General features: G+C 70.4%; 111 protein-coding genes, 5 tRNA genes and 2 pseudogenes (2 of these 118 cut by a window edge). 42 read left to right on the forward strand and 76 right to left on the reverse strand.

Annotated features, from left to right (window positions below; translation table 11 throughout):
- A protein-coding gene (locus A9O67_RS11245) for an N-acyl amino acid synthase FeeM domain-containing protein (RefSeq protein WP_156682310.1) crosses the window boundary here: on the reverse strand, positions 1-249 show its beginning. Its footprint begins 483 nt before the window's first position; the window shows 249 of its 732 coding nt (coding positions 1-249); it begins with the start codon at positions 247-249; its stop codon lies beyond the left edge, outside the window.
- Positions 250-406: 157 nt separating this feature from the next.
- Between A9O67_RS11245 and A9O67_RS11250 the strand changes: the two genes are divergently transcribed.
- A tRNA-Ser gene (locus A9O67_RS11250) sits at positions 407-494 on the forward strand.
- Between the two features lie 118 nt (positions 495-612).
- Positions 613-2,025: an RCC1 domain-containing protein gene (locus tag A9O67_RS11255; RefSeq protein WP_197484481.1), complete on the forward strand. Its 1,413-nt coding sequence runs from the start codon at positions 613-615 to the stop codon at positions 2,023-2,025.
- 21 nt (positions 2,026-2,046) lie between these two features.
- Here the strand turns inward: A9O67_RS11255 and A9O67_RS11260 are convergent, their stop codons facing one another.
- The 10 genes from A9O67_RS11260 to A9O67_RS11305 all read right to left on the reverse strand — a co-directional run bounded on the left by A9O67_RS11260 (position 2,047) and on the right by A9O67_RS11305 (position 10,689).
- Positions 2,047-3,255, reverse strand: coding sequence for an ABC transporter permease (locus tag A9O67_RS11260; RefSeq protein ID WP_068610345.1), 1,209 nt, complete (start codon positions 3,253-3,255; stop codon positions 2,047-2,049).
- 1 nt (position 3,256) lies between these two features.
- Positions 3,257-4,003, reverse strand: a complete 747-nt coding sequence (locus A9O67_RS11265; RefSeq protein WP_068610347.1) for an ABC transporter ATP-binding protein — start codon at positions 4,001-4,003, stop codon at positions 3,257-3,259.
- Positions 4,000-5,301 (reverse strand): efflux RND transporter periplasmic adaptor subunit, encoded by a 1,302-nt coding sequence (locus A9O67_RS11270; protein ID WP_068610348.1) that lies wholly within the window; start codon positions 5,299-5,301, stop codon positions 4,000-4,002. The genes A9O67_RS11265 and A9O67_RS11270 overlap by 4 nt, the downstream gene beginning before the upstream one ends.
- Positions 5,302-5,311: 10 nt before the next feature.
- The gene (locus A9O67_RS11275) at positions 5,312-6,742 is read right to left on the reverse strand and encodes an efflux transporter outer membrane subunit (RefSeq protein ID WP_068610350.1); all 1,431 of its coding nucleotides are present in this window, start codon (positions 6,740-6,742) and stop codon (positions 5,312-5,314) included.
- An 18-nt stretch (positions 6,743-6,760) separates the two neighbouring features.
- Complete coding sequence (guaD, locus tag A9O67_RS11280) at positions 6,761-8,128, reverse strand: guanine deaminase (RefSeq protein WP_068610352.1); 1,368 nt, start codon at positions 8,126-8,128, stop codon at positions 6,761-6,763.
- Between the two features lie 61 nt (positions 8,129-8,189).
- On the reverse strand, positions 8,190-9,080 hold the full coding sequence (locus A9O67_RS11285) for a metal ABC transporter permease (RefSeq protein WP_068610353.1): 891 nt from the start codon (positions 9,078-9,080) through the stop codon (positions 8,190-8,192).
- Positions 9,064-9,843 carry a zinc ABC transporter ATP-binding protein AztA gene (gene aztA, locus A9O67_RS11290; RefSeq protein ID WP_068610355.1) on the reverse strand — a complete coding sequence of 260 codons (780 nt, stop codon included), beginning with the start codon at positions 9,841-9,843 and terminating at the stop codon, positions 9,064-9,066. The genes A9O67_RS11285 and aztA overlap by 17 nt, the downstream gene beginning before the upstream one ends.
- 58 nt (positions 9,844-9,901) lie before the next feature.
- A tRNA-Arg gene (locus A9O67_RS11295) sits at positions 9,902-9,978 on the reverse strand.
- Between the two features lie 79 nt (positions 9,979-10,057).
- A complete protein-coding gene (locus A9O67_RS11300; RefSeq protein WP_068610357.1) occupies positions 10,058-10,471 on the reverse strand; it encodes a putative toxin-antitoxin system toxin component, PIN family in 414 nt (137 codons plus the stop codon).
- Positions 10,471-10,689: an AbrB/MazE/SpoVT family DNA-binding domain-containing protein gene (locus A9O67_RS11305; protein ID WP_068610658.1), complete on the reverse strand. Its 219-nt coding sequence runs from the start codon at positions 10,687-10,689 to the stop codon at positions 10,471-10,473. Before A9O67_RS11305 ends, A9O67_RS11300 begins: the two co-directional genes overlap by 1 nt.
- 203 nt (positions 10,690-10,892) lie before the next feature.
- Between A9O67_RS11305 and A9O67_RS11310 the strand changes: the two genes are divergently transcribed.
- Together A9O67_RS11310 and A9O67_RS11315 are read left to right on the forward strand one after the other, a co-directional pair.
- Positions 10,893-11,219, forward strand: a complete 327-nt coding sequence (locus A9O67_RS11310; RefSeq protein WP_068610358.1) for a type II toxin-antitoxin system RelE/ParE family toxin — start codon at positions 10,893-10,895, stop codon at positions 11,217-11,219.
- Positions 11,216-11,542 carry an addiction module antidote protein gene (locus A9O67_RS11315; protein WP_068610360.1) on the forward strand — a complete coding sequence of 109 codons (327 nt, stop codon included), beginning with the start codon at positions 11,216-11,218 and terminating at the stop codon, positions 11,540-11,542. The genes A9O67_RS11310 and A9O67_RS11315 overlap by 4 nt, the downstream gene beginning before the upstream one ends.
- A gap of 260 nt (positions 11,543-11,802) precedes the next feature.
- On the opposite strand, the gene A9O67_RS11320 is transcribed toward A9O67_RS11315, so the two are convergent.
- Positions 11,803-11,879, reverse strand: a tRNA-Ile gene (locus A9O67_RS11320).
- A gap of 28 nt (positions 11,880-11,907) precedes the next feature.
- Positions 11,908-12,930, reverse strand: coding sequence for a heat-inducible transcriptional repressor HrcA (gene hrcA / locus A9O67_RS11325; protein ID WP_068610661.1), 1,023 nt, complete (start codon positions 12,928-12,930; stop codon positions 11,908-11,910).
- Between the two features lie 36 nt (positions 12,931-12,966).
- Here hrcA and A9O67_RS11330 point away from each other — a divergent pair, with 36 nt between their 5' ends.
- The 3 genes and pseudogenes from A9O67_RS11330 to rapZ all read left to right on the forward strand — a co-directional run.
- The gene (locus A9O67_RS11330; protein ID WP_082955547.1) at positions 12,967-13,899 is read left to right on the forward strand and encodes an NAD kinase; all 933 of its coding nucleotides are present in this window, start codon (positions 12,967-12,969) and stop codon (positions 13,897-13,899) included.
- Positions 13,896-15,542: a DNA repair protein RecN gene (recN, locus tag A9O67_RS11335; protein ID WP_068610362.1), complete on the forward strand. Its 1,647-nt coding sequence runs from the start codon at positions 13,896-13,898 to the stop codon at positions 15,540-15,542. The genes A9O67_RS11330 and recN overlap by 4 nt, the downstream gene beginning before the upstream one ends.
- Positions 15,539-16,402 (forward strand): annotated as a pseudogene (rapZ, locus tag A9O67_RS11340) (RNase adapter RapZ); the annotation flags it as partial. The gene recN and the pseudogene rapZ, both read left to right, overlap by 4 nt.
- On the opposite strand, the gene mutY reads toward rapZ, so the two are convergent.
- The 3 genes from mutY to mutM form a co-directional block, all read right to left on the reverse strand.
- Entirely contained in the window at positions 16,387-17,514 is a 1,128-nt protein-coding gene (gene mutY / locus A9O67_RS13245) for an A/G-specific adenine glycosylase (RefSeq protein ID WP_082955548.1), read from the reverse strand. The pseudogene rapZ and the gene mutY sit on opposite strands and share 16 nt — an antisense overlap.
- Positions 17,511-19,487, reverse strand: a complete 1,977-nt coding sequence (locus tag A9O67_RS11345; protein WP_068610365.1) for a dynamin family protein — start codon at positions 19,485-19,487, stop codon at positions 17,511-17,513. The genes mutY and A9O67_RS11345 overlap by 4 nt, the downstream gene beginning before the upstream one ends.
- Before the next feature lie 95 nt (positions 19,488-19,582).
- Complete coding sequence (gene mutM / locus A9O67_RS11350; protein ID WP_068610367.1) at positions 19,583-20,395, reverse strand: bifunctional DNA-formamidopyrimidine glycosylase/DNA-(apurinic or apyrimidinic site) lyase; 813 nt, start codon at positions 20,393-20,395, stop codon at positions 19,583-19,585.
- Positions 20,396-20,470: 75 nt separating this feature from the next.
- Between mutM and A9O67_RS11355 the strand changes: the two genes are divergently transcribed.
- The 7 genes from A9O67_RS11355 to pth all read left to right on the forward strand — a co-directional run bounded on the left by A9O67_RS11355 (position 20,471) and on the right by pth (position 25,971).
- Positions 20,471-21,904, forward strand: a complete 1,434-nt coding sequence (locus A9O67_RS11355) for a tetratricopeptide repeat protein (RefSeq protein ID WP_068610369.1) — start codon at positions 20,471-20,473, stop codon at positions 21,902-21,904.
- A complete protein-coding gene (locus tag A9O67_RS11360) occupies positions 21,901-22,395 on the forward strand; it encodes a lipoprotein insertase outer membrane protein LolB (RefSeq protein ID WP_082955549.1) in 495 nt (164 codons plus the stop codon). The genes A9O67_RS11355 and A9O67_RS11360 overlap by 4 nt, the downstream gene beginning before the upstream one ends.
- Positions 22,396-22,398: 3 nt before the next feature.
- Positions 22,399-23,295 (forward strand): 4-(cytidine 5'-diphospho)-2-C-methyl-D-erythritol kinase, encoded by an 897-nt coding sequence (gene ispE, locus A9O67_RS11365; RefSeq protein ID WP_068610370.1) that lies wholly within the window; start codon positions 22,399-22,401, stop codon positions 23,293-23,295.
- A gap of 64 nt (positions 23,296-23,359) precedes the next feature.
- Positions 23,360-23,436, forward strand: a tRNA-Gln gene (locus tag A9O67_RS11370).
- Positions 23,437-23,462: 26 nt separating this feature from the next.
- Positions 23,463-24,449 carry a ribose-phosphate pyrophosphokinase gene (locus A9O67_RS11375; RefSeq protein WP_068610373.1) on the forward strand — a complete coding sequence of 329 codons (987 nt, stop codon included), beginning with the start codon at positions 23,463-23,465 and terminating at the stop codon, positions 24,447-24,449.
- A 149-nt stretch (positions 24,450-24,598) separates the two neighbouring features.
- Positions 24,599-25,225, forward strand: a complete 627-nt coding sequence (locus A9O67_RS11380; RefSeq protein WP_068610374.1) for a 50S ribosomal protein L25/general stress protein Ctc — start codon at positions 24,599-24,601, stop codon at positions 25,223-25,225.
- A 137-nt stretch (positions 25,226-25,362) separates the two neighbouring features.
- On the forward strand, positions 25,363-25,971 hold the full coding sequence (gene pth, locus A9O67_RS11385; protein WP_068610376.1) for an aminoacyl-tRNA hydrolase: 609 nt from the start codon (positions 25,363-25,365) through the stop codon (positions 25,969-25,971).
- Here pth and A9O67_RS11390 read toward each other — a convergent pair.
- The 5 genes from A9O67_RS11390 to A9O67_RS11410 are packed head-to-tail and all read right to left on the reverse strand — an operon-like array spanning position 25,968 to position 30,184.
- Positions 25,968-26,252 carry a YfhL family 4Fe-4S dicluster ferredoxin gene (locus tag A9O67_RS11390; RefSeq protein WP_068610378.1) on the reverse strand — a complete coding sequence of 95 codons (285 nt, stop codon included), beginning with the start codon at positions 26,250-26,252 and terminating at the stop codon, positions 25,968-25,970. The genes pth and A9O67_RS11390 overlap by 4 nt on opposite strands.
- A 38-nt stretch (positions 26,253-26,290) precedes the next feature.
- Positions 26,291-26,800: a pantetheine-phosphate adenylyltransferase gene (gene coaD / locus A9O67_RS11395; RefSeq protein ID WP_068610380.1), complete on the reverse strand. Its 510-nt coding sequence runs from the start codon at positions 26,798-26,800 to the stop codon at positions 26,291-26,293.
- Positions 26,797-27,465 (reverse strand): 16S rRNA (guanine(966)-N(2))-methyltransferase RsmD, encoded by a 669-nt coding sequence (gene rsmD, locus A9O67_RS11400; protein ID WP_068610381.1) that lies wholly within the window; start codon positions 27,463-27,465, stop codon positions 26,797-26,799. The genes coaD and rsmD overlap by 4 nt, the downstream gene beginning before the upstream one ends.
- Positions 27,405-28,745, reverse strand: a complete 1,341-nt coding sequence (locus A9O67_RS11405; RefSeq protein ID WP_068610383.1) for a M16 family metallopeptidase — start codon at positions 28,743-28,745, stop codon at positions 27,405-27,407. Before A9O67_RS11405 ends, rsmD begins: the two co-directional genes overlap by 61 nt.
- The gene (locus A9O67_RS11410; RefSeq protein WP_082955550.1) at positions 28,742-30,184 is read right to left on the reverse strand and encodes a M16 family metallopeptidase; all 1,443 of its coding nucleotides are present in this window, start codon (positions 30,182-30,184) and stop codon (positions 28,742-28,744) included. The genes A9O67_RS11405 and A9O67_RS11410 overlap by 4 nt, the downstream gene beginning before the upstream one ends.
- 30 nt (positions 30,185-30,214) lie before the next feature.
- Between A9O67_RS11410 and ftsY the strand changes: the two genes are divergently transcribed.
- The 4 genes from ftsY to A9O67_RS11430 all read left to right on the forward strand — a co-directional run bounded on the left by ftsY (position 30,215) and on the right by A9O67_RS11430 (position 33,892).
- The gene (gene ftsY / locus A9O67_RS11415) at positions 30,215-31,360 is read left to right on the forward strand and encodes a signal recognition particle-docking protein FtsY (protein ID WP_068610385.1); all 1,146 of its coding nucleotides are present in this window, start codon (positions 30,215-30,217) and stop codon (positions 31,358-31,360) included.
- A gap of 173 nt (positions 31,361-31,533) precedes the next feature.
- Positions 31,534-31,836 (forward strand): c-type cytochrome, encoded by a 303-nt coding sequence (locus A9O67_RS11420; protein WP_068610387.1) that lies wholly within the window; start codon positions 31,534-31,536, stop codon positions 31,834-31,836.
- A 20-nt stretch (positions 31,837-31,856) separates the two neighbouring features.
- On the forward strand, positions 31,857-33,140 hold the full coding sequence (locus A9O67_RS11425; protein WP_068610668.1) for an NAD(P)/FAD-dependent oxidoreductase: 1,284 nt from the start codon (positions 31,857-31,859) through the stop codon (positions 33,138-33,140).
- A 128-nt stretch (positions 33,141-33,268) separates the two neighbouring features.
- Complete coding sequence (locus tag A9O67_RS11430) at positions 33,269-33,892, forward strand: c-type cytochrome (protein ID WP_231960333.1); 624 nt, start codon at positions 33,269-33,271, stop codon at positions 33,890-33,892.
- A gap of 66 nt (positions 33,893-33,958) precedes the next feature.
- Here A9O67_RS11430 and A9O67_RS11435 read toward each other — a convergent pair whose 3' ends face one another.
- Positions 33,959-35,311, reverse strand: coding sequence for a DUF3422 family protein (locus tag A9O67_RS11435; protein ID WP_231960334.1), 1,353 nt, complete (start codon positions 35,309-35,311; stop codon positions 33,959-33,961).
- Positions 35,312-35,578: 267 nt separating this feature from the next.
- On the opposite strand from A9O67_RS11435, the gene A9O67_RS11440 reads away from it, so the two are divergent.
- Together A9O67_RS11440 and A9O67_RS11445 are read left to right on the forward strand one after the other, a co-directional pair.
- Positions 35,579-38,659, forward strand: a complete 3,081-nt coding sequence (locus A9O67_RS11440) for a sensor domain-containing protein (RefSeq protein WP_068610392.1) — start codon at positions 35,579-35,581, stop codon at positions 38,657-38,659.
- 30 nt (positions 38,660-38,689) lie between these two features.
- On the forward strand, positions 38,690-40,453 hold the full coding sequence (locus A9O67_RS11445; protein WP_068610394.1) for a SulP family inorganic anion transporter: 1,764 nt from the start codon (positions 38,690-38,692) through the stop codon (positions 40,451-40,453).
- Positions 40,454-40,560: 107 nt separating this feature from the next.
- On the opposite strand, the gene rplS is transcribed toward A9O67_RS11445, so the two are convergent.
- The 4 genes from rplS to rpsP all read right to left on the reverse strand — a co-directional run bounded on the left by rplS (position 40,561) and on the right by rpsP (position 42,717).
- Positions 40,561-40,917, reverse strand: coding sequence for a 50S ribosomal protein L19 (gene rplS, locus A9O67_RS11450; protein ID WP_068610670.1), 357 nt, complete (start codon positions 40,915-40,917; stop codon positions 40,561-40,563).
- 97 nt (positions 40,918-41,014) lie between these two features.
- Positions 41,015-41,821, reverse strand: coding sequence for a tRNA (guanosine(37)-N1)-methyltransferase TrmD (gene trmD, locus A9O67_RS11455; protein ID WP_068610400.1), 807 nt, complete (start codon positions 41,819-41,821; stop codon positions 41,015-41,017).
- Between the two features lie 19 nt (positions 41,822-41,840).
- Positions 41,841-42,434, reverse strand: a complete 594-nt coding sequence (rimM, locus tag A9O67_RS11460) for a ribosome maturation factor RimM (RefSeq protein ID WP_068610402.1) — start codon at positions 42,432-42,434, stop codon at positions 41,841-41,843.
- A 13-nt stretch (positions 42,435-42,447) separates the two neighbouring features.
- On the reverse strand, positions 42,448-42,717 hold the full coding sequence (gene rpsP / locus A9O67_RS11465) for a 30S ribosomal protein S16 (RefSeq protein WP_068610404.1): 270 nt from the start codon (positions 42,715-42,717) through the stop codon (positions 42,448-42,450).
- 111 nt (positions 42,718-42,828) lie between these two features.
- On the opposite strand from rpsP, the gene A9O67_RS11470 reads away from it, so the two are divergent.
- Both A9O67_RS11470 and A9O67_RS11475 read left to right on the forward strand, forming a co-directional pair.
- The gene (locus A9O67_RS11470; protein ID WP_068610406.1) at positions 42,829-43,362 is read left to right on the forward strand and encodes a GNAT family N-acetyltransferase; all 534 of its coding nucleotides are present in this window, start codon (positions 42,829-42,831) and stop codon (positions 43,360-43,362) included.
- Positions 43,363-43,368: 6 nt separating this feature from the next.
- A complete protein-coding gene (locus A9O67_RS11475) occupies positions 43,369-43,845 on the forward strand; it encodes a TM2 domain-containing protein (RefSeq protein WP_068610408.1) in 477 nt (158 codons plus the stop codon).
- On the opposite strand, the gene A9O67_RS11480 is transcribed toward A9O67_RS11475, so the two are convergent.
- Both A9O67_RS11480 and msrA read right to left on the reverse strand, forming a co-directional pair.
- On the reverse strand, positions 43,835-44,797 hold the full coding sequence (locus tag A9O67_RS11480) for an AEC family transporter (protein ID WP_068610672.1): 963 nt from the start codon (positions 44,795-44,797) through the stop codon (positions 43,835-43,837). The genes A9O67_RS11475 and A9O67_RS11480 overlap by 11 nt on opposite strands.
- An 85-nt stretch (positions 44,798-44,882) precedes the next feature.
- Positions 44,883-45,428, reverse strand: a complete 546-nt coding sequence (gene msrA, locus A9O67_RS11485) for a peptide-methionine (S)-S-oxide reductase MsrA (RefSeq protein WP_068610410.1) — start codon at positions 45,426-45,428, stop codon at positions 44,883-44,885.
- Positions 45,429-45,458: 30 nt separating this feature from the next.
- On the opposite strand from msrA, the gene A9O67_RS11490 reads away from it, so the two are divergent.
- The 4 genes from A9O67_RS11490 (at position 45,459) to kynA (ending at position 49,964) form a co-directional block, all read left to right on the forward strand.
- Complete coding sequence (locus A9O67_RS11490; protein WP_068610412.1) at positions 45,459-46,985, forward strand: potassium/proton antiporter; 1,527 nt, start codon at positions 45,459-45,461, stop codon at positions 46,983-46,985.
- Between the two features lie 92 nt (positions 46,986-47,077).
- Entirely contained in the window at positions 47,078-47,746 is a 669-nt protein-coding gene (gene kynB / locus A9O67_RS11495) for an arylformamidase (protein ID WP_068610414.1), read from the forward strand.
- A gap of 44 nt (positions 47,747-47,790) precedes the next feature.
- Positions 47,791-49,089 (forward strand): kynureninase, encoded by a 1,299-nt coding sequence (kynU, locus tag A9O67_RS11500; protein ID WP_068610416.1) that lies wholly within the window; start codon positions 47,791-47,793, stop codon positions 49,087-49,089.
- Between the two features lie 23 nt (positions 49,090-49,112).
- Positions 49,113-49,964 carry a tryptophan 2,3-dioxygenase gene (gene kynA / locus A9O67_RS11505; protein WP_068610418.1) on the forward strand — a complete coding sequence of 284 codons (852 nt, stop codon included), beginning with the start codon at positions 49,113-49,115 and terminating at the stop codon, positions 49,962-49,964.
- On the opposite strand, the gene A9O67_RS11510 is transcribed toward kynA, so the two are convergent.
- The 6 genes from A9O67_RS11510 to A9O67_RS11535 are packed head-to-tail and all read right to left on the reverse strand — an operon-like array spanning position 49,898 to position 56,237.
- Positions 49,898-50,854 (reverse strand): ribose-phosphate diphosphokinase, encoded by a 957-nt coding sequence (locus tag A9O67_RS11510; RefSeq protein ID WP_068610420.1) that lies wholly within the window; start codon positions 50,852-50,854, stop codon positions 49,898-49,900. The two genes, kynA and A9O67_RS11510, sit on opposite strands and share 67 nt — an antisense overlap.
- 5 nt (positions 50,855-50,859) lie before the next feature.
- Entirely contained in the window at positions 50,860-52,488 is a 1,629-nt protein-coding gene (locus A9O67_RS11515) for a thymidine phosphorylase family protein (RefSeq protein WP_082955553.1), read from the reverse strand.
- A 1-nt stretch (position 52,489) separates the two neighbouring features.
- Positions 52,490-53,533, reverse strand: a complete 1,044-nt coding sequence (locus A9O67_RS11520; protein ID WP_231960335.1) for a Bug family tripartite tricarboxylate transporter substrate binding protein — start codon at positions 53,531-53,533, stop codon at positions 52,490-52,492.
- Between the two features lie 42 nt (positions 53,534-53,575).
- Positions 53,576-54,814, reverse strand: coding sequence for an FAD-dependent monooxygenase (locus A9O67_RS11525; RefSeq protein ID WP_068610676.1), 1,239 nt, complete (start codon positions 54,812-54,814; stop codon positions 53,576-53,578).
- Positions 54,811-55,824 (reverse strand): S49 family peptidase, encoded by a 1,014-nt coding sequence (locus A9O67_RS11530; protein ID WP_068610423.1) that lies wholly within the window; start codon positions 55,822-55,824, stop codon positions 54,811-54,813. The genes A9O67_RS11525 and A9O67_RS11530 overlap by 4 nt, the downstream gene beginning before the upstream one ends.
- Before the next feature lie 5 nt (positions 55,825-55,829).
- Positions 55,830-56,237 carry a Rieske (2Fe-2S) protein gene (locus tag A9O67_RS11535; protein WP_068610678.1) on the reverse strand — a complete coding sequence of 136 codons (408 nt, stop codon included), beginning with the start codon at positions 56,235-56,237 and terminating at the stop codon, positions 55,830-55,832.
- Between the two features lie 109 nt (positions 56,238-56,346).
- On the opposite strand from A9O67_RS11535, the gene A9O67_RS11540 reads away from it, so the two are divergent.
- The gene (locus A9O67_RS11540; protein WP_068610425.1) at positions 56,347-56,949 is read left to right on the forward strand and encodes a Maf family protein; all 603 of its coding nucleotides are present in this window, start codon (positions 56,347-56,349) and stop codon (positions 56,947-56,949) included.
- Positions 56,946-57,749: an SAM-dependent methyltransferase gene (locus A9O67_RS11545; RefSeq protein ID WP_068610427.1), complete on the forward strand. Its 804-nt coding sequence runs from the start codon at positions 56,946-56,948 to the stop codon at positions 57,747-57,749. Before A9O67_RS11540 ends, A9O67_RS11545 begins: the two co-directional genes overlap by 4 nt.
- A gap of 17 nt (positions 57,750-57,766) precedes the next feature.
- Here A9O67_RS11545 and purH read toward each other — a convergent pair whose 3' ends face one another.
- Genes purH through dusB form a run of 3 tightly spaced genes read right to left on the reverse strand, consistent with a single transcriptional unit; the run spans position 57,767 to position 60,725 of the window.
- Positions 57,767-59,353 carry a bifunctional phosphoribosylaminoimidazolecarboxamide formyltransferase/IMP cyclohydrolase gene (gene purH, locus A9O67_RS11550; RefSeq protein WP_068610430.1) on the reverse strand — a complete coding sequence of 529 codons (1,587 nt, stop codon included), beginning with the start codon at positions 59,351-59,353 and terminating at the stop codon, positions 57,767-57,769.
- A 47-nt stretch (positions 59,354-59,400) separates the two neighbouring features.
- Positions 59,401-59,646, reverse strand: a complete 246-nt coding sequence (locus A9O67_RS11555) for a helix-turn-helix domain-containing protein (RefSeq protein WP_068610432.1) — start codon at positions 59,644-59,646, stop codon at positions 59,401-59,403.
- Positions 59,647-59,669: 23 nt separating this feature from the next.
- Positions 59,670-60,725 (reverse strand): tRNA dihydrouridine synthase DusB, encoded by a 1,056-nt coding sequence (dusB, locus tag A9O67_RS11560; protein WP_068610433.1) that lies wholly within the window; start codon positions 60,723-60,725, stop codon positions 59,670-59,672.
- Positions 60,726-60,839: 114 nt separating this feature from the next.
- Between dusB and A9O67_RS11565 the strand changes: the two genes are divergently transcribed.
- A complete protein-coding gene (locus A9O67_RS11565; RefSeq protein WP_068610435.1) occupies positions 60,840-61,331 on the forward strand; it encodes a YqaA family protein in 492 nt (163 codons plus the stop codon).
- Here the strand turns inward: A9O67_RS11565 and A9O67_RS11570 are convergent.
- From A9O67_RS11570 to ettA, 3 genes are all read right to left on the reverse strand, one after another.
- Positions 61,273-62,025, reverse strand: coding sequence for a helix-turn-helix domain-containing protein (locus A9O67_RS11570; RefSeq protein WP_068610438.1), 753 nt, complete (start codon positions 62,023-62,025; stop codon positions 61,273-61,275). The two genes, A9O67_RS11565 and A9O67_RS11570, sit on opposite strands and share 59 nt — an antisense overlap.
- 44 nt (positions 62,026-62,069) lie before the next feature.
- Positions 62,070-62,588, reverse strand: coding sequence for a DUF1415 domain-containing protein (locus A9O67_RS11575; protein ID WP_068610681.1), 519 nt, complete (start codon positions 62,586-62,588; stop codon positions 62,070-62,072).
- An 83-nt stretch (positions 62,589-62,671) separates the two neighbouring features.
- Positions 62,672-64,336, reverse strand: coding sequence for an energy-dependent translational throttle protein EttA (gene ettA, locus A9O67_RS11580; RefSeq protein WP_068610439.1), 1,665 nt, complete (start codon positions 64,334-64,336; stop codon positions 62,672-62,674).
- Positions 64,337-64,585: 249 nt separating this feature from the next.
- Here ettA and A9O67_RS11585 point away from each other — a divergent pair, with 249 nt between their 5' ends.
- Both A9O67_RS11585 and gloA read left to right on the forward strand, forming a co-directional pair.
- On the forward strand, positions 64,586-66,358 hold the full coding sequence (locus A9O67_RS11585) for a DEAD/DEAH box helicase (RefSeq protein WP_068610682.1): 1,773 nt from the start codon (positions 64,586-64,588) through the stop codon (positions 66,356-66,358).
- Positions 66,359-66,379: 21 nt separating this feature from the next.
- Positions 66,380-66,793, forward strand: a complete 414-nt coding sequence (gloA, locus tag A9O67_RS11590; protein WP_068610441.1) for a lactoylglutathione lyase — start codon at positions 66,380-66,382, stop codon at positions 66,791-66,793.
- 6 nt (positions 66,794-66,799) lie between these two features.
- Here gloA and serS read toward each other — a convergent pair whose 3' ends face one another.
- The 10 genes from serS to A9O67_RS11640 form a co-directional block, all read right to left on the reverse strand.
- Positions 66,800-68,119, reverse strand: coding sequence for a serine--tRNA ligase (serS, locus tag A9O67_RS11595; RefSeq protein WP_068610684.1), 1,320 nt, complete (start codon positions 68,117-68,119; stop codon positions 66,800-66,802).
- 115 nt (positions 68,120-68,234) lie between these two features.
- Positions 68,235-69,959: a thiosulfohydrolase SoxB gene (soxB, locus tag A9O67_RS11600; RefSeq protein ID WP_068610443.1), complete on the reverse strand. Its 1,725-nt coding sequence runs from the start codon at positions 69,957-69,959 to the stop codon at positions 68,235-68,237.
- 118 nt (positions 69,960-70,077) lie between these two features.
- Positions 70,078-70,389 (reverse strand): thiosulfate oxidation carrier complex protein SoxZ, encoded by a 312-nt coding sequence (gene soxZ / locus A9O67_RS11605; RefSeq protein WP_068609643.1) that lies wholly within the window; start codon positions 70,387-70,389, stop codon positions 70,078-70,080.
- A 37-nt stretch (positions 70,390-70,426) separates the two neighbouring features.
- A complete protein-coding gene (soxY, locus tag A9O67_RS11610; protein ID WP_068610445.1) occupies positions 70,427-70,879 on the reverse strand; it encodes a thiosulfate oxidation carrier protein SoxY in 453 nt (150 codons plus the stop codon).
- Positions 70,880-70,929: 50 nt separating this feature from the next.
- Complete coding sequence (locus tag A9O67_RS11615; RefSeq protein WP_068610686.1) at positions 70,930-71,253, reverse strand: c-type cytochrome; 324 nt, start codon at positions 71,251-71,253, stop codon at positions 70,930-70,932.
- 78 nt (positions 71,254-71,331) lie between these two features.
- On the reverse strand, positions 71,332-72,417 hold the full coding sequence (locus tag A9O67_RS11620) for a c-type cytochrome (RefSeq protein ID WP_068610447.1): 1,086 nt from the start codon (positions 72,415-72,417) through the stop codon (positions 71,332-71,334).
- On the reverse strand, positions 72,417-73,760 hold the full coding sequence (soxC, locus tag A9O67_RS11625) for a sulfite dehydrogenase (protein ID WP_068610449.1): 1,344 nt from the start codon (positions 73,758-73,760) through the stop codon (positions 72,417-72,419). The genes A9O67_RS11620 and soxC overlap by 1 nt, the downstream gene beginning before the upstream one ends.
- Complete coding sequence (locus A9O67_RS11630) at positions 73,753-74,157, reverse strand: ArsR/SmtB family transcription factor (RefSeq protein ID WP_231960336.1); 405 nt, start codon at positions 74,155-74,157, stop codon at positions 73,753-73,755. The genes soxC and A9O67_RS11630 overlap by 8 nt, the downstream gene beginning before the upstream one ends.
- Before the next feature lie 123 nt (positions 74,158-74,280).
- Positions 74,281-74,967, reverse strand: coding sequence for an ABC transporter ATP-binding protein (locus A9O67_RS11635; protein WP_068610453.1), 687 nt, complete (start codon positions 74,965-74,967; stop codon positions 74,281-74,283).
- Positions 74,960-76,228, reverse strand: a complete 1,269-nt coding sequence (locus A9O67_RS11640; protein WP_068610455.1) for a lipoprotein-releasing ABC transporter permease subunit — start codon at positions 76,226-76,228, stop codon at positions 74,960-74,962. Before A9O67_RS11640 ends, A9O67_RS11635 begins: the two co-directional genes overlap by 8 nt.
- A gap of 56 nt (positions 76,229-76,284) precedes the next feature.
- On the opposite strand from A9O67_RS11640, the gene A9O67_RS11645 reads away from it, so the two are divergent.
- Genes A9O67_RS11645 through A9O67_RS11655 form a run of 3 tightly spaced genes read left to right on the forward strand, consistent with a single transcriptional unit; the run spans position 76,285 to position 79,723 of the window.
- A complete protein-coding gene (locus A9O67_RS11645) occupies positions 76,285-77,295 on the forward strand; it encodes a hypothetical protein (RefSeq protein WP_068610457.1) in 1,011 nt (336 codons plus the stop codon).
- The gene (recJ, locus tag A9O67_RS11650) at positions 77,292-79,037 is read left to right on the forward strand and encodes a single-stranded-DNA-specific exonuclease RecJ (protein ID WP_068610459.1); all 1,746 of its coding nucleotides are present in this window, start codon (positions 77,292-77,294) and stop codon (positions 79,035-79,037) included. Before A9O67_RS11645 ends, recJ begins: the two co-directional genes overlap by 4 nt.
- Positions 79,034-79,723 carry an RluA family pseudouridine synthase gene (locus A9O67_RS11655; RefSeq protein ID WP_231960337.1) on the forward strand — a complete coding sequence of 230 codons (690 nt, stop codon included), beginning with the start codon at positions 79,034-79,036 and terminating at the stop codon, positions 79,721-79,723. The genes recJ and A9O67_RS11655 overlap by 4 nt, the downstream gene beginning before the upstream one ends.
- Here A9O67_RS11655 and A9O67_RS11660 read toward each other — a convergent pair.
- Genes A9O67_RS11660 through A9O67_RS11670 form a run of 3 tightly spaced genes read right to left on the reverse strand, consistent with a single transcriptional unit; the run spans position 79,672 to position 82,014 of the window.
- A complete protein-coding gene (locus A9O67_RS11660; protein WP_068610461.1) occupies positions 79,672-80,640 on the reverse strand; it encodes a patatin-like phospholipase family protein in 969 nt (322 codons plus the stop codon). The two genes, A9O67_RS11655 and A9O67_RS11660, sit on opposite strands and share 52 nt — an antisense overlap.
- Positions 80,641-80,659: 19 nt before the next feature.
- Positions 80,660-81,298: a CoA transferase subunit B gene (locus tag A9O67_RS11665; RefSeq protein WP_068610462.1), complete on the reverse strand. Its 639-nt coding sequence runs from the start codon at positions 81,296-81,298 to the stop codon at positions 80,660-80,662.
- 11 nt (positions 81,299-81,309) lie between these two features.
- Positions 81,310-82,014 (reverse strand): CoA transferase subunit A, encoded by a 705-nt coding sequence (locus A9O67_RS11670; RefSeq protein WP_068610464.1) that lies wholly within the window; start codon positions 82,012-82,014, stop codon positions 81,310-81,312.
- 89 nt (positions 82,015-82,103) lie between these two features.
- Here A9O67_RS11670 and A9O67_RS11675 point away from each other — a divergent pair, with 89 nt between their 5' ends.
- A complete protein-coding gene (locus A9O67_RS11675) occupies positions 82,104-82,673 on the forward strand; it encodes a LuxR C-terminal-related transcriptional regulator (RefSeq protein WP_408033415.1) in 570 nt (189 codons plus the stop codon).
- Between the two features lie 41 nt (positions 82,674-82,714).
- Here A9O67_RS11675 and pcaC read toward each other — a convergent pair whose 3' ends face one another.
- Complete coding sequence (pcaC, locus tag A9O67_RS11680) at positions 82,715-83,101, reverse strand: 4-carboxymuconolactone decarboxylase (RefSeq protein WP_068610466.1); 387 nt, start codon at positions 83,099-83,101, stop codon at positions 82,715-82,717.
- A gap of 159 nt (positions 83,102-83,260) precedes the next feature.
- Here pcaC and dinB point away from each other — a divergent pair, with 159 nt between their 5' ends.
- Positions 83,261-84,460 (forward strand): DNA polymerase IV, encoded by a 1,200-nt coding sequence (dinB, locus tag A9O67_RS11685; protein WP_068610468.1) that lies wholly within the window; start codon positions 83,261-83,263, stop codon positions 84,458-84,460.
- A gap of 24 nt (positions 84,461-84,484) precedes the next feature.
- Here the strand turns inward: dinB and queF are convergent, their stop codons facing one another.
- From queF to A9O67_RS11715, 6 genes are all read right to left on the reverse strand, one after another.
- A complete protein-coding gene (gene queF, locus A9O67_RS11690) occupies positions 84,485-85,387 on the reverse strand; it encodes an NADPH-dependent 7-cyano-7-deazaguanine reductase QueF (RefSeq protein ID WP_082955554.1) in 903 nt (300 codons plus the stop codon).
- A 56-nt stretch (positions 85,388-85,443) separates the two neighbouring features.
- Positions 85,444-86,367, reverse strand: coding sequence for a 2OG-Fe(II) oxygenase (locus A9O67_RS11695; RefSeq protein ID WP_068610472.1), 924 nt, complete (start codon positions 86,365-86,367; stop codon positions 85,444-85,446).
- 32 nt (positions 86,368-86,399) lie between these two features.
- Positions 86,400-87,173, reverse strand: coding sequence for a peroxide stress protein YaaA (gene yaaA, locus A9O67_RS11700; RefSeq protein WP_068610475.1), 774 nt, complete (start codon positions 87,171-87,173; stop codon positions 86,400-86,402).
- A gap of 54 nt (positions 87,174-87,227) precedes the next feature.
- Entirely contained in the window at positions 87,228-87,821 is a 594-nt protein-coding gene (locus A9O67_RS11705) for a DUF3501 family protein (protein WP_068610696.1), read from the reverse strand.
- A gap of 35 nt (positions 87,822-87,856) precedes the next feature.
- The gene (locus A9O67_RS11710) at positions 87,857-89,212 is read right to left on the reverse strand and encodes a (Fe-S)-binding protein (protein ID WP_068610477.1); all 1,356 of its coding nucleotides are present in this window, start codon (positions 89,210-89,212) and stop codon (positions 87,857-87,859) included.
- Positions 89,213-89,360: 148 nt separating this feature from the next.
- Positions 89,361-89,783 (reverse strand): rubrerythrin family protein, encoded by a 423-nt coding sequence (locus A9O67_RS11715; protein ID WP_043698586.1) that lies wholly within the window; start codon positions 89,781-89,783, stop codon positions 89,361-89,363.
- A 255-nt stretch (positions 89,784-90,038) separates the two neighbouring features.
- Between A9O67_RS11715 and A9O67_RS11720 the strand changes: the two genes are divergently transcribed.
- Complete coding sequence (locus A9O67_RS11720) at positions 90,039-93,068, forward strand: valine--tRNA ligase (protein WP_068610479.1); 3,030 nt, start codon at positions 90,039-90,041, stop codon at positions 93,066-93,068.
- 135 nt (positions 93,069-93,203) lie between these two features.
- On the opposite strand, the gene A9O67_RS11725 is transcribed toward A9O67_RS11720, so the two are convergent.
- Positions 93,204-93,431 (reverse strand): sulfurtransferase TusA family protein, encoded by a 228-nt coding sequence (locus A9O67_RS11725; protein WP_068610481.1) that lies wholly within the window; start codon positions 93,429-93,431, stop codon positions 93,204-93,206.
- 113 nt (positions 93,432-93,544) lie between these two features.
- Complete coding sequence (gene cysM, locus A9O67_RS11730; protein WP_082955555.1) at positions 93,545-94,513, reverse strand: cysteine synthase CysM; 969 nt, start codon at positions 94,511-94,513, stop codon at positions 93,545-93,547.
- Between the two features lie 75 nt (positions 94,514-94,588).
- On the opposite strand from cysM, the gene A9O67_RS11735 reads away from it, so the two are divergent.
- Positions 94,589-94,675 (forward strand) — tRNA-Leu (locus A9O67_RS11735).
- A 15-nt stretch (positions 94,676-94,690) separates the two neighbouring features.
- On the opposite strand, the pseudogene A9O67_RS11740 reads toward A9O67_RS11735, so the two are convergent.
- A pseudogene (locus tag A9O67_RS11740) lies at positions 94,691-95,605 on the reverse strand (SDR family oxidoreductase); the annotation flags it as partial.
- 102 nt (positions 95,606-95,707) lie between these two features.
- Between A9O67_RS11740 and A9O67_RS11745 the strand changes: the two are divergent.
- Together A9O67_RS11745 and A9O67_RS11750 are read left to right on the forward strand one after the other, a co-directional pair.
- Positions 95,708-96,742 (forward strand): CDP-6-deoxy-delta-3,4-glucoseen reductase, encoded by a 1,035-nt coding sequence (locus A9O67_RS11745; protein WP_068610484.1) that lies wholly within the window; start codon positions 95,708-95,710, stop codon positions 96,740-96,742.
- 24 nt (positions 96,743-96,766) lie between these two features.
- The gene (locus A9O67_RS11750; RefSeq protein ID WP_068610486.1) at positions 96,767-97,744 is read left to right on the forward strand and encodes a Bug family tripartite tricarboxylate transporter substrate binding protein; all 978 of its coding nucleotides are present in this window, start codon (positions 96,767-96,769) and stop codon (positions 97,742-97,744) included.
- Between the two features lie 27 nt (positions 97,745-97,771).
- On the opposite strand, the gene A9O67_RS11755 is transcribed toward A9O67_RS11750, so the two are convergent.
- The 5 genes from A9O67_RS11755 to A9O67_RS11775 are packed head-to-tail and all read right to left on the reverse strand — an operon-like array spanning position 97,772 to position 101,941.
- On the reverse strand, positions 97,772-98,431 hold the full coding sequence (locus A9O67_RS11755; RefSeq protein ID WP_082955556.1) for an SCO family protein: 660 nt from the start codon (positions 98,429-98,431) through the stop codon (positions 97,772-97,774).
- The gene (gene cyoE, locus A9O67_RS11760; RefSeq protein ID WP_068610488.1) at positions 98,428-99,342 is read right to left on the reverse strand and encodes a heme o synthase; all 915 of its coding nucleotides are present in this window, start codon (positions 99,340-99,342) and stop codon (positions 98,428-98,430) included. Before cyoE ends, A9O67_RS11755 begins: the two co-directional genes overlap by 4 nt.
- The gene (locus A9O67_RS11765) at positions 99,339-100,505 is read right to left on the reverse strand and encodes a COX15/CtaA family protein (protein WP_068610702.1); all 1,167 of its coding nucleotides are present in this window, start codon (positions 100,503-100,505) and stop codon (positions 99,339-99,341) included. The genes cyoE and A9O67_RS11765 overlap by 4 nt, the downstream gene beginning before the upstream one ends.
- A gap of 7 nt (positions 100,506-100,512) precedes the next feature.
- Complete coding sequence (locus A9O67_RS11770) at positions 100,513-101,238, reverse strand: hypothetical protein (protein WP_185974530.1); 726 nt, start codon at positions 101,236-101,238, stop codon at positions 100,513-100,515.
- Positions 101,195-101,941 (reverse strand): SURF1 family protein, encoded by a 747-nt coding sequence (locus tag A9O67_RS11775; protein ID WP_068610492.1) that lies wholly within the window; start codon positions 101,939-101,941, stop codon positions 101,195-101,197. The genes A9O67_RS11770 and A9O67_RS11775 overlap by 44 nt, the downstream gene beginning before the upstream one ends.
- A 15-nt stretch (positions 101,942-101,956) precedes the next feature.
- Here A9O67_RS11775 and A9O67_RS11780 point away from each other — a divergent pair, with 15 nt between their 5' ends.
- Entirely contained in the window at positions 101,957-102,181 is a 225-nt protein-coding gene (locus tag A9O67_RS11780) for a twin transmembrane helix small protein (RefSeq protein ID WP_197484482.1), read from the forward strand.
- A 69-nt stretch (positions 102,182-102,250) separates the two neighbouring features.
- Here A9O67_RS11780 and A9O67_RS11785 read toward each other — a convergent pair whose 3' ends face one another.
- From A9O67_RS11785 to A9O67_RS11815, 8 genes are all read right to left on the reverse strand, one after another.
- Positions 102,251-103,132 (reverse strand): cytochrome c oxidase subunit 3, encoded by an 882-nt coding sequence (locus tag A9O67_RS11785; RefSeq protein WP_068610496.1) that lies wholly within the window; start codon positions 103,130-103,132, stop codon positions 102,251-102,253.
- 55 nt (positions 103,133-103,187) lie between these two features.
- Positions 103,188-103,397: a DUF2970 domain-containing protein gene (locus A9O67_RS11790; protein ID WP_068610498.1), complete on the reverse strand. Its 210-nt coding sequence runs from the start codon at positions 103,395-103,397 to the stop codon at positions 103,188-103,190.
- Complete coding sequence (locus tag A9O67_RS11795) at positions 103,394-103,987, reverse strand: cytochrome c oxidase assembly protein (protein ID WP_068610499.1); 594 nt, start codon at positions 103,985-103,987, stop codon at positions 103,394-103,396. Before A9O67_RS11795 ends, A9O67_RS11790 begins: the two co-directional genes overlap by 4 nt.
- A gap of 23 nt (positions 103,988-104,010) precedes the next feature.
- On the reverse strand, positions 104,011-104,121 hold the full coding sequence (locus A9O67_RS13860; protein WP_231960339.1) for a cytochrome oxidase small assembly protein: 111 nt from the start codon (positions 104,119-104,121) through the stop codon (positions 104,011-104,013).
- Positions 104,122-104,142: 21 nt separating this feature from the next.
- Positions 104,143-105,762 carry a cytochrome c oxidase subunit I gene (gene ctaD / locus A9O67_RS11800; RefSeq protein ID WP_068610502.1) on the reverse strand — a complete coding sequence of 540 codons (1,620 nt, stop codon included), beginning with the start codon at positions 105,760-105,762 and terminating at the stop codon, positions 104,143-104,145.
- A 28-nt stretch (positions 105,763-105,790) separates the two neighbouring features.
- The gene (coxB, locus tag A9O67_RS11805; protein ID WP_390612461.1) at positions 105,791-106,942 is read right to left on the reverse strand and encodes a cytochrome c oxidase subunit II; all 1,152 of its coding nucleotides are present in this window, start codon (positions 106,940-106,942) and stop codon (positions 105,791-105,793) included.
- Between the two features lie 185 nt (positions 106,943-107,127).
- Positions 107,128-107,517 carry a DUF2244 domain-containing protein gene (locus A9O67_RS11810; RefSeq protein ID WP_231960340.1) on the reverse strand — a complete coding sequence of 130 codons (390 nt, stop codon included), beginning with the start codon at positions 107,515-107,517 and terminating at the stop codon, positions 107,128-107,130.
- A 225-nt stretch (positions 107,518-107,742) separates the two neighbouring features.
- Complete coding sequence (locus A9O67_RS11815; protein WP_068610504.1) at positions 107,743-108,717, reverse strand: methyltransferase domain-containing protein; 975 nt, start codon at positions 108,715-108,717, stop codon at positions 107,743-107,745.
- 72 nt (positions 108,718-108,789) lie between these two features.
- Here A9O67_RS11815 and A9O67_RS11820 point away from each other — a divergent pair, with 72 nt between their 5' ends.
- A protein-coding gene (locus A9O67_RS11820) for a ComF family protein (RefSeq protein ID WP_068610706.1) crosses the window boundary here: on the forward strand, positions 108,790-108,813 show its start. It continues 720 nt past the right edge of the window; the window shows 24 of its 744 coding nt (coding positions 1-24); it begins with the start codon at positions 108,790-108,792; its stop codon lies off the right edge, out of view.

Below are 108,813 nucleotides of genomic sequence, written 5' to 3' on the forward strand. Positions count from 1 at the left end.
CTCGGGGCTGCGCAGCCCCTGCGTGATTGCGGCGGGCAAGTGGCGCGCGTAGGCCGCGTGCCGCACATCGACGGCCTTTTGCAAGTCCTGCGCGGCGTGCGCCACGCGGACGGTAAACGGCAGCCGTTCGACCTGACGCGCCGCGGACGCCGCGCCGGGCACCTCCCATGACAGGGACGATGGCACGGCATACCAGCCGTCGACGGCGGCGCGGGCGCGGGGGCCAGACGCAAGGGTGGGCGTGAGCATCGTGCGATCCTCCGGGGCGAGCGCCCCACGTGTCGAGACGCTTTTCACTGTAGGCACCGCCCAACGCCCCTGTAGTCGGCAACGCGCCGTTTTGCGTGTCAGCGGTTTTCCGACACGGCCGTCGGCGGCACGCCCCGCTTACAATCCCGACCGCGCCGGAAGCGTGGCAGAGTGGTCGATTGCACCGGTCTTGAAAACCGGCAACGGGCAACCGTTCGTGAGTTCGAATCTCACCGCTTCCGCCAGGAGCCTCTCCAGAACCGGGGCGGAATGTCCCGCAATTTGCGCCTTCACCCCGGTGCAGACGCGCTACAGTCCCGGCAGAGAACATCCCGCGGACCGACGTTTCTGGAGAACCCACCCGTGAACCGACGCGATTGCCTGCTGCATCTGACCGCTGCCCTGGGCGCCCCCGTGGCGGCGGGGCTGACCGCCTGCGGTGGCGGCAGCGACACCCCGACGACCACCACGCCCACGCTGATCGACATCACGGTCACCCCTGCGGCGCCGACCATCGCCGTGGGCACGACCCAAACCTTCAGCGCCACGGGTCGATATTCCGACGGCTCGTCCGCCCCGCTGGACAAGGGCGTGACCTGGACCAGCAGCAGCACGACCGTGGCCACCATCGTGGCGAGCACCGGGGTGGCCACCGGCGTGGCGGTCGGTGACACCGACATCACCGCGACCGTGGGCACCGTCAGCGGCAAGACGCGCCTGTCGGTGAAGGCCGGCTACCAACAGATCGCTGCCGGTGGCGCCCACGCGGTCGCGCTCAAAGCCGACGGCACGCTGTGGGCATGGGGAGAAAACCGCTTTGGGCAGTTGGGGGATGGCTCTCTGGTCGACCGCCTGACCCCCGTGCTGATCGGGACCGCCAAGAACTGGACCCAGGTCGCCGCTGGCGAGGCCCACACGCTGGCCATCCGCAGCGACGGCACGTTGTGGGCCTGGGGCTCCAACCTCAACGGGCAGTTGGGCGATGGCACGCAAACCGACCGCGCCACGCCGGTCAAGATAGGTACCGCCACCAACTGGGTGGCGGTGGCCGCCGGCGCCCGCCACTCACTCGGCATCCAGAAGGACGGCACGCTGTGGGCCTGGGGCCGCAACTTCGAGGGGCAGCTCGGGGACGGCAAGGACGCCGATCTGCTGGTCCCCACCAAAATCGGCACCGACAAGGACTGGATACTGGCGGTGGCGGGGGCCTACCACACCGTCGCCCGCAAAACCTCTGGGCGGATCTTCGTGTGGGGATCCAACGAATTCGGGCAACTGGGGCTGGACAACAAAGGCGCCAACGTCCGCACGCCCACGCCCATGGACACCACCACCTGGCTGGCCATGGCCGCCGGGGAGCGCCACACCCTGGCCCTCCGGTCCGATGGCACGCTGTTTTCCTGGGGTGACAACGGCTCCGGGCAATTGGGCACGCCAGGTGGCAGCCGGATTTTTGCCGCGCCGGTGGACGACTCCATGGATTGGGTGGCCATCGCGGCGGGCAACCGGCATTCGCTGGCGGTCAAGAAAGATGGCTCGCTGTGGGCCTGGGGGGACAACGTGCTCGGCCAACTGGGTGACGGCACCACGGCGTCGCAGCGCGCGACCCCGACACGCATTGGCGACGCCACCGACTGGCTGCGCATTCGCGCCGGGGCCGAGGCGTCGTACAGCATCCGCACCGACGGTACGCTGTGGTCGTGGGGGCGCAACCACAAGGGGCAGCTGGGCCTGGGCGATCTGATCACCCGACGGGCCCCCGAGCGCGTGGCCTGACCGTCCACCCACGGGGGGCGCTCACTCGTGGCGCAGCGCCTCGATGGGGTCGAGGCGCGCCGCCCGCCGCGCGGGCACGTAGCCAAACACCACCCCGATCGCCGCGGAGAAGGCAAACGCCACCAGGTTGATCGCCGGGTCGAACACGAAGGGCACGGACATCGCCCGGCTGATGACCACGCTGGCCCCCAGGGCAAGCGCCAACCCCGCCACCCCGCCCAGGGCGGCCAGCACGACCGCCTCGATCAAAAACTGCCCCATCACCTCGCGCTCCAGCGCCCCGATGGCCAGCCGCAGACCGATCTCGCGCGTGCGCTCGGTCACGCTGACCAGCATGATGTTCATGATGCCGATGCCACCCACGAGCAGGCTGACCGCCGCGACGGCCCCCAGCAGCATCGTCATCACGCGCGTGGTGCCGGACATGGTCTCGGCCAATTGCTGGGTGTCCAGGATGTTGAAGTTGTCCTCTTCGCCTTCGGGGATGCCGCGCCGCTCGCGTAGGATCTCGCGGATGCCGGCCTTGACGGCCTGGGCATCGGCACCGTCCAGCATGGAGACGTGCAGCGTAAAAACCCGCGTGTGCCCGACCACACGCCGGTGCAGGGTGTTGATGGGCATGAGCACGACATCGTCCTGATCCTGCCCGAATGCGCCCTGCCCCTTCGGCGCGAGCACGCCCACCACCTCGCAGGGGATTTGGCGCACGCGCAACGTATCCCCCACGGCCGGATTGGGGCCGTAGAGCTCGCGGCGCACCGTCTCGCCGATGATGCAGACGGCCGCCCCGATTCGGTACTCGTCGTCGCTGAACGGCCGGCCATCGGCCAGGGTCCAGTTGTTGGTCAACATCCAGTCGGGCGAGCCGCCAATCAGGCTGCTCGTCCAGTTGCGGCCATTGGCCACCACGGTGCCGCTGCTGCGCGCCTCGGCAGCCACCGCCAGCACCCCGGGCGTCTGCGCAGCGATCACCTGGGCGTCGGTCAGCTTGAACGAGGGCGCCCCAAAGCCAAAGCCCCCCGGCCCCAGGCGCTGCCCGGGCCGCACCTGCAACAGGTTGGTGCCCAGGCTGGCGATCTGCTGCTGGATGGCCAGCGTGGCCCCATTGCCCACCGTCACCATGGTCACCACCGCCGCCACGCCGATCACCACCCCCAGCACGGTCAAAAACGAGCGCATCAGGTTGCGGCGGATGGAGCGCAGCGCCAGCACCAGCGTGTTGAGCCACATGTCAGCCCCCTTCCCGCTCGGTCACGGTGCCCTCCGCCGGGGCCAGCGCCGGCGGAGGCGCCTCCTCGCGCTCGATCACACCATCGCGAAAATGCAGCACCCGGCGGGCGTAGGCGGCGATCTCGGCCTCGTGCGTGACCATCAGCACGGTGATGCCGCGCTGCTCGTTGAGCTGGCGGATCAGGGCCATGATCTCGTGGCTGCGGCGCGAGTCCAGGTTGCCCGTGGGCTCGTCGGCCAGCAGCACCCGCGGCTGGGTGACGATGGCGCGCGCGATCGCCACGCGCTGCTGCTGCCCGCCCGACAACTCGGCGGGGGTATGGTGCTCCCAGCCCGTCAAGCCGACGTCTGCCAGCGCCGCGCGGGCCGCGCGGTGGCGCTCGGCCGCGCGCTCACCCCGGTAGACCAGGGGCAGTTCCACATTCTCCTGCGCGGTGGTGCGCGGCAACAAATGAAAACCTTGGAACACGAAGCCAAAGTAGCGCCGCCGCAGCCGGGCCCGCTCGTCCCGGGCCAGGGTCTGCACCGGCACGTCCAGAAACCGGTACTCCCCACTGCTGGGGGTGTCCAGCAGACCCAGCACATTCATCGCCGTGGATTTGCCCGATCCGCTCGGCCCCATGATGGCGACGAAGTCACCGGCGCACACCTCCAGATCCACGCCGCGCAGGGCCTGGAAGGCGGTCGCGCCCTGACCGTAGGTTTTGGTCACGCCGCGCAGCCGGATGAGCGGGACGGCGGCATTCATGGCGCGCGACCGTTGCTGCGCTGCTCGACGATCACCGGCAGCCCCTCGCTCAGACCTTCGCCGCTCACCTCGGACTGGCGGCCGTCGCTGATGCCGACGGTGACCGGGATGGCCTGGGGCTGGCCATCGCGCAACACCCAGATCTGGCGCGGGCCAGCGCGCATGTCCACGCGGGCGGTCTTGCGGCCGGTGCTGGGGGGCTTGGGCATCAGCAGCCCCGCCAACCCGCCGCCAGACGCCTGCGGCGCAGAATCGCTGGGGGTGAAGCGCAGCGCGGTGTTGGGCACCAGCAGCACGCCTTTGCGCTCCACCGCGCGGATGTTGGCGGTGGCCGTCATCCCGGGCCGCAGCGACAGATCCTGGTTGTCCACGTCCAGCGTGGCCGTGTAGGTGATGACGTTGTCGGTCTTGGTCGCGCCAAACGCCACGCGCCCGACCGTCGCCGGATAACGCCGGCGCGGGTAGGCGCTGACCGTGAAGCTGGCGGCCTGGCCCTCGTGCACCACGCCCACGTCGGCCTCGTCCACGGCGACATCGAGCTTGAGTTGCCGCAGATCGCGCGCGATGGTCAACAGCGTCACCGCCTGCAGCGACGCGGCCACCGCATTGCCCGGATCGACGTTGCGCGACAACACCACCCCGTCGATGGGCGAGCGAATGGAGGCCTTGGCCAAGTTGGTCTCGTTGGTGGACAGCGTGGCGCGCGCCTGCTCCACCGCCGCGCGGGCCGTCGCCTGCCCGGCCTGCGCCCGCTCCAGCGCCGCGCGGGCCGCGTCCAGCTCGGCCGCCGACGGCACCTTGCCGCCCGACAGGCGCGCGACTTCCTCCAGCCGCCCCAACTGGATCTGCGCCTCGCGCGCCGACGCATCGGCCTGCGCCACCTGGGCCAGTGCCGCGGCCACCGCCGCCCGGGCGCTGTTGACCTGGTCCTGCAGCTTGGCCGTGTCGAGCACGACCAGCACCTGCCCGCGGGTCACGCGGTCGTTGACGTCGACCAGCACCTCGCGCACAGTGCCGGACAGCTCGCTGCCGATGTTGACCGACCGCACCGGCTGCAGCGTGCCGTTGGCCGAGACGGTCAGGGTCAGATCGCCCCGTTTGATCGGCTCGGTCACGTACACGGGCTGGGCCTGACGCGCGCTGCGCGCCTGCCAAGCCTGCCAGCCAAAGGCGGCCGCCACCACGAGCACCAACAACACCCACCAAAGCGGGCGCCGCCACCAGCGGGGGGGACGATCATCGCCCAGCAGCGCATCGACGGCGGCGGGCGAGGCAGACTTGCGTCGGAATGGGTTCATCGCAGAAACGTCAGGGTTGAACGGTGGCAGCAAGCGGACCGGGGCCGGCATCGGTCGGGGACCAGCCGCCCCCAAGCGCCTTCACCAAGCGGACATGATCCACGGCCCAGGCGGCGCGGGCCGCGGCCAAATCGCCCTGCAACGCCAGCAAGGTCCGCTGGGCGTCGAGCAAGGCACGGTAGTCGATCAAGCCGGCGGCGTAGCGCTGAGTGGCCAGTTGTTCGGCCTGCCGGGCGGCCGCGACGGCGTCCTGCAGGCGCAGCAGCCGCTCCCGGTCCCCCGCCAGCGCGACCAAGGCATTTTCGACGTCGCGCAAGGCCTCCAGCAAGGTGGCGGCCAGGGCCGCGCGGGCCTGCTCCGCCGCGGCTGCCTGGGCACGCGCCTGGGCCTGTGCGGCGCCGCCGTCGAACACGGTGGCGGCCAGATTGAGCGCCAGCGCGCGCGTCAGCGCGGTCACATCGAACAGGTCCGACACCCGGGGGGCGGCCAAGCTCAAACTGCCGCCCAGGCGCAGGGTGGGCCAGCGCGCCGCCTCGGCCTGGTCGGCGCGCGCAAAAGCGGCCTGCAACCGGGCCTGTGCCGCCGCCACGTCCGGGCGCTGGCGCAGCACGTCGGCCGGCAGCGGCAGCGTCCAGGCGGTCGGGGGCGCCGGGGCGGCTGCGGGTGGATCGGGCAGCTCGGCCCCCGGCGCACGCCCGGTGAGCACCGCCAGCGCATGCATCGACTGGCGAACCGAAACCTCCAGCACCGGCAGGCTGGCGCGGGTCTGCTCGACCGCCGCGCGCGCCGTCTCCAGGTCCAGCGCCGAGGCCAGCCCCGCCTGCACGCGCCACTGGGTCAGCTCCAGGCTGTCGAGCTGTGCGGCCAGGCTCTGCTGAGCCACCCGCAGCCGCTCGCGCGCGCCCCAGCCCTCGAAATAGGTGGCGGCCACCTCCGCCGCCAGGGTCAGGCGCACCAGCCCCAGATTGGCCTCGCTGGCAGCCACGTCGGCATCACCCGCCCGCAGGGCCGCCGCGCGCCGGCCAAACCAGTCCACCTCCCAGCCGGCGTCCAGCCCGGCCCGCACGGTGGTCCCGGCAGGGGCGGAGCCAACCCGGCCGCGTTGGACGGCCGCGCTGGCATCGACCGCCGGCCCGGTCGCCGCACGCGCCACGTCACGCAGCGCGCGCGCCTGCGCGACGGCCGCCGCCGCACCGGCCAGGTCGGGGTTGGCCGCCAGCGCGGCTTCCACCAGTTCGGTCAGCCCGGGGTCGCCAAACGCGGTCCACCACCGCTGCAGGGGCACGGCCCCGTCCACCTCGGTCGTGCGGTCAGCCGCGCTCCAGCGCTGCGGGGTCAGCGGCAGTTCCGCGGCCGGGCGGGGTGGCGACACGCTGCCGCAACCGGCCAGCGCCAGAACCAGCGCCCCGACCGCAGCCCGGGCCGTCACCGGGACAGACATCCAGTTTCGATCCATGATTCAGCGCAATGGTGGGGGCCCGGCATGAACGGCGGATGCACCGCCGGTAAAGATCTGTGTACCGGGCCCCTGGGCCACGACCACCTCGGTCACCGCGCGGTCGTCGGCCAGCATGATGAGCGCGAACAGCCATTCGGCCAGTGACTCGGCCTGCGCCGTGCGGCGCGCCAGCAGCGGGGTCGCCGCGGGGTCGAGGACGACGAAATCCGCCTCACTGCCGGGCGCGAGCGACCCCACCACGCCCCCCAGCCCCAGCGCCCGCGCCGCGCCCGCCGTGTGCTGCCACCACAGATCGAACGGGCTCAGGCTCACCCCCGTTTTGGGCCGACCATCGCCCCGCACCGCCGCCCGGCCGACCGTGTAGGCCGCCCGCATGGTGGCGAAGGGGCTGAAGCTCATGCCCCCGCCCACATCGCTGGCCAAGCCCAGGCGCACCCCGCCCGCGCGCGCAGTGGCGTAGTCGAAAAAACCGCTGCCCAAAAACAGATTGCTCGTCGGCGACACCGCGATGGCCGCACCGCTTTGGGCCAGCGCCCGCTGGTCGTCCGCGTCCAAATAAATGCCATGGGCGTACACCGCGCGCTCGCGCAGCAGGCCAAAGCGCTCATAGACGGCCAGGTAGCTGCGGTCGTGGGGATACAGCTCGCGCACCCAGCGCACCTCGTCCACGTTCTCGGCCACATGGGACTGGATCCAGACGTCCGGGTAGCGGGCCGCAAGTTCACCGGCGCCGCGCATCTGGGCATCGCTGCAGCTCGGCGCAAAGCGCGGGGTGATGGCATAACCCAGCCGGGCGCGGCCGTGCCAGCGGATGATCAAGGCTTCGGTGTCGCGCAAGGACTGCTCGGTGCGGTCGCGCACACCGTCTGGGCTGTGCCGGTCCTGCAGCACTTTGCCGGCGATGCAGCGCAGCCCGCGCGCTTCGGCCTCGGCCATCAGCGCGTCGACCGAACCGGGGTGAGAGGTGGCGAAGGTCAGCGCCGTCGTGACCCCTTGGCGCAGCAACTCATCGCAAAAAAAACGGGCCACGGCGCGGGCATGGGCCGGGTCGGCAAAGCGCGACTCGTGCGGAAAGGTGTACTGCGCCAGCCAGGGCAACAACCCCTCGGCGGGCGAGCCGATCACATCGGTCTGCGGGTAGTGGATGTGCAGATCGATGAAGCCGGGCGCGATCAGCCGGCCGCGGCGCTCGGTGAGCGGAACGTCCGGATACGCCGCCCGCAGCGTGTCGAAGGCGCCCACGGCAACGACCCGGCGTACGCCGTCGGCGCCAGCGGCCGTGACCAGCAGGCCGTCGGCTTCGTACCGGGGATGGGGCTCGTCCGCGTGCGGATCGAACCAGAGCAGGGAGGCGCGCCACGCTTGCATGGGGTGCTAGCTTAGCGGCTTCGCGCGACGCGGCGGTGACACGCGGCGCTTGACCTCAGGTTTACCCCTTGAGATGCCTGTGCGGCACCCGCCGCTGGCGCCACCAGCCGTAGCGGCCGACCAGCATCGACACCGCATACCACCCCCCCAGCAGCAACACGATGGCCGGGCTGGTGGGCCAGTCCGTCACATACGACCACCACAATCCCAAAAGGGACCCCACCGCCGCGGTCGCCACGGCCGCCACCAGCATCGGCTGCAGGCGCCGAAACCAGAACCGCGCGCTGGCCGCCGGCAGCACCATCATGCCCACCGCCATCAGCGTGCCCAGAGCGTGGAACGCCGCCACCAGATTGATCACCACCAGCGCCAAAAACCCGTGGTGCGCCACGGCCCCCCACGGGCTGATCCCACGCAGAAATGCCGGATCCACGCACTCCATCACCAAGGGCCGCCACAGCAGCGCCAAGCCCATGACGGTGAGGAGCGCCACGGCGCCGAGCAGCGTCAGCACCGACCCGTCCAGCGCCAGCACCGAGCCAAACAGCACATGCAGCAAATCCACCTGGCTGCCGCGCACCGAAAGAATCAGCACCCCCAGCGCGAGGGAGACGAGGTAAAACCCCGCCAGGGCGGCGTCCTCGCGCATCACCGTGTGCCGGGCGACCACACCGGCGGCCGCCGCCACGACGAGGCCGCCCAGCACCCCGCCCAGCGTCATGGCGGGCAGCGACAAGCCGGCCAGCCAATACCCAATGGCCGCGCCGGGCAGGATGGCGTGCGACATCGAGTCCCCCATCAGGCTCATACGGCGCAACATCAGAAACACGCCCACCGGGGCCGACCCGAGCGCCAGCAGCAGGCAGCCCAGCGCGGCACGGCGCATGAAGTCGAACTCCAGCCCCGAGACCGTGCCCAGCCACGTCAGCAGCGCGTCAATGCCGGTGCCCATGCGGCGCCTCCCCGGCGGTGGCCGTCTCGTCGATGTCGCACAGCTCCGCCCGCTCGTCGAAGGCCTCCTGCAGCCGGCGGGCGCGCAACAGATGGGCGTCGGTCAGCACCTGCGCGGTCGGACCGTGGGCGACCAGCTCGCGCGCCAGCAGCGTCGCCGTCGGGAAGACCGCCCGCACCAGCTCCAGATCGTGCAGCACGGCCACCACGGTGCGCCCCTCCTCGTGCCAGCGCCGCAACACGCACACCAAGTCCTCGAGCGTGCGGGCATCGACGCCGGTAAACGGCTCGTCCAGCAGCACGACCGGGGCATCCTGCAGCATCAGGCGGGCAAACAGCGCCCGCTGAAACTGCCCCCCCGACAGGGTGTCGAGCGTGCGCGACTCGAAGCCCTGCAAGCCCACCGCCGCGATGGCCGTCTGTACCCGCTCGCGCTGCGCACGCGAGGGCCGCCTCAACAGGCCCAGCTCGTGCCACAGGCCCATCGCGACCAATTCCGCCACAGTGACGGGGAAAGACCGATCCACCTCGCTGATCTGCGGCAGATAGGCCACCCCGCCCGGGCACAGCCCCCGCACCTCGCCGTGCATGGGACGCAGCCGCCCGGCCACGCACTTGAGCAGGGTGGATTTGCCGGCCCCGTTGGGACCGACGACCGCGGCCAGCTCGCCACGCGGCCAGCGCAGGCTGACATGGTGCACGGCCGGATGGCGCTCGTAGCCGGCGGTCAGGTCCAGCAGTTCGATGTCGGCCGGATCGGGCATGCGATGTCCAAGGCTCAGCCAGAAAAAAGGCCAGTCGCTGGGACTGGCCTTTGGTGTATGGCGCGGCTGGCAGGATTCGAACCCACGACCCCTTGGTTCGTAGCCAAGTACTCTATCCAACTGAGCTACAGCCGCTTGCTGAAGCCGAAAGTATACACAAATTTTTGGCCCTTTCGGCTGCCGCCGCGAATTTTCGTTCGGCGACTTCTCGGCATCACGCCCGCCGCGCCGCGAATGTGTCGGCAGTCACGATCAAGCCGGGAAAGTGGTCTTGCATGGCGAGCAGGTCCGCATCGCCCGTGATCAACGCGTCCGCCTTGCCGACGTGCGCGAGCACCAGGAATACCAGGTCGTTCTCGTCGCAGCAGGCTGGCAGATCTGGCCACGGCACCGGCAGTTCCACCCCTTCGGCGTAGGGCAGAAAGTCCGCCAGCAGCTCCTGCCGCTCCGGGGCCGACAGCTTGAACTTGGGATAGGCCAGGACGCGCAGGAGTTCTTTCGCCGTCTCCCGGCAAACCAGCGGCTGCAACTGTCGCCGCTGCCAGGCGTGGCGCATCCGTGCCAGGCGCCCGGCGCTGAAGATCAGCGCCGACAGGACGATGTTGGTGTCGAGGACAACCCGGCGCATCACTGCCGTGCCCAGGCCACGGCATCCTCGACGTCCTGCTCAGTGATCCCGAGTTGCTCCAGCTTCTCGCGCACGGCCTGGGCCTGCTGGACTCGCACGGGCGTCAGGACGATCCGGCCCCGCTCGACGGTCACGTCGAAGTACTCCGCCGCATCCACGCCGGCCACGGCTGCCTTGGGCAAGGTGATCTGATTTTTTGAAGTGAGCTTGGCAAGCATGAGAAGCCTCCGCAGGATCCACTGCAATCTTACTTCCTTACCTTCATGACTTGGACGATGGAACTGCTGCCCGACGCCGAAGCGAAGCTGCTCGCGCTGCCCGCCGACGTGCGCGCACACTTCCTGCGCGTGCAGATCGAGGCCGCATCATGAGCGCCGCAGTGACGCTTACCTGACTGTGACTTATAGGCTACACTTGAGTCGTGTGGGAGCTTGTCGATTACCTGACGCCCGAAGGCCGCAGCCCTTACCAGGCTTGGCTGGAACGCTTGGCTGACCGGCAAGCCCGCGCCCGGATTGTGGCCCGTGTCTTGCGGATGCAAGGCGGCAACTTCGGCGACTGCAAGCCTCTGAATAGTGGGGTTTGGGAGCTGAGAATCGACCACGGGCCGGGCTATCGCGTCTATTACGCCCGCGCGGGCAAGCGTCTGATCCTGCTGCTGGTCGGCGGAGACAAGCGCACCCAGCAAGCCGACATCGACACAGCCCTGGGTTACTGGCAAGACTGGCAAGCGAGGAACCGGACATGAGCCGCCCCGATCGCCCTCACGACGAAACCCTTATCGCGCTGATGCGCGACGATCCCGCCTTTGCCGCAGAGCTGCTGTCGGCGGCCCTGGCCGAGGCGCAACAGCCTGGCGGACGCGAAGCGCTGCTGACCACGCTGCGCTGCTACGCGGAAGCCAAGGGCATGAGCGCCATTGCCCAAGAGACAGGGCTTTCCCGGGAAAGTCTCTACCGAGCGCTGAGCGCGCGCGGCAACCCCACGCTCAAAACCCTGCTGGCCGTTCTGAAGGCCCTGGGGCTGCGACTGGGGGTCGACCGCAGCGAAAAAAGCACGGCAGCCGCATGATGGCAGCGTGCATGGGTGGGCAGGCTAACGCCTTGGAGGCGCGCCTGCTGCGCGATCCGGACGTGCAGCGCGCCTTTGACGAACTGGCCTGTCAGGCGACACCGTAAATTGCCCCTTGGCGACACGTGGAACAGACCCCCTTGTCCGCCAATCGTCACCCACGAGTACTCAGGCAGCCAAAACTGGCTACATGGTGGCTACATGGATCGGATTGAGCAAACTTGGGGCAGAGCTGGAATGATGTAAGTTTTTGATTTATTTGGTAGGGCGTGCAGGACTCGAACCTGCGACCAAGGGATTATGAGTCCCCTGCTCTAACCGACTGAGCTAACGCCCCAGCCAGCGCGGGATTGTAGCGGCCCCCTTCACTCCGGCCGGGTCTGGCTCAGGGCATTGCCCACCAGCTTCGCCGTGATGTCGACGATCTGGATCATGCGGTCGTAGGGCATGCGCTGCGGGCCGATGACGCCTAGCGTGCCCACCACCTGGCCGTCCACCTCGTACGGCGCGCTGACCACGGACAGCTCCTCGTACGGCACCACCTGGCTGTCGCCGCCGATGAAAATCCGCACGCCGTCGGCCTGACTGGAGATGTCGAGCAGGCGCATCACCTGGGTTTTTTGCTCGAACAGATCGAACAGCTTGCGCAGGTTGCCCATGTCGCGGGCAAAGTCGTCTACCGCCAGCAGGTTGCGCTCGCCGGCGATGACCACTTCGTCGGCCTCGGCCGCCTCGCTGCCGGCTTCGACGGCCTTGACCATCAGGCCCGCGATCTCGCCGCGCAGGGCATCCACCTCGTGGCGCAAGCGCTCGCGCACCGCGTCCAAGGTCAGTCCCGCGTAGTGGGCATTCAGAAAGTTGGCCGCTGACTGCAACTGGTCCTGCGTGAACTCGTTGTGCGGATGCAGGATGCGGTTTTGCACATCCCCGTCTGGCGACACCAGAATGACCAGGACCCGCCGCTCCGACAGCCGCAGGAACTCGATGTGCCGAAACACCACCGGCCGGCGCGGCACCTGCACCACCCCCACGAAGTGCGAGAGCTGCGACAACAATTGCGCGGCCTGGCTGAGCACCTGCCGGGGCTGATCGGCCGCCAGCGCCGGTGTCGGCAGGGCGTCGATGGCGGACAGCTCGCCGCGCCGTACGGTCAGCATCGCGTCCACGAAGTAGCGATACCCGCGCGGCGTGGGGATGCGCCCGGCCGAGGTGTGCGGACTGGCCACCAGACCCAGGTCCTCCAGGTCGCTCATCACGTTGCGGATGGTGGCCGGCGACAGATCCAGCCCGGCCGCCTTGGACAGCGTGCGCGAGCCCACCGGCTGGCCGTCGGCTATGTAGCGCTCGACCAACGCCTTGAGCAGCAATCTGGAACGTTCGTCTAACATCATCCCACCGTCAGAAAGCCATGTTGTAATTTGAGCATGAATCGGCCCCCCGTGCTGCCCCCGTCGCCCGCGCCGCATGCCGAGCGCGACCTTCCGCTGCGGTTTCGGCGGGTGGCGCTGGTGGGCAAATACCACGCGAGCGGCAGCCGCGACGCGCTCGAGCGGGTCGTGCACTTTCTGCACGAGCAGGGCTGCGAAGTGACGCTGGAACGCGAGACGGCGCACCACATGGGGCCGCTGGGCGACGGGACGCTGGACGTCGCCGGCATCGGCGCCCACTGCGACCTGGCCCTGGTGGTCGGCGGCGACGGCACGATGCTGGGCATCGGTCGCCAGCTCGGGCCGTGCGGCGTGCCGCTCATCGGCATCAACCAGGGGCGCCTGGGCTTCATCACCGACATCCCGTTCGACCGCTTTGCCGACATTTTGCGCCCGATGCTGCGCGGCGCCTACGAGGAAGAGCACCGCGCCCTGATGCGGGCCGGCGTCTGGCGCGATGGCGATTGCGTGTTTCAGACCATCGCCATGAATGACGTGGTGGTCAACCGGGGCGGCGCCCCCAGCATGGTGGAGCTGCGCGTGGAGGTGGATGGCCACTTCGTCGCCAACCAGCGCGCCGACGGGCTGATCATCGCCTCGCCCACGGGCTCCACCGCCTATGCCCTGTCGGCGGGCGGGCCGCTCATCCACCCGGCCATCGCCGGATGGGTCATGGTGCCGATCGCCCCCCACACGCTATCCAACCGCCCCATCGTGCTGCCCAGCGACGGCGAGATCGCCATCGAGGTCGTGGCCGGACGCGAGCCGAGCGCCCACTTCGACATGCAGACCTTCACCAGCCTGCTGCCGGGCGACCGGATCGCGGTGCGCCGCTCGGCCCACACGCTGCGGCTGCTGCACCCGGTGGGCTGGAGCTATTTCGACACCCTGCGGCGCAAGCTGCACTGGAACGAAGGGGTGGTGGCATGAGCTGGCTGCGGCTGGCGGTTCGCGATTTCGTCATCGTCCGCGCCCTGGAGGTGGAGCTGGGGCCCGGCTTCACCGCCCTCACCGGCGAGACCGGGGCGGGCAAGTCCATCCTGATCGACGCCCTGCAACTGCTGCTGGGGGGCCGGGCCGAGGCCCAGGTGGTGCGCGAGGGGGCCAGCCGCGCCGAGGTGGCCGGCGAATTCGACGCCCCGCCCGCCGCCGCAGACTGGTTGGCGGAACAGGGGTTCGACGCCGTGCCGGGCGAGCCCGTGCTGCTGCGCCGCACGGTCGATGCGCAGGGCCGCAGCCGGGGCTGGATCAACGGCAGCCCGGCCACCGCGGCGCAGTTGCGGGCCTTGGGCGAGCACCTGGTGGACATCCACGGCCAGCATGCCTGGCAAAGCCTGACCCGCCCCGACGCCGTGCGCGATCTGCTCGACCGCTACGCCCGGCTGGACACATCGGCGCTGCGCGCCGCATGGGCGGCGTGGCGCGCGGCCGTCGCCGCGCTGGAGTCGGCCGAGACCACCCAGGCCACCCGCGAGGTGGAACGCGAGCGCCTGCAATGGCAGGTGGACGAGGTCGGCCGCCTGGCCCCCGGCGCGGACGAATGGGACGAACTCAACCGCCAGCACACGCGGCTGGCGCACGCGCAAACCCTGATCGACGCCGCGCAGGCCGCCCTCGACGCGCTGGACGGCGATGACGTCAACGCCTCGCGGCTGATCGGGCAGGCCATCCACGCGCTGCGGGACCAGCAGCACATCGAGCCGCGCTATGGCGCCATCGCCGATGTGCTGCAGCAGGCCCTGGCACAGATCGACGACGCCTGCCACGACCTGCAACACCACGCCCACCGCACCGAGCTGGACCCGGCCGCGCTGGCGGCCCTGGACGAGCGCCTTTCGCGCTGGATGGCACTGGCGCGCCGCCACCGCTGCCCGCCGCAGGAATTGCCGCAACGCTGGCAGGACTGGCAGGCGCGCCTGCGCGCGCTGGACGAGGCCGCCGATCTGGACGCCCTGCGCGCCCGGGCGGAGCGCGCGCGGCAGTCCTTTCTGGCCGAGGCGCAGGCCGTCTCGCGCCAGCGCCAGCCCGCGGCCGAACGGCTGAGCGCCGCCATCACCGAGGCCATGCAAGGCCTGGGCATGGCCGGAGGCCGGTTCGAAGTCCGCCTGGAGCCGCTGCCCGAGCCGCAAGCCTCGGGGCTGGAGCGTGTCGACTTTCTGGTCGCAGGCCATCCCGGGGTGACGCCGCGCCCGGTGGGTAAGGTGGCCTCCGGCGGCGAGCTGTCGCGCATCGCGCTGGCCATCGCCGTCGTGACCAGCCAATTGGGCGAAGCCCCGACGCTGATCTTCGACGAGGTGGACAGCGGGATCGGTGGCACGGTCGCCCACACGGTGGGGCGGCTCATGCGCCGGCTGGGCGCCGACCGGCAGGTGCTCGCCGTGACCCACCTGCCCCAGGTGGCCGCGTGCGCACACCACCACCTGCAAGTCAGCAAGGCACGGCAGGGCGATGCCACCGTCAGTCAGGTCACGCCCCTGGAGGGCGAGGCGCGCGTCGAGGAGCTGGCGCGCATGCTCGGCGGCCACGGTTCCGACACGTCGCGGGCCCACGCCCGGGAGCTGTTGCAGGCATGACGACCGCCGCCCCGCACGTGGTGTTGATCACCGGCATGTCCGGTTCGGGCAAGTCGGTCGCCTTGCATGCCCTGGAGGACTCCGGCTTTTACTGCGTGGACAACCTGCCGCCCGAGTTGCTGGAGGCGTTCATCGATGTCGAGCGGGAACACCAGGTCGACCGGGTGGCGGTGGCGATCGACGTGCGCAGCGCGGCGTCGCTGCCCGGCCTGCCGCAGCGGCTGACGGCCCTGCGGCAGAGCGATGTCGCATTGACCGTGCTGTTCCTCGACGCGACGGACGACGTGCTGGTGCGCCGCTACTCCGAAACCCGGCGCATGCACCCGCTGTCCGTGCGCGGCAGCACCGACCAGCGCCGCGCCCTGGTCGATGCCCTGGCGCTGGAGCGAGAGCTGCTCGCCGCGCTGCGCGAGGGGGCGCTGGTGATCGACACGAGCCAGCTCAAGGCCGCCCAGTTGCGCACCGAGGTCAAGGCCCTGCTGCTGCGCGCGCCTGCCCCCTTGTCCCTGGTGTTCGAGTCGTTCGCGTTCAAGCGTGGCATCCCCATGGACGCGGACTATGTGTTCGATGTGCGCATGCTGCCCAACCCGCATTACGAACCGGCACTGCGCCCGCTGACGGGGCTGGACGCCCCGGTGGCCGCCTATCTGGACGCCGAGCCCGACGTCGCCGCCATGCAGGCGCAGATCACCGCCTTTCTGGAACACTGGCTGCCCGGGATGGTGCGCGACCACCGCAGCTATGTCACGGTCGCCATCGGCTGCACCGGTGGCCAGCACCGCTCGGTCTATCTGGTGGAGCGGCTGGCCGCCCACTTCGCCGCGACCTGGTCGGTGCAGCGCCGTCACCGGGAGCTGGATATTCGGCTGTCCGACGCCAAGTTTTGGAGCCAGACGCGCACCGGCGCCGGCAGCCCGAGCGCCAACGCCTCGGACGGCAGGCACCAGGCGCCCTGATCGGGCTCCACCCCCGGGGCCGAGGGCGCGGTACTGGCGTCTGACCCGCACGGCAGGCGGCACACCACCGGCTGCAGCCGCAGATCCCGGTGCGTCAGGGCGTGCGTAAACGCCGCGGGCCAGTCCGCCCGCACGCCGGGATGGTCCTGCAGCCAGCTGGCAAGCCCCTCCGCCGCGGCCAGCACGGGCGGCGCCCACAGCCCTGCCCAGATGCCGCGTGGAGGGCGGCGCTGCAGCCACCAGGCCCCGTCCGCCCGCTGGTACAGCGGCAGGCACCAGGCCTCGGTGCGCCGGGCCGCCCGCGGCGCGCGGCGCGGCCAGGCGGTGGGGTCGCCGCTGGCCCGGCCCGCGCACAGCGCGGCCACGGGGCAGGCGTCACACCGCGGCCGGCTGCGGGTGCAGACGGTCGCGCCCAGGTCCATCAGCCCCTGGGTGTAGGCGGCCATGTCGTCCGGCGCGGCCTCCGGCGGCACCAGCGCCTGGGCCGCGGCCCACAGGCCCCGTTGGGCGGCCGCGCGGGCCGGGTCGCCGGCATCGGCCAGCACCCGGGACAACACCCGCCGCACATTGCCATCCAGGATGGAGCGGCGCTCACCAAAGCAAAACGCCGCAATCGCCGCGGCGGTCGAAGTACCTATGCCGGGCAAGGTCGCCAAGGCCTCGGCGCCGGCGGGGAAGCGCCCACCATACTGCGCGACCACCACCCGCGCGCAGGCATGCAGATGGCGCGCCCGGCTGTAGTAGCCCAGCCCGCTCCACAGGGCCAGCACCTCGTCCAACGAGGCATCGGCCAACGCCTGCACGGTGGGAAAACGCTGCAAAAACCGCGCGTAGTAACCGAGCACGGTGCGCACTTGCGTCTGCTGCAGCATGATCTCGGACAGCCAGACCCGGTACGGGTCGCGCGTGCCCTGCCAGGGCAGATCATGCCGGCCATACGCCCGTTGCCATGCGACCACCCGCGCAAAAAACTGGGCCCGCACCGCCGCGGGGATGTCGGCCACCCCCGTGTTCATGGCTGATCGGGGTGTCCGGGGGCAGCGGGCTCGAGGGCCGACACAAGGGGGCTATCGGGGCGGTTCGGACGGTCGGGGCGGTTCAGCAGCCGCCGCAACGCCTCCACGTCCCGCGCAGCGCCCTCGCGCTGGGCCTGCAGCTCGGCCAGACGCTCGTCCAGCCCGCCCGCCGCCGCTTCGATGCGGTGCACGGCCTCCAGCCGGCGGGCAAAGTGGCGCCGGCGCTCGCGCAACTGCGCGTCGAGCTGCGCCGCAGCCGCCTTGTTCCACGATTCCACCTCGGCACTCGCGGCATCGAACACCGCCTTCAGCCGCCCCACGACGGCCTTGGCCAGCCGGTCCGCATACTCCGCCTGGGCCAGCCGCAGCACATTCGTCAGCCCCAGGTACTGCAGGTGGCTGCGTTCGATGTCGCGCAACTCGGCCGCAAAGGGCGACAGATCCAGCCCACCGGGCAGTTGCAGGGCAAAGCCATACTCGGCGTTTAGGCTGCGGAACGACGCCTGCAGCATGGCCTGCACCTCGTCCGCCTTGCGCCGCGCCTCGTCCAGTGTGGCGTGCAAGCGGGCAAAAGCGTCCGTGTAGGTGCGCCGGATGCCGAGCTTGACCCCCGGCTGGCGCAACGCCGCGGCCAGCGACGCCACCCCGGCTTGCAGCGACTGGCTGCCCAGCAAACCAAACAGGTCGCGCAGCAGCTTCAGGTGCACGCTGCGCAGGGCCTGAATACGCATCCCACCGGCGTCGAAGTCGCGCTGCTCTTGCTCGATGCGGCGGCGCATCTGGGCGATCACCGCCGTATTCTTGCCACGCAGCCCGTCCAGCTCGTCGATCTGGTCTTGCCACTCGCGCTCGCGCAGCCGCCAGCGTTGCTCGATCTCCGCCACCACGGCGGCCAAGGCCGCGTCCACCCGGCCGCCCAGGTCGTCGCGCCGGCGTTGCAGCACGGCATCGGTCAGCGCCCGCTCCAGGTCGGGCAGGCGGCTGTCGGCCAGCAGCGCTGCGTCCCCGCGCACCTTGGCCACCAGGCCTTTTTGCGCCGATACCGCGATCACCTGCGCCGGCTCCACGCCCAGCACCTGTGCCGTCGTGGCGCGCTGGCGCTCGATCTGGCCGTCGATCTCGGCCGGCGTGCTCAGACCGTCCCACAACACGTCGATCTTGTTGAGCACCACCAGCCGGGCGTCCACGCCCTCGGCCGCAGGCGCCAGATGCTCGCGCCACATCGCCAGATCCGACTTGCTCACCCCCGCATCGGCCGCCAGCACGAACACCACCGCCTGCGCCAGCGGCAACAGGCCCACCGTCAGCTCGGGCTCCGCGCCGATGGCGTTGAGCCCGGGCGTGTCCAGCACCACCAGCCCCTGCTTGAGCAGCGGATGCGCCATGTTGATGAGCGCATGGCGCCAGCGCGGCACCTCGACCAACCCATCGGCCCCGGGCAGCGGGTTGTCCTCGGGGCTGTCGTCGTGCCAGAAGCCCAGCGCCCGGGCCTGCTCGACCGGCACGCGCTGCACCTCGGCCACCTTCTCGATGGCGCGCGCGAGCTGCTCCGGGTCCTGCACATCCAGGTCGATGCGCTCCCAGCGCTCGGGGGCGCTGCGCCACTCCAGCAGCGACTGCGGCTGCAGCCGGGTCTCAATGGGCAGCAGGCGCAGGCAAGGCGGCAGTTCGGGGTCGTAGCCCAGCTCGGTGGGGCACATCGTCGTGCGCCCCGCGCTCGCGGGCATGATGCGGCGCCCGTAGCCGGCAAAAAACACGGCGTTGATGAGCTCCGACTTGCCGCGCGAAAACTCCGCGACGAAGGCCACCATCACCTTGTCCGTCTGCAACTGGCGCTGCAGGCGCTCCAGCCGCTCGTGCAGCCCGGCGTCGAGCAGATCGCGCGCCGCCAGCGCATCGGCCAGGGTGCGCAAGCGCTGCGCCTGCTCGCGGCGCCAGGCGCTGTGGGCGTCGAAATCGTGGGCAAACGACATGAGCGGTGGCGGCGGATCCGTCGGTCGGGCCACTATACACCCCGCCAGCCGCGCCGAGCGCCCCCGGCGCAGGCCCGCCGCTCAGCGGCGGCCGCTCAGCGAGCCTGGCAGCGCGGGCAGTAATAGGTGGAGCGCTGGCCCTGGCGAATCAGGCGGATCGGCGTGCCGCAAACCCGGCACGGCTGGCCGGCGCGGTCGTACACCCACATCTCGAGCTGAAAGTAGCCGCCCTGCCCATCGACGCGAAAGTCCCGCAGGGTGCTGCCCCCGACGGCCAGCGCGCGCTGCAACACCTGGCGTATGGCGGCATGCAACCGCGCCACGCGCGGCCGGCTCAGGCGCATGGCCGGCGTCGTGGGCCGAATGCCCGCCAGAAAGAGCGCCTCGCTCGCATAAATGTTGCCGACCCCGACCACGACGTCGCCCGCCAGCAGCACGGTTTTGATCGGGGCGCGCCGGCCGCGCAGCGCGGCATGAAAGCGGATCGGGTCGAAGGCGGCCTCCAACGGCTCCACCCCCAGGCCGCCCAGCAGTCGCTGCGCCACCGCATCGTCCTCGCCGCGCGCGTGGACCACGGCGCCAAAGCGGCGCGGATCGTGCAGCCGCAGTGTGCCGCGATCGGTGTGCAGATCCACATGGTCGTGGCGCCCCGGTGGCGGCAGCGCCTCGCCCATCGTCAGGCTGCCCGACATGCCCAGGTGCAGCAGCAGCAAGCCCTCGTCCAGATCGAGCAGCAGATATTTGCCCCGCCGCCGCACCGCCCGCACCTGGCGCCCCACCAGCGCCTGCGGCGCCACCCCCAGCGGCCAGCGCAACGGCTGCCCCAACCGCACGGCTTCGATGCGCGCGCCGACCAGCCGGTCGGCGATACGCAGCCGGGTGACTTCGACTTCGGGCAACTCGGGCATGGGAATCGACGCGCCAGGGCATGAACGGACGCGCTGGATTATGATCAATCGGGCATTCCCCGTAACGGAACCTCCATGCCGCGCCTGTGCCCCCTGCTCGTCACCCCCTGGCTGCTCGGCTGCCTGTGGCACGCCCCGGCAGCGCTGGGGCAGACGGCCCCCACCCAGCCGAACCCGCCCGCGGCCCAGACCCCGCAACCCTCGGCGCTCGACGCCGAGCTGTTCTATCAGCTTCTGCTGGGCGAGCTGCAGCGCCGCACCGACCCGGGCGCGGCGTATTCCCTCATCCTCGATGCGGCCAAGCGCACGCGCCAGCCGGAGCTGTTCCAGCGCGCCATCGAAATCGCCCTGCAAGGCCGCGCCCCGCAGGCCGCGCTGACCGCCGCGCGGGACTGGTCGGCCGCGCTGCCCAGCGACGACGAAGCGCGCCGCACCGAACTGCAACTGCTGATCGGCCTGCAGCGGGTGCGCGACATGGGCCCGGTGCTGCGCGATTGGATCCGAGCCGCCCCCGCCGCGCGCCGCCCCGGCCTGATTGCGCTGGTGCCCACGGCGCTGGCCCGCGCCACGGACAAAGCCGAAGCCGTGGCCACCGCCCGCGTGGCGCTCGAGCCCTCCCTGCGCGCGCCGGAGACCGCCGCCGCAGCCTGGGCGGCGCTCGGGCGCGTGCAGCGGCAGGCCGGACAGGACGCCGACGCCCTGCAATCCGCGCGCCAGGCGGTGCGCGCCGACCCTCGCTCCGCGCCCGCGGCGCTGCTGGCACTGGAGCTGCTGGACGCCTGGCCTGCGGATGCCGAATCCCTCCTGCAGCGCCACCTGCTCGCCACGCGGGACGCCGCCGATGCCGACCCCGCCGTGCGCATCGCCTACGCCCGGGCATTGGCAGAACGCGGCCGGCTGCCCGAAGGCCGCGCCCTGCTGCAGCCGGCGCCATCCCTGGATGCCGAGGGCCAGCGCCGCCTGCGCGTCGCCGAAGCCCGCCTGCTGCGCGACCACGACCATGCCCAGGAGGCCTACGACCTCCTGGGCCAAGCGCTGCAGACGGCCCCGACCGACACCGATCTGATGTATGAGCAGGCCATGGCCGCCGAGCGGCTGGGGCGGCTGGCCGAGATGGAGCGCCTGCTGCGCGAGCTCATCCAGCGCCAGCCGGACGATCCCCACGCCTACAACGCCCTGGGCTATGCCCTGGCCGACCGGGGCGAGCGCCTGTCCGAAGCCAAGGCGCTGATTCAGGAAGCCCTGCGCCGCGCCCCGGACGATGCCTACATCATCGACAGCCTAGGCTGGGTGGAGTTTCGCCTGGGCAACCTGAGCGAAGCGCGCCGACTGCTCGCCGACGCGCTGCAACGCCGCCCCGATGCCGAAATCGCCGCCCACCTGGGCGAAGTGCTTTGGGTGCTGGGCGAGTCCGAGCTGGCCCGCGCGGTCTGGCGCCAGGGGCTCGAACTCGACCGCCGCAACCGAACGCTCACCGAGACGCTGCGGCGCCTCGGCGTCGAGCCGTGAGGCCGCGCAGCGGGGCCCGGCGGCGGGCGGTGGCGCTCGCGCTCGTCGCCGGGGTGCTGCTCGCCGGATGCGCTACGCCGCCCGCGCCGGCGCCCGCGGCATGGAGCGGGCGGCTCGCCCTCACCCTGGCGACGGAGCCCGCTCAGCGCTGGAGCGCCAGCTTCGAGCTGGACGGCACGCCCGCGCAAGGTGTGCTGCGCCTGTACACCCCCCTGGGGCAAACCGTGGCCACGATCCGCTGGGACGGCGCAGGCGCCTGGCTGGACCGCGGCGCTGCCCCCCCTCGCCGTTACGACAGCCTGGAGACCCTGACCGCCGACTTGACCGGCGCGCCGCTGCCCGTCGCGGCCCTGTTTGCCTGGCTTGGCGGCACGGCCCAAGACGTCCCCGGCTGGGAGGTGGACCTGACGGAGCAGCCGCAAGGCCGCCTGCGCGCGCGCCGCGCCGCCCCACCGCCCGCTGCCGATCTGCGTCTGCTCTGGCAACCCTGATCCATGCAACGACTGCTCGACGTTCCCGCCCCCGCCAAGATCAATCTGTTTCTGCACGTCACGGGCCGCCGCGCCGACGGCTACCACGAGCTGCAATCGGTCTTTCGGCTGGTGGATTGGGCCGATACGCTGCACCTGGAGGCGCGGCGCGATGGCCGCCTGTCGCGCGAAGACCTGCGCCCCGCCGGCGACGCCTCGCCCCCCCTGCCCGAGGACGACCTGTGCCTGCGCGCCGCGCGCGCCCTGCAGGCGGCCAGCGGCTGCCCCCTGGGCGCGCACATCGTGCTGGACAAGCGCATCCCGCAGCAGGCCGGCTTGGGCGGCGGATCCAGCGACGCGGCCAGCACCCTGATGGCCCTCAACCGCCTGTGGGGGCTGGACTGGCCGCGCGACGCGCTGATCCGCCTGGGCACCCGACTGGGGGCCGACGTGCCGTTTTTTCTGGGGGGGCGCAACGCCTGGGTCGAAGGCATCGGGGACCGGCTAACGCCCGTGGACCTGCCCACAGCCCGCTATGCGATCGTCAAGCCGGCCGCGGGTACCGCGACCGCCGCGATTTATACCGCCAGCGACCTGGAGCGGGCCACGCCATTGGCTATAATGCGCGACTTCGTTGCCGGCATCGCTGCCGATCCCATTCGACCGTGGGGCCGCAACGACCTGCAACCCGTGGCCATGCGCCTGTGCCCCGACGTCGCCGCAGCCCTCGAGCGGCTGACCCGTCTGGGACTGCAGCCCCGCATGACCGGCTCGGGCAGTGCCGTGTTCGCGGTGCTGCCCGGCGACGCCGAAGCGGCCGCCGTGCAAACGGCGGACTGGCCGAACGGCTGGCAGATTCGGATCTGCCACGGTTTGCCGGAACACCCGCTGGTTGGGTGGCAAAAAGACGCTATAATATGAGTCTTGTTGCTGCAGACGCCAGCAACGCTGCATACGGTGCATCGCGTCAGCGGTGAACCTGTGTAGGGGAGTCGCCAAGTTGGTTAAGGCATCGGATTTTGATTCCGACATGCGAGGGTTCGAATCCTTCCTCCCCTGCCAAATTCCTTCCCAGTGCCGGTAACACCATGGAACGCTCGACGCCAGCGCACGCCCCGGATTTCATGCTCTTCACCGGCAATGCCAACCCGGCACTGGCCGCTGAAATCGCCCGCCATCTGGGCACCAGCCTGGGGGCGGCCCACGTCGGCCGCTTCTCCGATGGCGAGGTGACGGTCGAAATCGGGCAAAACGTCCGCGCCCGCGACATCTTCGTCATCCAGCCCACCTGCGCGCCGACCAACGAGAACCTGATGGAACTCGTCATCATGGTCGATGCGCTCAAACGCGCGTCGGCCGCGCGCATCTCGGCGGTGATCCCGTATTTTGGCTATGCGCGCCAGGACCGCCGCCCGCGCTCCAGCCGCGTGCCCATCAGCGCCAAGGTCGTGGCCAACATGCTGCAGGTGGTCGGCGTCGAGCGCGTGCTGACCATGGACCTGCACGCCGACCAGATCCAGGGCTTTTTCGACATCCCGGTCGACAACATCTACGCCTCGCCGGTCCTGCTGGGCGATCTGCGGCAGAAGAACTACCCCAACCTGCTCGTCGTCTCGCCGGACGTCGGCGGTGTGGTGCGCGCGCGCGCGCTGGCCAAGCAGCTCGACTGCGACATGGCCATCATCGACAAGCGCCGCCCCAAGCCCAATGTGTCCGAGGTCATGCACGTCATCGGCGACATCGAGGGCCGCCACTGCGTGATCATGGACGACATGGTGGACACCGCGGGCACGCTGGTCAAGGCGGCCGAGGTGCTCAAGGAGCGCGGGGCCGAAAAGGTGTTTGCCTACGTGACGCACCCCATCCTGTCCGGCCCGGCCGTGGAGCGCGTCGCCAAGGGCGATGCGCTGGACGAACTGGTGGTCACCAACACCATCCCGCTGAGCGAGGCGGCCCGCGCCTGCGGCAAGATCCGCCAGCTCACCGTGGCCCCGCTGTTCGCCGAAACCATCGCCCGCATCGCCAATGGCGAGTCGGTGATGAGCCTGTTCGCCGAATCGGAAAACCAGGGCTGAGCGGGGCTTTCCCGCGCCAGCCCACAGGGCATGCCGGCGCCCCGCCCGATGGGTGATCGGGGCACCGGATTTCGCGCCACCCGCCCGGGTGGCATTGTCGTGAGAACGGGGCGCGCTGGTCGCGGCCGCCCCCAGATTGGAGTCAGAGCATGAAATTCACCGCTTTCGAGCGCCAGACGCAGGGCACGGGTGCGAGCCGCCGCCTGCGCAACACCGGCAAGACGCCCGGCATCGTCTATGGCGGCAACGCCGCCCCGCAAGCCATCGAGCTGGACCACAACGCCCTGTGGCAGGCCATCCAGAAAGAGGCCTTCCACTCCTCCGTGCTGGAGATGGAACTCGGCGGCCAGGTCACCAAGGTCGTTCTGCGCGACGTGCAATACCACCCCTACAAGCCGCAAGTGCTGCATGTGGACTTCCAGCGCGTGGACGAGAACACCCGCCTGCGCAAGAAGGTGCCGCTGCACTTCGTCAACGCCGACAACAGCCCGGCGGTCAAGGCCGACAAGTGCCTGATCAACCACGTCGTCACCGAGCTGGAGATCGAGTGCCTGGCCACCCAGCTGCCCGACTTCATCGAGGTCGACCTGGGCAACCTGCACAAGGGCCAGAGCCTGCACGCCAACGACCTGAAGCTGGCCGCGGGCATCAAGATCGTCACCCATGGCAAGCCCAACCCGACCATCGCCACCGTCGTCGAGCCGGTGGAAGAAGTCGTGACGGCGCCCACCGCCGCCGCGGCCGACGACAAGAAGGGCAAGAAGGGCAAGAAGTGAGGCCCCGGGGCCGCACCCCGGCCCCACTCGCCGCCCCCCAGCGGCTGCCGACGGCGGCCGCCCCACCGAGGCCCGCACCGCGCGGGCCTTCGGTTTTGGTGCCATGATCGCCACCCCGCACACGAGGGCACGCAACGATGTTCAAGCTGCTGGTGGGTCTGGGCAACCCCGGACCGGAGTACGAGGACACGCGCCACAACGCCGGCTGGTGGTGGATCGACCGTGTCGCGCAGGACCTGCGGGTGACCCTGCACCCGGAGCGCGCCTATTTCGGCCTGGCCGGCCGCACCACCGTGGACGGCCACCCGCTGTGGCTGCTCAAGCCCACCACCTACATGAACCGCTCGGGCCAGTCCGTCGCCGCGCTGGCGCGGTTTTTCAAGATCGCCCCGGGCGAGATCCTGGTCGCGCACGACGAACTGGACCTGCCACCGGGGGACGCCCGGCTCAAACACGGCGGCGGCCACGCCGGCCACAACGGCCTGCGCGACATCCATGCGCAATTGGGCAGCGCCGACTACTGGCGGCTGCGCCTGGGCATCGGCCACCCGGGTGTGAAGGCCGAAGTCGCCCACTGGGTGCTGCGCAAGCCGCCGGCGGACCAGCGCCTGGCCATCGATCAGGCGGTGGAGCGTGCCGCGCGGGCCCTGCCGCTGCTGCTGGCCGGCGAGACTGCAAAGGCGACCGCCGCCATCCACACCAGCCAGCCGCCGCGGCCCAAGCCGCCGCGCCCTGACACGGTTTAGGCCGCGGACACCCGCTGGGCGCCCGGCGCTGCCTTGGCGGCCTGCAGGCGCCGGTATTTTTGCCACAGCGTCTCGCGGTCCTCGGTGTGGTCCGGGTTGACCGGGATGCAACTGACCGGGCAGACCTGCACACATTGCGGCTCGTCGAAGTGACCGACGCATTCCGTGCAGCGCCCCGGATCGATGACGTAGTGGTCCTCCCCCATCGAGATGGCCTGGTTGGGGCATTCGGGCTCGCAGACGTCGCAGTTGATGCACTCGTCGGTGATCATCAAGGCCATGGTCGGTTCCCCTGGTCAGCCTGTCGGAGTGGGCGGGGTCAGCGCTGGGGCGCCGGCAGCGCGGCAGCCAGCCGCTGCGCCACGCCCGGGTTGACCATCTGCGCCACATCCCCGCCCAGCTTGGCGATTTCGCGCACGAGGGTACTGGAAATGCACTGCACGGGCGGCTGCGGCAGCAAAAACACCGTCTGCACCGCGGGCAAGAGCTTGGCATTCATGGCGGCCATCTGCGCCTCGTAATCGAAGTCGGTCACGTTGCGGATGCCGCGCACCACGGCCACCGCCCCGTGCTCCCGGCAAAAATCCATGATCAGCCCCTCGAACGGCAGCACCTGCACGCCGGGGCAATCGGCCAGGGCATCGGCCACCATCGCCAGCCGGTCCGCCAGCGGGAACAGGGTTTTTTTGTGGTGGGCGACCGCCACCGCGACGATCAGCCGGTCGAACAGACCAGCCGCGCGGCGGATCACATCCTCGTGACCCAGCGTGATGGGGTCGAAGGTGCCGCTGTAGACGGCGGTACGCAGCACAGGGGTCGGGGCGTTCATGGGGCCGGATTATCCGCCGCCTGCAGCAGGTGGGCGTGCACGGCCCCGGCCCGCAGGTGGCGGTGCAAGTGCCAGCCCAGCGCCGCCACCTCATCCGGCGCCCAGGCGCGCGGGGCTTCCAGATACACCAGCCCCCCTGGGCGCAACAGCCGCGCGGCCGCCTGCAGCGCCGCGGCATACACGCGCTCGCCGCCATGGCGGGCATCGTCGAAGGGGGGGTCCAGAAACACCACGTCCCAGACCCCGGCGGGCAAAGCCGCCAGCGCGGCCAGCGCGTCGCCGCCCACGATGCGCACCCCCTGCGCCCCAAGCCGCGCCGCGTTCGCCCGCAGCGCGGCCAGCAAGGCGGGGACGCGCTCGATCAGCACCACCTCGGCCGCGCCGCGCGAGGCGGCCTCGAACCCCAGCGCGCCGCTGCCGGCAAACGCATCGACGCAGCGGCAGCCCATCAGGTCTTGCCCCAGCCAGTTGAACAGCGTCTCGCGCACGCGGTCGGGGGTGGGGCGCAACCCCGGCGCCTGTCCGACCGGCAGGCGCGAGCGCCGCCAGCGTCCCCCAATGATGCGCACCTCGCCGCTGGGCGCCGGCCCCCGGGGGCGCGCCGTCACGGCTGGCCCCCGACCACGACGGTCACCAGCCGTTCGGGGTCGATCACGCGGCGCCATGCGCGCATCAGGGTGTCCCGGTCGATCGCCGCCAGCCGCGCGGTCCAGGTGTCCAGCTCGTCCAGCGGAAGATCCGACCAGGCCAGCGCCGCCACCTGATCGAGCACCTTGCGGTTGCTGTCCAAGCGCAGGGCAAAGCCCTGGATCAGCGATGTTTTGGCCGCCGCGATTTCGTCGTCCGTCGGCCCCTCGGCGGTGAAGCGGCGCAGCGATTCCCGCACCAGGGAGACGGCCAGATCGGCCTGGTCCGGGCGCGTCTGCAGCATCACGGTAAAGGCCCCGGCATGCCGGCCGGCCAGAAAGTGGCTGTAGACACCGTAGGTCAGGCCGCGCTGCTCGCGGATCTCGCGCATCAGCCGGGAGGTGAACCCGCCCCCGCCGAAGATGTGGTTGGCCAGCAGCAGCGGCAGGTAGTCGGGATCCCGGCGGGCGATCCCCGGCCGCCCGATCAGGATCTGTGCCTGCGCCGCCCCCGGGAACGGCAGGCGCAGGTCTTGCGCACGCTCCAGCGGCGCGACCTCGGGCACGGCGGGCAGTGGCGCACAGCCGTGCGCGGCCCACCCGGCCAACAGGCGGTTGGCGATCGACTCGGCCTGCTCACGGCCGATCGGCCCGACCAGCGTGACGCGCGCGTCGCAGGCACGGGTGTGGCGGCGATAAAAGTCCTGCAGCGCCGCCCGGTCGATGGCGGCCCAGGTGTCGGGGGTGGCGTCCACCCCGTACGGGTGCCCCCGGTAGACCGCCTCGGCATAGCGCCGGCGCGCCAGGGTATCGGGTTGGGCCTGCGCCTCGCGCCAGGCGGCGACCAGGCGATCGCGCTCCCGCGCCCAGACCGCGGCATCGAAGGCCGGGGCGGCCAGTTGGCGGGCCGCCAACGCCACGGCCCGCTCCAGCAGATCCGGCCGGGTGAGCGTGCGCAGCGACACGCTGAAGCGATCCAGCGTGGCCACGGCGCTCCACTGCGCCCCCAGGTCGGCCCAAGCCTCGGTCAGGGCGTTCTCGTCCAACGCCGGCTGACCGTCGCGGGCTTCGATGCCCCGCCCCAGCATCAGGGCCGTCGCCGCGGCCAAGCCGGCTTGGCCGGCCGGATCGCGGCGGCTGCCCCCATCGGCCTCGAGGCGCACATCCAGCATGGGCAGGGCGTCGCTGCGCACCCAATAGACCCGCGCGCCATTGGGCAGGGTCCAGTGCTCGATGGGCAGCGCCGCCAGCACCGGCAGCGACAGGCACACCGCCAGCCCCACGATCAGCCCCCGCAGGGCGGCCAGCGCGCGCCTCATGATCCGCCCTCCGGCCGCAGCACGCCGACGGTGAGCTGGTCGTCCTGAAAGTAGCGCCGGGCGACGCGCTGCACATCGTCGGCGCTGACGGCCTGCAGCCGCTCCAGCAGCCGGGCGCCCGCGTCCAGCGGCCAGCCCAGCACCCAGTGCATACCCAGCTCGCGCGCCTGGGCAAACGTGGAGTCCAGCTTGTACACCTCGCTGGCCATCCACTGGTTTTTGATGCGCTGCAGCTCCGCGGGCGTGACGCCCTCGCGGGCGATGCGCCCGATCTCGGCTTTGAGGGTGGCCTCCACCGCTTCCACGGCCACCCCTGCCCGGGGCGTCGCGCTGAGCAAAAACAGCTCCGGCCCGCGCCCGGCCAGCCCGTAGGACGCGCCGACCGAATCGGCCAACCGCTCACCCCCCTGCCCTTGCACCAGGGCACGCTCCAAGCGCGCGGCGCTGTGCCCGTCCAGCGCCCCGGCGAGCAGCACCAAGGCCAGCGCATCGCGCGCGTCGGCATCGTCGGCGTCCGGGTGGGACAGGCGCGGCACGCGCCAGCCCATCAGCACGGTGGGCTGCTGGGTGCGACCGCGCCACTCCAGCCGGCGCGGGCCGCGCTGGGCGGGCTCGGCGTCGGTCTGCCGGGGCGGCACGGCGCGCGCCGGCAGCCGCCCAAAGGTGTCCTGCGCCCACTGCCGCACCTGCTCGGGGTCCACATCGCCCACGACCACGAGGGCGGCGTTGGCCGGCACATACCAGCGGCGGTAAAAGTCGCGCACCGTCTCGGGCTCCAGGGTCTGCAAGCGGCCCATCCAGCCGATGACGGGGCGGCGGTAGGGGTGAACGGTCCAGGCCATGGCCATGAACTGTTCGTACAGCTGGGACTGCGGCTCGTCCTCGATGCGCTGGCGGCGCTCTTCCTGGATCACCGCCCGCTCGCGCAAAAAGGCGTCGTCGCTCCAGGTGTTGTGGGCAAAGCGGTCGGCTTCCAGACGCATCGCCTCGGGCAGCCGCTCGGCGGGCAACTGCACATGGTAGGCCGTCATGTCGCGCGAGGTGAAGGCATTCTCCTGCCCGCCCAGCGCCGCGATGCGGCGCGAGAACTCGCCCTCCGGCACGGTGGGGGTGCCCTTGAACATCATGTGCTCGAGCACATGGGCCACGCCCGATTCGCGGTCCGTCTCGTCCACGGCCCCAACCCGCAGCCACAGCATCTGCACCGCCGTGGGCGAGCGCCGGTCGGGCTGCACGATGACGGTCATGCCATTGGCCAGTTGAAAGGTCTGCGCGCGCGACGCCGCCGTCGCCGCCGGGGTGGCGGCCTGCACCGCCGACGCCAGCGCGCCCGCCACCCACAGCGCGGCGCAGACAGCCCCCAGCCGCCGCCAGACGGTGCGCACGCAGCGCACGGTGCACCCAAGGCGGGCGCGATCGATCGAAAGATACGCTTTCATAGAATGTCGTCGATTCTAGGCAGCATCCCTATGTTCAGCTTTCTCAAGAAAAAGTTCTTCGGCAGCCGCGAGGAGGAGCCCGCGCCCTCTGCCGCGCCGGAGCCCGCCCCCCCGCCGGCCGCCGTGGCTGCCGAAGCATCGGCCGAACCATCGGCCGAGCCAGCAGGCGAACCCGCGGCCATGACGCCGCCGCCAGCTCCTGCTCCCGCTCCCGCTCCTGCCCCCGCGGCCCCCGACGCCCCGGCCCCGAGCCCCACGCGGCAGGGCTGGCTGGGCCGACTGTCCGCCGGCCTGCGCAAAACGGGCAGCAGCCTCACCGCCGTCTTTACCGGCACCCGCATCGACGACGCCTTGTACGAGGAGCTGGAGACCGCGCTGCTGATGGCCGACACCGGGGCCCAGGCGACCACCCTCCTGCTGGATGATCTGCGCCGCCGCGTCAAGGCCGAGCGCGCGACCGACCCGCAGCAGGTGCGCGCGCTGCTGGCGGACGCCATCACCGACTGGTTGCGCCCGCTGCAAAAGCCGCTGGCGGTCGGCGCCCAGCCCGACGGCCCGACCGTGTGGATGGTGGCGGGCGTCAACGGCGCAGGCAAAACCACCACCATCGGCAAGTTGACGTGGCATCTGGCCCACCATGGCGCCACCGTCCTGCTGGCGGCGGCCGACACCTTTCGCGCCGCGGCGCGCGAGCAGCTTGGCGTGTGGGCGCAGCGCAACGGGGTGGACATCGTCAGCCAGGACGGCGGCGATCCGGCAGCGGTGGCCTTCGACGCGGTGACCGCGGGCCGCGCGCGCGGCAAGGACGTGGTGATCGTCGATACCGCCGGCCGGCTGCCCACCCAGTTGCACCTGATGGAAGAGCTGCGCAAGATCAAGCGCGTGGTACAAAAGGCCGAGGCCACCGCCCCGCACGAAGTGCTGCTGGTCATCGACGGCAACACCGGCCAGAATGCCCTGGCGCAGGTCAAGGCCTTCGACGCGGCGCTGCAACTCACCGGCCTGATCGTCACCAAACTCGACGGCACGGCCAAGGGCGGCGTGCTGGCCGCCATCGCCATGTGGGCGCGCGAGCAGGGGCGCGAGCTGCCGGTCTACTTCATCGGCATCGGCGAAAAGCTGGAGGATCTGCAACCCTTCGACGCCCGCGAGTTCGCCACCGCGCTGCTGAGCTGACCCGCCGCGGTGGCATTCGGGTTGACCCGATGCACGCGCCGGGGGGACGCGGTAAGCTTGGTGTCGGGTCCGTCCCTAGAATTTCTTCGGATTGCTTATATCAGCACGTCATGATACATAACGATCCGGTCACGGCACGATTGCCGAATCACCCCCAGAGGAGAAGCACAACCATGAAGGCGTACCAACACATCCTGGCAGCGGGTCTGCTGGGCGCGGCCACGCTGGCGCAGGCGCAGGTGGACCAGGTCAAGGTCTGGGCAGCGGCCTGTGCCAACTGCCACGGCACCAACGGCCACGCGCAACCCGGCATGGAGGCGCTGGCCGGCAAGGACAAGGACGAGATGCTGCAAAAGCTGCTCGACTTCAAGAACGGCCGCAAGCCCGCCACGCTGATGCACCAGCTCGCCAAGGGCTACACCGATGACGAGCTGCGGGCCATCTCGGCCTATTTCGCGGCCCAGAAAAAGCAATGAGCCGAGCGGAGGAACCCACCATGCAACGTCGTCAATTCGTCCACAGCGTCGCGGCCGGCTCCGCGCTCGGCTCGCTCGGTCTCCTCGGCGGTTGCGCCACCCCCGGTGGTGGCAGCGGGCCGCACGTCGTCGTCATCGGCGGCGGCTACGGCGGCGCGACCGCGGCCAAATACCTGCGCATGTTCTCCGAGGGCAAGGTGCGGGTCACGCTGGTCGAGCCCAACGCCAGCTTCGTCTCGTGCCCCATCTCCAACCTGGTCATCGGCGGCCTCAAGCAGATGTCCGACATCACGGTGCCGTACGACAACCTGGAAAAGCGGCACGGCGTGCGCATCGTCCGCGACCGCGCCACGGCCATCGACCCGGACAAGCGCGTGGTCAAACTGGCCGGGGGCAGCGATCTGAGCTACGACCGCCTGATCGTCTCGCCGGGCATCGACTTCATGTGGGAGACGCTGCCCGGCATGGCCAAGCCCGGCGCACAGGACAAGGTGCTGCACGCCTGGAAAGCCGGCCCGCAGACGGTGGCGCTGCGCAAGCAGCTCGAGGCCATGCCCGATGGCGGCGTGTACGCGCTGTCCATCCCGCTGGCGCCGTACCGCTGCCCGCCCGGCCCCTACGAGCGCGCCTGCATGGTCGCGCACTACTTCAAGAAGGCCAAGCCCAAGAGCAAGGTCATCGTCTTCGACGCCAACGACGACGTCACCTCCAAGCCGGCGCTGTTCAAAAAGGCCTGGGACGAGCACTACAAGGGCATTTTGGAGTACCGCCCCAAGCACCGCGTGGTGGACGTCGATGCGGCGACCAACACCCTGAAGTTCGAGTTCAACGACGACTTCAAGGGGGATGTGCTCAACGTCGTACCCAACATGCGCGCGGGCGACATCGCCGCGCAGGCGGGGCTGGCCACGGCCAACAAACGCTGGTGCGACGTGGACTTCCTGACCTTCGAGTCCAAGGCGGTCAAGAATGTGCACGTGCTGGGCGACGCCATCCAGATCGCCCCGGCCATGCCCAAGTCCGGCCACATGGCCAACCAGCATGGCAAGACCTGCGCGGCAGCCATCGTCAACCTGCTGATGGGCAAAGAGCCGCCGGCCACGCCGCTGTACGCCAACACCTGCTACAGCTTCGTCACCGACGAGGACGTGGTGCACGTCGCCAGCGTGCACCGCTACGACCCCGAGAAGAAGACCATGCTGACAGTGCCCGGCTCCGGTGGTGTGTCGGCGCGCGCCAGCGAGCTGGAAGGCCGCTACGCGCTCGCCTGGGCACGCAACATCTGGGCGGACACGCTGGCCTGACGACGGATCGGCCGCGCGCGCCGGGGGAGCATTCCCGGCGCGCGCGGTCGGCACCGCGGCCACCACAAGGTCGCGACACGCTCAACGCTCGCTGCATCCGCATTCCCTGGAATGAAACCTCCTGCGCCATGACACCTTCCTCCCGCTCGATCGCTCCGATGCGCGCCCTGGCCCTGGCGGCCGGCCTGCTCGCCGTCACCACCGGCGCACTCGCCCAGGCCGACGAGGCCCGCGCACGCAAGATTGCCAACGGCGTGTGCGCGATGTGCCACGGCGATCAGGGCGAATCCACCAGCGAAATCTTCCCGCGCCTGGCCGGACAGCACACCGAGTACATCGTCAAGCAGCTCAAGGCTTTCAAAAGCGGTGAGCGCAAGAGCACGGCCATGGCCGAGATGGTGGCCAAGCTGACCGACGACGAGATGGTGGCCCTGGGCCGCTATTACGAAAAACTGCCCGCCCAGCGCGAAAACGTCAAGGACACGGGCCTGGCGGCAGTCGGCGCTTACGTGTACCAGAACGGCAACAAGTTCAGCGGCGTGCCGGCCTGCGCCAGCTGCCACGGCCCGGACGCCCATGGGGCGACCAACCTGCCACGGCTGGCGGGGCAGTTCTCGGGCTACCTGTTCACCCAGCTCAAGCAATTCAACAAACGCCAGCGCACCAACGACAACGTCGTGATGCACACCGTCGCCGAGAAGATGACCGAGCTGGAAATGGCCGCGGTGGCGGAGTACCTCAGCACCAAGTGAGGCCGCCCCGGCAGCGGCAGGCCCAACCGCCGGCGCTCACGCGAGCGGGGGCCGAACGGCCCGCGATCAGGGCTGACCGTGCAGCCGGGCGTGGATGCGCCGCGTCATGCGCCACACGCCCCACAGCACCACGGGCATCAACGCGCCGGCGGTCAGTTCCGGGTGCAGGGGGAGGCCCGCCGATTTCAGGGCCTTGGCCCCGTACAGCACCAGGCTGATCACGTAGTACGAGATCGCCGCGATCGACAGCCCCTCCACCGTGGTCTGGAGTTGCAGTTGCAGTTCCTGCCCACGGGTCAGCTTCTCGAGCAACTGGCGGTTTTGCTCCTCGCGGGCGATGTCCACCTGGGTACGCAACAAGGCGCTGGTTCGGGCGATGCGCTCGGAAAGCGCGACCAACCGCTGCTCGGTGGAGGCGACGGTGGCGATGGCTGGTGCCAGACGGCGCTGCATGAATTCGCTGATGGTTTGGGTGCCCGGGATGGCCCGCTCGCGCAACTCCGCGATGCGCTGCGACACGATGCGGTCATATGCCCGCGTGGCGGCAAAGCGGTAGCCGTTTTCGGCGATGGCGCGCTCGATGCCCGCGGCCAGCCCCACCAGATCGTCCAGCAGCGCCTGGTCGGAACTGGCTTTGGCCTCCATCTCCGCGGTCAGGCGCGCCAGGCGCCGCTCGGCGTCGGCCAGCGGCCCGCCCAGCGCCTTGGCCACCGGCAAGCCCAGCAGCGCCATCATGCGGTAGGTCTCGAACTCCAGCAGCCGGGCCGAGATGCGGCCCGCGCGGGTCTCGCTGGTGCCGGGCGGGGCCACGACCAGCATCCGCTCGAATCCGGAGGGGCGCAAGCGAAAATCCGTCACCACCATCGAATGCCCCTGCTGACCCAACAGCGACGCCACCACCGGCTGATCGCCGAACCAGTGGCGCGCGCGCGCCAGCACGGCCGCCGGCTCCGACAGATCGCCGGTGACCATCGCCAGCTTGATCGCGCAAATGGTGCGCCCGGGGATCCCCGCCAGCCATTCGGGCGACACCATCAGATGGGGCAGCAACTCCGGCTCGGAGGCGTCCAGCCCCACCGCCGGCGGCAGCGGCTGCACCAGCGAATACCGGGTGAACTCGGTGTGCCGCTCCCATTTGACGGTGAAACCGGGGGGGCAGCGCAGGCGCCGAAAATTGCCTTGCAGGTCGGCTTCGGTCAGGCCGTCCTGGCCCGGCAAGCGGCGCAGATGGGCCAGCTCCTGCGCCCGATCCACCCCGTCGTGCACGACGGCGACATAGACCACGAGCGCCGGCATGCGGATGCGCGCGGGCGGACGGGCATGCACCTCGTCGTGCAGCACGCGGCGGCGCGGATCTTCGGCGGGGAGTGTGGCGGGGATACCCCCCGCGGCATCGGCGTCCATCATAAGCGTGAACATAGCACAGCGGGGCGCCATGCAAGGTGTGGGTTTTGTGCCAAATGGCGCGCGACGACGCCCGAACGGTATCGCCACGCGCGGCGATCTGGTGGATACTGCGGCGATCGTCACCCCCGTGGTCTGTCCCACGCCGGTCCGCTTTCAGGGAATATGCGCTTGCGATCCACGGCCTTGTCGCAGCTGGGCTGCGCCGTCGTCGCCCCAGGGAGGGGATGCCCCCCGACGCCGAAGCGCTCGGCTGCGTTCGGCTGGCGTGGTGCAGCCTTGATGCTGGCGATCGCGTGGCAGGGGCTGGCGTGGCCGGTGTCGGCGCAAACCTTGCCGAGCCTGCTGCAACAGCACACCGTGCCCATGTGGCTGATCGATCCGGCGGATGGCACCATCGTCGAGGCCAACGCGGCGGCGGCGGCGTTCTACGGCTACCCGGCCTTGCGCTCCCCCGGCGGCATGAACATCCGCCAGATCAACCAGTTGCCGGAAGCCGACGTGCGCGCCGAAATGGAGCGCGCGCGCCGCGAGGGCCGGGGCTACTACCTGTTTCCGCACCGGCTCGCGTCGGGGCAGATCGTCACGGTCGAGGTCCACAGCGCGCCCATGACGATCGACGGCCGCACGCTGCTGCTGTCGGTGCTGTTGCCCGAAAGCCGCAGCGTCACGCTGCAGCAGGAGCTGCAACGCTACCAGAACCGGCTGGAAGCCCTGGTGGCCGAGCGCACCGAAGAAGCGGTGCGCGCGCAGACCGAGCGGACCCGCACGCTGGCCTGGGCGCTGGCCGGCGCGGTGGCCGCCATCGTCGCCCTGGCCGTGGCGCTGGTGCTGCTGCGGCGCAGCGCGCGCCGCGTGCGGGATCTGGCCGACGAACTGGAAGATACCTTGCAGGGCGCGCGGCTGGGGCGGCTGCGCTGGGACCTGGTGCATGGCACCATCACCCCGTGCCCGCGGCTGCGCCGGTTGATCGGGCTGGACGAGCACGGTCAAGGCAGCATCCCGACCACGACCTGGATGCAGTGGGTGCACCCCAAAGACGCCGCGCAGGCCCAAAGCGCCCTGCAGGCCCACCTGAAGGGCCAGAGCGACGCGGCCGATCTGCGCTTTCGCCTGCAGCACCGCGATGGGCGCTGGATTTGGCTGCAGGCCTGGGGCCGCGTCGTGGCGCGCGACCCCGCCACGGGACGCGCCACCGTGATGGCCGGCATTTTGCGCGATGTGAGCGACGAGGTCGCGCTGGAGCAGTCGCGCGCCATCGCGGCGAGCGTGTTCAACGATGCCGGCGAGGCCATCGTCGTCACCGACGAACGCGGTGCCGTCCTGGACGCCAACGCCGCCATGCTGCAGATGAGCGGCTATACGCGGGACGAGCTGATCGGCCGCGCCAACCTGCCCTGGCGGCCGGCGGACCGGCACGGGATGCCCGACTGGCACCGGCTGCGCCGCGTTTTGCTGCGGGAAGGCCGCTGGCGGGGCGAGGCCTGGTGGCGTCGCCGCGACGGCACCGAATTCCCGGTGGTGGAGGCGATTTCGGCCGTACGCGACGACCGCGGACAGATCATCCGCTATGTGGCCGTGGCGCAGGACATCACCGAGCTCAAAGCGCAGCAGACCGCCCTGGAGCGGCAAGCCTATTACGACCTGCTCACGGGGCTGCCCAACCGCGTGCTGCTGGCCGACCGTCTGGACCTGGCCATCGCCAGCGCCCGGCGCCACCAGCGGCGGGTGGCGGTGGCGTATCTGGATCTGGACGGCTTCAAATACGTCAACGACTCCCACGGTCACCGCCAGGGCGACTGGATCCTGCGCCTCGTGGCCCAGCGATTACAAGGGGCGCTGCGCGAGGGCGATACGCTGGCGCGGGTGGGGGGCGACGAGTTCGTCGCCGTGCTGTGCGACCTGGACGACAGCGAGCGCTGGACCGCCGTCATCGACCGGCTGCTGGGGGCGAGTGCCGAGCCCATCGAATGCGACGGGACACTCGTGCAGTTGAGCACCAGCATCGGCGTCACGCTGTACCCGGACGACGGCGCCGATGCCGAGGTGCTGCTGCGCCATGCCGATCAGGCCCTGTACCGCGCCAAGCGCGACGGCAAAAACCGCTGGTATCTGTTCGACCCGCAGGAAGACCGCGCCGCGGCAGCCCACGCCGAGCGCATGGCGGATGTGCGGCGCGCCCTGGCCAGCGAGGGCGAGTTCCGCCTGTACCTGCAACCGCAAGTCCGCCTGGTCGATGGCGCCATCGAGGGGGCCGAGGCCCTGTTGCGCTGGCAGCATCCGCAGCGGGGATTGCTGGCGCCGGCCGCCTTTCTGCCCGCGATCGAGCACGACGACACCATGATCGCGCTGGGCGACTGGGTGCTGGACGAGGCCATGCGCCAGCTCCAGCGCTGGCACGATGCGGGGCAGTCGGGCTGGACGCTGTCCGTCAACATCGCCGCGCGCCAGTTGCGCGATCCGGCCTTTGCGGACCGGCTGGCCCAGCGCCTGGCGCGCCACCCGCAGGTGGACCCGAGCCGGCTGGAGCTCGAAATCGTCGAATCCAGCGCGCTGGACGGCATCGCCGAGCTGGAGCGCCTGCTCGAGCGCTGCCGCGCGCTGGGCGTCGCCGTGGCGATCGACGACTTCGGCACGGGCTACTCGTCGCTCGCCTACCTCAAGCGGCTGCCCGCCAGCGTGGTCAAGATCGATCAATCCTTCGTGCGCGACATGTTCGACGACCCGAGCGATCTGCGCATCATCGAAGGCGTGGTCGCGCTGGGCCAGGCGTTCGGCCTGCGCGTGGTCGCCGAAGGCGTGGAGACGCTGCACCACGGCGAGCTGCTGCTGCGGCTGGGCGCGCAGTCGGCGCAGGGCTACGGCATCGCGCGGCCCATGCCCGCCGACCAATGGGCCGACTGGGCCGCGGCTTGGCAGCCGCCGGATTCGTGGATGCGCTGGCGCACGCTCGTGCATTCGCCCTGGTCGCGGATGCTGGCGCGGCTGGAGGTGGAACACCGGGCCGTGCTCACGGGGCTGGCGACGCGGCGGGTGACGCCGCCCCCCTCCGGCGACTGCCCGCTGCAGACGCTGCTGGCCGAGTCGCTGCCGGCCCCTGCGCGCCATTGGCCCGAGTACGCGGCGCTGCAGCGGGCGCACGAGGCCTTTCATGCAGCCGCGCGTCGGTGGTGGGAGCACGCGCCGGAGACCGACCCGCAACAGGACCCGGCCATCCTCCAAGCCCATGGCACGCTGCTCGGCGCGCTGCACCGGCTGCTGGACCGGCTGTGTGCGGTGGACGCAGCGCAATCCGTGCCGTCCGAGCCACCCGTCATCGTCCTGGACGACGGCGAGCAGCCCACGCACACCGCGGCGGCTTAATCCCCCCTCCGCCCGCGCTACGATCGGCGCATGAGCGCGCCGATACCCCCCTCCCCCTGGCACACCTGGCTGCCCATGCTGCGGTGGGTGCGCCACTACCGGCGCGACCACGCCACGGCGGACGGGGTGGCGGCCGTGGTGGTGACGCTGATGCTGGTGCCGCAGAGCCTGGCCTACGCCCAGCTCGCGGGCATGCCGCCCGAGGCTGGGCTGTACGCCAGCATCCTGCCCCTGGTCGTGTATGCGGTGCTCGGCACCAGCTCGGCCCTGGCGGTGGGGCCGGCCGCGGTGACGTCCCTGATGACGGCCGCCGCGGCCGGGGCGCTGGCCCCCGAGGGCACGTCCGCCTACGGTTGGGCCGTCTGGTGGCTGGCGGCCCTCAGCGGCGCGATCTCGCTGCTGCTGGGGGTGTTGCGGCTGGGTGTATTGGCCCACTTTCTCAGCCATCCGGTGCTGCACGGTTTCGTTTCGGCCTCCGGCATCCTGATCGCCGCCAGCCAACTCAAGCACCTGCTGGGCGTGCCCCTGAGCGGGACCACCCTGCCCGCGCTGCTGGTGCAGGGCTGGCACACCGTGGGGGGAACACACGGGCCCACCCTGCTGATCGGGGCAGGCACGTTGGCAGTCCTGCTCGCCGCGCGGCGGGGCTTGCGGCCGGGCCTGCGCCGCCTCGGGTGGTCCGCCACCGCGGCGGACGTGGCCGCCAAAGCCGCGCCGGTCGCCATCCTGGCGGCGGTGACCGCCGTGTGCGCGGCAGCCGACGCGGCATCCCACGGGGTTCGGGTGGTCGGCGCGGTCCCGGCGGGGCTGCCCGCTTTCACCTGGCCCGGCCTCGGGGACGGCGGCTGGGCCGGGCTGGAGCCGCTGCTGCTGCCGGCCTTCCTGCTGGCCATCGTGGGGTTCGTGGAGTCGGTATCGGTCGGTCAGTCGTTGGCCGCGCGGCGCCGCGAGCGCATCGACCCCGACGCGGAGCTGCGCGCACTGGGCGCCGGCAATCTGGCGGCCGCCGTCAGCGGGGGGTTTCCGGTCACGGGCGGGTTTGCGCGGTCGGTCGTCAACTTCGAGGCGGGGGCCCGCACGCCGGCCGCTGGGCTGTACACCGCGGTCGGGCTGGCGGGCGTAGCGGCCTTTTTGACGCCGGCGCTGCACCATTTACCCCAGGCCGCACTGGCCGCCACGATCATGGTCGCCGTGCTGACCCTGGTGGATTTGCCGGCCTTCGCGCGCATCTGGCGCTACTCGCGCAGCGACTTTGCGGCCATGGCCCTGACCGCCGCGCTCACCCTCACCGTCGGGGTGGAGGCCGGGCTGGGGGCCGGTGTGCTGGCGTCGATTGCCCTGCTGCTGTACCGCAACAGCCGGCCGCACATCGCGGTGGTGGGTCGCATTCCGGGGACGGAACACTTCCGCAACGTCGAGCGCCACGCGGTGGAGACCGTGCCACACGTGCTCGGCCTGCGGGTGGACGAGAGTCTGACCTTTGCCAACGCGCGTTTTCTGGAGGATTATGTGGCGGCGCAAGTCGCCGCGCGCCCGGCGGTGCGCGACGTCGTGCTGCAGTGCTCCGCGATCAACGAGATCGACGCCAGCGCACTCGAAAGCCTGCAGACCATCCAGGAGCGGCTGGCGCAGGCCGGCATCCGGCTGCACCTGTCCGAGGTCAAGGGCCCGGTGATGGACCGGCTGCAGCGCGCCGGGCTGCCCGCCTGGCTGAGCGGCCAGGTGTTCCTGAGCCACCACCAGGCCATCGAAACGCTCGCTCCCAGCAGCCCCCGCAGCGTCACCCCCGATTGACCGGCACGGGGCACCCGCACAAAGTATCCGCCCAAAAGACAACCCCGCCGGGTCGTGCCGACCGGGCGGGGTGGACGGGGAACCGGGTCCGACCCGGGATGGGACGCTTACGCGCCCAGCTTCTCCTTGATGCGGGCGGACTTGCCGGTGCGGCCGCGCAGGTAGTAGAGCTTGGCACGGCGCACATCGCCGCGGCGCTTGACCTCGATGCTGGCGATCAGCGGGCTGTACAGCGGGAAGGTCCGCTCGACGCCTTCGCCGTTGGAGATCTTGCGCACGATGAAGCTGGAGTTCAGGCCCCGGTTGCGCTTGGCGATCACGACACCTTCGTAGGCCTGGACGCGCTTCTTGTTGCCTTCGATCACGTTGACGTTGACGATCACCGTGTCGCCGGGCGCGAAGGCGGGGATGTTCTTGTTCAGGCGAGCAATTTCTTCCTGCTCGAGGATCTGGATCAGGTTCATGGTCACATCCACGATCATGACCGCGCTGCGATGTTGCACGGAGCCGCGCCCTTGCGCCGGCCCCGCCCAGGGCCGTACCCCGAAGCCGGACAGAGGATCAAAGCCTATTATTGTAACCTGCTTCGCGCAGCGCTTGCTCGTCGGCGGGCCTCAGCCGCCCCTCGGCACGCGCGCGCGCCAGCACGTCCGGCCGCCAGCGCGCCGTCGCCTGCACCCGCTGGGCGCGGCGCCACGCCTCGATCTGGGCATGGTGGCCGGAGAGCAACACGGGCGGCACGGTCATCGGCCCCGCCGGGCCCTGCCAGACCTCCGGCCGGGTGTAATGCGGGCAATCGAGCAGGCCGTCCACGACGGGGTTGAAGCTGTCCTGCTCGGCGCTGGCCTGATCGCCCAGCACCCCGGGCTGCAGCCGCGCCACCGCGTCCAGCAGCGCCACGGCCGCGATCTCGCCGCCCGACAGGACAAAGTCGCCCAGGCTGATCTGCGCATCCACACACGCATCGACGAAGCGCTGGTCCACCCCCTCGTAGCGGCCGCACAGCAGGATCGCACCGGGTGCGGCCGGCTGCGCATAGCGGGCCACCACGTCGTGGGACAAGCGCTCGCCCGCGGGCGAGAACAGCACGGTCGGCACATCCACGGCCGCGCCCGGCGGGCGACACGCGGGCAGCCCGCGGTCGAGGCGGATGGCCTGCCAGCAGCGGTACAGCGGCTCGGCCAGCATCACCATGCCCGGCCCACCGCCAAACGGGCGGTCGTCCACACGCCGGTAGTGGCCGTCGGCAAAATCGCGCAAGGGCCACAGCCGCACCTGCACCGCCCCGGTGAAGGCGCGGCGCACCACACCGACCGACAGGTAGGGCTCGATCAGCTCGGGGAACAGGGTGATGACGTCGAAGCGCATGGCGCCCGCGCGGCCGCGGTCAGTAATCGGGCTGCCAATCCACGGTGATGCGGCGCGCGGCCAGATCCACCGCGTCCACATAGGCGCTCACGAAGGGGATGAGGCGCTCGACCGCCTGCTCGCCGGTGCCGTCGCGCAGGCACAGCACGGCGTGCGGCCCCGTGGGCAGCAGGTCTTCGACGACACCCAGGACGACCCCCTCGCGGTTGACCACCGACAGGCCGATCAGATCGACCCAATAGAACTCGTCGGGATCGTCGGTGGGCGGGAAGTCGGCCCGCGCGATGTGGATGCGGGCGCCGCGCAGGCGCTCGGCCAGTCCGCGGTCATCGACCCCGTCGAAATGCGCCACCACGGCGTCGCCGTGCCAGCGCGCTTCGACCACCGCCACCGCGACGGTGCCCTGGAAGGCATCGAAGGCGCGTGCGCGCGGCGAGCGGCTGGCCAAAGGGGGCTGCAAATACCAGCGGCGCGCATGCAGCAAGGCGTCGCCGCTTTGGCTCAGGCCGTGTACGCGGACCCAGCCGCGCACACCCCAGGCCTCTTGCACATGGCCGATCTCGACCGCATCGGCGGGCAGCTCGGCCACCTGCCAGGGCAAAGACTCGGCCATGCGACGGGCGGGATCAGGCCGCGGCGGCCTCGGCCGGCACGACCTTGGGGGCCTGCTTGATCAGGCGGGCGACGGTCTCGGACGGCTGCGCGCCGACGCCGAGCCAGTAGGTCAGGCGGTCCTGGGCGATGTTGAGCGGCACGTCGTTGCCGCGGGCGATGGGGTTGTAAAAGCCGATGCGCTCGATGAAGCGGCCGTCGCGGCGGCTGCGCTTGTCGGCGACGACGATGTGGTAGAACGGGCGGGCCTTCGAGCCGCCACGGGCGAGTCGGATCACGACCATGGTTTATCCTTGCGAACTGTTCGACGAGACGGTGGAGGCAACGCCTGAGACACGACGACTGGCCACCCGGCCAGCGAAACGTTGCAAACCCGCCATTATAGCCAGCGACCCGTGAACACCCCCCTGATCCGCCCGAGCCACGAGAACGACCTGCCCGCCATCGCCCGCATCTACGGCCACCATGTGCTGCACGGCACGGGAACGTTCGAGACCGATCCCCCCAGCACCGCCGACATGGGCGCCCGCCGCGCCGACGTGCTGGCCAAGGGCTTGCCCTGGCTGGTTGCCGAGCTGCAGGGCGAGGTGGTGGGCTTTGCCTATGGCAACTGGTTCAAGCCGCGGCCGGCGTACCGCTTTTCGGTGGAGGACTCGATCTACGTCGCGCACGATGCCGTGGGCCGGGGGCTGGGCCGCGCGCTGCTGGCCGAATTGCTGGCGCAGCTCGAGACGCGGGGCATCCGCAAGGTGATGGCGGTGATCGGCGACTCGGCCAACACCGGCTCCATCGGGCTGCACACCGCCCTGGGCTTCGAGCGGGTGGGTGTGGTGCGCTCCTGCGGCTGGAAGTTCGGCCGCTGGCTCGACATCGTGCTGATGGAAAAGTCCCTGGGCTGGGGCGACCGCACCCCGCCCATCGAAAGCTGACGCCCCATGGTTGCCGACACCCGTCCCGCCCCCCGCCCCCGCAACAAAACCGTCGCCGCCTGGCTCGCCCTGGTGGGCGGGGGCTTTGGCTGGCACCGGTTTTATCTGCACGGATTCGGCGATGTGTGGGGCTGGGCCCACGCCATCCCAACCGCACTGGGGCTGTGGGGGGTGGATCGCGTGCTGACCTACGGGCAGGACGACCAACTGTCGTGGGTGCTGCTGCCCTTCCTGGGTATCGGCCTGGTGGCCGCGTGTCTGACGGCCATCGTGTATGCGCTGCAGCCGCCGCAGCGTTGGAATGCGCGCCACAACCCGGCCGGGCCGGCCGACGCCCGCGCCGGCGACACGAACTGGCTGACCGTCATCGCCGTGGTGCTGTCGCTGATGGTGGGCGCCACCGCGCTGATGGCGGGCCTGGCGTTCAGCTTCCAGCGCTACTTCGAGTACCAGATCGAGGAAGGCCTGCGCATCAGCCAGTGAGCTGAGCCATCACCAGCATCCAGCCACTCAAGGTGAGCATCCCCAGCGCGGTGGACAGCCCCGTGGCGGCGGTCACCTCGGTCTGCGCCACGCGGTAGCGCTGCGCGAACAAAAAGACATTGGCGCCAATGGGCACGCCGGCGGCGACCACCAGCACCGTCAACGGCAAGCCGCGCAGCCCCCACAACCACGCAGAGGCGGCGACCAGCACCGGCATGACCAGGTTTTTGGCCAGGGCGACGGACAGCGCCTCGCGCCAGTGGCCGCGCCAGGGCGTGCGGGCCAGGCTCACGCCCACCAGCACCAGGGCCAACGGCCCGAAGGCCTGACCGAGCAGATGCAAGGGCTTGTCCACCACGGCAGGCAAGGTCGCCCCCGACAGCCCCCACAACAGCCCACAGGCAATCGGCAAGGGGATGGGGTGGATGACCGATCCGCGCACTGCCGACAGGGCCGTGCGCCACAGCCGCCCGGGCGGCATCGGCCCGCCCTGCGCGCGGCTGCGGGCATCGGCCAGCTCCAGGGCCACCGAGGCGATCGTCAACAGGATGAGGGCATGCACGGCGATCAGCGTCAGCAGCGTGACCACGCCTGCCTGCCCGTAGGCCAGGCCGATCAGGGCGATGCCGATCATGACCAGATTGGAAAACGTCCCGCCCAGCGCGAGCACGATACCGCGGGGGTGGAACCCATGCCACGCGATCTGCAGGGCAAACCAAGGGAGCGTGGCGCTGAAGTAGGCCGCCACGGGGCGCCAGTCCAGCGTCTCCAGCCGGACCTGGGCCATGGTGCGAAACAGCAGTGCCGGGATGAGCAGCAGGAAGACCAGGTTGGACAAATCCTGGACGGCCCCCGCCCCGACCCAGCCGCGCCGGCCCGCGACCACACCCGCGGCAATCAGCAGGAACACGGGGGCCAGGGACTGGAAGACGGGATGGTCGGCGACACTCACGCCCCCAGTGTAGTGAGCGCGCGCGCCGGCGGCTGGCGCCTGCGCGACCCCGCCGGCGGGGCCCAATCGCGCCCAATGAGCGCGGTCAGGCCCGGTCGGGCTTGAGGTGCTGCGCAAAGGCGCGGCGCAGCTTGGCCACCTTGGGCGCGGCCACAGCCAGGCAGTAGCCATGGTACGGATGGCGCGCGAAGAAGTCCTGGTGCTCGGCTTCGGCCGGCCAGTAGTGGCGCAACGGCTCCACCTCGGTCACGATGGGGGCGCCGAAGGCGCGCTGCGCCTGCAGCTCGGCGATCAGCGCACGGGCCACCTCCGCCTGCTCGGGCGTGGTCCAGTAGATGCCGCTGCGGTACTGCGTGCCGACGTCGGCGCCCTGCCGGTTGGGCGTGGTGGGGTCGTGGGTGGCAAAAAAGATGGTGAGCAGATCGCGCACGCCGATCACCGCCGGGTCGTAGACCAGCTTGACGACCTCGGCGCAGCCGGTGGCGCCGGTGCAGACGTCCTCGTACGTCGGCCGCTCGGCCTGTCCGTTGCTGTAGCCGGATTCCACGTCCAGCACGCCGCGCACCTGTTCGAACACGGCCTCGGTGCACCAAAAACACCCACCGGCCAGGACCAAAGTCTCCGTCGTCATGGCGCAGATTCTGCTACGGTCGCGGATACTATGACTCTATCGCTGGATTTTTTGGCCCTGCCGCTGTTGACGGCCTCGGCCCTGTTGCTGTTGAGCCTGGTGGCCGGGCTGTTTTCGGCGCGGCTGGGCTTTTCGTTCTTGCTGGTGTTTCTGGTCGCGGGCATGCTGCTGGGCGAGGACGGGCCCGGCGGCGTGGTGTTCGAGGATTTTCGGCTGGCGTTTTGGGTGGGCAACGTGGCGCTGGCCGTCATCCTGCTGGACGGGGGGCTGCGCACGCGCTATGCGACATTTCGCACGGGTCTGCGCCCGTCGCTGCTGCTGGCCACGGCCGGCGTGGCCGTCAGCGCCGCGCTGACCGGTCTGGGGGCCTGGCTGCTGCTCGACCTGGACTGGCGGCTCGCGCTGCTGCTGGGCGCCATCGTGGGCTCCACGGACGCCGCGGCCGTCTTCTCGCTGCTGCAGACGTCGGGGGTGCGGCTCAATGAACGCGTGGCCTCGACACTGGAAATCGAGTCGGGTCTGAACGACCCGATGGCCGTGTTTCTGACCCTGGCGCTGATCGGGCTGGCCATGGCGCCGGACACCGGGGCCGCCCGCCTGGGCTGGGCGCCGCTGCTGGCGCTGGTGCAGCAGTTTGGTTGGGGCTTGGTGCTGGGCGGTGGCCTGGGCTGGGCGCTGGCGGACGGCCTGCGGCTGCTGGCCCGGCTCACCCGGCCCGGCAGCGGGGTACGCGCCCTGCTGCTGCTGTCGGCGGGGATGGCGGTGTTCGCGTTGACGACCTGGGTCGGCGGCTCGGGGTTCCTCGCGGTCTACATCTTCGGGCTGGTGGTGGGCAACCGCGCCCGCGGCTCGGTGGCGCCGGCGCTGCAGGCCATGGATGGCTACGCCTGGATGGCGCAGGCGGGTATGTTCCTGCTGCTGGGCCTGCTGGTCACCCCGACCGAGGCGCTGCGCACCCTGCTGCCAGCGCTGGGCGTCGCGGCAGTGCTGATGCTGGTGGCCCGGCCGCTGGCCGTGTGGCTGTGCCTGCTGCCCTTTCGCTTTCCCCCGCGGGAGGTGGCGTTCATCGCCTGGGTGGGCCTGCGCGGGGCGGTGCCCATCGTGCTGGCGGTGTTCCCCCTGATGGCGGGGGTGGACGGGGCCAAGACCTTCTTCAACGTCGCCTTCGTGGTGGTGCTGGCGTCGCTGCTGCTGCAGGGCACCACCCTGCCCTGGGCCGCGCGGCGCACCGGCGTCGCGCTGCCGGACCGCGACGATCCGGTCGCCGCCCGGCAGGTGTACGGCGATTTCGAGGTGCCGGCGAACACCCCCATGGCGGCCCTGTGCCGCTTCTACGGCTGGCCGCCGGTGGAGGACGAACAGCTCACCGTGGGCGAGTGGTTTGACCGCGCCTGTGAACACGCGCCGGTCGAGGGCGATCAACGGCGCTGGGGGCCGGCCGAGCTGAGCGTGCGCCGCGTACAGGGCGGCACCATCGAGCGCATCGGCATTCGTCTGGAGGACACGGGGGACGCGGGCGGGGGCGGCGACGAGGGTGGGCGGGACGCGACACCCTGACGGACCTCGCTTTTACTTGACACCTGAAATATTTGTCGTTTGTCGCAAAAAACCGACACCACGGGTTTTCAGGCGGTGCTACCTTCGCGCCCATGCCGATTGCCCCGTCCGATCCGACTGCCGCGCGCCGCCTGTGGGACATCTCGCCCCCGGTGGACGCCGATGCGCCCGTCTTCCCCGGCGACACGCCCTACCAGCAGCGGTGGGTGGTCACCATCGGGCCGGGCTGCCCGGTCAATGTCAGCGCGGTCACGACCACGCCACACGTCGGCGCCCATGCGGATGCGCCGTTGCACTACGCTCCCGACGGTGCGCCCATCGGGGCCGTGGATCTGACCCCGTACCTGGGCCCGTGCCGGGTGGTGCATGCCATTGGCTGCAGGCCGCTGGTGACCTGGGCGCATGTGGCCCACGCCCTGCCGGATGACGCCCCCTGGCCGCCGCGGCTGCTGGTGCGCACCTATGCGCGGATGCCGCGCGACGCCTTCGACGACGCGCTGCCGGGCATGGACCCGGCGCTGTTGGAACGCCTGGCCGACCACGGCGTGTGCCTGGTAGGCACGGACAGCGCCAGCGTGGACCCGGCCGACAGCAAGACGCTGGAGGCGCACCAGGTGCTGCGCCGGCGCGGCCTGCGCGTGCTGGAAAACCTGTGCCTGGACGACGTGCCCGAAGGCGACTACGAGCTGATTGCCCTGCCTCTGAAGTGGATGCGCGCCGACGCCAGCCCGGTGCGGGCCGTGCTGCGCGCCCTGGCCTGACCCGTCGGACATGCGCACGCCGACGCTTCCCAAAGGATCGCCCCATGCCCTGCCCCACCCTCGACGACTGCCGCGCGCTGGATGCGGCCGACCCGCTGCGCCCCTTGCGCGACCAGTTCGATCTGCCGCCCGGCGTCATTTACCTGGACGGCAACTCCCTCGGTGTCCTGCCGCGCGAGACCGCCGCCCGCGTGCAGGCCGTCGTGACGGACGAATGGGGCCAGGGGCTGATCCGCAGCTGGAACACGGCCGGCTGGTTCACCCTGCCGCAGCGGGTGGGTGACCTGATCGGCCGCCTGATCGGCGCCGGCCCCGGCGAAACGGTGGCCACGGACAGCACCTCGATCAACCTGTTCAAGGTCTTGAGCCTGGCCATGCATCTGCAACACCGGCGCGGCGACGGCCGGCGCGTGTTGGTCAGCGAGCGCAGCAACTTCCCCACCGACCTGTATGTGGCCGAGGCGCTGTGCCGCGATCGCGGCTGGACCCTGCGGCTGATCGATGGCGACCCGCAGACGGCGCTGCCCGCCGCGCTGGGGCCGGACGTCGGCATCGTGATGCTGACGCATGTGAACTACCGCACCGGCGCGATGCACGACATGGCCGCGGTGACGGCCGCCGCGCACGCCGCCGGCGCGCTGATGGTGTGGGACCTGGCGCACAGCGCGGGCGCGGTGCCGGTGGACCTGAACGCGGCGCAGGCCGACTTTGCCGTGGGCTGCGGCTACAAATACCTCAACGGCGGGCCGGGCGCGCCGGCGTTCGCGTGGGTGCATCCGCGCCTGAGCGCGGCCTTGGGCGCGGACGACTGGTCGACGCTGGCCGGCTGGTGGGGGCATGCGGCGCCTTTTGCCTTCACGCCCGATTTCCAACCGGCGCCGGGGGTGCAGCGGCTGCTGTGCGGCACGCAGCCCATCATCAGCCTGTCGGCGCTGGAGGTGGGGGTGCGCACCGTCCTGGCTGCCGAACCGCTGGGGGGCATGGCGGCGCTGCGGCGCAAGTCGCTGGCGCTGACCGACCTGTTCATCACACTGGTGGAGTCGCGCTGCGCCGGGCACGGGCTGACGCTGGTCACGCCGCGCGAGCCGCAGCGGCGCGGCTCGCAGGTCTGCCTGACCCGGGCCGAAGGGGCCTACGCCATCGTGCAGGCGCTGATCGCGCGCGGGGTGATCGGCGACTTCCGCGCCGGTGACGCGTGGCAGCCGGACATTCTGCGCTTTGGCTTCACGCCCCTGTACCTGGGGTTCGAAGACGTCTGGCACGCCGTCGAGCACCTGCGCGATGTGCTGCAGACGCAAGCCTGGCGCGACCCGGCCTTCCAGCGCACCCAGGCCGTGACCTGACCCCGCCCCACGGATCCGCCACCATGACGACCCCCGACCCCACCCCCGAGTCCATCGTCCATGCCGAACAGGCCCGGCTGGATTACCGCGATGCGATGACCTATGGCGACTATCTGCAGCTCGACGCGATTCTGAACGCACAAAAGCCCCGGTCGCCCGACCACAACGAGATGCTGTTCATCATCCAGCATCAGACCAGCGAGTTGTGGATGAAGCTGATGCTGCACGAGCTGGGGGCGGCCAAGACGGCGATCGCCACCGACCGGCTGCCGGAAGCGTTCAAGATGCTGGCGCGCGTCAGCCGCATCATGGAGCAGCTCGTGCATGCGTGGGATGTGCTGGCGACCATGACCCCGCCGGAGTACAGCGCGATCCGCCCGTATCTGGCGCAGTCCAGCGGTTTTCAGAGCTATCAGTACCGCTGCATCGAGTTTTCGCTGGGCAACAAGAATGCCGCGATGCTGCGCCCGCACGAACACCGGCCGGATCTGCTGGCGCAGGTGCAAGCCGCCTACGAAGCCCCGTCGCTGTACGACGAGTCGCTGCGCCTGCTGGCGCGGCGCGGCCTGCCCGTGCCCGCCAGCCACTGCGAGCGGGACTGGACCCGGCCCTACGAGGCCAGCGACGCCGTGGAGGCCGCGTGGCTGCAGGTCTACCGCGATCCGTCGCACCACTGGGACCTGTACCAACTGGGCGAGGAGCTGACCGACCTGGAGGACGCATTCCGGCTGTGGCGCTTTCGGCACCTGACGACCGTGGAGCGGGTCATCGGCTTCAAGCGCGGCACCGGGGGCACCAGCGGCGTGGGCTATTTGCGCAAGATGCTGGACGTGGTGCTGTTTCCCGAAATCTGGAAGCTGCGCACCGACCTCTGAAGCGCCGCGGCCAGCAGCGGCGCCAGCGCCACCGCGTTGCTGGCGTGCGGCACGCTGTCGGTGCTCCAGACCTCGCCCACGCCGGCGGCCTGCATCGCGGCCAGCGCATCGCCAACGAACAGCGCGTGCGTGACCGCCACGTCCACCGAGGCGGCGCCGGCCGCGCGCAGGGCGGCCGCGGCGCGCGCCACGGTGCGGCCGGTGCTGGCCATGTCGTCCAGAATGACGACGGCGCGGCCGCGCACGTCCAGCGCCGGCAGCTCGACCTCGACCTCGCGGTCGCCGCGGCGCACCTTGCGCGCCACCGCCGCCGGCAGCCCCGCGGCGTCGGCGGCGTGGCGCACCCACTGGGCGGATTCCTCGTCCGGCCCGAACAGCAGCGCGCCGGGGCGGCGCTGCGCCGCCAGCGCGCCGAGCAGCGGCGCGGCGCTGAGCGCGTGCGCCTCGGCCACCGGCACCGCCTCGGCGAGCGTGGCCACCCGGTGCAGGTGCGGATCGACGGTGATCAGCCCGTCGAACGCCGCCGCCAGCCAGCGCCCGACGTGGCGCTGACTGACCACCTCGCCGGGGCTGAAGGCGGCGTCCTGCCGCATGTAGGCCAGGTACGGCGCCACCAGCCACAGCCGCCGCGCGCCCAGCTCGCGCGCGGCCGGGGCGGCCAGCAGCAGCTCGACCAACTTCTCGTTCGGCTGGTGCAGGCTGCGGTACAGCGCCACCTCCGCCGGCAGCTCGGGCGGCAGGCGCAGCCGCCACTCGCCGTCCGGAAAGCGGTGGCGCTGCACGAACGCCAGCGTCCACGGCTCCGTGGCGCCCGCGGCGGCGGTGTTGAGCGCCGCGAGCAGCCGCTGCGCCGGCGCGGCCTCGTCGTCGAAGGCGAGCAGCAGCGGCATGGCGCTCAGAACTCCACGTAGACCTGCGGCACCTCGTGCGGCGCGCCGATGGTGTAGCCGCTGGCGCGCGCGCTGGCCTCGCGCGCGAACTCGACGTCGGCCGGGTACTCGGCGTAGACGTGGTAGAGCACGTCGCCGGCACGCACCGGCTCGCCGAGCTTGCGCATCAGGTCCACCCCGGCGCCGGCCACCTTGGGCGCGCCGGCCAGCCGCGCGATGCGCGCGATCTGCAGGTTGTCGATGCCGGTGACGACGCCGTCGCGCGGCGCGGTGACCTCGAAGCGGTGACGCGCCAGCGGCGCTCGCTCGGGGTCGAAGCCGCGCGCGCCCTGCGCCTCGATCAGCGCCATCATCTTCTCCAGCGCGCGGCCGGAGTCGAGAATGTCGCGCGCGATGCTGTAGCCGTCGCCGCCGCGGATGTCGGGGTCGCACTCCAGCAGCCGGCCGGCCAGCCGCAGCGCCTTCTGGCGCAGGTCGATCGGCGCCAGCGGATGGTTCTGCAGCACGCGCATGACGTCGCGCGCCTCCAGCACCGGGCCGATGCCCTGGCCGATCGGCTGGCGCCCGTCGGTGATGACGACGTCGATCGAGATGCCCAGCCGCCGCGCCACGTACTCGAACAGCCGCCGCAGCCGCTGCGCCTCGGGCATCGAGCGCACCTTGGCGGTCGGCCCGACCGGGATGTCCAGCACCAGGTGGTTGGAGCCGGCGGCCACCTTCTTGCTCAGGATCGAGGCCACCATCTGCGCCGGCGAATCCAGCGACAGCGGCCGCTCCACCGCGATCAGCACGTCGTCGGCCGGCGACAGCTGCGCCGTGCCGCCCCACGCCAGACAGGCGCGGTGCGCGCGCACGATCTCCTGCAGCCGCTCGATCGGCAGCTCCACCTCGGCCAGCACCTCCATCGTGTCGGCGGTGCCCGCGGGCGAGGTGATCGCGCGCGAGGAGGTCTTGGGGCACACCAGCCCGTGCGCGGCGACGATCGGCACCACCAGCATCGAGGTACGGTTGCCGGGGATGCCGCCGATGCAGTGCTTGTCCACCACCAGCCGCTCGCGCCAGTCCAGCCGCTGGCCGGCGGCGATCATGCCCTCGGTGAGGAAGTAGACCTCCTCGCGGTCCAGCTCGCTGGCGTGGGTGGCAACGACGAAGGCCGACAGCTCGATCTTGGAGTAGCGGTGCTCGGCGATGTCGCGCGCGATGGCGTGGAACTCCTCGCGCGTCAGGCGCTCGCCACCGATCTTGCGGTGCAGCGCGGCGATCGAGGCCGGCGGCTCGGCCTGCTCGATGGTGGCCGGGTGGCCCGGCTCGACGCCGAGCTGGGCAAACGCGTCCATCGACAGGCCGATCTCGTCGCACTTGACGATGCGCGGATCCAGCGTCACGTTGAGCGTGGCCAGCACCTTGCGGCCGTTGGCGCGCACCTCCACCTTGTTGAGCGCCTGGAAGCCCTCGGCGCGGTAGAGGTCGCAGTCGCGGTGCAGGTAGGCGACGTTCTCGCGCCAGGTGTCGATGGCCACGCGGCGCAGCTTCAGCGGCACGCGGCCGTCGGCGCCGTGCTCCACCGGCGGGCAGGGCGAAAGTTTCAGGCCCGGCGGGGACGAGGCGGCGGGGGTGGGGGTTACGGCATCCATGTCACGGGGTCCGGATGTGCTGGCGCTCGATCAGCGGGCGCAAGCGGTCAACGTCGCGGGCCATGCGCCGCGCCAAGGCCGCGGGGGTTGACCCCGTCGCCTGCCAGCCCTGCGCCTGCAACCGCTGCCGAATGCGAATGTCGCGCAAAACCCGGCCCACGGCCTGCGCCAGCCGATCGACGTGCGCGCCGGCCAGGCCCCGCGGGGCGGCGATGGCGTACCAGTGCTCGAAGTCGAAGCCCCGCACACCCCGCTCGGCCAGCGTGGGCACCCCGGGCAGCAACGCGCTGCGGGTGGCAGAGGTCAACGCCACGGCCGGCAGCTTGGCGGCGCGCCAGTGCGGCACGGTCAGCGACGGGGGCAGCAGCGCCAGTTGCACATCGCCCTGCAACAGCGCGTTGATCACCTGTGGATTGCCGGGATAGGGCACATGCAGCGCCTGCCAGCCGGCCGCGGCCTTGAGCATTTCCATGCCCAGATGGAACGGCGTGCCCGCGCCCGGGCTGCCGTACTGCCAGGCCATGCCCGCGGTGCGCACGGCGCGCAACGCGGCATTCCCCCGCACCTCGAGCTGGGGCGAGATGCACAACACCAGCGGCGCGGTCGCGACCAGCGACACCGGCTGCAAATCGGTCAGGGGGTCGTAGCCGAGTGCCGGCTGCATGAGGCGCGCCACGGTCAGATGCCCGCTGGGCATCAGGCCCACGGTGTGGTCGTCCTCCGCGCGGGCCACGGCGGTGGCCGCGACCTGCCCGCCGGAGCCCGGGCGGTTTTCCACCTCGACCGGCTGGCCCAGCACGGCCGACAGCGGCTCGACGACGATGCGCGCGATCTCGTCCGGCGACGACCCTTGCGGAAAACCGACCAGTAAGCGCACCGGGCGCACCGGCCACCGGGGCGGGGGTGGCGCTGGCATGGCCCAGCCGGACGGCAGCAGCCCCCCCGCCGCCCAGGCCGCCCCCTGGAGCAGGCGGCGGCGCAGCAGCGACGGCCCGGCGGGCGCCGGATCCAGCGCCATGCGGGGGGAGCGGGGTGCAGGCTTCATGCAAAGCGATCAGGATCGACGTTGGCCCCTCGGGCACGGGCGTCAGGACGCCCCCCGAGGCGCGAGCGGATCGGGCGGTCCATCGTAGAGCCACGGCTGATCCAGCAGCCGCTCGCCCAGCAGGGCCATGGCCCGGTCGCGTCCCCAACGCACGAGCCCGCGGGCATGGAACACCACCCCGTTGCGGCGCGAGCGCGCCTGCACCCGGGCATTGCGCGCCCAGCGCCCCTGGGCCCATTGCGCCAGCCAACCGGGCCAATCCACCTGCCCCGGTGGCTGCGCGCGCAGCAGCCGGCCCAGCGCCCAGGCATCCTCCAGGGCCATCGCCGCCCCCTGCGCCAGATAGGGACGCATCGGATGCGCCGCATCGCCGAGCAGCGCCACGCGGCCGCGCGCATGCTCGTGGGGTCCGCGCATCGGCTCGCGCGCATGCAGCGGCCACAGGCGCCAGTGGAGGACGGCGTGCAGCACCGCTTCCAGATCGGCGTGCACCGGCCCCAGCGCGGCCCGCAGGTGCACGGCGTGGGCCTCGTGGTCCCATCCCTCGGCATCCGTGGGGGGCAGCGGCCCCTCGACCACCATCACCACATTGAGCCACTGCCCCGTGCGCACCGGGTAATGCACGCCGTGCAGACGCGGCCCTAGCCAGGCGACGACCTCGGACGCACGCAGACGCGCGGGCAGATCGGCCATGCGCACCAGCCCGCGGTACGCCAGATGGCCGCTGAAGACCGGCCGGCCATCCCCCAGCAGGTGCTGGCGGGTCGGGCTCCAGACCCCATCGGCCGCGAGCAACACGTCCGCCGTCCAGCGGCGTTCGGCGGCGGTGCGCACCTCCACGCCGTCGGCCCGCTCGGCATACGCCACCACCGCCTCGCCGTTGTGCAGGGCGACGCCCGTCGTGTCCTGCAGCGCCGCCAGCAGCAGGCCGTGCAGATCGGCACGGTGGACGGTGGCATAGGGCTCGCCATACCGCTGGCGGGCGCGTTCGCCCAGCGCCAGTTCGCCCAGCTCGTCGCCGCCGTGCGCGGCGCGCACGCGCAGCCGCTGCGGAAAGGCGGCCACGGCCGCCAGCGGCTCGCGCAGGCCCCAGTCATGCAGCACCCGCACCGCGTTGGGGCCGAGCTGGATGCCCGCGCCCACCTCCGAAAAGGTCGGCGCCCGCTCCAGCAGGGCAATGTCGCTGTCGGGCCGCGCCTGGGCGCAGGCCAGCGCCGCCCCCAGCCCGGCCATGCCGCCGCCGACGACGAGGATGCGGCCCGGTGCTGCCCCCGGCCTCATCGCCACGCCGGCCACGCCCCGCGCGCCGCGCGCCACGCGCTCTCGGCCGCGCCGGCGCCAAACCGCCGCGCCAGCCGCTCCGCCACGCTCTCGCGCTGGGTGTAGTCGACGATGTCTTCGGCCTTGACGACTTCGCGCGCCACGTAATCCAGGTTGCCAAAGTCGTCGGCCAGCCCCATTTCGACCGCGCGCTGGCCGGTCCACACCAGACCGGTGAAGGTGTCCTCGGTCTCTTTCAGGTGCTCGCCCCGGCCCTTGCGCACCACGTCGATGAACTGCCGGTGGATGTCGTCGAGCATCTGCTGCGCATGGGCCCGGTGGCGCGCCGTCTGCGGGCTGAACGGGTCCAGAAAGCCCTTGTTCTCGCCCGCGGTGAGCAGCCGCCGCTCCACCCCCAGGCGCTCCATCAACCCGGTGAAGCCAAAGCCGTCCATCAGCACACCGATGCTGCCCACCAGACTGGCCTTGTCCACATAGATGCGGTCCGCCGCCGCAGCCACATAGTAGGCGGCCGAGGCGCAGGTCTCCTCCACCACGGCATAGACGGGCTTGTCGTGCTGTGCCTTCAGGCGCCAGATCTCGTCATTGATGATGCCGGCCTGCACCGGGCTGCCGCCGGGCGAGTCGATCAACAGCACGACGGCCTGCGCACCCGGATCTTCGAACGCGGAACGCAGCGCCGACACGATGTTGCTGGCGCTGGCCTCGGTGTCCGCCCCGATCTCGCCGCGCAGCTCGATCAGCGCCGTGTGCGGGGTGGTGGTGGGCGTGGGCGGCACCACGTCACGGTACAGCAGCCACGCCACGGCCCCGAACGCCAGCAACCAGACCAGCCGCCAGACGTTGCGCCAACGCCGGGCGGCCCGCTGTTCCTGCAGGGCCGCGAAGGCCAGCTTCTCCAGCAGCGCCCGCTCCCACCCGGGGCCGACGGGATCGGCCTGCGGGGCAGACGACGGCGCGGCGTCGGAGGCGCCCGCTTGCGCGGGTGGCGGGGATTCGGATGGCATCATGGCGGTCAAAAGACAACGGGTTGCAGGTCGTATTGTGACTGCCAAAAGACCACCCCGTCGCGCTCACGCGCGGGGATGGCCACCAGAGGCCCGCGACCCGGGCCGCCCACGCAACGCCCGGTGTGCGGCTCGAACAGCGCCCCGTGGGCGCCGCAGACCAGAAACTGCCCGGTCAGGTCGAAAAAGCGGTTGGGCATCCAGTCCATCTCCATCGCCACATGGCTGCAGCGGTTGAGGTACGCATGGACGGCGCCCCGGTAGCGAATGGCAAAGGCCCGGCACGTCTGGCCCCGGTAGCGCACGTCGAAGGGCACCGCCTCGCCGCCCTCGGCCAAGTCCGCGCTGCGGCACAGCGCATGCCACGACGCCCCGGCCACGCCAGTACCGGCGTCTGACCCGCTGTCGTTCCGCATCGACTCGTCCATACCGTCCCTCCGCCATGGCGATGGGCCCCGTCCGGGCGCCCCTTTCACCCGACCTGATCCAACCCAAGCATAGCGCGGCGGCAGCGACAATACCGCCATGGAGACCTTTGCCCCTGCCCTGCCCCGGCCCATCGTCCTGGGCTCCACCTCGCCGTACCGGCGCGAGCTGCTGGCACGGCTGCGCCTGCCCTTCGAAACCGTCGCCCCCCAGGTGGACGAAACCCCACTGCCGGGCGAACCCCCAGCCCGCCTGGCACAACGCCTGGCCCGCGCCAAGGCCGAGGCCGTCGCCCAACGGCACCCGCAGGCCATCGTGATCGGCAGCGACCAGGTGGCGGACCTGGATGGCGCCGCGCTGGGCAAACCCGGGACGCACGAGCGCGCGGTCGCGCAGTTGCGCGCCATGCGCGGGCGGACGGTGCGCTTTCAGACCGCGCTGGCGGTCGTCTGCCACGCCAGCGGCTATGCGGCGGAGGATCTGGCGGTGGTGGAGGTGCGCTTTCGCGACCTGAGCGACGCCGAAATCGAGCGCTATCTGCTCGCCGAACGCCCTTACGACTGCGCCGGCAGCGCCAAGAGCGAGGGGCTGGGCATCGCGCTGCTGGAGTCCATCGTCAGCGACGACCCCAGCGCCCTCGTCGGCCTGCCGCTGATCCGCACCGCGCGGCTGTTGCGCGGCGCCGGGGTGACGTTGCCATGAATCCGGCCACGCCCGATGCCGCGATGCCCGACGCAGCGGCGCCCGGCACGCTCTATCTGGTGCCGACGCCGTTGGACTTTGGCTGCGCGCCCCAGCCGGACGTGCGCGAGGCCCTGCCCGCCTTGACCCTGGCGACGGCGGCCCGCCTGACGCACTGGATCACCGAAAACGCCAAAAGCACGCGCGCCTTCCTCAAGCGCGTGCAGGCGGTGCAGCCCCTGGTGGCCCCGCTGCAGCAGCACACGATCACCGAGCTACCACGCGATTGGCACAAACACGGCGACCGCCACCGGGGGGCGGATGCCCAGGCGCGCGAATGGCTGGCACCGGCGCTGCAAGGCCACGCCATCGGTTTGGTGAGCGAGGCCGGCATGCCCGCGATCGCCGACCCCGGGGCCGCCGTGGTCCGCGCCGCCCACGCCCTGGGCTTGCGGGTGGTGCCGCTGATAGGCCCGGTGTCGCTGATGCTGGCGCTGGCCGCCAGCGGCTGCCACGGCCAGCACTTCGCCTTCGTCGGCTACCTGCCGCAGGGGGCGGGGGAACGCGCGGCGCGCCTGCGCGAGCTGGAAGCCACCGCGCGCCGGCTGGGCCAGACCCAGATCTTCATCGAAACGCCCTACCGCAACGCCGCTTTGCTGCAAACCGCGCTGCAGGTGCTGCCGCCCGACACGCGGCTGGCGCTGGCCTGCGGCCTGGGCCTGCCGACGCAAGCCGTGCACAGCGCACGCGTGGCCGACTGGCGCCGCCAGCCGCCCGCCCTGCCGCTCGACTTGCCGGCCGTGTTCGTCCTGGGCCACTGAATCGGGCCCGCCCGCCGTCAGTGGCGGAAGTGCCGCACGCCGGTAAAGACCATCGCCACGCCGCGCTCGTCGGCGGCGGCGATCACCTCGGCGTCGCGCACCGAGCCGCCCGGCTGGATCACGCAGGTGGCGCCGGCGTCCACCACCACGTCCAGCCCGTCGCGGAACGGGAAGAACGCATCGCTGGCCACCGCCGTGCCTTTGAGGCTTAAGCCCGCGGCCTGCGCCTTGATGCTGGCGATGCGCGCGGAGTCCAGCCGGCTCATCTGCCCGGCGCCCACGCCCATCGTCATGCCGTCCTTGCAGAAGACGATGGCGTTGCTCTTGACGTACTGCGCCACCGCCCAGGCGAACAGCAGGTCCTGCAGCTCCTGCGCGCTCGGCTGGCGGCGCGTGACGACGCGCAGGTCCTCGGGCCGCAGCACGTGGTGGTCGGCGGTCTGCACCAGCACGCCGCCGCCGACGCGCTGCAGGTGCAGCCGGTTGCGCGTGGCGGCCACGTCGGTCGGCAGCGCGATGCGCAGCAGCCGCACGTTGGCCTTGGCCTTGAACACCGCCAGCGCCTCCGGCGTGAAGTCCGGCGCGATCAGCACCTCGACGAACTGCTGCGCCACCGCCTGCGCGGCCTGGCCGTCCAGTGCCCGGTTGAAGGCGATAATGCCGCCGAAGGCGCTCGTGGGGTCGGTCTGGAACGCCTTGCGGTAGGCCTCCAGCGCCGTGGCGCCGATGGCCACGCCGCACGGGTTGGCGTGCTTGATGATGACGCAGGCCGGCGCCTCGAAGCCCTTGACGCACTCCCACGCCGCGTCGGCGTCGGCGATGTTGTTGTAGGAGAGTTCCTTGCCCTGCAGCTGCTGCGCGGTGGCCAGCGACCCGACCTGCGCGTCCGGGTCGCGGTAGAAGGCGGCCTGCTGGTGCGGGTTCTCGCCGTAGCGCAGGTCCTGCACCTTGGTCCAGCAGGCGTTGAACTGGGCCGGAAACGGCAGCCGCGCCGGCTCGACCTCGGCCGCCGGCACGCCGGCCGACAGGTCCAGCGCCGACAGGTACTGACTGATCGCGGCGTCGTACTGCGCGATGCGGTTGAACGCCGCCACTGCGAGCTGCAGGCGCGTGGCGTCGCTGACGCGCCCGCCGTCCTTGAGTTCGGCCAGCACCGGGGCGTACTGCGCCGGGTCGGTCAGCACGGCCACATCACGCCAGTTCTTCGCCGCCGAGCGCACCATCGCCGGCCCGCCGATGTCGATGTTCTCGATCGCCTCGGCCAGCGTGCAGCCGGGCCGCGCCACCGTGGCCTCGAACGGATAGAGGTTGACCACCAGCAGGTCGATCGGGGCAATGCCGTGCTGCGCCAGCGCCGCCATGTGCGCCGGCACGTCGCGCCGCGCAAGCAGCCCGCCGTGGATCCCGGGGTGCAGCGTCTTGACGCGGCCGTCCAGCATTTCCGGAAAGCCGGTCACGTCGGCCACCTCGGCAACCGGCAGGCCGGCCTCGGCCAGCAGGCGGGCAGTGCCGCCGGTGGAAATCAGCTGCACGCCCAGCGCGTGCAGCTCGCGCGCCAGCTCCAGCACGCCGGTCTTGTCGGAGACGGAAATCAGGGCTCTCATCGTCGGGGGATCCTCGGGGGGCGGTTGCGGTGAATCGGGGCTGGGCTTCAGCCGTCGAGCAGGCCGTGCTCGAGTAGCTTCTTGCGCAGCGTGTTGCGGTTGAGGCCCAGCCACTGGGCGGCGCGCGACTGGTTGCCGCGCGCGCGCGCCATCACCACCTCCAGCAGCGGCTTTTCCACCGCGCGGATCAGCATCTCGTGCAGATTGGCCGGCTCGGTGTCGGCGAGCGTCGCGAAGTAGGCGTCGAGGCTTTCGCGCACGCAGTCGGGCAGGTGGGGGGACTGGGGATCCATGTCGGGTGTCGGGTTCGGGGTCGTCAGGCCGCCAGCGCCGCCTCGGGCTCGGGGCGGGCGGCGGGTTCGGCGGCCGGGGCAGCGTCGCGCTCGTCGAGGAAATCCTCCAGCGCCTGCAGCTGCGCCTCGGCCCGCTCGGCGGCGATCACCGCGGCGCGCAGCCGCTGCTGCGCCGCCGGCGGGCCGCCGAGCGCGCGCAGGTACCACAGCAGGTGCTTGCGCGCGCTGCGCACGCCGGCGGCCTCGCCGTAGAGCGCGTAGTGGTCCAGCAGGTGCTCGCGCAGCCACTCGCGCAGCTCGGCGGTGGTCGGCGGCGCCGCCGGGCGGCCGGTGCGCAGCTCGTGCAGGATGTCGCGGAACAGCCACGGCCGACCCTGCGCCGCGCGGCCGATCATCACCGCATCGGCCCCGGTGTGCGCCAGCACCCGGCGCACCGCCTCAGCGCCGTCGAGGTCGCCGTTGGCCACCACCGGGATGCGCACCAGGGTCTTGACGAGCGCCGTGGTGTCGTGTTCGGCCACGCCGCCGTAACCCTGCGCGCGCGTGCGCCCGTGAATCACGAGCATGCGCACGCCGGCCTCCTCGGCGATGCGCGCCAGCCGCGGGGCGTTGCGCACGGCGTCGCACCAGCCGGTGCGCATCTTCAGCGTCACCGGCACGCCATGCGGCTCGCAGGCCGCCACCACCGCCTCGATGATCGCGGCGGCCAGCGCCTCGTCCTGCATCAGGGCGGAGCCGGCCCACCGGTTGCAGACCTTCTTGGCCGGGCAGCCCATGTTGATGTCGATGATCTGCGCGCCGCGGTCGATGTTGTGGCGCGCCGCCTCGGCCATCATCGCCGGGTCGGTGCCGGCGATCTGCACTGCGATCGGCCCCGGCTCGCCGTCGTGGTTGGCGCGCCGCGCGGTCTTCAGGCTGGCCTGCAGCTCCGGGCGCGAGGTGATCATCTCGCTGACCGCGTAGCCGGCGCCCAGCCGCTTGCACAGCCGCCGGAATGGCCGGTCCGTCACCCCGGCCATCGGCGCAACGAACAGGCGGTTGGGCAGCACATAGGGGCCGATCGCGGGGCCGTCGGTCATGGCAAGCGGACGGGAAGGGGAAAGGAAGGAGGAGGAACGGGCTGCTGAAAAATTGGGCAAGATTGTACCCCTACCCCCAGCGCCTATACTGCGCGCCGGCCGACCGATACCGCCATGGATGACTGGATCCCGTCCCTGCTGCACACCCTCAGCCTGCCCGAGGTGGGCCTGACCACGGTATTCGTGGTGGCGTTCGTCTCGGCGACGCTGCTGCCCATGGGGTCGGAGCCGGCCGTGTTCGCGCTGGTCAAGCTCAACCCCGAGTTGTTCTGGCCGGCCATCCTGGTGGCCACCGTGGGCAACACCCTCGGCGGTGCGGTGAGCTGGGCCATGGGCTACGGCGCACACGCGGCCATCGACCGCGCGCGCGGCTCGCCCACCCATCTGCGCGCGCTGGACTGGCTGGAGCGCTTTGGCCCCAAGGCCTGTTTGCTGAGCTGGCTGCCCGCCGTGGGCGACCCGCTGTGCGCGGTGGCGGGGTGGCTCAAGTTTCCGTTCTGGCCCTGCGTGGCCTACATGGCCGTGGGCAAATTCGCCCGCTACGTGGTCATGACCGCCGGGCTGCTGTGGCTGGTGCCGGGCGACTGGTCTGCGCTGGCGCGCTGAGGGGGGCATCGCCCGCCGCGGACGCAGCGGGGGGGTCCGTCTCGCGCAACCGCTCGCCCAAGGCCCGCTCGATCAGCGGCGGCAAATCGCGCACGAGGTCGGGCTTGTGCACCACGGCGACGTCCTCCAGCGCGTGCGCATAATCGCGGCGCGCCTGCTCGTCCAGCGAGGTGAGCACGATCAGCCCGCACCCGCCGAACAGTTCGTGGCGGCGCAGGCCCATGACCATCGATGCGCCATCGATGCCCGGCAGCAAAATGTCCACGATCAGCAGATCGGGCTGCAACTGCCCAAAGGACACCAAGCCCGAAATCCCGTCGCCCGCCACATGCAATTCGGCGCGGGGGAAGCGCTGGCGCACCAGCAACTGCACCAGGTGCTGGAAATGCGAAGAATCCTCGATGAGCAAAATGCGCGGCGGCCGGCCGCTGCGCGCGGCCCCGCGGCGCGGCCGCGCCATGCGCGAGGCCGCGGGGGGTGCCACCCCGGCGCGGCTGCGGGCCAGCCAGCGCTGCAGGGACGACGCGGTGATGCGGCGGTGCCCCCCCGGGGTTTTCCACGCCTGCAGATCGCCCCGGTCGACCATCAACTGGACGGAGCGCACGGCCATGCCCAGGATGCGGGCGACCTCCAGGGTCGTGTAGTACGCCTCGGCGTCGGATGGCAGATCGGAATCGATATCGTCCGGTTTCATTCCCGCCATTTTGACCTAAAACTGACAAGAATGCGGATTTTTGCTCATTCGTCCGCGCCGAGCAAGCGCTGCCATCCCTGCGGCCCGAGCCGGCGCAGGGTGTCCAGATTGCGCTCGACGATCGCCTCGACCGGGTCGCCCGAGGCCACGGCGCGCGCCACGCTGTCCTCGCGCAGCAGGTGCAGCGTCGCATAGGGCGCGCGGTTGGTGGCGTTGGTGATGTCGTCCGGATCGACGCCGTCGAACACGAAGTCCGGGTGGAAGGGCGCGACCTGGATCACCCCCTCCAGCCCGTGCTCTTCGATCACCCGATCCACCACGTCCAGAAAATCGTTGAACACGAAGAAGTCCGGAAACAGCGTCGGGTGCACGAGCAGCGTCGTGTCGAGTACCTCGGGCGGCGTATCACGCAGCCGCAGCAGCTCGGCATCCAGATCGTCCAGAAAGGCATCCAGATGCCGCGCCCGGCTGACCGCGATGCGCACCTGGTCCTTCACCCAGACCGCCTTGGCAAACGGGCACAGATTCAGGCCGATGACGGCGCGCTCGATCCAGCGGCGCATCGCCGCCTCGACCGCGGACACGTCGGGCACACCGGGCGGGGCGGCTGGAGCGCCGGGCGCGGGGACGGGCGTGGCAGCCACGGTCAGGCCAGCGACTTGAAGCGCACGCGCTTCGGGCGCGCCCCCTCTTCACCCAGCCGGCGCACCTTGTCGGCCTCGTACTCGGTGAAGTTGCCGTCGTAGAAGTACCACTGGCTGTCGCCCTCGTAGGCCAGGATGTGCGTGCAGATGCGGTCGAGGAACCAGCGGTCGTGGCTGATGACCAACGCGCTGCCGGCAAACTCCAGCAGCGCATCTTCCAGCGCGCGCAGGGTTTCCACGTCCAGATCGTTGGACGGTTCGTCCAGCAGCAGCACGTTGCCGCCCTTGGCCAGCGTCTTGGCCAGGTGCAGCCGGCCGCGCTCGCCGCCCGACAGATCGGCGACGCGCTTTTGCTGGTCGTTGCCCTTGAAGTTGAAGCGGCCCAGATACGCCCGGCTGGGCATGACGAACTTGCCGACGGTGATGTTGTCCAGCCCGCCGGAGACGTCCTCCCACACGGTCTTGCTGCCGTCCAGGCTGTCGCGGCTCTGGTCCACGAAGGCGAGTTTGGCGGTCTGGCCGATGATGATCTCGCCGCTGTCGGGCTTTTCCACGCCCTGGATCATGCGAAACAGCGTGGACTTGCCCGCGCCGTTGGGGCCGATGATGCCGACGATGGCGCCGGCCGGCACGCTGAACGAGAGGTTGTCGATCAGCAGCCGGTCACCGAACGATTTGCTGACGTTCTTGAACTCGATGACCTGCGAGCCCAGCCGCTCGGCGACGGGGATGAAGATCTCGTTGGTCTCGTTGCGCTTTTGGTATTCGTAGTCGCTCAGCTCCTCGAAGCGCTGCAGACGCGCCTTGCTCTTGGCCTGGCGCCCCTTGGCGTTGGCGCGCACCCACTTGAGCTCCTCCTTCATGGCCTTGCGGCGCGCGTCCTCGGACTTTTGCTCCTGCTCCAGCCGGCGCTCCTTTTGCTCCAGCCATTCGGAGTAGTTGCCCTTGTACGGGATGCCCATGCCGCGGTCCAGCTCCAGAATCCATTCCGCCGCGTTGTCCAGGAAGTAGCGGTCGTGCGTGATCGCCACCACCGTGCCGGGGAAGCGCTGCAGGAACTGCTCCAGCCAGTGCACGCTCTCGGCGTCCAGGTGGTTGGTCGGCTCGTCCAGCAGCAGCATGTCCGGCTTGGACAGCAGCAGCCGGCACAGCGCCACGCGGCGCTTCTCGCCACCCGAGAGGTTTTTGATCTGGGCATCCCACGGCGGCAGGTTCAGCGCATCGGCGGCCAGCTCCAGTTGCAGGTCGGTGTTCTCGCTGCCGGCGGCGGCGATGATGGCCTCCAGCTCCGCCTGCTCGGCGGCCAGCGCGTCGAAGTCGGCGTCCGGCTCGGCATACGCGGCATAGACCTCCTCCAGCCGCTTCTTGGCCGCCAGCGCGCCGCCGATGCCCTCTTCCACCGCCTGACGCACGGTCTGGTCGGGGTTGAGCTGCGGCTCCTGCGGCAGGTAGCCGATCTTGATGCCGGGCATGGGCACGGCCTCGCCCTCGAAATCCTTGTCCACCCCGGCCATGATCTTGAGCAGCGTGGACTTGCCGGCGCCGTTGAGCCCCAGCACACCGATCTTGGCGCCGGGGAAGAAACTCAGCGAAATGTCCTTCAAGATCTGCCGCTTGGGCGGCACGGTCTTGGAGACGCGGTTCATCGTGAAAACATACTGGGCCATCGCGGGCTACCTTCGGAAAAACAACGGATCGTGAAAAAAATGTCCCGGGATCGCGGCCCGGGTTTCCTCGAATTATCCCAGTTATGCAACAATTCGGGTTGACCGGGCCCTGCAGTCGCGCCCCGGCTCACCTTCCTGACCCCATCTGCCCCTGACTGAGCCGCTCGACCGGTGCGCGGGATCGACCGATCCGGCACCCGACGGCGTGGGCTGATGCCGCGCGCCCCGGCATGGGCGCCCGACCTTCACATGACATTCGAAGAACTCCAACTGCTGCCGGCCATCGTCGAGGCCGTGCGCGAGCAGGGCTACGAGACGCCCACCCCCATCCAGGCCGAGGCCATCCCCGCCGTGCTGGCCGGACACGACCTGCTGGCCGGCGCCCAAACCGGCACCGGCAAGACGGCCGCCTTCACGCTGCCGATGCTGCATCTGCTCGCCTCGCGCGGCGAGACGCCCAAGCGCGGTCAGCCGCGCCCCATCCGCGCCCTGGTGCTGACCCCCACCCGCGAGCTGGCCGCCCAGGTCGAGGACTCGGTCAAAGCCTACGGCAAGCACCTCAAGCTCAAATCGGCGGTGGTGTTTGGCGGCGTGGGCCTCAATCCCCAGATCGAAAAGCTGGCCAAGGGCGTGGACATCCTGGTGGCGACACCGGGCCGGCTGCTGGACTTGGCCGATCAGGGCCACCTCGACCTCTCCAAGGTCGAAATCCTGGTGCTAGACGAGGCCGACCGCATGCTCGACATGGGCTTCATCCACGACGTGCGCAAGGTGCTGGCGCTGCTGCCGGAAAATAAGCAGAGCCTGCTGTTCTCGGCCACCTTCAGCGACGAGATCAAGGCGCTGGCCGCCGGCCTGCTGCGCGAGCCGCGGCACATTCAGGTAACGCCGCCCAACACCACGGTGCAGCGCATCCGCCAGACCATCCACCCCGTGGGCCGCACCAAGAAGATGGCGCTGCTCAAGCACCTGTTGGACGGCAACGGCTGGAACCAGGTGCTGGTGTTCACGCGCACCAAGTTCGGCGCCAACCAGGTGGCGCAGTTCCTCAACGAACACGGCATCAGCGCGATGGCGCTGCACGGCAACAAGAGCCAGACGGCGCGCACCCAGGCGCTGGATGGTTTCAAGAGCGGGCAGCTGCGCGTGCTGGTGGCCACCGACATCGCCGCGCGCGGCATCGACATCGAGGAGCTGCCGCACGTCGTCAACTACGACATCCCCAATGTGCCCGAGGACTATGTGCACCGCATCGGCCGCACCGGCCGTGCCGGCGCCGAGGGCGAGGCGCTGAGCTTCGTCAGCCTAGACGAAGAAGGCTGGATGATGGCCATCGAGCGCTTCACCGGGCAACAGATCCCAGTGCAGGTGCTGCCGGAGTTCATGCCCGAGCCCGGGGAAAAGGCCGAACCCATCGCCATGGGCCGCCAAGTCCTGTGGGGTGGCGCCGGCAAGCCGCCCAGCCGCGAAGTCATGGCCGCAGCGGCCAAGGCCGCCCGGCGCGAGATGCTGGACCGCATGCGCGCCCGCAAAGCCGGCCCCGCACCGAAGGCGTCCGCGGCCGCCGAGGCAGCGGAGCGGGCCGACCGGGATGACGACGATGCGACCGACTCGGAAGACGGCGACATGGGCGCGGATGGCGAGCAGCGCACCCGCATCGACCCCGACGGGCGGCGCAGCCGCAACCGGCGCCGCCGTGGCAAGGCCAAAGGCGCTGGCGGTAGCATCGGCAACGCCGGCGGCGGCCAGCCGCCCCGTGTGGATGGCGGCGCGGCCGCCCAGCCGCGCCCACCGCGCGAAGGCGCAGGGCGGGACGGCCGCCCCGCGCCCCAATCGTCCGGCGCCCGCAAACCCCAGCCAGCGGGGCCGGCACGCCAGCCGGACCCGCTGCGCACCGGTATCGACGCCCTGAACGACCGCGGCCGCCGCAACCGCAACAAAAACCGCGGCGGCGGGGGCAAAGGCGGGGGCGGGGGCGGCGGCATCGATCCGCTGCGCACCAGCTTCGGCCGCATTCAGTGACACCAACGGAAGGAATCCACCATGCGCATCCTCCACACCATGCTGCGGGTCGGCGACTTGCAGCGCTCCATCGCCTTCTACACCCAGGTGCTGGGCATGCAGTTGCTGCGCACCTCCGAAAACCCGGAGTACAAGTACTCGCTCGCCTTCCTGGGCTTTGACGGGGGCAACCCCGGCCAGGCCGAGATCGAGCTGACCTACAACTGGGGCGTCGACAAGTACGAGATGGGCACGGCCTACGGCCACATCGCCATCGGCGTGCCCGACGTGTACGCGGCGTGCGAGCGCATCCGCGCCGCGGGCGGCACCATCACGCGTGAACCCGGCCCGGTCAAGGGCGGCACGACGGTGATCGCCTTCGTCACCGACCCCGACGGCTACAAGATCGAGCTGATCCAGCGCGACTTTGATGCCGCCGGGGCGGGGCTGAGCTGACCGCCATCACAGCCGCTCGGCCCCGCCGAGGTAGGGCCGCAGCGCTTCGGGCACGGTGATGGTGCCGTCGGCGTTCTGGTAGTTTTCCAGCACCGCCACCAGCGCCCGCCCGACCGCCAAGCCCGAGCCGTTGAGCGTGTGCACCAGTTCCGGCTTGCCCTGCGCGTTGCGAAAGCGCGCCTGCAGCCGCCGCGCCTGGAAGTCGCCGCAGTTGCTCACCGAGCTGATCTCGCGGTAGGTGCCCTGCGCCGGCAGCCACACCTCCAGGTCGTGCGTGCGCGCGGCGCCAAAGCCCATGTCGCCGGTGCACAGCAGCACCACGCGGTACGGCAGGCCCAGCCGCTGCAGGATCGCCTCGGCGTGGCCGGTCATCTCCTCCAGCGCCGCGTGGCTGTGCTGCGGGTGCACGATCTGCACCATCTCCACCTTGTCGAACTGGTGCTGGCGGATCAGGCCGCGCGTGTCGCGCCCGGCCGCGCCGGCCTCGGAGCGGAAGCACGGCGTGTGCGCGGTCAGCTTGATCGGCAGTTCGGCCTCGGTCAGGATGGCGTCGCGCACGAAGTTGGTCAGCGTCACCTCGCTGGTGGGGATCAGATACATCGCCCCCTCGTCGCCCTCGGCGCCCCCCTTCTTGGCGGCGAACAGGTCGGCCTCGAACTTGGGGAGCTGCCCCGTGCCGCGCAAGGTCTGCGCATTGACGACGTACGGGGTGTAGCACTCGGTGTAGCCGTGCTCGCCGGTCTGCACATCCAGCATGAACTGCGCGAGCGCCCGATGCAGCCGTGCGATCGGCCCGCGCAGCACGGCAAAGCGGGCACCGCTGAGCTTGGCCGCGGTCTCGAAGTCCAGCCCCAGCCGCTCCCCCAGCGTCACGTGGTCCCGCGGCTCGAACGGCAGCGCCGTCGGCGACCCGCCCAGGCCGCCGGCGGGGCTCCAGCGGCGCAGCTCCACGTTGCCGCTTTCGTCCGGGCCGACGGGCACTTCCGGCTGCGGCAGGTTGGGCACGGCCAGCAACAGCGTCTGCAGTTCCGTCTGGATCTGCTCCAGCCGCGCGGCGGAGGCCTCCAGCGTCCCTTTGATCTGGGCGACCTCGGCCATGGCGGCCTCGGCTTCGGCATGCTGACCCTTGCCTTTGAGCACGCCAATTTGCTTGGACAGGCTGTTGCGGCGGGCTTGCAGCTCCTCGGTGCGGACCTGCAGGGCCTTGCGCTCGTTTTCGAGCGCGGTGAAGGCCGCGACGTCGAGATAGGGTTGGGGGTTCTTTCGGGTCTCAAGCCGCGCGACGACGGCGTCGAGGTCGCGGCGCAGGGTGGCGATATCGAGCATGGTGGCGCAATTGTAGGCGGGGCGCTGCACAGCGACGCACCCCCGCCGGGCGGACGGCCGGGCAGCAAAAAGCCCGCCGAAGCGGGCTTGGTCACACCCGTTGGGGCTGGCCGGCTCAGGCCGCCAGGCCCGGGTTGCCGCCGACGTTGATGACCTTGGGCTGGTTGATCTGCACCGGCTTGATGACCTTTTTGTCGCGCAGATAACCCGCAACCACGTCCCAGATCGGGGTACCGGTCACGCCCTCTTGCACCGACGCCCAGCCCGCCACCTTGTAGGTCTTGTCCGCGGCCAGCGGCTTGCCCTTCAGGGTCAGGTTCTGGATGCGCTGGCCCATGGGCGCGGTCGGGTCGATGGTGTACTGGATGCCGCCGACGCGCACCATGTCGCCGCCCTGCTGGTAGTACGGATCGGGGTTGAACAGGTTGTCGGCCACGTCCTCCATGATCTCTTTGATCTGGGCGCCCGTGAACTCGTTGAGCGTGGTGGCCGGGTAGGTCATGGCCATCTGATCCATCATGCGCTCGTAGGTGATCACGTCGCCCGGCAGCAGGCTGGTGCCCCAGCGCACGCCCGGCGAGAAGGCCGCATCCGCCCCCTTGACCTCCATCAGCGCATCCAGAATGAGCTGGTCCCACGATCCGTTGAAGTTGCCGCGACGGTACAGCAGGCCTTCGGTGACCGCGAGCTTCTCTTCCAGCTTGGCCTTGTACGGCGCGCGCACCTTCTCGATGTAGGCCGCCATCTCGGCATCGGCCGGCAGCAGGTTGGCAAACACCGGCAGCAGGCGGTACTGGTAGCCGCGCACCTGACCGTCCCGCACGTCGAAGTCCAGCACCCCCAGGAACTTGCTGTTGGAGCCGGCGTTGGTCACCAGCGTCTGGCCACCGGCGTTCTTGACGATGACCGGCGCGGGCATGCCGTCGTGGGTGTGGCCGCCCAGGATGGCGTCGATGCCGCGCACGCGCGAGGCCATCTTGATGTCCACATCCATGCCGTTGTGCGACAGCACCACGACCACCTTGGCGCCCTTGGCGCGCACCTCGTCGACCATCTTCTGCATGTGGTCGTCACGGATGCCAAAGGTCCAGTCCGGCACCATCCAGCGCGGGTTGGCGATCGGGGTGTAGGGGAAAGCCTGGCCAATGATGGCCACCGACACGCCGTTTTGCTCTTTGATCACATACGGCGGGAAGACCAGCTCTTCGAAATCCGCCGTCTTGACGTTCTGGGCGACGAAGTCGATGTGGCCCTTGAAGTCCTTCTCGACGATCTCCTGCACGCGCTTGGCGCCGAAGGTGAACTCCCAGTGCGGGGTCATGACGTTGACGCCCAGCAGCTTGCATGCGTCGACCATGTCTTGGGCGTTGGTCCACAGCGAGGTGGCCGAGCCCTGCCAGGTGTCACCGCCATCGCACAGCAGCGCGTGCGGGCGGCTGGCTTTGAGCATTTTGACCAGCGTGGCCAGGTGCGCAAAGCCGCCCACCTTGCCGTAGGTCTTGGCCGCGCGGGCAAAGTCCAGATAGGTGAAGGCGTGCGCCTGGTGCGTGCCCGGGCGGATGCCGAAGTGCTTGAGCAGGTGCTCACCGACCAGGTGCGGCGGCCGGCCGCGCGCCTCGCCGACGCCCAGGTTGACGCTCGGCTCGCGGAAATACACCGGCGTGAGCTGCGCGTGGCAGTCGGTGAAATGCAGGAAGCTGACGTTGCCGAACTTGGGCACGTCGTACAGGCGGCTGACGGCGCCCGGCTTGGCGGCCAGGACGTCCTCGTGGGCAATGGTCATGCCAGAGGCGCTGGCGACGGCCAGCACCTGAAGAAACTCGCGGCGGCTGAAACTCATGGTGACGGTTCCTGTGGAAGCTGAAGGGGCGCCTGGAAAGCAAAGGCCAGCGGGCCGTCGGGTCCGCTGGCCCTGGGTGGGCCGCTGGGGTGCGGCCCGGGGCGCCCGGCGTGCGGGATCAGGCGATCACGGCCTCGTCGGTGCGCGACTCGCCCTTGTTGTCGGTCCACTTGACCACGATCTTGTCGCCCTTGTTGGCGCCCTTGAACTTGAAGCTCAGGAACGGGTTTTGCGACACCGCCCCGCTCCACAGCGCCTTGAGCACTTCCTTGCCGTTGTGCGTGGCCACCACGTCCGTGATGTGGTGCGCCGGCACCAGCGCACCGCTCGCATCGCGCCGCGTGCCCGGCTCCATCGGGTGGCTCATGAGCACCCGCACCGTCGTCACCCCACCGGCCTCGTTGGCCCGGATGCGCATCGGATCTGCCATCTTCGTCTCTCCTTCGCGTTCGTTACCCTGTGTCGCTTCAGCCGCCGCAGCCGCCCAGCGTCACCTTCGTTTCCTTGACGGCCGAGTACAGCTTGCCGTCGGCCTTGACCACCGCCAGCACGTTGGTGCTCTGCCCCATCTTCAGGCGCGTCTGCACGTCCGCCTCGGTGCCCGCCGGAATCATGAACATCGCCGACAGCGGCGTCGGGTTCTTCTCCACCAGCAGGTAAATCTCGGTCGTGTTGGGCAGCTTGCTCACCGCACCCACCGGCACCACCGCACCGTTTTCCGCGATGTCCGGCGAGACGATTTGCACCTGGTCGCTCGTCGCGGGCTGGCCCCCCACCGCCTTGAGCGCGTCCGCCAGCGTCTTGGCCGCAAAGCCGTCGCGGCCCGACGCCAGCGCCTGCTCGGCCGTCACCACGCCCAGCGACACCAGCGTCGCCAGCGCCCCGCCGGCCTTCAGCACGGCGCGTCGGTTTTGTTTCATATGCAACTCCTTGTCGTAAACGTCATTCGGGACGACGGGCACGCCCGCCATCACTTGTCGGGTGCCCCCGCCAGCACCCACTCAGCCAACAGCTTGGCGTCATTGTCGCCGAGCGCCGCCTGGGCCGGCATCGGCACCGGGCCCCACTTGCCTGCGCCGCCCTTCTTGATCGAGGCGGCCAGCTCCTCGGGCTTCATGCCCTTGTACTTGGCGGCGACATCCTTGTAGGACGGCCCGACCAGCTTCTTGTCCACGGCGTGGCAGCCCATGCAGGCGTTCTTCTGGGCCAGAGCCTTGGCGGCCGCGGCGTCCAGCGCATGTGCCGGGCCGACCAGGGCGGCAACCCCGGCCGCAGCCATCAGCATCGTCTTCAGGTTCATCATCGTGCTCCTTGGCGGTGGTAAGGCCTGCCGCGCAGGCCCTTCGTTAGAGTCGTGGGCAGCAGGCCCGGTTCACTTGGCGCCGGCGGCGATCCAGGCGGCGATCGCCTTGGCGTCGGCGTCGCTGACCTGGGGTTGCGGCGGCATCGGAATGGCGCCGTAAACCCCCTGCCCGCCCGCCTTGATTTTCTCCGCCAGATAGGCTTCCAGGTTGGCTTTGCCCTTGTGCTTGGCGGCCACTTCGTTGAAGCCGGGCCCGACGATCTTGTTGGCCACGCCGTGGCAGGCCGTGCAGGCGTTCTTGGCCAGCAGGCCCTTGGCGTCGGTGCCACCGGCTGCCGCGGCGGCCGGGACGGGTGCCGCCATCGACACCTTGCGGGTCAGCGGTTCCTTGCGCGGGGGCTGGGTGGTGTCCCAGCCGCGCACCGGACCGATGATGCGGTTTTGCTCGATCAGGTTGCCGTGCGCGTCCCGCATGTTCTCCGGCAGCATGGACTTGATGTCGCCCTCGATGGGGCAATTCTTCATGCAGCGGGTGTTCTGCACGTCGCCCTTGCCGTTGACCTTCCACAGCGGCTCGTAGAACACCATGCCGTTGCGGTTGGGCATGCGCTTTTGCACGTCGGCGATGTTCTGATCGCTCAGGACGAAATCCGCCGGCACGATGTTGCCCAGGTGCAGGATGTAGGCCAGCACGCCATACACCTCGTCGGTGGAGAGCGACTTCGGCGCGTTCCAGGGCATGGCGCGGTTGATGTAGTCCCACAGCGTGGAGACGGTGGCCACCTTCATCAGCGTGGTGCGCTGAGGGTAGTGCGCCTCCAGCCGTAGGTTGGCGACGCGGCCGGTCTCGATGTCCTTGGCCGTGGTGCCGCCGACGATCGGGGTGAAGACCTCGTTGGACTCACCGAAGTCGCCGTGGCACGAAGCGCACTTGCTCACCCAGACTTCCTCGCCCTTGCTGACCGAGCCGGAGCCCTTGGGCAGGCCGACGAAGTCGGGGCGGACGTCGATGTCCCAGGCCTTGATCTCGGCCGGCTTGGCGTCGCGGCCGATGTCGTGCCAGGGCTTGTTGGCGTGCGCGACGCCCACGCCCGCACCCAGCAGCGCGACGCCCAGGGCCGCCGCGCGGACGGTGGATTGGATCTTGCTCTTCATCAGTACACCTGCACGTTGGAGACTTCGCCGTTCTCGGACACCAGCCAGCTCTGGATCGCGTTGTTGTGGTAGATCGACCGCGTGCCGCGCACCGCGCGCAGTTGGTTGATCTTGGGCTGCACATAGCCGGTCGAATCGATGGCACGGCTTTGCAGGATGGCGGGCTTGCCGTCCCACACCCAGTCGATGTTGAAGCGGGTGAACGCCTTGGGCAGGATCGGCCCCTCCAGCCGGGCGGGACGCCAGTTGCGGCCGCCGTCGAAGGAGACGTCCACCGCCTTGATGCTGCCGCGGCCGGACCACGCCAGACCGGTCACGTTGTAGTAGCCGCGATCGAGCAGCGTCTGGCCGCCCGAGGGCGACGTGATTACGCTCTTGCACTCCTGAATGCCGGTGTACTGGCGGTGCGTGCCGTCCGGCATCAGGTCGATGTAGTGCACCGCCTCGTCCTTGGTGGCCCACTTCTGGTCGCCCACCTCGATGCGGCGCAGGTACTTGACCCAGCTCACGCCCTGCACGCCCGGAACCACGAGGCGCAGCGGGTAGCCGTTTTCGGGGCGCAGCATCTCGCCGTTCATGCCCCAGGCGACGATCACGTCGTCCAGCGCGCGCTCCAGGTCGATGGTGCGGGTCATCGACGAGCCATCGGCGCCTTCGGCCAGCACGTACTTGGCCTTCTTGCGGTCGATGCCGCACATGTCCAGCAGGGTGGACAGCAGCACGCCGGTGAACTCCGAGCAGCTGATCATGCCGTGGGTGTACTGCACGGTCGGCACGGCCACGTTGCCCCACTCCATGGCGGTGTTGGCGCCGCACTCGATGAAGTGGATGCGCGAGACGCTCGGCAGGCGCATCAGGTCGTCCATCGTGAAGACGCGCGGGCGCTTGACGAGGCCGTGCACCATCAGCCGGTGCTGGGAGGGGTCGATGTCCCACCAGCCCTGGTGGTGGCGCTCGAAGTGCAGGCCGCTGGGCGTGATGATGCCAAACAGCCCCTGCAGCGGGCAGAAGCTCACCGACGCTTGCGAGACCCGGGTCAGGCCCGGGCTTTCGCGACGCTGCAGGTTGCTCTCCCATTTGCTGGGCATGCCGTAGCCGCGCGCGGCGACGGGTTGCCCCAGGCCGGTCGTGTGCTCGGGCAGCTTGAGGATGGCGTCTTCGCCGTCCTCGGCCGCCAGGGCTTTGCCACCGACCACCGCAGAGGCGGCGCCGGCCCCCATGGCCAAGGCCTTGCCCATGAAGCTGCGCCGGGCCTTGCGGGCTTTATCGAGCAGCTCCGGGCTCAGGTGGTTCTCGGGCGCGGGCAGGACCCGGCCGATGACTTCGCGGAGGTTCTCAGACACTGGTTTCTTCCTTTGACTCAACGGGGAACACCGACGCCGGCCGACCGATCCCGCACCCCTCCCCCCGCCCCGGGTGCGCCTGCCCGGCCCCCACCTGTTGGGTGATGAGTCGGCACAGGTCCAGGTGCGACGACGGAGCCACCCGGTAAAACACCCGGGTGCCCTCGCGCCGGCGCACCAGCAAGCCCGCCTGATGCAGACGCGCCAGATGGCGCGAGACATTGGCCTGCGCCATCCCGGTGGCCTGCATGATGTCGTTGACGCAGCGCTCCGACTGGCACACGGCGTGCAGGATGCGCAGCCGCGCGGGCTCACCCAGCACGCTGAAATGTCGCGCCACCGACTCGAAGTCCGGCAGCACGGCATCCAACGGCGGGGCAGACAGAGATCGGCTCACGCCAAAACTATATGATTGATTGCGAATATCTTTATTAGTGTAAACCCTGAAGCCGACGGAAAGCTGACAAGGGCGGGCACAAAAAAGCCCGCCGCCGCGCGGGGGCGGGCGCACCACCGGGGCTCAGCCGCTCAGGCTGCCGTGGGCCAGGCGCAGCACGCGGTCGCAGCGCGCGGCCAGCTCCGGATCGTGGGTGACCAGCACGAAGGCCGTCCCCTGCGAGCGGGCCAGGTCCAGCATCAGCTCAAAGACGCTGCCGGCGGTCTCGCGGTCCAGGTTGCCCGTGGGCTCGTCCGCCAGCACACAGGCCGGCCGCGTGACGAGGGCGCGCGCGATCGCCACGCGCTGGCGCTCCCCCCCGGACAGCTCGGCGGGGCGGTGCAGCAGCCGCTCACCCAGGCCCACGCGCCGCAGCCAATGCGCCGCCTGTTCGGCCGCCACCGCCCGCCGCTCGCGCCGGATCCACAGCGGCATGGCGACATTGTCCTGGGCGGTGAACTCCGGCAGCAGGTGGTGGAATTGATAGACGAAGCCCAGATACCGGTTGCGCGCGTCCCCCTGGCGGGCCGGGGGCAGGCGGTGCAGGTCCTCACCCATCAGCCGCACCTCACCCGCGGTCGGGGCCTCCAGCGCACCCAGCAGGTGCAGCAAGGTGCTCTTGCCCGAGCCCGACGCCCCGACGATGGCCACCGTCTCGCCGGCGCGCACCGTCAAATCCACGCCGCGCAGGACGGTCACGTCCAGCCGCCCCTCACGAAAGCGCTTGACCAGCCCGCGCGCTTGCAGCACCACGTCGGCCGAGTCATTCATAGCGCAGCGCCTCCGCGGGGTTGAGCCGGCTGGCCCGCCAACTGGGGTAGAGCGTCGCCACGAAGGCCAGCACCAACGAGATGACGGCGATCGGCACGATGTCCCCGGCCTGCGGATCGCTGGGCATGCGGCTGATCAGGTAAATGTCCTGCGGCAGGAAGTGCACGCCCAGCAGCCGTTCGAGCGCCGGCACCAGCGTGTCGATGTGCAACGCCACCCCCAGGCCCAGCGCCAGCCCCAGCGCCGTCCCCACCACGCCAACGGCCGCCCCCTGCACCACGAAGATCGCCATCACGCTGCGCGGGCTGGCCCCCAGCGTGCGCAGGATGGCGATGTCGGCACGCTTGTCGGTCACGGTCATGACCAGCGTGGACACCAGGTTGAACGCCGCCACCGCGACGATGAGCGTGAGGATGATGAACATCATGCGTTTTTCCACCTGCACGGCGGCAAACCAAGTGCGATTGGCGCGCGTCCAGTCGCGCACCAGCACCCCGGGGCCCAGCGCCGGCTCGAGCTGCGCCGCCAGCTCGATGGCCACCTCGCGCGCGGCGTGCAGGTCGTCCAGCCGCACACGGATGCCGGTCGGCCCCGCCAGCCGGAACAGCCGCTGCGCGTCTTCCAGGTGCACCAGCGCCAGCGTCGCGTCGTACTCGTAGTGGCCGGAGTCGAACAACCCCACCACGGTCATCTGGCGCAAGCGGGGCACGACCCCCGCGGGCGTGAGCTGGCCGCTGGGCACCACCAGCGTCACCGCATCCCCGGTCGACACCCCCAGCGAACGCGCCAGCGCCGCCCCCAGCACGATGCCAAAGCGCCCGGGCTGCAAGGCCCCGAAGGCCTGCGCCGCCAGATCCGCCCCCAGGGCGGTGACGGCCGGCTCCTGCGCGGGGTCGATGCCGCGGATGACCGCCCCTTTCATGTCCTGCCCGCGCGCCAGCAACCCCTGCTCGGCAATGAAGGGCGCCACCGCGCGCACGCGCGGATGCTCGCGCACCCGCGCCATGGTGCCCGCCGGGTCGACCAAGGCCTCACCGGTGACGGAGAGCACCTCGATGTGCGACAGCACGCCCAGCATGCGATCGCGCACCTCTTTCTGGAACCCGTTCATCACCGACAGCACGATGATGAGCGCCGCGACCCCGAGCGCGATCCCCAGCATGGAGACCGCGCTGATAAAAGAAATGAAGCCGTTGCGGCGGGTGGCCCGGCCGGCGCGCGTGTAGCGCCAGCCGATCACGAATTCGTAGGGCAAAGGCATGGGTGTGTCGACAAGCTGCCCCGATTGTGCCGCAGCGATTGCGCAACAATCGCGCCATGCCCGAGGCCCGCCACCTGATCATCGCCTACGCCGCCCCGCCGGCCGCCGACGCCGCGGCGGAGCCGGGCACGCCGCCCCTCCCCCCCCTCCCGCGGTTGCCCGCCCTCCAACGCTGGCTGGCGCGCGCCACCCCGCACGCCCAGCACGACGGCAGCCCCTGGAGCCTGACGCCGCCGCACGAACATGCCCTGGCCCGCGCCTTGGGGTGGACGGTGGCCGATGGGCAACTGCCATGGGCCGCCTGGCACGCCGGGGTGGTGGGCGTGGGTTGCGCCTGGCTGTGGCCATGCGCCTGGCAGGCCGGCATCGACCAGATCACCATCGTGCCCCCACACGCGCTCGATCTGCGCGCGGAGGAATCGGCAGCCCTGCGCGACGCCTTCGCGCCCTACGCGGCCAGCGATGGCATCGAGCTGCACGGCGACGACCCGCTGCGCTGGCTGGCGCGCGGGGCGCTGTTCGACGGCTGGACGGGCGCCAGCCTGGACCGGGTGGCGCACCGGCGCGCCGACGGCTGGTGGCGGGATGCCGGCCGCCACCCCGCCGCCCGCACGCTGCTGCGCCTGCTCAACGAGGCCCAAATGCTCTTCCACGACCACCCGGTCAACGCGGCCCGCGCCGCGCGCGGTGCGCTGCCGGTCAACGGCCTGTGGATTGCGGGTGCCGGCCGCTGGGACGGCCACGGCCCCACCCCGGCGCAAGCTGGCGTGCGGCTGGTGGACGATCTGAGCGCGCCGGCCACCCAGGGCGACGGCGCGGGCTGGGCCGCCGCCTGGGCGCGGCTGGACGAGACGCTGCTGGCCCCCTGGCTGGCCGCTGCCGACGCCGACGGCCAGCCGCGCTGGCTGACCCTGTGCGGCGAGCGCGGCTGGCGCTCGTGGCGGCTGGACCCCGGTGCCGACCCGCCGCCCCCGCCCCGGAGGCATTGGCGCGACCTGTGGCACCGGCTGCGGGGCCAACCGCGCCCCGCCACGCCGCCCGCCGTGGATTGGTGGAGCGGCCTGTGAAAATCACCCCGCGCGACGTGCCCCCACGAGCCGCCTGGGCGCTGGAACAGGCCGGTGTGCACCCGCTGCTGGCGCGGCTGTTTGCCGCGCGCGGCGTCCAGCAGGCGGACGAGCTGGACGACGCCCTGACCCACCTGCCCCCGCCCGAACGCCTGCGCGGCGCGCGCGAGGCGGCGGAACTGCTGGCCGATGCGCTGCAGCGCGGCCACACCGTCTGCATCGTGGCCGACTACGACTGCGACGGCGCCACGGCTTGCGCGACGGCGTGGCGCGGCCTGCGGCTGCTGGGGGCGCCGTTGGGCTGGGACCGGGTGCGCTACCTGGTGCCCGACCGGGTGCGCGACGGCTACGGCCTGACCCCTGCGCTGGCCGACCGCGTGCACGCCTTGGGGGCCGATGTGCTGGTCACCGTGGACAACGGCATCGCCGGCCTGGAGGGGGTGGAGCGCGCCCGGGCACTGGGCCTGCAGGTGCTGATCACCGACCACCACCTGCCGCTGGTGCAGGGGGGCGAAGTCCGCCTGCCGCAGGACTGCATCATCGTCAACCCGAATCAGCCCGGGTGCGACTTTCCCGCCAAGGCGATGGCCGGGGTGGGCGTGATGTTTTATGTGCTGCTGGCGCTGCGCGCCGAGCTGCGGCGCCGCGGCGTCTTCGACGGCGCGAGCCAACCCCGCCTGGACACCCTGCTGCCGCTGGTGGCGCTGGGCACGGTGGCCGACGTGGTGCGGCTGGACGCGCACAACCGGCGGCTGGTGACCCAGGGTCTGCGGCGCATCCGCGCCGGGGCCATGCCGGCGGGCATGGCGGCCTTGCTCGCCACGGCCAAGCGGCCTGCTGCGCGCGCCTCGACCTTCGACCTCGGGTTCGCCCTGGGGCCCCGGCTCAATGCTGCAGGGCGCCTGAGCGACATGGGGCTGGGCATCGAGTGCCTGATCACCGACGATCCGGCGCGGGCCGAGGAACTGGCCCGCCTGCTCGACGACATCAACCGCCAGCGGCGGGCCGTGGAATCGGCCATGCGCGAACAGGCCCTGCTGGCCATGGCCGAGCGCCACGGCGAGGGCCTGGACCCCGACACGGCGCCCCCGGCGCTGACCGTCTTCGACCCCACCTTCCACGAAGGGGTGGTGGGCATCGTCGCCTCCCGGCTCAAAGACCGGCTGCACCGGCCGGTGTTCGTGTTCGCACCGGCGCAGATGGACGATGGCACACCGTGCCTGAAGGGCTCGGGGCGCTCGATCGCGGGCTTTCACCTGCGCGATGCGCTGGACTGGATGGCCAAGCGCCAGCCGGGCCTGCTGCTGCGGTTTGGCGGTCACGCCATGGCGGCGGGCTGCACCCTGCCCGCCGACGGGCTGGCTGCGTTCGAAGCCGCCTTGCAGGCCGTCGCCGCCGAATGGCTGGACGCCGCCACCCTGCAGCGCCGGCTGGAGACCGATGGCCCGCTGGCGGAGCCTTGGCGCCGCGTGGACGTGGTCGATCTGCTCGACGCGCAGGTGTGGGGCCAGGGCTTTGCCGCGCCGGTGTTCAGCGACGAGGTCGAGGTGCTGGGCCAGCGGCTGGTCGGCGAGCGGCACCTGGCGCTGCGCCTGCGCGCGCAGGGCCAACCGCTGGAGGGCATTTGGTTCGGCCACACCGAGGCGCTGCCCGCGCGGGTGCAGCTCGCATACCGGCTGGAGGCCGACGACTGGCAGGGCCAACGGCGCCTGCGGCTGATCGTCGAGGGCGCGCAGACGTGACGCCGCCGCTGGCGGTGTGGGATGGCATCCCCGTCCTGCACCTGGACGACGCGCTGATCGTGGTGGACAAGCCCGCCGGCCTGCTGGCCGTGCCGGGCCGCGGCGCCGACAAGGCCGACTGCGTGGCCGCGCGCGTGCAGCGGCACGCGCCGGACACCCTGGTCGTGCACCGGCTGGACATGGACACCTCCGGCCTGATGGTGCTGGCGCGCGGCGCGGCGGCGCAGCGCGCGCTGTCGCTGGCGTTCGCCGAGCGCCGCGTGCACAAGACCTACGTGGCCGTCGTGGCCGGCGTGCCGCTACCGCCTGGGGCGCCCGACGGCTGGGGGGACGTGCGTCTGCCGCTGATCGTCGACTGGCCGCGCCGCCCGCGCAGCAAGGTCGATTTCCGGCACGGCAAGCCGAGCCACACGCGCTGGCGCATCCTGAGCCTGGAGCGCTGGGGTGGGCTCCAGGCCACGCGGCTGGAGCTGCAGCCGCTCACCGGCCGCTCGCACCAGCTGCGCGTGCACCTGGCGGCGCTCGGCCACCCGATCCTCGGCGACCCGCTCTACGCCGACGGCGCCGCCCGCCACGCCGCCCCGCGCCTGCTGCTGCACGCGGCGGAGCTGGCGCTGACGCACCCGGTGAGCGGTCAGCCGTGCCGCTGGGTCTGCCCGGCGGCGTTCTCGGCCGCCTCCGGGTAAAGCAGCGCCAGCGCGTCGCGCAGCACCGGCAGCGCCTGCTCGGCCGCGCGGCGGCCGGCGGCGATGGCCGGTGCGGCGCGGTGAAAGTCCATCGCCGCCACATCCGCCAGCGCCGGGCGGATGACGACGTCGGCCGGCTCACCGGCCAGGCGGCTTTGCGTGATGCGCCACTGCACGATGGCCATGCTGGTGGTCAGCACGTCCAACAGCGACGGTGGAGCTACCTCGTTCGCGCCGTCGGCGGCCTGCGCGGCGGCATCCTCCACCCCACTGCCGCGCAGGCGCTTGAGCACCCCTTCCAGCAGGCCGCGGCGGGGGCCGCGCGCGCGGCTGGCCACGCGCTGGCGCCGGCGCATCAAATCCCAGTTCAAATCCACCGCGATGACGAACTCCGCCCCCATCGCGCGCGCCAGCGACACCGGCACCGGGTTGACCAGCCCGCCGTCGACCAGCAGCCGCCCGTCCTGCCGCGCCGGGGTGAAGACGCCGGGGATGGCGATCGAGGCGCGCACCGCGTCGATCACCGGCCCCTGGCGCAGCCAAACCTCGCGCCCGGTGGCCAGGTCGGTCGCCACGCAGCCAAACGGCTTGGGCAGCGCCTCGATGCCGCCGTCGACGAAGCGGCTGCGGAAGAACGCTTCCAGCTTGTCGCCCTCGATCAGCCCGCCGCCAAAGCGCAGGTCGATCAGTCCGACCACCTGCTGCCAGCCCAGCCCGCGCACCCACGGCTCCAGCCGGTCCAGCTCGCCGGCCGCGTAGGCGGCCCCGACCAGCGCACCGATGGAGGTGCCGCAGACGATATCCGGCTCCAGCCCCGCCTCCTGCAGCACGCGCAGCACGCCGAGGTGCGCCCAGCCGCGCGCGGCGCCGCTGCCCAGCGCCAGGCCGATGCGGGGGCGGGCGGGCGTAGCGTTCATCGGGTCGGCTGGGGCGGCGTCACAGCAGCGGCACGCCGGTCTTGCTCTGGATGAACTCGCGCGTCACGCCGGGGGCCAGCTCGACCAGCTTGAGCCCCTCGGGCGTCACGTCCATCACGCCCAGGTCGGTGATGATACGGTCCACCACACCCTTGCCGGTCAGCGGCAGCGTGCACTCGGGCAGGATCTTCAGGTCCTCGGTGCCGTCCTTCTTGCGCGCGACGTGCTCCATCAGCACGATGACGCGCGGCACGCCGGCGACGAGGTCCATCGCGCCGCCCATGCCCTTGACCATCTTGCCGGGGATCATCCAGTTGGCCAGGTCGCCCTTGTGCGTGACCTGCATCGCACCCAGGATGGACAGGTTGATCTTGCCGCCGCGGATCATGGCAAACGACTGGTCCGAGCCGAAGATGGACGAACCCTTGATGGTGGTCACGGTCTGCTTGCCGGCGTTGATCAGGTCGGGATCCACCTCGTCCTCATAAGGGAAGGGGCCGATGCCCAGCATGCCGTTTTCGCTCTGCAGCCAGACCTCGATGTGGTCGGGCACATGGTTGGCCACCAGCGTCGGGATGCCGATGCCCAGGTTGACGTAGAAGCCGTCCTGCAGTTCTTGGGCCGCGCGCGCGGCCATTTGGTCTTGGGTCCAAGGCATGATCGGGCTCCTCAAACTTTGCGGTCGCGGGTGGTGCGCTTCTCGATGCGCTTTTCGGGCGTGGGGTTGTGCACGATGCGGTGCACATAAATGCCGGGCAGGTGCACATCGTCCGGGTCGATGGCCCCGGTGGGCACGATGCGCTCGACCTCGACGATGCACAGCTTGCCCGCGGTCGCCGCGGCCGGGTTGAAGTTGCGCGCCGTGCGGCGAAAGCGCAGATTGCCCGACAGGTCGGCGACGTCGGCCTTGACCAGCGCCACGTCCGGGAACAGGGCATGTTCCATGATGTAGGTCTCGCCGTTGAACTCGCGGTGCTCCTTGCCCTCGGCGACGATGGTGCCCACGCCCGTCTTGGTGAAGAACGCCGGGATGCCCGCGCCGCCGGCGCGCAGCTTCTCGGCCAGCGTGCCCTGCGGGGTGAACTCCAGCTCCAGCTCGCCGGCCAGGTACTGGCGCTCGAATTCCTTGTTCTCGCCCACGTAGCTGGAGATCATCTTCTTGATCTGGCGCGTCTCCAGCAGCTTGCCCAGGCCGAAGCCGTCCACGCCGGCGTTGTTGGAGATGACCGTGAGGTTCTTCACGCCGCTGTCGCGCAGCGCGTCGATCAGCGCCTCGGGGATGCCGCACAGGCCGAAGCCGCCGACCGCGATGAGCTGCCCATCGGCGACCACACCCTCGAGGGCTGCGGCCGCGCTGGGGTAGACCTTGTTCATGCTCGCACGCTCCTGTCCAAAAGTGGGGGAAAGCCGTACGATACTACGTAACCGCGTACGTAGTATTGCCTACTGTCCAACCCTAGGTCGTGACCGCTGCGCCCGCTCTGGACGACTACCGGCTGGCCTTCGAACTGGCGCCGGTGGGCTTGGTGTTGTCGCGCCACCGCACCATGGTCGATTGCAACCAGGCGGTGTGCGAGATGTTTGGCGCCAGCCGCGATCAGCTCATCGGGCAGAGCTTTCGCATCCTCTACCCCAGCGCGGACGAATTCGAGCGCATCGGCGAGCGCATCGCGCCCATCCTCAATGCCCACGGGCACTACAGCGACGAGCGCATCATGCGCCGGGTGGGCGGCCGCTTTGCCGGCCAGACGTTCTGGTGCCATGTGACCGGGCGCGCGCTCGACCGCGCCGATCCGCACGCCGCGGGCATCTGGAGCTTCGAGGACCTGTCCTCGCGGTGCCCCGTCAAGGCCGAGCTGACCGCGCGCGAGCGTGAGGTGGCCGGCTTGGTGATGAAAGGCCTGACCGCCAAGCAGACGGCCAAGGCGCTGGGCATCAGTCCGCGCACGGTGGAGGTGTACCGCGCAAGGCTGATGCGCAAATACGGCGCCAGCAGCTCGGTGGACCTGGTGCAGCGGCTGCTGACGGGGTGATGGCGCCGCGCGGTGCCCGCCCGGTGCCGCACGACATCGGATCAGCCCTTGGGCCCGTCCACCACCTCGGCTGCGGTGCGGAAGGCCTCCACCGCGGCCGGCAGACCGCAGTAGATGCTGGCGTGCAGCAGCACCTCCTGAATCTCTTGCGGGGTGGCGCCGTTGTTGAGCGCCCCGCGCACATGGCCTTTGAGCTCGTGCTGCTTGCCCAGCGCGGTCAGCATCGCGACTGTGATCAGGCTGCGGGTCTTGAGGTCCAACCCGGGACGCTGCCAGACGTCGCCCCAGGCGTTGCGCGTGATGTAGTGCTGCAGCGGCTCGGTGAACGGCGTCAGGTGGGCAAAGGCGCGCTCGACGAAATCGTCGCCCATGACGCGGCGGCGCATGGCCAGGCCGGCTTCGAAGTCTTTGTTCGGGGGGGTGTCCATGGCGGCTCTCCTGCGAAATTGATATCGGCGGGCGGCAGCATAGCGCGAGCGCCCCTTGTCCCCGGCCCCTGTGGGCGATGCTGTGGACAAGCTGCGGGAGAATCCGGGAAAGCCCGCACCCGCAAGCCCTGGAACAAACTGCCCATTTTTTCAGCAACCATGGATCGCCTGCCGCGCCGCATCGCGCACCTGGACATGGATGCGTTCTACGCGTCCGTCGAAGGGCTGCGCTACCCGCAACTGCGCGACGTGCCGCTGGTCATCGGCGGGCGGCAGGTGCACTGGCGCGAGCCCGTGCCCGACGACCTGCCACGCGAGCGCATCCCGCTGTCGGCCTTCGCCCGGCTGCGCGACTACCGCGGGCGCGGCGTCATCACCACCGCCAACTACGCCGCCCGGCAACACGGCGTCGGCTCGGCCATGGGCTTGATGAAAGCCGCGCGGCTGTGCCCGGACGGCATTCTGCTGCCGGTGGACTTCGACGCCTACCGTGCCGCCTCGCGCGCCTTCAAGGCGGTCATCCTGCGCCATGCGCCAGTGATGGAGGACCGCGGTATCGACGAGGTCTACATCGACTTCACCCACGCCCCGGACGGACAGCGCGACGGCGGGCGTGTGCTGGCCGAGCGGCTGCAGCGCGCCATCCGCGCCGCCACCGGGCTGAGCTGCTCGATCGGCGTGGCACCCAACAAGCTGCTGGCCAAAATCGCCAGCGACCTGGACAAACCCGGTGGCATCACCCTGCTGGACGAGGCGGACGTGCCCACCCGCCTGTGGCCCCTGCCCTGCCGCAAGATCCACGGCATCGGCCCGCGCACCGACGAGCGCCTGCAGGCCATGGGGCTGCGCACCATCGGAGAGCTGGCCGCCTGCCCGCGCGAGACGCTGATCGAGCGCTTTGGCGCCAGCCACGGCGCCTGGCTGCACGAAGCCGCCTGGGGCCGGGACGAACGCCCGCTGGTCACGGCCAGCGAGCCGGTCAGCCTGAGCCGCGAAACCACCTTCGAGCGCGACCTGCACGCGGTGCACGACCGCGCGGAGCTGGGGCGCCTGTTCACCCGGCTGTGCGAGCAGGTGGCCGCCGACCTGCAGCGCAAGGGCTACGTCGGGCGCACCATCGGCATCAAGCTGCGGTACGAGGACTTTCGCGTCGTCACCCGCGACCAGACCGTGCCCACCCACACGGCCGATGCCGCGGTGATCCGCCGCACCGCCGGGCTGTGCCTGAAGCGGGTGGACCTGACGCGGCGCATCCGCCTGCTGGGGGTGCGGGTGGGCAATCTGGCCCGGCCGGACGGCGCGGCCCCAGCGGCCGCGCCCCGCCCGCGCATCCCGGACTTGTTCGACGCCCTGGACTGATGCCCCCGCCCCGTCGCCGCGCCGTCACTGCCGCGCCGTGCGTGCGTTGACCGGCGGCTGCTGGGGATGGCTGGTGCGCCAGGGGTTGATGTCCAGCCCGCCGCGGCGCGTGTAGCGCGCATACACGCTCAGGCGCACCGGCCGGCAGCGCGTCCAGATGTCCATGAAGATGCGCTCCACGCACTGCTCGTGGAACTCCTGATGCTGGCGAAAGCTGACCAGGTAGCGCAGCAGACCCTCCTGGTCGATCGGCGCGCCGCTGTAGGCGATCTGCACGCTGCCCCAGTCCGGCTGCCCCGTGACCAGGCAGTTGCTTTTGAGCAGGTCGCTGGTCAGCACCTCCTCCACCGGCGGCTGCTCGGGGTCGGCACGCAGCAGCTCGGGCGCCGGCTGGTAGTGGGTGCATTCCACGTCCAGACGGTCCAGGCTGAGGCCGGGCAGCGGCCGCACGGCCTCCGCCGCCCACTCGTGCGGCAACCGCAGGCGCACACCGACGCTGCCGGCCCGCTCGCTGCCGCGCCACAAGGCCTCGGCCAAATCGGCGCGCAACCGCTCGCGCACCTGCTCGGCGTCGGCAAAGCGCGTCTGGTTGAAGCTGTTCAGGTAGAGCTTGAACGATTTGCTTTCGATCAGGTGGGGCGTCTCGGCCGGGATGGTGATATGCGCCAGCGCCACCTGCGGCTTGCCCCGATCGTTGAGCCAGCTCAGCTCGAACGCCGTCCACAGATCGGCACCGGTGAACGGCGGCGTGCCGGTGATGCCGATCTCGGCGCGCTTCGGGGCACGCGGCAGCGGACACAACAGCGTGGCGTCGTAGGTGTCGGTGTAGGCGGTCGCACGGCCCAGGGGGGCATCGGCCAAGCCGGGTACGCCAGCAGCCCGGGCGGGATCGATGGCGGGGACGGACGCGGTGGAATCGGCAGACATGGGCGGGGGAAAAGCCGGCGCGGCGCGCCAGCGGTCGAACAGTGGTCAAACGGCAGTCAAACGGTGAACTCGCCTTCGCGCAGCCACTTGGTGGCCACCCACTTCTCGCCCTCCAGCACGGGGGCGCCGCCGTGCAGGGTCTGGGTGGCCGGCTCCGGCCGGTCGTAGGCAAAAAACACCGCGTGCCCGCGCTGCGGCATGACTTCCAGCCCCACGTCGGGGAAGGTGGTCCCGCCGCCGCGCTGCGGCTCGTTGAGGTACATGACGATGGTGGCGACACGCTGCCCGCCGCGCTCGCAGATGCGGGCGGTGCCGGCGGCGTTGGGGTCGAAATAGTCGTAGTGCGGCTTGTACTCGGCGCCGGGGCCGTAGCGCAGCACCTGCAGGCCCTCGCCGTTTTCCACCGGCCAGTGCACCAGCCGGCTCAGGCGCGCCTCGATGCGCTGGATCAGCGGCGTCTCGCCGCGGCGGAAGAACATGCCGTCGCTCGTCCGATCGGCGTTGAGTTCCTCGCCGCCCGTGCGGGTCTGGACCGTGCGGGAGCGCTTGAGCCGCGGCTGCGCGGCCTGGATCAGGGCGTCGCACTCCTCGGCCGACAGCAGGTTGCCCAGCACCGCCAGGCGCGGGCGGCGCAGGCTGACGTGCACCGTCACCACCCGGTCCCCCAGATCGATGGCGCGCGGCGACCCGGACAGGTCCAGATACGGCCGCGCCACGCCCCGGCCGGTCACGGCCCGCTCGGCTGCGTGGGCGCCAGCTGCGGCACGGGCCACGGTGCGAGCGGCCGCCGCGCGCGCTGTGGCGTCCTGCGCGGCCACGGCCCCCAGGTGGGCCTCCAGCACCGCCTCCATCGCGTCCAGCGCGACGGACTCCTGCCAACCCGCCTGCAGCATGGCCTGCAGCACCGACTCCGGCGTGCAGCCGGCCTGCGCCTGCTGCACGATCCAGGCGCGCAATTCCGGGGTGATGGTCTGGCTCATCGCGCCCCAGTGTAGCGCGCGGCGCGCCGCTTTCAGCCGCGCTCGTCGCGCCGGAACACCAGCCGGTCGGGCGCGGAGACCTCCCGGGCGTAGCGGTAGCCCTCGCTGTCGAAGCCCTGCAGCGTCTCGACGTCGGCGGCGCGGTGCAACGCGGCCCAGCGCGTCATCAGGCCGCGCGCGCGCTTGGCCAGGAAGCTGATGACCTTGTAGCCGCTGCCGCGCCGCTCCTCGAACACGCAGGTGACGACGCGCGCGCGCAGCGCCTTCGGGTCGACGGCCTTGAAGTATTCCTCGCTGGCGAGGTTGACGACGAGGCCGTCGTCCTCGGCGGCGCGCTGCGACAGGTACTCGGCGATGCGCGGGCCCCAGAACTGGTAGAGGTTGCGTCCGCGCGGCGTGCTCAAGCGCGTGCCCATCTCCAGCCGGTACGGCTGCATCCAGTCCAGCGGACGCAGCACGCCGTACAGGCCGCTCAGGATGCAGACGTGGCGCTGCAGCCAGTCCAGGTCGTCCGGACCCAGGCTGCGCGCGTCCAGCCCCTGGTAGACGTCGCCGTTGAAGGCCAGGATCGCCTGCTTGCTGTTGTGCGGGCCGAACTCGGGCTGCCACGCCTGGTAGCGCGCCACGTTGAGCTGCGCCAGCGCGTCGCTCAGGTCCATCAGCTCGGCCACTTCCTGCGGCGACTTTTGCCGCAGGATGGCGATCAGCTCGGCGGCCTGCTCGACGAACAGCGGCTGGGTGGCCACCGGGGTGGTGGACGGGGTATCGTAATCCAGCGCCTTGGCGGGGGACAGAATGAACAGCATCGGTGCGGGGCCTCCGGGCCGCGATGATAGCGGCGCCGGCAGGGCGGCGCCGGATCAATCCGCCAGATCCCCCGCGAGGCTGGCCAGCGTCTCCGGCGCGATCGTCACGTGCGCCGGGTAGTTGGTGTGGTCGCAGCCGAGCTTGACCGAGGCGCCGGCCTTGATCGCCGCGCGCATCGCCGGCGTGAACTCGAAGCGCAGGAAGTGCACCGCCGAGGTCTTCTCGGGCGTCTCGCGGTCGAGGTCCTCGTCGGCGATCGCGTAGACGCGGCCGTGGCCCTCGACCTCGACGAACATGTGGTCCTCGATGCCGATCAGGCGCGCCAGCTCGCGCCGGCGCTCGTGGATGTCCGGGTACTCGATCATCATCGTCGCCTTCCAGTTGGTGCCGTCCGGCACCAGCGGGGCGTAGGCGTCGATCTCGTCCTGGATGCCCTCTTCCTCGAAGATCTTCTCGATGCGCAGCATCTCCTGGATCTGGTAGCGCATCGACAGCTCGCTTTCGAACTGCACCGTGACGTGCTCGCCCAGGTGCACGGTGCGCAGCTTGCGGTGCGCGATCACCTCGCCCTTGTGCCCCTTGCGCCACTTGGCGTAGGCCTCCAGCGGCATCAGCGTCTCGCGCGTGATCTTGCCGGTCAGTTGCATCGTGGTGATCATGGTGGCTCGCGGAATCAGGGGGGTCAGGGGTTCTTCAGGCCGTAGGCGGTGGCCAGCATCGTCAACGGGTGCATCAGCTTGGGCGCGCCGAGCTGGTTGACCTCGAAGCCCTGCGCGATGTGGTGGCCGCCGAGCGGGCAGTCGGAGCCGATCACGTCCGGCGCGCCGCCGCCCTTGTGCTGCGCCATGCTCTTGAACACCGGCTTGCCGATCTTCATCGCCACCGGGTGCGTGGCCTTCTTGACGCCGTAGGTGCCGGCGTGGCCGCTGCAGCGCTCCAGCGTCTGCACGTCGGTGTCGGGGATGAGCTTGAGGATCTCCTCGGTCTTGCGCCCCATGTTCTGCACGCGGCTGTGGCACGGCACCTGGTAGCTGACCTTGCCGAGGCCGCGCTGGAAGTCGGTGCGCAGCAGCCCGTCGCGCCGGCGGGCACTCAGGTACTCGAAGGGATCCCACATCGCCTCCTTGACGAGCTGCACGTCCGCATCGTCCGGGAACATCAGCGGGATCTCCTGCTTGAACATCAGCGTGCAGCTCGGCACCGCCGACAGGATGGCGTAGCCGTCGCGCGCGTAGCGCGCCAGCACCGGGATGTTGGCCTCCTTGGAGGCGGCCACCGACTCCAGGTCGCCGAGCTCCAGCTTGGGCATGCCGCAGCAGCGCTCCTTCTCCACCAGCGTAAAGGGGATGCCGTTGTGTTCCAGGATCGCCAGCAGGTCCAGCCCGATGCCGGGCTCGTTGTAGTTGACGTAGCAGGTGGCGAAGATCGCCACCTTGCCCGGCGTGCGCTCGCCGTCGACCACCTGCGCGGCGCGCGCCTCGGGGGCGGCGCGGCGCAGCGTCTGGGCGGCCAGCTCCGGCATCCAGGCGTCGCGGTGCACGCCCAGCACGTTTTCCATCAGCGCGCGCGCGGGCTTGGTGCGGTTGACGGCGTTGACCGCCTGCACCACCACCGGAATGCCGGCCAGGCTGCCGTGCACGTCGGTGGAGGCGAGGAATTTTTCCGCCGCCTTGACCTCGCCCTTGCGGAACTTGATCGCCTTGGCGCGCAGCATCGTGTGCGGGAAGTCCAGGTTCCACTCGTGCGGCGGCGTGTACGGGCACTTGGTCATGTAGCAGAGGTCGCACATGTAGCACTGGTCGACCACCTTCCAGTAGTCGGCCTTGTCCACGCCGTCGAGCTCGCCGGTCTTGCCCTCGTCGATCAGGTCGAACAGGGTCGGAAACGCCTGGCACAGGCTGACGCAGCGGCGGCAGCCGTGGCAGATGTCGAAGATGCGCTCCAGCTCCGCGAAGCACTTCGCCTCGTCGTAGAAGTCGGGGTTGCGCCAGTCCAGCGGGTGGCGCGTGGGGGCTTCCAGGTTGCCTTCGCGGGCCATCGTCGGTCTCCTCGCCTTCTGTCGGGCCGCGCCGCGCACGGCCGGCCCTCTTTGTTTGTCCGGGGTCGCCGCCGTGCGGGCCAAGGGCCACTCGGCGGCGGAGGCGGCCCTGCACGGGGCCGCCGTTGACAGGCCAAATCGGGCCGGATCAGTCGACCAGTTCGGCCAGCGCCTTGGCGTAGCGGTTGGCGTGCGAGCGCTCGGCCTTGGCCAGCGTCTCGAACCAGTCGGCGATCTCGTCGAAGCCTTCCTCGCGCGCGGTCTTGGCCATGCCCGGGTACATGTCGGTGTACTCGTGCGTCTCGCCGGCGATGGCCGACTCCAGGTTCTGGCGCGTGGTGCCGATCGGCATGCCGGTGGCGGGGTCGCCCGCCTGCTCCAGGAACTCCAGGTGGCCGTGCGCGTGGCCCGTCTCGCCCTCCGCGGTGGAGCGGAACAGCGCCGCCACATCGTTCTGGCCCTCGACATCGGCCTTGTTGGCGAAGTACAGGTAACGGCGGTTGGCCATCGATTCGCCCGCGAAGGCGTCCTTCAGGCACTGTTCGGTCTTCGAACCCTTGAGTTGCGGCATGGTCATCTCCTGGTCAGGTGGTTCACGAAAACGCCGCCGTGTCCGCCAACCTGCAGGCCGGTCGGCACGGCAGACTTGGCAACCTTAGAACCGTTTGCCCGCGCCGTCCAGTCAGCGTGTTCAATGGATCGCATTGAATCCGTCAATGTTTCGGGTAAACCCCAGTTCGGGGAGGCCGCCGCCTACAATTCCAGGCTTGTTGCCAGGGCCCGGCCGCGTCCCGCAGGGTCCCTTTTCCGCACCCGAGAATCACCCATGTCTGAACCCGTCCAGCAACCGGGCCTGCAGAGCCTGTCCAAATCGTTCGAGCCCGCCGCCGTCGAGCGGCGCTGGGGCCCCGAGTGGGAAGCGCGCGGCTACGGCCGCGCCGGCTGGCGCGGCACCGGCCAGCCCCGGGCGGATGCGCCGTCGTTCGCCATCCAACTGCCGCCGCCCAACGTCACGGGCACGCTCCACATGGGGCACGCCTTCAACCAGACCATCATGGACTCGCTGACGCGCTACCACCGCATGCGGGGCCACAACGCCGTCTGGATTCCGGGCACCGACCATGCCGGCATCGCCACGCAGATCGTGGTGGAGCGGCAACTGCAGGCCCAGGGCATCAGCCGGCACGACATGGGCCCCACCCCCGAGGAGGCGCGCAAGAATTTCGTCGCCAAGGTGTGGGAGTGGAAGGAAAAAAGCGGCAACACCATCACCCAGCAAATGCGCCGCATGGGCGACAGCGTGGACTGGAGCCGCGAGTACTTCACGATGGACGAGCGGCTCTCCAAGGTCGTGACCGAGACCTTCGTGCGGCTGTACGAGCAGGGCCTGATCTACCGCGGCAAGCGCCTGGTCAACTGGGACCCGGTGCTGATGAGCGCGGTGTCGGACCTGGAGGTGGAAAGCGAGGAGGAGGACGGCTTCCTGTGGCACATCGCCTATCCGCTCGCCAGCGGCGAGGGGCAGCTGGTGGTGGCCACCACCCGGCCCGAGACGATGCTGGGCGACGTCGCGGTGATGGTGCACCCGGACGATGAGCGCTACCGCCACCTGATCGGCCAGCGCGTGCGGCTGCCGCTGTGCGAGCGCGAGATCCCGGTCATCGCCGACGCCTACGTCGATCCGGCCTTCGGCACCGGGGTGGTCAAGGTCACGCCGGCGCACGACCCCAACGACTACGCCGTCGGCCAGCGCCATCAGCTGCCGCTGATCAACATCTTCCACCTCGACGCGACCGTCAACGACCAGGCGCCGGCGGCCTACCGCGGGCTGGACCGCTTCGAGGCGCGCCGCCGCATCGTCGAGGACCTGCGCGCCGCCGGGCTGCTGGTGGAGGTGAAAAAGCACCGCCTGATGGTGCCGCGCTGCGCGCGCACCGGCCAGATCGTCGAGCCGATGCTGACCGACCAGTGGTTCGTCGCCATGACCAAGGTCAGCCCGCAGGACCCCACCGGCAAGAGCATCGCGCAGAAGGCCATCGACGCCGTGGCCAGCGGCCAGGTGCGCTTCGTGCCGGAGAACTGGGTCAACACCTACAACCAGTGGATGGCCAACATCCAGGACTGGTGCATCAGCCGCCAGCTCTGGTGGGGCCACCAGATCCCGGCCTGGTATGACGCCGAGGGCAACGTCTACGTCGCACGCAGCGAGGCCGAGGCGCGCGCGCAGTTCGAGGCCTACGTCGCGCACCTGGGAGCCGAGCAGCGCGCGCCGCTGCTGGCGGCGGGCCTGACACGCGACCCGGACGTGCTGGACACCTGGTACTCCAGCGCGCTGGTGCCGTTCTCGACGCTGGGCTGGCCCGAGGCCGCTGGCGGGGCTGGATCGGGCCCGGGCGATTTCCCGGCCGCAGGACGGATGAGCCCGGACGGATGCGGCCCCGCCAGCGAAAAAAACACGGCCGCCCTCAGCGACTACGACCTCTACCTGCCCAGCACCGTGCTGGTGACGGGCTACGACATCATCTTCTTCTGGGTGGCGCGCATGATCATGATGACCACCCACTTCACCGGGCGGGTGCCGTTCCGCCACGTCTACATCCACGGTCTGGTGCGCGACGCGCAGGGCCGCAAGATGAGCAAGTCCGAAGGCAACGTGCTCGACCCGGTGGACCTGATCGACGGCATCGACCTGCCGGCCTTGCTGGAGAAGCGCACCACGGGCCTGCGCAAGCCGGAGCTCGCCCCGGCGATCCGCAAGGCCACCGAGAAGGAATTCCCCCACGGCATCCCGGCCTACGGGGCGGATGCGCTGCGTTTCACCTTCGCGGCGCTGGCCTCGCTCGGGCGCTCCATCAACTTCGACAGCAAGCGCTGCGAGGGCTACCGCAACTTCTGCAACAAGCTCTGGAACGCCACGCGCTTCGTGCTCATGAACTGCGAGGGCCACGACTGCGGGCTGGCCGAGCAGACCAAAGACCAGTGCGCCCCCGGCGGGCCGTTCCACGGCTACCTGAGCTTCTCGGCCGCGGACCGCTGGATCGTCTCGGCGCTGCAGCGCGTCGAAGCAGAGGTCGCGCAAGGCTTTGCCGAATACCGTCTGGACAACGTCGCCAACGCCATCTACGCCTTCGTGTGGGACGAGTTCTGCGACTGGTACTTGGAGATCGCCAAGGTCCAACTGCAAACGGGTGACGCCGCCCAGCAGCGCGGCACCCGCCGCACCCTCATCCGCACGCTGGAGACGATTCTGCGCCTTGCGCACCCGATCATCCCCTTCATCACCGAGGAGCTGTGGCAGAAGGTGGCCCCGGTGGCCGGACGCGCCGGCCCCTCGGTCAGCATCGCCGCTTACCCCGAGGCGCAGCCGGAGCGCATCGACCCCGCGTCGGAGGCCGAGGTTGCCCAGCTCAAGGCCATGGTCGAGGCCTGCCGCCGCCTGCGCGGCGAGATGGGCGTCTCCCCCGCGCAGCGGCTGCCGCTGTATGCCGTGGGGGCGGGCGATTTTCTGGGTCGCTGGGGGCCGGTGCTGCAGGCACTGGCCAAGCTGGGCGAGGTCAAGGTCTTTGCCGACGAAGCCGAGTGGGCCGCCGCCGCCCAGGCCGCGCCCGTGGCCGTGGTGGGCGAAGCCCGGCTGTGCCTGTTCATGGCAATCGACATCGCCGCCGAAAAGGCCCGCCTGGGCAAGGAAGTGGCCCGCCTGCAGGGCGAGATCGCCAAAGCACAGGGCAAGCTCGCCAACGAGGCCTTCGTCGCCAAGGCCCCGCCGGCCGTCATCGAGCAGGAGCGTCAGCGGTTAGCAGATTTTTCCGCCACGCTGGCCAAGGTGCAGGCACAACTGCAGCGGCTGGGCGGCTGATCCGGCCGACCCTTTGGATCGCGCGGGCGGGCACCCCTGCCCCGCGCCCCAAACGACAACGGCCCCACCTGGGGCCGTCTGTTTTGGGCACGCGGATCGGACGGGGGCCACGGCAACCGCCGCCCGCCCTTGCCCTCAGCGGCGCTTGAGCACCGACACGTAGTCCGGGCCGGCGGTTTCCTGGTGCAGCAGCTCGTTGCCCGTCTGCTTGGCGAATGCCTGGAAGTCGCGCACCGAGCCGGCGTCGGTGGCAATCACCTTGAGCACCTGGCCGCTGGTCATTTCGGCCAGGGCTTTCTTGGCTTTCAAGATGGGCAGCGGGCAGTTCAGCCCGCGCGCGTCCAGTTCACGGTCGATTTGCATGGTCGTGGCTTGCCTTCAGGGAAGCGCGATTGTACGGCCGCCTTCGCGCGCCGTGCCCCTGTCTCCGGCAAAACCCCAAGGCCATAGCCGGTGGCCGGGGACCGGCGCCCCCGTCAGGCCGGGAAGACCCCGGTGGAGAGATACCGGTCGCCGCGGTCGCACACGATGAAGACGATGGTGGCGTTTTCCACCTGCGCCGCGATCTGCTGCGCCACCCAGCACGCCCCGGCGGCCGAGATGCCGGCGAAGATCCCCTCCTCCCGCGCCAGACGGCGGCACATCGCCTCCGCGTCGGCCTGGCTGACGTAGACCAGCTCGTCCACGCCGGCAGGGTCGTAGATCTTCGGCTGGTACTCCGGCGGCCACTTGCGGATGCCGGGGATGCGCGAGCCTTCGCTCGGCTGCGCGCCGATCACGCGGATCGCCGGGTTCTTCTCCTTCAGGAAGCGGCTGACGCCGGTGATGGTGCCGGTGGTGCCCATGGCGCTGACGAAGTGCGTGATGCGCCCGCCGGTTTGCTGCCAGATCTCCGGGCCGGTGGTCTCGTAGTGGATGCGCGGGTTGTCCGGGTTGGCAAACTGGTCCAGCACCTTGCCCTTGCCCTCGCGCTCCATCTTGTCGGCCAGATCGCGCGCATACTCCATGCCGCCGCTCTTGGGCGTGAGAATCAGCTCGGCGCCGAACGCCTTCATCGTCTGCGCGCGCTCGATCGAGAGGTCCTCCGGCATGATCAGCACCATGCGGTAGCCGCGGATGGCCGCCGCCATCGCCAGCGCGATGCCGGTGTTGCCGCTGGTGGCCTCGATCAGCGTGTCGCCGGGGCGGATCTCGCCGCGCTCCTCGGCGCGGCGGATCATCGACAGCGCCGGGCGGTCCTTGACCGAGCCGGCCGGGTTGTTGCCCTCCAGCTTGCCCAGCACCACGTTGCCGCGCGCGCGGTTGTCCGGCTCGCCGATGCGCTGCAGCGCCACCAGCGGCGTGTGGCCGATGGCATCTTCGATCGTGGGGTAGCGGCGCGGGGCGCGGCGGCGGGTGCCCGCGGCACGGGCGGGGGAGCGGGGGGATTCGGACGGCAGGGTCATAGACGGTCGGGGCGTGCGCAAAGCCCAATGGGGGCGAAACAGGTCAATGACTGTGCCATAATTTTCGTCTCGCGCGCCGGAGTGGCGAAATTGGTAGACGCAGCAGATTCAAAATCTGCCGGTGGAGACACCGTGCCGGTTCGAGTCCGGCCCCCGGCACCACAACGCGCGATCCCCGGCCAGCAACCCTTCCCGGACCGTTGGATAGCGCAAGCGCAGGCGCAACTCCTGATGCAGGCGGCGGTTCGCCAGGCGGCGGGACTCGCTCATGAACGACAGCACCATCAGCGGCAGTTGCCGCTCGGCCCCGTCGCGGGCGATGCGCGGCGGGCGCGGCAGCCCCAACAGATCGGCCGCCAGATCGAAATAATCGCCCATCTTCAGTTGGCTGTCGTCGCACACATGGACCGTGCGCTGCGGACGCCCCAGCCACAGCGCGCGCACACAGGCCCGCGCCAGATCGTCCGCATGAATGTGGTTGGTGTAGACGTCGTCCTCGGGGCGCAGCACGGGCATGCCCCGGCGCAGGCGATCGGCCGGCCCGCCCGGGCGGTCGTGGGCGTAGATACCCGGAATGCGCAACACGCTCACCCGCGCCCCGGTGCGCCGCGCCCACCATCGCCACTGCTGCTCGGCATCCAGCCGGCGCCAGGCGCGCGGCGTCTCGGGGGCGGGGGGGCGGGTCTCGTCCACCCATGCACCGCCGCAGTCCCCGTACACCCCGCTGGTCGAGCCATACACCAGCGCCGCCGGGGCGCGCCGGCGAGCCAGCGCCGCCGCCAGGGCGCGCGAGCGCGGGTCGCGCCGCCAGTCGCTCAGCCCCTCGCTGGGCGGCGGGGCCAGGTGCAGGACACGGTCGGCCAGGCCCGCCAGCCGCTGCAGCGAGCGCGGCTGATCCAAATCGCCCACCAGCGGGGTGATGCCGGCCGCCCGCAGCGCTTCCACGCGCTCGGGGCTGGATGTCAAGGCCAGCAGCCGCACCCGCTGACCGAGCAGGCGCGCAGCGCGCAGCCCCACGTCACCACAGCCCACGATCAGCACCCGCTGCCGCCGAAACCGCGCCGGCAGCGCCCCACACGTTCCATTCAACATCGGTTCACATCCTGCGCGGCACACTGATCGGGCACGCCGCGGCGCGGCATTTGCGACAATCCAGCCCTACCTTTGATGCGGCCTTTGGCCCGCCCCGCAAGTATGACATTCACCATCACCGTCGAACCCAGCGGCCGCACCTACACGGCCACCGAGAACGAAACCCTGCTCGCCGCCGCCATCCGGCAAGGCATCGGCCTGCCCTACGGCTGCAAGGACGGCGCCTGCGGATCGTGCAAATGCCGCAAGCTCTCCGGCTCCGTCACGCACGGCCCGCACCAGTCCAAAGCCCTGAGCGCCGACGAAGAGGCCGCCGGGCTGATCCTCACCTGCTGCGCCACCGCGCACAGCGACGTCGTGATCGAATCGCGTCAGGTCACCGAGGCCGGGGCCTTCCCCGTCAAAAAGCTGCCCGTGCGCGTGCTGCAGCTCGAACGCGCCGCGCCCGACGTCATGATCGTGCGCCTGCAACTGCCGGCCAACGACACCTTCCAATACCACGCCGGGCAGTATGTCGAGTTCTTGCTGCGTGATGGCGCGCGCCGCGCCTACTCCATGGCCATCGCGCCGCACGTCAAAACCGACGTGCCCATGCTGGAGCTGCACATTCGCCACATGCCGGGCGGCAAATTCACCGACCATGTCTTCGGCGCCATGAAGGAAAAGGAGATCCTGCGCATCGAAGGGCCGTACGGCAGCTTCTATCTGCGCGAAGGCTCGGACAAGCCGATCATCCTGCTGGCCTCCGGCACCGGCTTCGCCCCCATCAAGGCGATCGTGCAACATCTGCAGCACAAGGGCATCACCCGCCCCCTCTGGCTGTACTGGGGGGGCCGACGCCCCCAGGACTTGTACCAGGACGCCTGGATCCGCGAGACGGCCGCGAGCCTGCCCCACCTGACCTACGTCCCCGTGGTGTCCGACGCCCTGCCCGAGGACCACTGGACGGGCCGCACTGGCTTCGTCCACCAGGCCGTCCTGGCCGACCATCCGGACCTCTCCGGCTTCGAGGTCTATGCCTGTGGCGCCCCGGTGGTGGTGGAATCCGCCCGGCGCGATTACGCAGCCGCGGGTTTGCCCGCCGAAGCGTTCTACGCCGACGCCTTCACCTCGGAAGCCGACAAAATGCAGAGTTGATACCCGACAACCAGGAGACTGCCCATGCAACGCCGCCCCTTCCTCCGCACCGCCTGCGCCCTGACCACCTCCGCCCTGCTGGCGCCGGCCTGGGCCCAGACCGGCCAGCGCGTCACGCGCATCGTGGTTCCCTTCGCCGCGGGCGGCCCCATCGACACCACGGCACGTATTCTGGCCGAACAGGTCAAGGACAAGCTCGGCACCGTCATCATCGAAAACCGCCCGGGCGGCGGCGGCAACATCGGGGTGGAAGCGGTGGCCCGCGCCCAGCCCGACGGCCACACGCTCGGCATCGCCACCACCGCATCGCACGCCATCAACCCTTGGCTGTTCAGCAAACTGCCGTTCGATCCGGCTCGGGATTTCGTGGCCATCACCGCCATGGTGCGCGTGCCCAATGTGCTGGTCATGAACGCCGAGGCGGCGCAACGCCTGCGGATCCAGACGGTCGCGGACTTGATCCGCTACGCCAAGGCCAACCCCGGCAAGCTCAACTACGGCTCGGGGGGCAACGGCAGCGCGGGGCACCTGGCTGGCGAACTGTTCAAGAACCAGGCCGGCATTTTCGCGGTGCACATCCCCTACAACGGCGGCAACCCGGCGCAACTGGCGCTGCTGGCCGGGCATGTCGATTTCAATTTCGACAACTTGGCGACGGCCGCCGCCAACATCCGCGCCGGCAAGGTCAAGGCGCTGGCCGTGACCACCGCCCAACGCGCCAGCGTCATGCCCGAACTGCCCACCGTGGCCGAGACGCTCCCGGGTTTTGAAGTGGACACCTGGTGGGGACTCATCGCGCCAGCGGGCACCCCGCGCGAGACGGTCAACCGACTCAACCGCGTGTTCACCGAAGCCCTGCAAAGCCCGGAAGTGAAAACCCGGTTTGCCGCCTTGATGGCCGAACCCGCCCCCAGCACGCCCGAGCAGTTCGAAGAGTGGATGCGGCGCGAGCGTGCCAAATACGAACGCGTCGTCAAGCTCAGCGGCGCCAAAGTCGACTGAACGGTCGGCTCGCGACGCCCTGGGCGTTCAACCTTGCGCGAGCAGCCGGCGCACGTCGTTTGCCAAGGCCTGTGCCCCGCTGCCATAGCGGTGGTACAGGCGCACGCGCCCCTGGGTGTCGTACACATAGCTGCCCGCGGAGTGGTCCATGGTGTAGCTGGTCGGGGTCTGGCCTTCGACCTTTTTGTAATACACCTTGAAAGCCTTGGCGAGCGCCGGCAGCTCCTCGGGCGTGGCCCGCAGCGCCAGAAAGCTCGGATCGAAGCTGGCCATGTAGGCCCGCATGACCTCGGGCGTGTCCCGCTCCGGGTCCACGCTGATGAAAATGCCCTGCAGGCGCTCGCCATCGGCGCCGAGCAGCCGCTTGGCTTCGGCCAGCTCGCCCAGCGACGTGGGGCACACATCGGGGCACTGCGTGTAGCCAAAGAACACCAGCACCACCTTGCCGCGAAAATCCGCCAGCGTGCGGCGCTGTCCGTTCTGGTCCGGCAGGTCGAAGCCTTGCGCGTAATCGGCTCCGGTGATGTCGATACCGCTGAAGGCAGCGGGCCGATCGCCACACCCGCCGAGCCAGCCCGCGCCCAGGGTCAACACCGCCGCACCGGCCCCGCCCAACAGGCGGGCGAGCGCCCCGCGGCGGGCGGTGGGCGACGGGGACGGCACGGATTTGGGGCGACGACGGGTCATGGCGTCATGATCAGATAGTGGTCCACCAGCATGGCCGCAAACAGCGCCGACAGATGGATCAGCGAAAAACGGAAGGTCTTGCGCGCCAGGGCGTCGGAGTACGACCGCCACAGGCGCCAGGCATAGGCCACGAAGCCCGCATTCAGCCCCAGCGCCGCCAGCAGATACAGCCAGCCGTTCATGCGCAGCAAATAGGGCAGCAGACAGGCCGCCAGCAGAATCAGCGTGTAGAGCAGGATCTGCAACCGCGTGAAGTCCGAGCCGTGCGTCACCGGCAGCATGGGCAAGCCCGATTTGCGGTAATCCTCCACCCGGTACAGCGCCAGGGCCCAGAAGTGCGGCGGGGTCCACAAGAAGATGATCAGAAACAGCACCAGCGGTTCCGCGGTGATGGCGTCCGTCATGGCGGTCCAGCCCAGCACCGGGGGCATGGCGCCGGATGCCCCGCCGATGACGATGTTCTGGGGCGTCAGCGGCTTGAGGATCACCGTGTAAATCACCGCATACCCGACGAAGGTGGCCAGCGTCAGCCACATGGTGAGCGGATTGACCGCCACATACAGCAGGGCCGAGCCCGCCGTGCACAGCAGCGCCGAAAACACCAGTGCCTGACGCTGGCTGAGCTCGCCCCGGGCGGTCGGGCGCCACGCGGTGCGGCGCATGCGGGCGTCGATCTGCTGCTCGATCAGGCAATTGAAGGCGGCCGCCGCGCCGGACACCATCCAGATGCCCAGGCACGCGACGGCCATGGTCAACCACTGGGCGGCGCTGGGCCACCCGGGCACCGCGAGCACCATGCCGATCAGCGCGCAAAAGACGATGAGCTGGATGACGCGCGGCTTCATCAGCACGTAGTACTGACGCCACGTCGGCGGCAGGGGCGAGGCCACGGCAGACGAGGTCGTGCTCATGCGCGGCGCTCCCGCCAAGCCGGTGCCGCCACGGACCGCGTGGCCGCCGCAGCCCCACCCACCGGGACCGACGCGGTCGCGGCCAGCCAACCCGCCAACAGCGCAACCAGCACCGCCGCCCCCCCGGTGTGGGCCACCGCCGCCACCAGCGGCCACTCCAGCACCACGTTGCTCAGCCCGGTGAGCAACTGCCAGCCGGCCAGCGCCAGCAGCCAGCGGCCGTGGGCGGCCATACCGGCGCGGCGCAGCGCCCAGCCGACGCCCACCAGGGCGGCCAGCACGACATAGGCAAACAGCCGGTGCACATAGTGGATCGCGGTCAGGGCCGCAAAGGGCAACGCCTCGCCGCTGCCCTGCGCACCCAGCTCGCGCCACAGCTCGAAGCCACGCGCAAAGTCCATCGGCGGCCACCAGCTGCCTTGGCAGGTGGGGAAGTCGCGACACGCCAGCACGGCATAGTTGGTGCTGACCCAGCCACCCAGCGCGACCTGCAGCCAGACGGCGACGAACAAGGCCCACAGCGCCGCGCGCAGCCCCGGGCTCAGCCGGGCCGCCTGCCAGGTCAGCGCGTCCGCCTGGCCATAGCGCACCGCTTGCAGGCGCAACAGCGCCAGCAGCGCCAGCCCCCCCAGCAAGTGCAGGGTGACGATGGCGGGGAACAGCTTCATGGTCACCGTCAATGCGCCAAAAGCGCCCTGCAGGCACACCCACACCAGCGACAGCCACGGCCACAGCACCGGCGTGGCGGGGTTGCGGCGGCGCTCGATGGTGCTGACCACCGCCATCACCAGGATCAGCGCGCCCACCGCCGTGGCCAGATAGCGGTGGATCATCTCGATCCACGCCTTGGAAAACGTGACCGGCCCGGTGGGCATCGCCGCCTGCGCCGCGGCGATGTCGGCGTGGGCGCCGATGGGACTGGCCGCGCCGTAGCAACCCGGCCAGTCCGGGCAGCCCAGGCCGGAATCGGTCAGGCGCGTGAAGGCACCGAACAGCACCAGATCGAACGTCAAAAACAGCGTCAACCCCGCCAGCACCCGCAGCCGCTGCACCGGGCTGGCCCCGCGGCTGCGCAACCACACCCACACCAGCGGCCCGGCCGCCACCAGCAGCCCCACGATCATCAGCCGGAACACCGGCGTCCAGTCATACAACGGTTGCATGGTCACCTCACGGACGCCCGGGCCGGTCCCACGAACTCGACGCCCGCATCAGCCGCTCGAGGTCGCGCCGCATCTTCGCGGGATCGGCGTCTTTCGGAAAGCGCATCATCCAGTTGCCGATGGGGTCCACCACATACAGATGATCCGCCAGCCGGCCCCCGGGCGCCGGCTGCAGCCAGGTGGCCAGTTGCGCCTCGTCCACCCAAAGGACGGTCGCCGTCTGCAGCGCTGGCTGCAGCCGCTGCGGGAACTCCCGCGCGCCCGTGCGCAGCCACACCCAATCCATGCGGTCCTTGTCCTTGCCCAACCCCTCGCGCAACTGGTGCTGCAGATACAGGTGCCGCTCGCACTGCGCATCGCAGGCGCTGTCCGCCACGCTGATGAACAGCCACTGGTGGGCCAGGGACGTCAGGGGCACCTGCCGGCCTTGCGCATCCCACCCGCTGAAGGCCGGCAACGGGCGCTGCGGCTCGATCAGCTCACCGTAGTTGCGCCGCCCTTCGGGCCGGATCACGTAATAGGTGAAGTACGAGGCGATGACGGGCGAGGCGCTGATCAGAAACAGCAGCAGCATCTTCCAGCGCCCACGGCGCGTGGCGGCCGCATCCCGCGCCAGTCCCTGGCCCGGCGTGGGCAGGCTGTGCACGGTCATCGTCAGCGGTCCGTCCACCCGGGCCAAAGTCGGGGCGTCAGCGGGCACGTCGCCTGGGAGAGAGGAATTGGAACCAGACATAAAGGGCGGAGATGAGGGCGGCGAGCCCGAACCACTGGACCGCATACCCGACGTGCTTGGCCGGCTCGACCGCCACCGTCGCCCAGGCGCGCTGCAGCGGCGTTCCGTCCACCGCGGTTTCGGGCGGCGCCGTCTGCTGCACGGACATGGGCAGCAGCGTCAGGCGCCATTCGGCGGCGAACGCATCCAGCTGGATATTTTGCCGGATCGGCCCCGGCGCGTCCGGCCCCAGTTGGAATAGCTGCGACGGCGGCGGGGCCAGGCGGCCCTCCACGGTCACCGGCCCCTCGGGCGTCGCAAGCGCCGGAATGGCCTGACGGTCATCGGGGCGTCGCGGCAGCCACCCCCGTTGGACCAGCACCGCCGGCCCGCCGCCGTCCGGCAGCAACGGGGTCACGACCACGAAGCCGGCCCGGCCCTCCATGGGCCGGTTGTCCAGCCACACCGTGGCTGGCGAAAGCCAGCGGCCCTGCAGCCGCACCGCGCGCCCCGCCCACGCGGTCAACTGGCCGCGCGCCTGCGCATCGCGCAGCGCGTCCCAGTCGGCAGCGGGCAACGCGGCCTGCGCCTCCCGCTCGGCCAGCCAAGCGCGCTTGTTGGCCGCCCGGCCCAACTGCCAGACACCCAGGGACGCCGTCACGCACACCCCCACCGCTGCCGCCAGGGTCACCAGCCAAAACCGCCGCGCGCGCTGCGCCTTCATCCGATAATGTCCCGCATGAAATACCTCGTCGTGGTCGCCTTCGTGGGCATCGTGGGCAGTCTGGCAGCGGCGCTGGTCGCGATGATGAAGGGCGACTCCAGCAGCGGCGACGCACACCGCTCGCGCCGCATGGCCCGGGCGCTGACCGCGCGCATCGGGCTGTCCATCCTGCTGTTTCTGCTCATCATTCTCAGCCATTGGATGGGCTGGATCCAGCCGACCGGGCTGCCGGCGCTCTGACCCCCGCCCGCCCCACCGCCCAAACGAAGAAAGCGCCCGCAGGCGCTTTCCGGGACCCGACGCGGTCGGTCACAGCCAGTAAACCAGCACGTACAGGAACAGCCAGACCACGTCCACGAAGTGCCAGTACCACGCCGCCCCCTCGAACCCGAAGTGGCGGTCCTTGGTGAAGTGCCCTTTTTGCAGGCGCAGGGTGATCACCAGCAGCATCAGCATACCGACGAACACGTGGAAGCCGTGGAAGCCGGTCAGCATGAAGAAGGTCGAGCCGAAGATGCCGGAGCTGAGCTTGAGGTTCAGATCGGTGTAGGCGTGGAAGTACTCGTAGCCCTGGACCAGCAGGAACACGAAGCCCAGCAGCACCGTCAGCCACATGAAGGCGATGGTCTTGGTGCGGTTGCCGTCCTGGATCGCGTGGTGGGCGATGGTCAGCGTCAAGCCCGACGTCAGCAGCAACGCGGTGTTGATGGTCGGCAGCCAGAACGGCCCGACGGTCTGGAAGGGCTCGACGATGCCCGCGGGCGACGCCGTGGCACCGGCCTGCACCGACGGCCAGATGGCCTGGAAGTTCGGCCAGATCAGGCTGTTTTCCAGGCTGCCCAGGGCGGGGACGGAGTGGCTGCGGGCCCACCACAGTGCGGTGAAGAACGCGCCGAAGAACATCACCTCCGAGAAGATGAACCAGCTCATGCTCCAGCGGTAGGAGATGTCGATCTTGCGCCCGTAAAGGCCGCCTTCGCTCTCGGTCACGGCATCGCGGAACCACTGGTACAGCACCACCAGCCACCACACCAGCCCGAAGGCCAGCGAATACATACCCCAGTCGCTGCCATTGATCCATTGGCCGGCGCCCAGGATGACGAAGAACAGCCCGAAGGCCGCCATGAACGGGTGCCGCGACAAACCGGGCACGTAGTAGTACGGCGTGCTGCCGTGTGTGGTTGCGGACATGCTCACTCCTCGTTGAATCTTGTCTAGCGTATGGGGCGAAGTCGGCGGCGCCCCGTCAGGGCGACACCACCCAGTGCACGATCAGCATCAGGACACCGACGAACACGAAGGCCATCACCACGCCGGTCGCCAACACGACCACCGGGTTGAGTTTCTGGACGTCGCGCTCGAAGTCGGCGCGGCGGCGCAAACCGATGAAACTCCACAGGACGGCCTTGACGGTGTCGAGCACCGCCACGTGCCGCTGGCGCGGCGACGGGGTCATGATGCCTCTCCCGGCCGGGCCAACGCTGCCGTGGGCGCTGGCGGCGTGGGCGCGCCGACCTCGAAAAAGGTGTAGGACAGCGTGATGGTCTTGACGTCCTTGGGCAGCTTGGGATCGATGACGAACGCCACCGGCCATTCCTTGCGCTCGCCCGGCGCCAGCGTGTACTGGTTGAAGCAGAAACACTCCAATTTGTTGAAGTGGTTGGCCGCCTGGCGCGGCGCGTAGCTGGGGATGGCCTGCGCCGCCATGGTGCGGCCCTGCACGTTCTGAAACTCGTACATCACGGTCGTCAATTCGCCGGGATGCACCTGCACGGAACGCACCGCGGGCTTGAAGTGCCACGGGCCCCGCACGTTGGTGTCGAACTCCACCGTGATCGTGCGCGAGGTGTCGACCTGGGTGTTGACGGGATCGACCCGCGACTTGCCCGGCACCTGGCGCTCACCAAGGGCCAGGATGTTGATCCCGGTGACCTCGCAAATGGCGAGGTAGATGGGCACCAGCGCATAGCCGAAGGCAAACATGCCCACGGCGATGACGACCAGCTTGCCGGTCATGCGTAGGTTGTCGAGACGGCGTGACGACATGGTGTGCGGTATCCAATGGCCGATCAGGCCCCCAACAGGATGTGCTTGACCACGAACCCCAGGGCAAACGCCAGGGCCACCGACGCCAAGATCCAACCCAGGCGCACATTCTGGCGACGCTGCTCAGGGGTCATGGTGCATTCTCCCGGTCGGCATCAACCCACGATGCGGGTCGCGGTGGCGTCCAGCTTGGGCGGGGTTTCGAAGGTGTGGTGCGGCGCCGGCGACGGCACTTCCCACTCCAGGCCTTCGGCGCCTTCCCAGGGCTTTTGCGGGGCCTTTTCGCCCTGGCCACGCATGGCCGGCAGGATCACGGCCAGGAAGAAGTACACCTGCGCCAGCCCGAAGGCAAACGCCCCCACCGACGCGATCGCGTTGAAGTCGGCAAACTGCATCGGGTAGTCGGCATAGCGGCGCGGCATGCCGGCCAGGCCCAGGAAGTGCATCGGGAAGAAGGTGACGTTGAACGAGATCATCGACCACCAGAAGTGGATCTTGCCGCGCGTCTCGGAATACATGACCCCGGTCCACTTGGGCAGCCAGTAGTAGGCACCCGCGAACATGGCGAACAGCGAGCCGGCCACCAGCACATAGTGGAAGTGCGCCACCACATAGTAGGTGTCCTGAAAGTTGATGTCGATCGGCGCCATCGACAGCATCAGCCCGGTGAAGCCGCCCATGGTGAACACGAAGATGAAGCCCACGGCCCACAGCATCGGGGTCTCGAAGGTCAACGAACCCTTCCACATGGTCGCGACCCAGTTGAAGATCTTCACGCCCGTGGGCACGGCGATCAGCATGGTCGCGTACATGAAGAACAGCTGACCGGTCACCGGCATGCCGGTGGTAAACATGTGGTGCGCCCAGACGATGAACGACAGGATCGCGATCGACCCGGTGGCGTACACCATCGAGGTGTAGCCGAACAGCTTCTTGCGGGCGAACGCCGGCACGACCTGGCTGATGATGCCGAAGGCCGGCAGGATCATGATGTAGACCTCGGGGTGCCCGAAGAACCAGAAGATGTGCTGGTACATGATCGGGTCGCCGCCGCCGGCCGGGTTGAAGAAGCTGGTGCCGAAGTGACGGTCGGTCAGCGTCATGGTGATGGCGCCGGCCAGCACCGGCATCACCGCGATCAGCAGGTAGGCGGTGATCAGCCAGGTCCACGCGAACATCGGCATCTTCATCAGCGTCATGCCGGGCGCGCGCATGTTCAGGATGGTCACGATGATGTTGATCGAGCCCATGATGGAGCTGGCGCCCAGGATGTGCATCGCGAAGATCGCGGCGTCCATGGACGGGCCCATTTGCAGCGTCAGCGGCGCGTAGAGCGTCCAGCCCGCGGCAGGAGCGCCGCCCGGCATGAAGAACGACGCGACGAGGATGATGGCCGCGGGGATCATCAGCCAGAAGCTGAAGTTGTTCATGCGGGCAAAGGCCATGTCGGAGGCGCCAATCTGCAGCGGCAGCATCCAGTTGGCGAAGCCCACGAACGCCGGCATGATGGCGCCAAACACCATGATGATGCCGTGCATGGTCGTGAGCTGGTTGAACAGCTCGGGGTTGACCAGTTGCAGGCCGGGCTGGAACAGCTCGGCACGGATGCCCAGCGCCAGCACCCCGCCGATCATCAGCATCGTGAAGCTGAACAGCAGGTACAGCGTGCCGATGTCCTTGTGGTTGGTGGCGAACACCCAGCGGCGCCAACCGGCCGGCGCATGGTGCTCATGATCGTGCGCGTGCGCGCCGTGATGGTCCAGTACTGCACTCATGGCGATTTCCTCGTGGCTTCAATCCTTGTCACTGACGCGCCGCCTGCACTTCCTTGGGCTGCACGACCTGGCCCGTGTTGTTGGACCAGCTGTTCTTCGCATAGGTCATGACGGCGGCCAGCTCGACGTCGGAGAGCTGCTTCCAGGCCGGCATCTGGGCCGCCGCCCCATTGACGCCGTTGAGCATGACCTGGATCATCTTGCCGTGGTCGGTCGCCGTGACGATGGCGGAGCCGTCCAGCGGCTTGATCGGGCCTGCACCCTTGCCGCTGGCCTGGTGGCAGGCCGCGCAGTTGGCAGCGTAGACCGACTCGCCGCGCTTGACCAGCTCGGCCAGAGTCCATTCCTTGTTCGGGTCGTCGGCCAGGGCGGCCATCGCCTTCTTGCGCTCGTCGACCCACTTGGTGTACTCCTCCTGCGTCACCACTTTGACGTGGATCGGCATGTAGGCGTGTTCCTTGCCGCACAGCTCGGCGCACTGGCCGTAGAAGTCACCGGTCTTTTCGGCGCGGAACCAGGTGTCGCGCACGAAGCCGGGGATGGCGTCCTGTTTGACGCCGAAAGCCGGCACCATCCAGGCGTGGATGACGTCGTTGGCGGTGGTGATGATGCGGATCTTCTTGCCGACCGGCACCACCAGCGGGTTGTCCACCTTGAGCAGGTAGTCGTCCACCGCTTCCGGCTTGCCGCTGTCCGACATCACGCGGTGCTTGGGGTCCAGAGTGGACAGGAATTGAATCCCCTCCCCTTCGCCCTTGAGGTATTCGTACCCCCACTTCCACTGCATGCCGACGGCCTTGATGGTCAGGTCGCTGTTGGTGGTGTCCTTCTGCGCGACCAGCACCTTGGTGGCGGGCAGGGCCATGCCGATGACGATCAGCAGCGGAACGATGGTCCAGCCCAGCTCGACCCAGATCGGCTCGGGCAGCTCTTGCGACTTGTGCCCGACCGACTTGCGGTGCTTGACGATGGAATAGAACATGACGCCGAAGACGACCACGAAGATGGTCGAGCAGATGGCGAGCATGAACCAGTGCAGCCAGTGCTGCTCTTCGGCGATGCGGGTCGCAGGGGGGTGGAAGTTGAGCTGGTTGACCGCCGGGCCGCCCGGCAGGTCGTTGACCGCGGCATGGGCCGCATTCGAGACCCACACGCCAAGGCCCAGCAGGGCAGCGCCCACGGCGTCCTTGGCACCCCTCCAGGCGCCGACCCCGTGCCTGCGCCGCGTTTGACCTGAATGCTTCATCATGCTCACGTCGTTTGCCTCGAATATAAGCGTTGATTTATGTCAACACCAATTACACCAAACTTCTGCAGACTTGGCGGTGCGGGCAATCCCGAGGGCGGGCGTCGTGGCCGCTGCGCTCAGACGGACGAGGCAGTCGGCGCGGTCGCCAGCGCCCAGCGCAGCTCGCGCGCCAACTGGCGCCGCTGCTCCGGCCGGGCATAGCGCCCCACCTGCACCCGCGCCGTCCCGGCGCGCAACTCCACCAACCCGGCGCCGTGACCGGCGTCCTCCACCCGCAGCCAGTGCCGGGCCAGCTCGCGCCGCCTCACCGCACCAGCCTGCTCCCACTCCACCACCAGGCGCTGTCCGTCGAGCACCAGGATCTCTCGATCGGTCGCGTGGCGCGCGTACCAAAGAAAGGCCAGCGCGACGGCGGTCGACCCCAGCACCGCGAACGGCAGCACCAGCCGCGCCCCCATCGCCCAGAACGCCGCCGCCACCGACAGCGCCACCGCGCACGCCAGCAAGGACGCCCACAGACACTACCGCGGCGTCAAGGCGCAGTTGCGCTTGAGCAGCCACCGCCAGCCGTCCGGTCCCCGCTGGGCCAGCTGGAACGCGACGCCGCCAGCAGATGCCTCCATCGGTGCCATCGTCGACTCCGCGGCCGTGGCCCGGCCACTCCACCACACGAACGATCGGCGGACCCCGGCCCGCCGACGCTTTTGATTTAGATCAATTGTAGTGCGGTTTCAGATGCCGTCGGTCGCGTGGGGTCGGCCCGGGACCGCCCCGCCGCGCAACGACTCGCGCAGGCGCTCCAGCGGCACCGTGGTCACGCCCGCCACGGCCACGCGCGGCCGCGGGCGAAAGGCGTGGCCGTACACCACTTCGACCGTCAGGCACAGCTGGCCGTCGGGGCTGCGTGGCAGCCCCTGCTCGACGGCGCACAGCCAACGCTCGCGCCAGCCGCGTCCGCGCAGGGCGGCAAAGCGCCCCACATGCCAGTTGCGCCCGGTCTCGCGCAGGTCGGCCAGCAAACGCTCGGCGCTGGGATAGGTCAGCGTCAGCCGCTCCATGTCCATGACCGGCTCGGCAAAGCCCAGCTCGACGAGTTGATCGCCCCAGTCGTGCATGTCCACATAGGCCGGCGCGGGGGGGGGCCAGCCGTGGGCCGCATGCACGGCGCGCAGCTCGCGGGCCGTGTCCGGCCCCAGACACGAAAACATCACAAACCCGTCGACGGCCAGCCACTCGTGCCACCGGCGCAACAGCGCCCGGGGCTGCGCGGCGGCATGCAGCGCCATGTTGGCCCACACCAGCCCGACGGGCTCCGGCACCGCGTCCGCAGCGTCCACCGCACCGGCCACCGGGGAGGCCGCCTCGCCGGTGGCCGGCGGGCGCGCCATCCAGCGCCGCCACCAGGGCGGCGTCGGGGTGCGCCAGCGCGCCAGCGTCGCCTGGGCCAGCTCCCCCGCCAGCCAGACCCGCGCCTGCGGATAGCGCTGTGCCACCGCCCGATGCGCCTGCTCGCCCGCCAGCAGGGGGGACCAGCTCATCCAGGCATCGGGGCGGGCCTTGATCCAATCCAAGCGCTCGGCCATGCGCGCCCCGATCGTCTCGTGCAGCCACGGGCTGCCACGCGGCACACGGGCGCGCCAGCGCGCCGCCGCGACCGGATCGAGGTCCGGCACGCCGTCGTCGTTGGGGCGCGGGGATGGGGCCATGGGCCGCGCAGTATAGTGGCGAGGCAGGGCGGGCGGGCCGTGGGCGCCGATGCCCGCGTGGAAGGGGAGGACATGCGATCGAAGCCGACGACAAGG

Source organism: Tepidimonas fonticaldi, assembly GCF_001675355.1.
Classification (GTDB): domain Bacteria; phylum Pseudomonadota; class Gammaproteobacteria; order Burkholderiales; family Burkholderiaceae_C; genus Tepidimonas; species Tepidimonas fonticaldi.

Coding starts and splice junctions, on each gene's coding strand:
- A9O67_RS11260 (WP_068610345.1), bottom strand. CDS start 3,255: ATGTGGCTCAACACGCTGGTGCTGGCGCTGCGCTCCATCCGCCGCAAC.
- A9O67_RS11265 (WP_068610347.1), bottom strand. CDS start 4,003: ATGAATGCCGCCGTCCCGCTCATCCGGCTGCGCGGCGTGACCAAAACC.
- A9O67_RS11270 (WP_068610348.1), bottom strand. CDS start 5,301: ATGAACCCATTCCGACGCAAGTCTGCCTCGCCCGCCGCCGTCGATGCG.
- A9O67_RS11275 (WP_068610350.1), bottom strand. CDS start 6,742: ATGTCTGTCCCGGTGACGGCCCGGGCTGCGGTCGGGGCGCTGGTTCTG.
- guaD (WP_068610352.1), bottom strand. CDS start 8,128: ATGCAAGCGTGGCGCGCCTCCCTGCTCTGGTTCGATCCGCACGCGGAC.
- A9O67_RS11285 (WP_068610353.1), bottom strand. CDS start 9,080: ATGGGCACCGGCATTGACGCGCTGCTGACGTGGCTGGGCACGGTCTCG.
- aztA (WP_068610355.1), bottom strand. CDS start 9,843: ATGCCCGATCCGGCCGACATCGAACTGCTGGACCTGACCGCCGGCTAC.
- A9O67_RS11300 (WP_068610357.1), bottom strand. CDS start 10,471: ATGCGCCGGGTTGTCCTCGACACCAACATCGTCCTGTCGGCGCTGATC.
- A9O67_RS11305 (WP_068610658.1), bottom strand. CDS start 10,689: ATGCTTGCCAAGCTCACTTCAAAAAATCAGATCACCTTGCCCAAGGCA.
- A9O67_RS11315 (WP_068610360.1), top strand. CDS start 11,216: ATGAGCCGCCCCGATCGCCCTCACGACGAAACCCTTATCGCGCTGATG.
- hrcA (WP_068610661.1), bottom strand. CDS start 12,930: ATGTTAGACGAACGTTCCAGATTGCTGCTCAAGGCGTTGGTCGAGCGC.
- A9O67_RS11330 (WP_082955547.1), top strand. CDS start 12,967: ATGAATCGGCCCCCCGTGCTGCCCCCGTCGCCCGCGCCGCATGCCGAG.
- recN (WP_068610362.1), top strand. CDS start 13,896: ATGAGCTGGCTGCGGCTGGCGGTTCGCGATTTCGTCATCGTCCGCGCC.
- mutY (WP_082955548.1), bottom strand. CDS start 17,514: ATGAACACGGGGGTGGCCGACATCCCCGCGGCGGTGCGGGCCCAGTTT.
- A9O67_RS11345 (WP_068610365.1), bottom strand. CDS start 19,487: ATGTCGTTTGCCCACGATTTCGACGCCCACAGCGCCTGGCGCCGCGAG.
- mutM (WP_068610367.1), bottom strand. CDS start 20,395: ATGCCCGAGTTGCCCGAAGTCGAAGTCACCCGGCTGCGTATCGCCGAC.
- A9O67_RS11355 (WP_068610369.1), top strand. CDS start 20,471: ATGCCGCGCCTGTGCCCCCTGCTCGTCACCCCCTGGCTGCTCGGCTGC.
- ispE (WP_068610370.1), top strand. CDS start 22,399: ATGCAACGACTGCTCGACGTTCCCGCCCCCGCCAAGATCAATCTGTTT.
- A9O67_RS11375 (WP_068610373.1), top strand. CDS start 23,463: ATGGAACGCTCGACGCCAGCGCACGCCCCGGATTTCATGCTCTTCACC.
- A9O67_RS11380 (WP_068610374.1), top strand. CDS start 24,599: ATGAAATTCACCGCTTTCGAGCGCCAGACGCAGGGCACGGGTGCGAGC.
- pth (WP_068610376.1), top strand. CDS start 25,363: ATGTTCAAGCTGCTGGTGGGTCTGGGCAACCCCGGACCGGAGTACGAG.
- A9O67_RS11390 (WP_068610378.1), bottom strand. CDS start 26,252: ATGGCCTTGATGATCACCGACGAGTGCATCAACTGCGACGTCTGCGAG.
- coaD (WP_068610380.1), bottom strand. CDS start 26,800: ATGAACGCCCCGACCCCTGTGCTGCGTACCGCCGTCTACAGCGGCACC.
- rsmD (WP_068610381.1), bottom strand. CDS start 27,465: ATGGCGCCGCGTGATCGACCCCGAACGGCTGGTGACCGTCGTGGTCGG.
- A9O67_RS11405 (WP_068610383.1), bottom strand. CDS start 28,745: ATGAGGCGCGCGCTGGCCGCCCTGCGGGGGCTGATCGTGGGGCTGGCG.
- A9O67_RS11410 (WP_082955550.1), bottom strand. CDS start 30,184: ATGAAAGCGTATCTTTCGATCGATCGCGCCCGCCTTGGGTGCACCGTG.
- ftsY (WP_068610385.1), top strand. CDS start 30,215: ATGTTCAGCTTTCTCAAGAAAAAGTTCTTCGGCAGCCGCGAGGAGGAG.
- A9O67_RS11420 (WP_068610387.1), top strand. CDS start 31,534: ATGAAGGCGTACCAACACATCCTGGCAGCGGGTCTGCTGGGCGCGGCC.
- A9O67_RS11425 (WP_068610668.1), top strand. CDS start 31,857: ATGCAACGTCGTCAATTCGTCCACAGCGTCGCGGCCGGCTCCGCGCTC.
- A9O67_RS11430 (WP_231960333.1), top strand. CDS start 33,269: ATGACACCTTCCTCCCGCTCGATCGCTCCGATGCGCGCCCTGGCCCTG.
- A9O67_RS11435 (WP_231960334.1), bottom strand. CDS start 35,311: ATGTTCACGCTTATGATGGACGCCGATGCCGCGGGGGGTATCCCCGCC.
- A9O67_RS11440 (WP_068610392.1), top strand. CDS start 35,579: ATGCTGGCGATCGCGTGGCAGGGGCTGGCGTGGCCGGTGTCGGCGCAA.
- A9O67_RS11445 (WP_068610394.1), top strand. CDS start 38,690: ATGAGCGCGCCGATACCCCCCTCCCCCTGGCACACCTGGCTGCCCATG.
- rplS (WP_068610670.1), bottom strand. CDS start 40,917: ATGAACCTGATCCAGATCCTCGAGCAGGAAGAAATTGCTCGCCTGAAC.
- trmD (WP_068610400.1), bottom strand. CDS start 41,821: ATGCGCTTCGACGTCATCACCCTGTTCCCCGAGCTGATCGAGCCCTAC.
- rimM (WP_068610402.1), bottom strand. CDS start 42,434: ATGGCCGAGTCTTTGCCCTGGCAGGTGGCCGAGCTGCCCGCCGATGCG.
- rpsP (WP_068610404.1), bottom strand. CDS start 42,717: ATGGTCGTGATCCGACTCGCCCGTGGCGGCTCGAAGGCCCGCCCGTTC.
- A9O67_RS11475 (WP_068610408.1), top strand. CDS start 43,369: ATGGTTGCCGACACCCGTCCCGCCCCCCGCCCCCGCAACAAAACCGTC.
- msrA (WP_068610410.1), bottom strand. CDS start 45,428: ATGACGACGGAGACTTTGGTCCTGGCCGGTGGGTGTTTTTGGTGCACC.
- A9O67_RS11490 (WP_068610412.1), top strand. CDS start 45,459: ATGACTCTATCGCTGGATTTTTTGGCCCTGCCGCTGTTGACGGCCTCG.
- kynB (WP_068610414.1), top strand. CDS start 47,078: ATGCCGATTGCCCCGTCCGATCCGACTGCCGCGCGCCGCCTGTGGGAC.
- kynU (WP_068610416.1), top strand. CDS start 47,791: ATGCCCTGCCCCACCCTCGACGACTGCCGCGCGCTGGATGCGGCCGAC.
- kynA (WP_068610418.1), top strand. CDS start 49,113: ATGACGACCCCCGACCCCACCCCCGAGTCCATCGTCCATGCCGAACAG.
- A9O67_RS11510 (WP_068610420.1), bottom strand. CDS start 50,854: ATGCCGCTGCTGCTCGCCTTCGACGACGAGGCCGCGCCGGCGCAGCGG.
- A9O67_RS11515 (WP_082955553.1), bottom strand. CDS start 52,488: ATGGATGCCGTAACCCCCACCCCCGCCGCCTCGTCCCCGCCGGGCCTG.
- A9O67_RS11520 (WP_231960335.1), bottom strand. CDS start 53,533: ATGAAGCCTGCACCCCGCTCCCCCCGCATGGCGCTGGATCCGGCGCCC.
- A9O67_RS11525 (WP_068610676.1), bottom strand. CDS start 54,814: ATGAGGCCGGGGGCAGCACCGGGCCGCATCCTCGTCGTCGGCGGCGGC.
- A9O67_RS11530 (WP_068610423.1), bottom strand. CDS start 55,824: ATGATGCCATCCGAATCCCCGCCACCCGCGCAAGCGGGCGCCTCCGAC.
- A9O67_RS11535 (WP_068610678.1), bottom strand. CDS start 56,237: ATGCGGAACGACAGCGGGTCAGACGCCGGTACTGGCGTGGCCGGGGCG.
- A9O67_RS11540 (WP_068610425.1), top strand. CDS start 56,347: ATGGAGACCTTTGCCCCTGCCCTGCCCCGGCCCATCGTCCTGGGCTCC.
- A9O67_RS11545 (WP_068610427.1), top strand. CDS start 56,946: ATGAATCCGGCCACGCCCGATGCCGCGATGCCCGACGCAGCGGCGCCC.
- purH (WP_068610430.1), bottom strand. CDS start 59,353: ATGAGAGCCCTGATTTCCGTCTCCGACAAGACCGGCGTGCTGGAGCTG.
- A9O67_RS11555 (WP_068610432.1), bottom strand. CDS start 59,646: ATGGATCCCCAGTCCCCCCACCTGCCCGACTGCGTGCGCGAAAGCCTC.
- dusB (WP_068610433.1), bottom strand. CDS start 60,725: ATGACCGACGGCCCCGCGATCGGCCCCTATGTGCTGCCCAACCGCCTG.
- A9O67_RS11565 (WP_068610435.1), top strand. CDS start 60,840: ATGGATGACTGGATCCCGTCCCTGCTGCACACCCTCAGCCTGCCCGAG.
- A9O67_RS11570 (WP_068610438.1), bottom strand. CDS start 62,025: ATGAAACCGGACGATATCGATTCCGATCTGCCATCCGACGCCGAGGCG.
- A9O67_RS11575 (WP_068610681.1), bottom strand. CDS start 62,588: ATGCGCCGCTGGATCGAGCGCGCCGTCATCGGCCTGAATCTGTGCCCG.
- ettA (WP_068610439.1), bottom strand. CDS start 64,336: ATGGCCCAGTATGTTTTCACGATGAACCGCGTCTCCAAGACCGTGCCG.
- A9O67_RS11585 (WP_068610682.1), top strand. CDS start 64,586: ATGACATTCGAAGAACTCCAACTGCTGCCGGCCATCGTCGAGGCCGTG.
- gloA (WP_068610441.1), top strand. CDS start 66,380: ATGCGCATCCTCCACACCATGCTGCGGGTCGGCGACTTGCAGCGCTCC.
- serS (WP_068610684.1), bottom strand. CDS start 68,119: ATGCTCGATATCGCCACCCTGCGCCGCGACCTCGACGCCGTCGTCGCG.
- soxB (WP_068610443.1), bottom strand. CDS start 69,959: ATGAGTTTCAGCCGCCGCGAGTTTCTTCAGGTGCTGGCCGTCGCCAGC.
- soxZ (WP_068609643.1), bottom strand. CDS start 70,389: ATGGCAGATCCGATGCGCATCCGGGCCAACGAGGCCGGTGGGGTGACG.
- soxY (WP_068610445.1), bottom strand. CDS start 70,879: ATGAAACAAAACCGACGCGCCGTGCTGAAGGCCGGCGGGGCGCTGGCG.
- A9O67_RS11620 (WP_068610447.1), bottom strand. CDS start 72,417: ATGAAGAGCAAGATCCAATCCACCGTCCGCGCGGCGGCCCTGGGCGTC.
- A9O67_RS11635 (WP_068610453.1), bottom strand. CDS start 74,967: ATGAATGACTCGGCCGACGTGGTGCTGCAAGCGCGCGGGCTGGTCAAG.
- A9O67_RS11640 (WP_068610455.1), bottom strand. CDS start 76,228: ATGCCTTTGCCCTACGAATTCGTGATCGGCTGGCGCTACACGCGCGCC.
- A9O67_RS11645 (WP_068610457.1), top strand. CDS start 76,285: ATGCCCGAGGCCCGCCACCTGATCATCGCCTACGCCGCCCCGCCGGCC.
- A9O67_RS11660 (WP_068610461.1), bottom strand. CDS start 80,640: ATGAACGCTACGCCCGCCCGCCCCCGCATCGGCCTGGCGCTGGGCAGC.
- A9O67_RS11665 (WP_068610462.1), bottom strand. CDS start 81,298: ATGCCTTGGACCCAAGACCAAATGGCCGCGCGCGCGGCCCAAGAACTG.
- A9O67_RS11670 (WP_068610464.1), bottom strand. CDS start 82,014: ATGAACAAGGTCTACCCCAGCGCGGCCGCAGCCCTCGAGGGTGTGGTC.
- pcaC (WP_068610466.1), bottom strand. CDS start 83,101: ATGGACACCCCCCCGAACAAAGACTTCGAAGCCGGCCTGGCCATGCGC.
- dinB (WP_068610468.1), top strand. CDS start 83,261: ATGGATCGCCTGCCGCGCCGCATCGCGCACCTGGACATGGATGCGTTC.
- queF (WP_082955554.1), bottom strand. CDS start 85,387: ATGTCTGCCGATTCCACCGCGTCCGTCCCCGCCATCGATCCCGCCCGG.
- A9O67_RS11695 (WP_068610472.1), bottom strand. CDS start 86,367: ATGAGCCAGACCATCACCCCGGAATTGCGCGCCTGGATCGTGCAGCAG.
- yaaA (WP_068610475.1), bottom strand. CDS start 87,173: ATGCTGTTCATTCTGTCCCCCGCCAAGGCGCTGGATTACGATACCCCG.
- A9O67_RS11705 (WP_068610696.1), bottom strand. CDS start 87,821: ATGCAACTGACCGGCAAGATCACGCGCGAGACGCTGATGCCGCTGGAG.
- A9O67_RS11710 (WP_068610477.1), bottom strand. CDS start 89,212: ATGGCCCGCGAAGGCAACCTGGAAGCCCCCACGCGCCACCCGCTGGAC.
- A9O67_RS11715 (WP_043698586.1), bottom strand. CDS start 89,783: ATGCCGCAACTCAAGGGTTCGAAGACCGAACAGTGCCTGAAGGACGCC.
- A9O67_RS11720 (WP_068610479.1), top strand. CDS start 90,039: ATGTCTGAACCCGTCCAGCAACCGGGCCTGCAGAGCCTGTCCAAATCG.
- A9O67_RS11725 (WP_068610481.1), bottom strand. CDS start 93,431: ATGCAAATCGACCGTGAACTGGACGCGCGCGGGCTGAACTGCCCGCTG.
- cysM (WP_082955555.1), bottom strand. CDS start 94,513: ATGACCCTGCCGTCCGAATCCCCCCGCTCCCCCGCCCGTGCCGCGGGC.
- A9O67_RS11745 (WP_068610484.1), top strand. CDS start 95,708: ATGACATTCACCATCACCGTCGAACCCAGCGGCCGCACCTACACGGCC.
- A9O67_RS11750 (WP_068610486.1), top strand. CDS start 96,767: ATGCAACGCCGCCCCTTCCTCCGCACCGCCTGCGCCCTGACCACCTCC.
- A9O67_RS11755 (WP_082955556.1), bottom strand. CDS start 98,431: ATGACCCGTCGTCGCCCCAAATCCGTGCCGTCCCCGTCGCCCACCGCC.
- cyoE (WP_068610488.1), bottom strand. CDS start 99,342: ATGAGCACGACCTCGTCTGCCGTGGCCTCGCCCCTGCCGCCGACGTGG.
- A9O67_RS11765 (WP_068610702.1), bottom strand. CDS start 100,505: ATGCAACCGTTGTATGACTGGACGCCGGTGTTCCGGCTGATGATCGTG.
- A9O67_RS11770 (WP_185974530.1), bottom strand. CDS start 101,238: ATGTCTGGTTCCAATTCCTCTCTCCCAGGCGACGTGCCCGCTGACGCC.
- A9O67_RS11775 (WP_068610492.1), bottom strand. CDS start 101,941: ATGAAGGCGCAGCGCGCGCGGCGGTTTTGGCTGGTGACCCTGGCGGCA.
- A9O67_RS11780 (WP_197484482.1), top strand. CDS start 101,957: ATGAAATACCTCGTCGTGGTCGCCTTCGTGGGCATCGTGGGCAGTCTG.
- A9O67_RS11785 (WP_068610496.1), bottom strand. CDS start 103,132: ATGTCCGCAACCACACACGGCAGCACGCCGTACTACTACGTGCCCGGT.
- A9O67_RS11790 (WP_068610498.1), bottom strand. CDS start 103,397: ATGACCCCGTCGCCGCGCCAGCGGCACGTGGCGGTGCTCGACACCGTC.
- A9O67_RS11795 (WP_068610499.1), bottom strand. CDS start 103,987: ATGTCGTCACGCCGTCTCGACAACCTACGCATGACCGGCAAGCTGGTC.
- A9O67_RS13860 (WP_231960339.1), bottom strand. CDS start 104,121: ATGACCCCTGAGCAGCGTCGCCAGAATGTGCGCCTGGGTTGGATCTTG.
- ctaD (WP_068610502.1), bottom strand. CDS start 105,762: ATGAGTGCAGTACTGGACCATCACGGCGCGCACGCGCACGATCATGAG.
- A9O67_RS11815 (WP_068610504.1), bottom strand. CDS start 108,717: ATGGCCCCATCCCCGCGCCCCAACGACGACGGCGTGCCGGACCTCGAT.